Origin of the sequence: Clostridium perfringens (assembly GCF_016027375.1) — a bacterium.
In the GTDB taxonomy this organism is placed as follows: domain Bacteria; phylum Bacillota; class Clostridia; order Clostridiales; family Clostridiaceae; genus Sarcina; species Sarcina perfringens.
Genome location: NZ_CP065681.1, coordinates 547,501 through 662,843, shown reverse-complemented (window position 1 = coordinate 662,843; position 115,343 = coordinate 547,501). Strand labels below are relative to the sequence as shown.

Genomic DNA, 115,343 nt, shown 5'->3' with positions numbered 1-115,343 from the left:
CCTCACCTAACTCTTCTTTAATTGCATTAAATAATTTTATTCCAGGGCCTTTAACCCACTCACCATTTACAGCAGTTTCATCTCCATATGGTATTTGCCAGTAAGCTTCAAACCCTCTAAAGTGATCTATTCTTAATATGTCATAAAGCTTAAAGCTTTCTCTTACTCTATCAATCCACCAAGAATATCCTGTGTCATCCATGTAGCTCCAATCATATATAGGATTTCCCCATAATTGACCTGTTTCTGAAAAAGCATCTGGTGGACATCCAGCAACCTTTTTAGGAATATTATTTTCATCTAATAAAAATGCTTTTGGATTTGCCCAAACATCTGCACTATCCTCTGCAACATATATAGGCATATCTCCAATTATCTTAATTCCAAAACTATTTGCATACTCTTTTAATTTATTCCATTGCTTAAAGAAATGATATTGTAAGAATACCCAGTAGTTTATTTCTTTTTCTAATTTAACTTTATATTCTTCTAAGGTCTTTTTATCTCTTAATCTTAATTTTTCATCCCATTCTTGCCAACTTACTAATTCGTTTTCATTTTTGATTGCCATATATAAAGCATAATCTTCAAGCCAAAGTTTATTTTCTTCTCTAAACTTTTCAATTTCTTCTTTATTCTCATCTAAAGATTTTTCATATGCTACTCTTAACACTCTCATCTTCTTGTCAAATAATAAAGCATAATCTATTTTTTCTGGGTCATTTCCAAAATTAATTCCTTGGTAATCTTTTTTATCAAGTAATCCTTCTTTATTTAAAATATCAAAATCTATAAAATATGGATTTCCTGCAAAGGCTGAAAATGATTGATATGGTGAATCACCATAACTTGTAGGACCTAAGGGCAATATTTGCCAACATCCTTGTCCAGCTTTCTTTAAAAAATCTACAAACTCAAATGCTTCCTTACCAAAAGTACCTATTCCATACTTTCCAGGTAAGGAAGCAATATGCATTATTATTCCACTTGCTCTTCTCATATTACTTCCCCCTAGTTACTATTATTGAATTAATATCTCTTTTTCAATCATATTTTTATTTAAATCAAATATTTTTATATTTAACTTTTTAACCCTTGAATTTTTATTTTCTACTAATACATCATAATCTGATTGTGCTTTTGTAATCTTAACTTTTAGCTCTTCATACTCACCATTCTTATAATTTTTAGTGATACCATCATCATTGTAATAAATGTACTCAGCCTCATCACAAACAAAAGCAATTAGATTTAATTCACTAGTATCTATTTCTTCTACCCTTTTTCTTGGCTTACTTGCCATTGTTACTATTTTATTTTTTCTTATAAATATAGGAATTTCATTTAACTTAGCTTCAACATAATGATGTCCTTTTTCTAAAACTTCATAATCTCCATCATCATATTTTCTAGCTCTCCATAAAAGCATTTCCTCTGGAAGATATACATATCTTCCTAAAGCATTTTGCTCATATATAGGTGCTACCATTAAACTATCACCTAGAAGCATTTGATCTTCTACTCTTTTTACAAAGTTATCACTATATTCAAATGTTAATGGTTTAAAATACATTTCATTATTTAAAACAGCTTTCATATACTCACTATAAAGATATGGAACCATAACATATCTTAACTCCAATATATTTTTTAATACTTTGACAATTTCACCTCTAAATGAATATGGTTCTTGATGTCTTGTACCTAAAGCTGAGTGATTTCTGAATAAAGGTGTAAACATACTAAATTGTGACCATCTTATAACTAAATCTTCTGTTGCATCTCCTCCAAATCCGCCAGTATCAGCTCCTGTATAGATAAATCCACACATATTAATATTTGGCATCATTTGAAGGTTTAACTTAATGTGTTCCCACCAAGACATGTTGTCTCCAGTCCATATACCTCCATATCTATGCATCCCAACTGTTGATGCTCTAGAAAATAGTAAAAATCTCTTATTTTCATCTATATTTTCAAGGCCTTCAGCTGCTGCTCTTGTCATATTAAATCCAAAAAGATTATGAACCTTGTCATGTCTTATTTTTTCATTTCCTACTCTATGATAGAAACTTTGATAGTCCTCCATACTATTTTGAAGTCTTGGGAATGTATCCTTAACATCAAAATAATCATATATACCTAAATTCTTTCCTTTAGCCTCTGATATTTTTTCAAAAGCTTCATTTAATCTTTTTTCAGAATAGAATATTGCAGGCTCATTCATATCATTCCAAAAACCTTCTATTCCTTTATCAGTAAGCACTTTATATTTGTTTCCAAACCATAATCTTGCATCCTTATTTAAGAAGTCTGGGAAATGAACTCTCCCTGGCCAAACTGCTGCTACAAAAGGTTTTCCTTCCTCATCTAAACAGTAATAACCATTTTTAACACCTTCCTCATAAACATCATATCCCTCTTCAATTTTGCATCCAGCATCGATTATTGGAATAAGTCTGACTCCTTTTTCTTTAACTTCCTTCACAAAGTTTTCAAAATCAGGGAAGGCTTCTTTATTTATGGTAAAGTTCTTGAAATCCTCCATATAATCTATATCAAGATATATACAATCAAGAGGAAGTTCTGATTCATTAAAATTATCTAGGACTTCAAGAACCTCTTTACTATCCTTATAACTCCATCTACTTTGTTGAGCACCAAAGGCCCATTTAGGAGCTATGTAACTTTCACCTATAAGCTCTCTAAAGCTTTTTGCTATTTCCTTTAAAGTATCTCCTTCAATAATATATAAAGCAAAATTTTCATCATCAATTTCTATCTTTAATTCATCTCTTCTTGTGTATCCAACATCAAACTTTACTCTTCCAGGATAATCTATAAATATCCCAAAAGTTTTTTCTCCATATATCATTAAGAAGTTATGAGCTCCATAAAGGCTTTTTTTCTCTGGAGTATGTGAAAAATCATCTGTACAAAAACTTTCATATCTCCATCCTCTTTTATTTAATCCTCTTACATTTTCACCTAGTCCATAAACTATATCTTCCTCTTTAAGTTTTAATGTAAAAGTGTTATTCTCAAAATTTAAATACTTTAATCCTTGGTTCTCTATTTCTGAACCTTCTTTTAAAACAACTGACTCAGTATTAAAAGGAGTTCCAAAAGTATATTTAGTTATGTGATTATTAATACAATTAATTCTCATAATATCTCCCCCAATTATAATTACTATACTACTTCCTTACATGACTCTCTTTCTATTATCTTTGTTTCAAAAATTATATGCTTATGATCTTCTTTTTTAGCTAAAAGAGCTAATAGTAAATCTATGCTATTATTAGCCATATTTTTCTTAGGCTGCTTTACAGTTGTAATTCCTGGATTATAATATTTACTTATATCCATTCCATCAAATCCCATAATAGAAATATCTTCTCCTACCTGCAATCCTTGATCTATAACTGATTTTGCTGCCCCTACAGCCATAATATCTGATATTGAAAATATAGCTGTTATATCTTTTCTATTATTAATAATTTCCTTTGTAACTCTATAAGCTCCACTATAATCATAATCACCTATAAATACATTTTCTTCTGAATAAGGTATATTATTTTCCTCTAAAGCTTTTTTATAGCCTTCAAGTCTTAATCCACTTATTCCAACGTCATTTTTTTCTCCTAATAAAATTCCTATGTTTCTATGACCTTTATCTATAAGATATTGAATTGAGGCCTTAGCTGCTAATACGTTATCTATTCCTATTGATGAAAACTTACTTTTACTTTCTTTAGAAAGTGTATTAACAGAGGTTAAAACTACTGGAATATCTAAGAATTGAAAACTTTCATCATTTATATTTAAAAAGTTTCCTCCTAAGCAGATAATACCTTGAAGTCTTTTCTCTTTAACAAAAGCTATTAAATTATCCACATCATCCTCTGTGGCATAGTCATTTTGCTGTAATATCATTGTGTAGCCAGCTTCATTTATTCTATTACCTATAATGTTTATCATCTCAGCAAAGAATGGGTTAAATACCCCCTTTACTAAAACTCCTATGTTATTTGTATTATTTTTCTTAAGAATCCTAGCACTATTATTAGGTATGTAATTACTTTCTTTTATTATCTTTAAGATTTTTTCTCTCGTTTCATCCTTTACATCTGGATGATCATTTATAACTCTTGATACTGTACTAACACCAACGCCAGCAAGTCTTGCTATGTCTCTTATATTCATATAACTCCTCCTGATTTCCCCTATAATTTTTAAAAACTTGGAAATTGTTTCGGTAACGATACCAGTTTAATTATAAACCGCTTTGAAAACATTAGCAATAATACTTACAAGAGTTTAGATAAATATACTAATTTTTTATATTTTTAATTTAATAATCTTAGATACCTTTATATTTTGATGGATTGTGGAAGGCACTTTTTCTTCCACAAAATCCATCAATATATTTTATCTTATAAGAAGTATTTATTAAATTTAAGGTATTTAAGATTTATTCCACATAAAATTTCTATTATCTTAGCCTTTAACTGATCCAGCAGTTAATCCTTTAGCCATATATTTTTGTGCAATAGTAGCAAATGCAACTATTGGAATTGAAGCCATTATTGCAGCTGCTGAATATTGAGTCCAGTTAGCTGAGAAGTTATTTGTAATAAATTGTTGCATACCTACAGCAAGTGTTAAACTTTCTGGGCTCTTTAATAAGGCAGATGCAAAAATAAATTCACTATATGCCCCTATGAATGTAAATAAGAATATTACTAAAAGCATATTTCTTAATAAAGGTAGTATTATCATTGTGAAAGTTTGGAAAGTTGATGCTCCATCAACATAAGCTGCTTCTGTAAGCTCTTTTGGAATACCATCTATAGCTCCTTTAAGTAACCAAACATTAAATGCACCAGCACCAGCTTGTATTATTATCAATGTAATTATATGATCCATACCATCTAGTCTATAAGCAAGTGCTAATATTGCTGGTAATGACATAGCTGCTGGGAACATTTGAAGTAATAATAACATCATTAATCCATTCTTTCTTCCCCAGAATTTTAATCTTGAGAAAGCAAAAGCCATAGGTACTGTTAATAAAAGTTGTATTACTGATACAACTACACATATTATTAATGAGTTTTTAACCCATATTAAGAAATTTGTTTCTGTTAAAACTTTTGCGTAATTTTCTAATGTCCATGCTGATGGAATTAAAGTTGTTTGAGTAAAAACTTCTCCTTTAGCCATAGATGCAGAAACTACTGCAAATACAGGGAATAATACTACAAGTAACATGAACCATATAAATATTCTTGATATCCATGCCATTCTTCTTTCAGCAGGTCTTAGTTTTCTTTCATATTTAAGTTCTGAGGTAGTTACTATTCCGCTCTTTTTTTGTACTTTACTTTGCATTCTATTCTACCTCCTCGAATTGTCCACTTAATTTCATTTGATAGTATGATATAGTTCCTAAAATTAAGAATATTATTATACTAATTGCAGATGCTATTTCAAATCTACCAAACTGTGTTGATAATTTATAGTTTACAGATGCAAGAATATCTGTATAACCAGCAAATTGAGTAGCCATTCTTGGTGGACCACCCTTAGTGATTAAGAATGCTGATCCAAAGTTATTAAAGTTAAATGCAAATGATGAAATTAATAGTGGATAAGATATTTGAGCTAATGATGGTAATGTTATTTTTCTAAATTGAAGCCATTTACTAGCACCATCAACATCTGCCGCTTCATAATAACTATCAGGAATTGCTCCTAAAGCTCCTAAACAAACATTCATCATATAAGGGAATCCTAACCATATATTAACTATTATAAGTGCTACCCTTGCCCATGTTGGATCTGTTAACCATGGAATTGGGTTTGATATTAAATGTAAATTTAATAATAAATTATTTATCGCTCCATAACTTCCGTTTAAAAGACCTTGCCATGAAAGTATTGCTACTGTAGCTGGTAAAGCCCATGGAATTATAAGTATTGCCCTATAAACTGATTTTTCTTTTATATTAGGGTTATTTACTGCCATGGCAACTATTAATCCTAAGAAAAATGTACCCGCAGTTGATACTACTGCAAAAATTATATTCCATCCAAAAACAGGTAAAAATACTTCTTTAAATGGTCCTGTTAAAACCTCTATAAAATTTGCAAACCCTACAAATTTAATATGTCCTTGTGAATACATTGTGTAATCAGTAAATGCTATTACTACAGTGTAAACTATAGGAATAATAGTAAATATAATTATTGATATTAATGCTGGTAACAAATATGGCATTGCTTTTATTGTATCTTTTAACCTTTTCTGCTTTTTATCTGCCCTTCTATCACTCGTAACTTGCATTATATCTCGCCTCCTCAAATACCTCTTTTTAATATAAACTTCTATAAATAAGGGGGAATTTACATCCCCCTATAAAAACTTCTTAATTATTTTTGTTGAGATATACCTTGTTTAATTTGTTCTACTGTCATTTCAGCACATTTTTCTGGTGTAACTTGTCCTGAAGTTAATAATTGTAAGTTAGCTCCAGCAGGTCCCCACATAGCTTGAATTTCTGGTATGTTAGGCATTGGTGTAGCGAATTTAGCTTGTTCTGCGAAAGCACTCATATACTCATTATTTTTGAAATCTGCACTATCTAAGTATTTATTTAATACTGGAATTCTGTTACCTTTACTTAACAATACATCACCTGAATTTTCTGATAAGTATTTAACTAATTTCCATGCTAAATCTTTATTCTGAGATTTTTCACTTACGAAAGCAGTTTGAACACCTAAGAAAGTTGGTACTTGTTTTCCAAATAATGTTGGCATTGGAGCTACTCCAAAATTTACTCCTCCATCTTTAAATGCTGATACATCCCAAGGTCCTGAGATATAGAATCCAGTGTTCTTAGATAAGAAATCTCCTTTTGCTATATCTCCAGTTATATCAGCTGGCATTAATTTATCTTTTTGAACTAAGTCTTGAACGAATTGATATCCTTTTATAGCTCCTGGTGTGCCTAATCCTATATCAGTTGGATCAAGTGTTCCATTATTATCTTTATAAACATATCCTCCATCTGCTGCTATAAATCCATAAGTAGCATAGAAGTTATTAATATCGTATTTGAATCCTGCTCCTTCTTCTGCAACCTTAACTAAATCTTCCATAGTTTTTGGAACTTCTTTAACTTTATCCTTATTGTAGAAAAGAGCTGATGTTTCTTGTGCTATTGGAACTGCATATCTTTTCCCGTCTATTGTTACAGCATCTAAAACTTGATGTGATGCATAATCAGAATCATTTATAATTCCTTCTGGAACTTCTGCTAAAAGTCCAGCCTTTTGGAATGTTCCTAAGTTATCATGAGCTAGTCCAAACATTATATCTGGTCCCTTTGAACTATTTGCAGCTTGTATGTAAGCTTGCATTTCTGATTTGTCTTCTACAACCTTAACTTTAACTCCATTTTCTTCTCCCCATTTTGAAGCCATTTTATTTAATTCTTCTACTTCTGGAGTTGTTAAATGTGACCATACTGTAAGTTCTTTTCCTGAACCATCAGCACTACCTGAATCAGATTTTCCTCCACATCCTACTAATGATCCTGCAAATAACATTGTTGCAGCCATTACAGTCGCTAGAATTTTTGTACGTTTTCCCATTATAAAATCCCCCTCATAACTTTTAATTAGCTAAAAAGCTATAAATTTACATTCTCATTTTCGGAAACGATACCAAAACATTCTAAAAAAATATCTCATAATAACTAATTATTTAAAATCTTTTTAAAAGCATTTCGGTATCGTTTCCAACCTTATTATATAATAACAAGAAAACATTTTCAATAGTTTTTTTGCAATTTATTATTATTTTGTATAAAATTTATCCATTAATTTTTTTACCATTTTTGCTATATAATTTACAAACAATCTTAAATAAAAATATATTTTAGTAAAAATTCTACTTAATATATTAAAATACCTAATTAAACAATTTAATTTTCATTTAAAACTTTATATATAATAGAATTTGACTATAAAATAAAAAACCATATCAAAGTTAATTTAATCATTTCCTTTGATATGGTTTCCTACTATCATAAATATACTTTTAATTATATTACTTACTTATTTCTTTGCCACGCCATATTAAAAAAGCTATTTTAAAGATTACAGCTTCATTAAAATTCCTTATATCATAAGATGTACACTTCTGAATTTTATCTAATCTGTAGATGAGAGTATTTCTATGTACATATAATTCCTTAGATGCATCACTTATATTAAGTCCACACTTAAAAAATGTTTCTATAGTCTTTATCATCTCTCTATCTAACTTAGAAAATCCTAACCCAAAATCTTCATACATCTTCATCTTTAAGTCCTCATCTATGGAATCAACTAAAGTTTCAAAAAGTAAATCTCTTTCTCCATAAATGACTTCATCCAAATCATATTTTATTGCTAGATTTATCTTAGACATATTTATCTCATAAGCCTCTTTTATTTCATTTATATTATTTAATTTCATATAGCTTATATAACATTTTACATAAAGGTTTGAATCAATAGAATCTCTTATACTATTAACATGATCATCAACATCTTCTAAAGCACCAATAATTACTATGTTATCCTCTTTTAAAATGCTAACTATATTTTTATTACCATAGCATTCATTAACAAGTTCTAAACCTTCTTGAAGGTTTGAAGCTAAATAAACATTAATTATGTAGAAATCACCTTTTAAAAATCCCAATTCCTTATGAATAATATTTTTGTCTATAGTAACTCCATTTAAGGCCTTCCTAATAAGTTTTTCCTTGTTATTTGAAACTTCTTTAATCTTATTTTCAATTAAATATCTTAATAAAGAAGTACAGCTTTCATATTCCTTTTGAGTTATTATTTTTCCCTTTTTACCATTAACCTCGAATTCTAAAGAAACCTTATCACAATTATCAAAATCTGATAGTACAAATTTCTTGTCATCCAAAACAACTATAAAAGGTATTTTAGTATTTAAATATAACTCTTCTAAGAACTTATGAAAACTGTACATATTAATTACCCCTCTATATTAAAGCTATTGCTGATTAAACTAATTTTAATTCAGTTTCTTTATCGAATATATGAATCTTATTAGCATCAACGTAGAACTTAGCTTCTTGACCATTTTGTAACTTAGTGCTTCCATTTACCCTAACTGTTATGTTTTGATCTCCAAGTTTAGTATAGATATAACTTTCTGCTCCCATTAACTCTGTAACTTCAACTTTTGATTTTATTACTGTTGTTGGATTTGCTGCAACTAATTCTTGGTCATCATCTAAATGTTCAGGTCTTACACCTATTATAACATTTTTTCCTATATATCCTTTTTCTTTTAATAATCTAGCTTTATCCATTGGCATTTCAATTTTTTCGCTTTGGAAGCAAGCAAAATATTTTCCGCCTTCTTCTTTTATAGTACCATCTATAAAGTTCATTTGTGGACTTCCTATAAATCCTGCAACGAATATATTAGCTGGGTTATTGTATATTTCTTGTGGTGAGTCAACTTGTTGAACTATACCATCTTTCATAACAACTATTCTTGTACCCATTGTCATAGCTTCAACTTGGTCATGTGTAACATATATGAATGTTGTTTGTAATCTTTGATGTAATTTAGAGATCTCAGTTCTCATTTGAACTCTTAATTTAGCATCTAAGTTTGATAAAGGCTCGTCCATTAAGAATACTTTAGGTTCTCTTACTATAGCTCTTCCTAAGGCAACCCTTTGTCTTTGACCTCCTGATAAAGCCTTTGGTTTTCTATCTAATAAATGCTCTATATCAAGTATTTTAGCAGCATCTTTAACTTTTTTATCTATTTCATCCTTTGGAACTTTTCTTAACTTAAGTCCAAATGCCATGTTATCATATACAGTCATATGTGGATATAGTGCGTAACTTTGGAAAACCATCGCTATATCTCTTTCCTTTGGTTCAACTTCGTTAACTAATCTATCTCCAATATATAATTCACCTTTTGATATTTCTTCTAGTCCAGCAATCATTCTTAAAGTAGTAGACTTACCACAACCTGATGGTCCAACAAATACTATAAACTCTTTGTCAGCTATTTCTAAGTTAAAGTCCTTAACTGCTGTAACATCTCCTGGATAAACTTTATAAATATGTTTAAGTGATAAATTTGCCATATTAATATTCCCCCATAAATTCCAATTATTTTCTCGAATTTCTTTTATGATTTTATTTTATACCAATTAACCGTTTTCATCCATGAGCATTATTTACAAAAGAATTCCTTATTTTTTGTATGATAATCTAAATAGAGTGTATAAATTTTATTTTTATTGTGATATTTTTAAATATAAAAAAACAGGATGTATTAAACATCCTGTCTATGTTTTAAATATTATTTTTTATATTTCATGTGTAATAACTCATGAGCCCTTCCATGACCTGGTTTACCCATGTAGTTTTCATACATTTTTAATAAAGCTGAGTTTTGATGTGATTTTCTCTTCTCTAAATTCTTATCTTGATTGTAAAGAACAGAAGCTCTTACTTCTCTAATATCCATTTTATCACTATCTTCAGCTGAGATGTGTGGTTGTCCTCCACCATTAACACATCCACCTGGACATGCCATTACTTCGATGAAGTGGTAGTCATTTATTTTACCTGACTTAACTAGTTCAAATACATTAGCAGCTCCACTTACAACAGCTAATTTATATTCATTTCCTGCTATTTCTACTTCAGCTTCTTTTATTCCAGCTAATCCTCTAACAGCTTCGTAATCTACATTATCTAAGTTGTCATTTTCCATGAAATCTTTAGCTGTTCTTAAAGCAGCTTCCATAACTCCACCAGTAGCTCCAAATATAACACCTGCTCCAGTGTACTCACCCATAGCTGGATCCACTTCACCATCTTCTAATTTAGCAAAATCTATTTTAGCAGCTTTTATCATTCTAGCTAACTCTCTAGTTGTTATAACTGCATCTATATTTCTTATTCCTTCGTTTTCCATTTCAGGTCTATCAGCCTCGAATTTTTTAGAAGTACAAGGCATTACAGTTACTGTAAATACTTTTTTAGGATCTATATCAGCAACTTGTGGATAATAAGTTTTTGATGCTGCACCAAATATTTGTTGTGGTGATTTAGCTGATGAAAGATTTTCTACTAATTCTGGGAAGTAGTTTTCAACTTCTCTAACCCATGATGGACAACATGAAGTTAACATTGGGAAAGGTCCGTTATTTTTTATTCTTTCTATAAGCTCAGTAGCTTCTTCCATTATTGTCATATCAGCACCGAAGTTTATATCAAATACTTTATCAAAACCTAATTCTCTTAAAGCAGTATATAATTTTCCAGTAACATCTTGTCCATAACCCATCTTGAATAATTCACCCATTGATGTTCTTACAGCTGGTGCCATAGCAACTATTACATGCTTTTCTGGATCATTTAATGCGTCTTGAACTCTTTCAATATGTGATTTTTCTGATAATGCATCAACTGGGCAAGCAGCTATACATTGTCCACATAATAAACAATTTGTATCGTCGAAACATTTTAATTCTTCTGGTCCTACTAATCTTACTCCATCAATTCTGTGGAATTTTATTGAGTTAGTAGCAGTTCTTGTTCTACATGCTGCAACACATCTACCACATTTAACACATTTACTTCTATCTAAAACTATTGATTTACTTCTGTCATCTACATATTCTGATTTATCTGCAACTACAAATGGTTTGTGAGCTCTTGCCTTTGTTTTAATTACAAGTTTTAAGAATTCACAATTCTCTCTTCTTTTACATGGTCCACATTTGAACTCATGCTCATCTAAAAGTTCTGCAACTCTTTCTTTTCTAGCTTCTAGTACTTTTTCACTATCAGTTTTAATAACCATTCCATCTTTAGCTTTTATTGCACAAGATCTTAATAGTCTATCATTTCCTTCTTGCTCAACAAGACAAACTCCACATTGTCCTTTGTTTCCGCAATTTTTTAACTCACAAAGCACTGGAATGTCAAATCCATTCTCTCTTGCTAAGTCAAGTATCGTCTTATCACCATCAAATTCGATAGTCTTATCATTGATTATTATTTTATTCATGCTGTTCCTCCAATTTTTGGTTTTTTAATTAATACTAAACCTCAACTCATACATTGTAAAAATCAGTTAATTTAAAAATCGTCGTTATTATTCTAACATAATATTTGTGAAATATAAATATTTCAGACTTTTATGAACACTTTTTTAAAACAAAATTTAAGGGAGAATTACAAAATTCTTCCCTTAAACAATCTAAACTATTCAAATTTATATATATTAATTAATCTATTTGTATATCTTTGCTTCTTCAACTCCATCTAAAACTCTTATAGCTCCTTGTGCTAAAGCTAAAAGTTCATCTTCTCCACCGTATACAACCATAGGTGCAATCCATTTTACTTTTTTATTTATAGCATTAGTTACATAATCACTATATGCAATTCCACCAGTTAATACTATAGCATCAACTTCTCCATCTAAAACTACAGCCATTGATCCTATTTCTTTTGCTATTTGATATATGAAAGCATTAAATATTAATGAGCCTTTTTCATCACCCTCTTGTGATAGCTTTATTAAATCTCTTGCATCATTTGTGTTAGCATACGCAACAAATCCGCCTTTTCCAACTAACTTTTTATAAACTTCTTCTTTGCTATACTTTCCTGAGAAACACATTTCTAATAATTCACCTGAAGGAACTCCACCTGCTCTTTCTGGCGAAAATGGTCCATCACCATCTAATGCATTATTTACATCTATAACTCTACCTTTTCTATGTGCTCCTACTGAAACTCCGCCCCCCATATGAACGACTATTAAATTAACATCTTCATATGAAGTATTATGTTCTTTTGCATATCTCTTAGCAACAGCCTTTTGATTTAATGCATGGAATTTACTTTTTCTTGGTAATTCTGGAACTCCTGATAATCTTGCTACATCTTCCATTTCATCAACAACAACTGGATCTACTATAAATGCTCTCTTACCAATTTCTTTTGCTATTTCATTAGATAATATTCCACCTAAATTTGAAGCATGTGGTCCTTGAACCCCAATTTTTAAGTCCTCAACCATAGCTTCATTGACTTCATAAGTTCCACCTTCTATTGGCTTAAGCATTCCACCTCTTCCAACAACAGCATCTAACTCATTTATGTCAATGCCTTTTTCTTTTAATACCTTTAAAATAACTTCTTTTCTAAAATCAAGTTGATCAAATATTGTATCATATTTTAGTATTTCTTCTGCTGAATGTCTTAAAGTTTCTTCTAAGATTTCTTTTTCACCTTCATAAACACCAATTTTAGTTGATGTAGACCCTGGATTTATTATTAATAATTTATATGCCATATAACTTTCCTCCCCCAAATTCTCTACTTTAAATCATGAGCAACTACTGCTGCTATAGCTATTGATTTAACTTTTGTTTCAAAACTATCTGCTCTAGAAGTTAATATAACTGGAGCTGATGTACCAACTAATAACCCACCATTCTTACACTCTGACATGTAAGTTAAAGTCTTGTACATTACATTTGCAACATCTATATTTGGTAATAATAATATATCTGCTTTTCCTGCAACTTCTCCTTTTACCCCTTTATGCTCTGCAGCTTCTTCTGATATAGCATTATCTAAGGCAAATGGTCCGTCAACTATACAACCCTTTATTTGTCCTCTATCATTCATCTTAGCTAATAATGCTGCATCTATTGTTGCTGGCATATTAGGATTTACAACCTCTACTGCCCCTATAACAGCTACCTTAGGAACTTGAACTCCACAAGCATGTGCAACCTTAACTGAGTTATTTATCATTGATGCCTTATCTTTTAACTCTGGATAAGTATTAAAAGCTGCATCTGTTAAGAAAAGTAATCTATCCATTCCTGGTATTTCAAATACAGATACATGTGACATTAATTGACCTGTTCTTAAACCAACTTCTTTATTTAATACACTTCTTAAAAAAGTAGCAGTATCAACTAGACCTTTCATTACCATATCAGTTTTTCCTGTTGATGCTAGTTCTACTGCTAATAATGCTGCTTTTTTATCGTTAGGTTCATTTATAATTTCAAAGTCAGCTAAATTCATACCTATTTTCTTAGCTATTTCTTTTATTTTTTCTTCATTACCAACTAAAACAGCCTCAGCTATTCCTAATTCTTTTGCTTCTCTTACAGCCTCTAAAACTGGTTCATCTTGAGCAACTGCAACAGAAACTTTCTTCATACCATTCTCTCTTAGTTTTGAAAACAATTCATTAAAATTTTTAGCCATAATACTCAACCCTCTTCCTTGAATTTTGTTAAATTTATAACAATTGCAAACAAAAAAAAACTGACTATATAAATTTATCAATTCAAAATTAATTCTCCATAACTATATTCTACCAAAAAATATTCTGAAAACATTAGTTTTCAGAATATTCAATTTATTATTTTTTATTAAATTGTTAAATTTTAAACACGATATTCTTTCATTATATTTTCAGCTACTTTTAACCCATCTACAGCGGCTGAAACAATACCTCCTGCAAAGCCAGCACCCTCTCCTGCTGGATATAAACCCTCTAAAGATATACTTTGTAACTTTTCATTTCTTTCAATTCTAACTGGAGCTGATGTTCTTGTTTCTATACCAGTTAATACACTATCACTATGTCCAAATCCCTTTATCTTTCTATCAAAATCAGTTATTCCCTCTTTTAATCCATCTATTACATAAGAAGGTAAACACTTTCTTAAATCTTCAAATCTATATCCATTGCTTAATACACTTGGATTAACCTTTCCTAACTTAGTTGTAACTCTATCCTTCATAAAATCTCCAACTAATTGAACTGGAGTATTATAATTTCCTCCACCTAGTTTAAAGGCAAGTTCTTCATAGTGTCTTTGGAACTTCATTCCTTCTAAAGGATGATCTCCTCCAAAATCATTGGGCCCTACAGTTACAACTAAAGCAGAGTTAGCGTTTTCTTTATCTCTAGCATGATAACTCATTCCATTTACGCATAATCTTTTTTCCTCCGAAGAAGCATTTACAACTACGCCTCCTGGACACATACAGAATGAATAAACTGCTCTATCTAAAGTTTTACTTTGATATGCTAATCTGTATTCGGCAGCCTTTAATCTTGGATGGTTAGCATATTTTTCTCCATACTGACTTAAATTTATAATTTCTTGTGGATGCTCTATTCTAACTCCAATAGCAAAGGGTTTTTGTTTCATAAATACACCTTCATTAAATAACATTTCATATGTATCCCTAGAACTATGTCCTAAAGCTAAAATTGCTACTTCACAAGGTACTTCTTCTCCATTTACTTTTATCCCTTTTAATTTGTTATCTTTTTTTATTATTCCTTCAAACCTTGAATTGAAATGAACTTCTCCACCATTTCTTTTTATTTCTTCTCTGATATTCTTAACTACATTTTTTAATATATCAGTTCCTACATGGGGTTTCCCTTTATATATTATTTCCTCTGGTGCTCCATTTCTCACAAGAGCATCAAGAACATAATCGCATCTTGTATCTTTTATTCTAGTTGTAAGTTTTCCATCTGAAAAGGCTCCTGCTCCACCTTCACCAAACTGTACATTTGACTCTGGATTTAATTCTCCAGTTCTCCAAAATTCCTCTACAGTTTTAGTTCTAGAATCTACATCTTCTCCTCTTTCAAAGACAATTGGATTAAATCCCTTCTTAGCTAATAAAAGAGCTGCAAAAAGTCCTGCTGGCCCTAATCCTACAACTACTGGTCTATGCTGAAGTTTTTTCTCCCCAAAGTTAAAATCAAAATCATAATTTACCTTATCTATCTTTACATCCTTATCATTAAGTCTAGCTACTATTTTTTCTTCATCTTCATGTTCTATGTTTATACAGTAATTAAACTTTATAAGATTCTTTTTTCTTGCATCTAAAGATTCTTTTATTATTTTTATATCTCCAATTTCATCCTTAGACATCCTTAGTTTTTTAGCTACTTTATTTTTTAAAAGACTTAAATCTTCATTTATATCTAAACTAATATTATTTATTCTAATAGTCATAAAACTTCCTCCATTTTATTTCTTTAGTAAATTATTTTACCACAGAATACGCTTAAAGTAATCTGTGGTAAATATTTATTGTTTATTATTTGAATTTTCATTATTACTTCCGTTTGAAGTATTATTATTATTATTTGAATTATCACTTGGTTTTGTAGAATTATTCTCTGTACTTTCTGTTGAATCAGTATTCTTTTTAAAGGTTACCTTAACCTCTGTAGGATTTATACTAACAACCTTTATATTATCGTAAGAGTTTGATATATTAGGCTTTACACTTCCTCCATCAGCTGTAAGCTTTGATATATCTATAGTACATTTAAATTTGCTTAAATCAATACTATTTACTGAATCTTCAGGCCCATTAATTGTTACTTTTATAGTTTTAGTATCTAATTCTGGAGTATATCCATCTAAAGTACCCTCTGTAGTTACTGGTACTTCTATTTCCTTTTGAGCATCTTTACTAAAATCTAATTTAACTTTAATTTGAGCTTGATCATTAGAGGCTAAACTTACTCCATCTGGAATTTTTAGTACTGTTGATACCTCTGAATCATCTCCATACTGTGAAACATCTATTGGTGATGTCTCAATAGAGCTAATCTTACTTAAAGCATCCTCTGATCCAAGTAAAGTCACCTTTGCAATACTTGGTGTTATTGATTTTAGTGCTAGCCCTTCCTTAGGAGTGCCAGTTGTAATTACACTAACTGGTACTTCCTTAGATTTCTTAACTCCAAAGGATACATCTACTTTATTAGGACTTATATTAACATCCTTAATTTCGTTTCCCTCTCCATCTACTGCCACAACAGGTAAATTCATATTAACAGCCTTGCTAACATCGTTTATCTCACCTTTTACTTCTAAAGTCTTAACTTTACTTACTAAGGATTGAGCTCCAGATACAGTGGCATTTTGTGGGCTTATATTTATTTTATCTGCATAAGTACCATGCTCTGTATTTACCTTTATTTTGCTAACAATAGGCAAACTCTTTTCTTGGTATTTATCAAGAATAACATTTACCCTTAGAAATCCATTGTTTTTTATGTTTATATTATTAGGATAACTTTCTATTTGTACTGGTATATTATTGTCTCCCTCTTTTAAAACATACTCACTTAAATTAACAACCACCTTAAATTGTTCTTTTTTGACCTTATATATTTCAGTAGATGGTCCTTCTAAATCTAAATCTACAGTCAGATTTTGATTAGGAACTATTACTAAATCATAATCCTTAAGTACTTCACTATTAACAACCTGAACTGGCACGTTGTTTAATTTAAGTTCTCTCACTGGATTTTCTACATTTATTATATATAGCCAAAGAGAAAAGGATAATAATAAGCATATAAATTTTACTAAGAAATTCTTTCCTTCAATTTTTTTAAGCATATTTTCACCTTCTCTCCATAAGTTTTCCCTCTCTTATCACGTCTATTTCTCATAACTTTTAATAATATATTTTTTAATTTTTTACCATCATAATTTCTTGTTAATCTACCTTTTACAGCTAAAGATATAGCTCCTGTTTCTTCTGAAACAACAATAACTAAAGCATCTGATATTTCAGATAACCCTATAGCAGCTCTATGTCTAGTACCAAGTTTTTTATTTATAGTATTATTATTTGTTAATGGTAAGACACAACCTGCTGAAACGATTCTATCATTTCTAATTATAGTTGCTCCATCATGTAATGGAGTGTTCTTAAAGAATATATTCTCTATTAATGCAGAAGTTATTACTGCATCTAACTGGGTTCCCGTAGAAATTATTTCTGCTAATCCTGTTCCTTGCTCTATAGCTATTAAGGCACCAGTTTTAGTTTCAGCCATATCCTCTACTGCTACTATAAGTTGATCAATAACTTCTTCTAGCTTTTGATCATCCTGAATAACATGAAAATCATCAAAGGCAGTACTTCCTATATGTTCTAGTGCTCTTCTTATTTCTGGTTGGAAAATAATAATTATTGATAAAACACCTATGGTTAATGTTTTAGTTAATATAAAATTCAACATTTGAAGTCTTAAAACATAGCTTATAGGAATTAAAATCAATAATAATATTACTCCCTTTAATAATTGCTCTGCCCTTGTTTCTTTTATTAATATATATCCCCTATAAAATATAAAAGCTACAATTAATATATCTATGATGGACCAAATAGATATATCCTTTAAACTATTTGTAAATATCATTATTAATTCTTGCACAAATTTCACCTCCATTACCGTAACAATTAAATTATACAATAAAAATCTAATTATAAGATACATTTTAAATGATTTCTTTTCAGTTTTACATATTCTAGGTAATGTTATTATACATTCTCTCATATATTTTAATAGAAAATTATATAAGGGGGTACTTGCTATGGACTTTAAATATAAAAAATATATTGATAATTCCTTAATATATATAATATTTGCAGTTCTTATATTAATATTTATAATAGGTTTTTTATTTTTCAGATCACATAATGAAAAATCTAAACTTGAAGACCTAGGAAGAACTATTTCTGAAATTAATCTTACTTATGATTTTTCTGAAGATAGTATAACATCTGAAGATTATGTTAGTTCTATAGAAAATAAATTAGAGAAACTTCAAGAAACAAATTCGGCTTTAAAATCTTTAAAAGTTTCTCAAAAGCATCAAAATTTATCCTCTCCACTTAAGGATGGATTAGATAAAAATATAGAATTGTTTAATAAATTACTTTCTATATTGAAAACTCCAGATGCTTTAAATATATCTGATGAATACGCTATTGCTTCAAAGCTAAAGAAAGAATGTGAAAATTATTATTCTATATGTAGGTCTAACTTAATACCTGTATATCTATATAAAGAAGGAAATAATTATCTACAGGATATTTTTTATTATATAAATGAGCTAATAAAAACTAATAGAGATAAAGGATTTGTCCAAAGCCAAAAGAATGATTTTGTTGTTTCTATGAAATCATTACTTCTTAAACTTTCTTCAATGGATGAAAAACTTTTTGAAACAGCTAACCTAATAAAAGAATCAAATAGAGATTTAAAGGTTTTAGTTACAGATATAGAAAATAAACTTTCTTCTATTCAAGAGTTAAAAAATAATTTATATTCCTTACCTATTCCCGAACAAGCTAATGATTCTTTCTTAGATCTTGAAAATGCATTAAAATCCTATGATAAGTATATTAACTATTTCTATAAAGGCCTTTTAGATGAAATTGAAAATAAAAAGACACCAGAAGATTATTATGATAAATCTTCGACTTTATTTGATGAGTTTATCTATTCCTTAGAAGCCGCTGAAAAGTCTTTAGATAACTATAATAAAAATTAAATAGGAGTATTAATTCTATTTTTTTGGTTACAATATACAAAGTAAAATAATTACCTAAAAGGAGGTTCTTATGAAAAAAAGTATTTATAATTACTTTATCTTCACCTTCGCCTTATTAATTATCACTACACTTAATGAGAAAGAAGTTTTAGGGCTTTCTCTATCAAATGAGCATGTAACCAAAAATAATTATATAGAATTAACAGAAATGGCTTCTAATTCGCCAAATCCTGAAGCAGAACAAAGTAGTAATTCAAATAATGAAGTTGTTGCTGTATTCCAAAGTTCAAACTCTACAATTTCACTTACTAAAGATGACATATATTTAATGTCTCAAGTAGTTTATGCTGAAAGTAAAGGTGAACCTTTTGATGGAAAAATAGCCGTTGCATCAGTAATACTTAATAGAACAACGGATTCTCAATTTCCAGATACAATTCATGGAGTAATAACACAGAAAAATGCCTTTTCTTGTGTTAGAAATGGCAAAATTGACGTAGTACCTGATGGTGATAGCTATAATGCCGTTCTAAAAGCCATAGAAGGATATGACCCAACAAATGAGGCATTATATTTTTATAACCCTAAAATCGCTACATGCTCGTGGATGAAAGGCGTCGAAAAGACAGGAGAAAAAAGTATAGGTCAACATGTATTTTTTAATGTTACCTAAAGAAAAAGCTAACACAATGTGTTAGCTTTTTTTATTTCTTACTGTCTAAGTATGCTACTGCACTTAAAGCAGCCACATTTCCTTCACCTGCAGCCTTCATATATTGGTATGGTCTACCAGTACAATCTCCCGCAGCAAAACAGCCTTCTATATTAGTCTTCATTAATCTATCAACTTCTATGTGATCATCAGTTATTTTTAATCCTGGCACTAATTGTCCTGGTGATATGCTATCTCTTAATACAAATATACCATCAGTCTCTATTTCACCATTTTTAGTTACTAATTTAGTAACCTTACTATCCCCTTGTATTTCTACAGGAATATCATTAATAACTTCAATTTCTGAATTTAAATCAAATTCTCCCTTATATCTAGGAATATAGTAAACCTTAGCTGCTAATTCACTTACAAAATTAGCTTCCTCTTCAGCTTCTTTATTATAGCCAATTATAGTTACAGTTTTTTCTTTATATAAAGGGGCATCACAAGTGGCACAGTATCCTACACCTTTACCTAAGAATTCTTCTTCACCCTTCATAGGTTTTGTGTACTCAATACCTGTTGCTATGATTATTGAAGTGGCTTCATACATCTTTTCATTTACCATAAGAGCGAAATATTCTCCCATAGCATAAATACTATTTATTCTTTCCTCTGTTATTTCTATATCCATCTCTTTTAGATGACCCATAAATTGATTCTTAAGATCCATACCATCTTTTCCAACGAATCCAAGATAGTTATTTACCTTTGGAGCTTTAACAAGCTTTGTACTTAAATCATTATTACCAAAAAGAATAAACTTTTTATTTCTAATTTTCGCATTTAATGCAGCTGAAAGGCCAGCTGGTCCGCTTCCTATTATAGCTATATCATATCTTTCGCTCAAAATTATTCATCTCCTTAAGAAGCTTATTAAACGTATTTTTTGATGGCTTCAACTAATGCAGCCTTTGGTCTAAAGCCAACTAAAGTATCAACAACTTTTCCATCTTTAAATATTAATAAAGTTGGTATGCTTTGAATTTGATATTTTCCAGCTGAACCTGGGTTTTTATCAACATCAACCTTTACAAATTTAACATTTTCCATTTCATTTGCTAATTCTTCTATAACTGGTGCTATCATTTTACAAGGTCCACACCAAGTTGCCCAGAAATCAACAACTACTACTTCACTTGCTTCTATTACTTCTGTATTAAAATCTTGATCATTTATATGTTTTACCATTATATACGCCTCCCGATATACCCCTAAGGGGTACTTTATTATTTACAATTATATTATATTTAAAAAATTAAGTCAATGTTACAAATAATAATTATTATCTAATTTTTATAATTTTGTTATTCAAAGGTGCCTTTTACTAATAATTTTTTATTATCCATTAAAATATTACCTCTAGATATAACAGAATTTATGTCTAAATTTTTCTTATCTAATAAAATTATATCTGCATCTTTTCCTGTTGATATAAATCCTTTATGAGATAGTTTTAAAACATTGGCAACATTACTAGTTATAACTCTTATTGCTTTCTCTAAAGGTACTCCAAGCTTTATAGCTTCCTTTACTTCATTAAAAAGACTTTCAACAGAACAGATTCCTAAACCTTTAAGCTCTCCATTTTCATCAAATAATGGCATACTTCCATTACCATCTGAAGAAAAAGTTATTTTTTCTATATCTACTCCAGCATCTAAAAGCTTTTTAAGCCCTTCACCTGCTCTTACTTCTCCTTCTTCTAAATGTTGAGGATCTGAAGATGTGGTTAAATCAATTTGGCCTCCAGCCTTAGCATGATTTATTCCTGCTTCAAAAAGCTCTCTACTTCTTCCCATATGAGTAGGAATTATTTGATTTGCTGGAATCTCTGTTTCATTTATAAGTCTAGTTATATATTCAATCATTCTTTTCCCATTACCTAAATGAACATTTACTATTCCAGCCTTTCCTGATAAAAGTCCTCCAACTCTTGCTTGAGCTACTATATTGACGAATTGCTCGTATGTTGGTTGAGAACTTCTATGGTCTGATAATGCTATTTCCCCTACACCTATAACTTTATCTATTAATAATAAGTCACTTTTTATAGTTTTAGTTATGGTATTTACAGGTACATCATAAGACCCAGTATAACAGTAACAAGTTACTCCCTCTTCACAAAGAGCATGAGCTTTTGCCACTAATCCTTTCATATCTCTACAAACACCATCAGTTCCTATACACCCTACTAGGGTAGTTATTCCACCTTTTACTATACTACTTAATTGTAATTCTGGAGTTCTGGTTCTAAAACCACCTTCACCACCGCCACCAATTATATGGACATGACAATCTATAAAGCCTGGTACAGCTATCATCCCTTCTCCATCAATTACTTGTATGTTTATAAAATCTTTAGGAATATTCACAGAATCATATAATCCTTCAATCTTATCACTTAATATAACAATATCCTTTTTCCCTAAATACTCTGGGTCATAAACCTCAATATTTTTTATTACTTTTAACAAAAAATACACCTCCTTTATTTAAATTATTATTATTTTTACCTAAAACTCAATAATAAATAATTTAATTTTATAAAAACTTATTTTTTTATAAAAAAAAGGCACGAATTAATTCGTGCCAAAACTTAGGGTTTTGAGTGTTCTATATTAATTTTTAATATTATTGACTATTCTTGTTCCATTATTATTTTCTTAGCAGTTAGGATTGATGTAGCACTCATTGAGAATTCATCTAAACCATATTCAACTAATGTTGGTATAGCTCTTTCATCTCCTGCCATCTCTCCACACATTCCTACCCACTTACCATGTTTGTGAGCTCCATCTATTGTCATTTTGATTAATCTTAATACAGCTGGATGCATTGGATTGTAAAGGTATGATACCTTTTCACTCATTCTGTCAGCAGCTAATGTATATTGTATTAAATCGTTAGTTCCTATTGAGAAGAAATCAACATGCTTAGCTAATTCATCAGCATAAACTGCTGCAGCTGGGATTTCAACCATGATACCCCATTGAATTGAATCTGAGTATGCTATACCTTCTGCTTTTAACTCAGCTTTGCATTCTTCAACAAATGCTTTAGCTTGTTGGAATTCTTCTAATCCTGAAATCATTGGGAACATTACTGCAAGATTTCCATAAACAGAAGCTCTTAATAAAGCTCTTATTTGAACTCTAAAGATATCTTTTCTGTCTAAGCATAATCTTATAGCTCTGTATCCTAAGAATGGATTCATCTCTTCTGGTAATGGTAAGTATGGAAGAGTTTTATCTCCACCGATATCTAATGTTCTGATAACAACTTGCTTACCATCTGCTTTTTCTAAAACATATTTGTATGCTTCAAATTGTTCATCTTCAGTTGGAGCTTCATCTCTGTCCATGTATAAGAACTCAGTTCTAAATAGTCCAACTCCGTCTCCACCATTTGCTAAAACTTGATCTATATCTTCTGGTTTACCTATGTTTCCGCAAACCTCTATTCTTCTACCTGATTTAGTAGTTGTTTTAACATCTATTAACTTCTTTAATTCTTCTTGTTCTGCTTTAAATTTTTCTAATCTAGCTTTATATTCGTTTATAGTAGCTTCATCTGGGTTGATTATAGCTACACCCTCAATACCATCAACTATTACAGTGTCCCCATTTTTAACTGAAGTTGTTATATTACCTAATCCAACAACAGCTGGTATTTCTAAAGTTCTAGCCATTATAGCTGAGTGAGAAGTTCTTCCCCCGATATTAGTTAAGAAACCAATAACTTTACTTCTATCTAATTGAGCAGTATCTGAAGGTGTTAAGTCATGAGCTACAACAACAGTGTTAGCTCCTACATTTTCCATTCCGTTTCCACCCTTGCCAGCTAGGTTAGCTATTATTCTCTTAGAAACGTCTTTTATATCTGCTGCCCTTTCTCTCATGTAAGGGTCATCCATAGAATCAAATATCATAACGAAAGTATCTGTAACATTTTGAACAGCTTTCATAGCGTTTAATTGGTCATTTTCTATAGTCATTTCCATTTGACCAGTAAACTCTACATCATCTAATAACATTAAATGAGCTTCAAAAACTTGAGCTTCATGTTCTCCAATTTCATTAGCTGTTTTTTCTTTTATTGCTTCTAATTGCTCTTTTGATTGAGCTAAAGCTTTAGATAATTTTTCTTTTTCAGCTGCTATATCTGAAACCTTCGCATCAGATATTATTATTTCCTCATGTTCTTGTATAAATACAGTTCCTATTGCATATCCTTTTGAAGCAGCAATACCTTTTTTCATTATGTAGTCCTCCTTTAAGTTCGTACTCAACTAAATACAACATTAAATATCAATCACAATTCAACTAAATTCACTTTTCAAATTCACTGCTTATATATAACAGCAATTTGCGTGCCAAGTTTTTAATTATTAATATTTTTCAAAATATATTATACTCATAAACCCTAGTAAAAATGCCTATAAATCTTATAAAAATATTTTATTTATTAAAAACTTACGTTAAAATACTCAGTCATATTAGTTGTTTTTATTATACTAAATGTGATAAAAAATATCAAACTAATTTTACCATTGATATTTTTTATCAAATTTTCTTTTTGAAATAATCTTTTTATTAAGATATATATACATAAAGCCTTTAAAATAGTACTTTTTTCTGATAATATATTATTAATACTTGATAAAAAATATCAACCTTATTCACTTTTTATATAAATTCATAAAAAAATAAAACTTTGGACGGTGATTTACTCCATGTATTCAAGAGAATTGATTATAAAGACGCCCTTAGGATTACACACTAGATACTCTGCTATGATTGTTAATAAGGCTTCTGAAATAGAGTCTAAGTATAAAGTTAAACTCTATATAAAAAAAGAATCCTATACAGATTGGCTTGGAATAAGTATGCTTGCAATACTTTCTCTTAAGGTGTTGCCTAATGAAAGTATATTAATTGGATCTAAAAATGAAGGAATGATTGAAAAGTTAGCTGTTCAATCTCTTCTTGAGTTTATTGATAAAAACATAAATAATCCCATTGAATCTGAGGATAGTGAAATAGATGAAATAATAGATGCTAGCATAGTAGCTAATGAACAGGTTCTTGAAAGTTTGCCAATAGGTATTGTTGTTATAGATATAGATCAAAATATAATAACAATTAATCAATATGCTTTAAGATTTATTGGATGCAATAAAAAAGATGTTAAAGGAAAAAAGATTAATGAAGTTATTCCATCATCTCAGCTTCCTCATGTTATGCTTAGTAATTTAAAAAAGTATGGCTCAACTCTTCATATAAATAACAGAGTTGGCTTAGTAAATAGCTCTCCTCTTTTCATAAACGATAAGATTATAGGGGCTGTAAGTGTTATTCAAGATGTATCTGATATTATAGGTATGAAAGAAATAAATGAGAAATTTACTAAGATACTTGAAAATTCACAGGATATGATTTGCTTTGTAGATGAAAATGGTATAATAAATTATTTAAATCCTGCATATATTAAAAACTTTTCTAAAGTTAGTTCTGATGTTATAGGAAAAAGTATTTTTGATATTGCTCCTAATGGACTTAGAGCTAAAGTATTTAAAGAAAAAACTTTATTAAAAGATGTAATTCATAAGAAAAACGGTATAAATGTTATAAGTACTATTGATCCTTTATTTATTGATGGACAGTTTAAAGGAGTTATTTCTACTTCTAGACCAGTTAGTTTAATTAAAGAACTTATGTCAAAACTAAATAAATCTGAACAGGAATTAGATTATTATAAAAATGAGTTTTTAAGACAGTTATCTAAAAATTCTTCTTTTAATAATATTATAGGTTCAACTAGAACTCTAAAGGATATAATGTACATGTGTCAAAAGGCTTCAGAAACCACATCAACTGTTCTTATTCGTGGTGAAAGTGGTACAGGTAAGGAACTTATTGCAAAGGCTATACACAATAATAGTAATAGAAAAAATAAGCCTTTCGTAAGGGTTAACTGTGCTTCAATTCCTGAAAATCTCTTAGAAAGTGAATTGTTCGGATATGAAAAGGGAGCTTTTACTGGGGCAGTTCAAAGCAAACCTGGTAAATTTGCTATTGCTGATACAGGTACTATATTCTTAGATGAAATAGGTGATATGCCCTTATCAATGCAAGTTAAACTCCTTAGAGTTTTACAAGAAAGAGAGATTGAAAGTGTTGGAGGAATAACTCCTAGAAATATTGATGTGAGGGTTATTGCTGCAACTAATAGAAATTTAGAAGAAATGATTGAAGAGGGTTCCTTTAGAGAGGATCTTTATTACAGACTTAATGTCTTAGGTATTAATCTTCCTCCACTTAGAGAACGTAAAGAAGATATTCCTGAACTAGCCGAACATTTTATAACTAAGCTAAATAAAAAGTTACATAAAACTATATTAGGAATAAAACAAGATGCCCTTAATCTACTAATTGAGTATTCTTGGCCTGGAAATATACGTGAGCTTGAAAATATAATGGAAAGGGCCATAAATCTTTGTGATGGAGATTATATAGATAGTTCTTATCTGCCTTCATATTTAAAGCCAGTTGAATCAAAGTCTTTTAATTTAAATATTGATATTGATCATATACTTCCCTTTGAAGAATATGAAAAACAAATAATAGAAGCAGCTATGAAGAAGTACAAATCCTTTAATAAGGCTGGAAAAGCTTTAGGATTAACTCATAGAACAGTTTCTTTGAAATGTAAAAAGTATAATATAGATGTAAAAAAATAATAAAAGAAAAAAGCACTTGGAGACCAGCACATCTCCAAGTGTTTTTTTATTAGTAAGAGTTTAGTAACATTCTGAAGTATAATTATGACAAGACTTTTTTAGTTTTAACTACGGGAACAGCTAATAATTAAAACTAAATTTAATATTAAACAAGTTATACAGTATTTCTATTATTTAGAATAGAATTCAACTATTAATTGCTCTTGTATTGTTATTGGAATTTCTTCTCTCTTAGGCTTTCTAGTGAAAATTCCTTTAAAGTTATCTTCTTCTTTACTTACGTAAGGAACTTCACTTCCTATGCTATCTTTAAAGTTGTTTACAAACATTTCTGTTTTTCTTGATTTTTCTCTTAAAACAACTTCATCACCTATATTTAATCTGAAAGATGGTATATTAACTTTCTTTCCATTTACTAAGAAATGTCCATGGTTAACCATTTGTCTTGCTTGTCTTATTGAGCTAGCAAAACCCATTCTATATACCATATTATCAAGTCTTGATTCTAAAATCATAAGTAAAGCCTCACCAGGTTGTTCTTTACTATTGAAAGCTTGATCTACGTATCTAGTAAATTGTCTTTCCATAACACCGTAGTAAGCTCTTAATCTTTGCTTTTCTAATAATTGAATACCGTAATCAGATAATTTCTTATCTGCTCTGCTTGTTCCTCTATCAGCTCGTTTCATTGCTTTTGGATGTCCAACTACATTTAATCCAAGTCTTCTGCACATTTTGAAACGAGGTCCCATCATCTTAGCCATACTTAACCTCCAAATGTTTTTTTGTTTTCTATGATGCTATATTAACATAAAACCTTACTTATTGAAAATGATTATCATTATTGTATAACTCATTTAATTAAAATTATCTTATTAAATCTTTAAAATACTAACTTATGCTTATAAATTTAAACTTATTTATTCTATAAAATAAATTCATTTATAATAAACTCTAATTTTAGTAATTATCTTCCATTAACTCTTAATCTATTACCACTTAAATCATTCTTATTTATATATGAATTTTAGTATAGGCATAAAAAAAGCTATATCAAACCTTAACTTAGAAGAATTCATAAATTTTATATTTATAAATTCTCTCATAAATAGTATTGATATAGCTCTCTTTATAATTCATGCAATTAAATATTAAATTCTATTTTTATAGATCGTCTATTAAAGCTCCTGCTTTAGCATATGCTGTTGATTTTGCCTCAAAGAAGTCTGTTTTTACTTGGTTTGCATCAGCATAATAATCTACCCATGGTGCTGGATTCTCATTATATCCTTCAAATAAAGGCTCTAAACCTATAGCTTTAACTCTTAAGTTTCCTATATATTTTATATATCTTTCTATAAGATTTTTATTTATTCCAGTAACATTATCACCTATAACATAGTGACCCCATGCGATTTCATGTTCAACACCAGTTCTCACCATTTCTCTTAATTCTTCTTTTAACTCTTTAGTGAATACTTCTGGTATTTCTTCTTTTAATTCTTTTATTATACTTCTAAATAACCATAAATGAGTATTTTCATCTCTGTTTATATATCTAATCTCTTGAGCTGAACCAGGCATTTTTCCATTTCTCTCTAAATTATAGAAAAACATAAATCCTGAATAGAAATAAACACCCTCTAAAATATAGTTAGCCATTACTGATTTTATAAAGTTTTCCATACTTGAATCTTCTAAGAAATTATTATATAAGTCTCCTATAAATTTATTTCTTTGAAGTAATATAGCATCATCCTTCCATTGGAATAATATTTCGTTTCTCTCCTCTGGTGAACAAATACTATCTAGCATATAACTATAGCTTTGTGAGTGAACCGCTTCTTGGAAAGCTTGTATAGTTAAACATAAGTTAACTTCTGAAGCAGTAATATAACTATTTATATTTCCTAGGTTAGCTGTTTGTATTGAATCTAAAAATATTAAGAAAGATAAGATTTTATCATATGCTGTTTTTTCTTCCTTAGTCAACTTTTTATAATCTTTTAAGTCTTGAGCTAAGTTTATTTCCTCTGGTATCCAGAAATTATTCATTGCTTGTCTGTACCATTCTGAAACCCAAGTATATTTCATATTATTAAAGTCATTTAAATTAGTTGTATTACCGTTTATCATTTTCTTTTTATTAGTTTCAATATCTCCAAACTCATTAAAAAGCGGTCTTTTATTTATTTCCATTTTACGTCACCTTTCATCTCTTTATTTCTCTATCTATAATTAATAGATACTCACCTAAGCCTAGATGAGTATCTTTAAAATTCTTAATTTATATTCTAAGCTGAACAACTCTCACATTCGTCAACACTTAGAGATTTACTTCTTACATAATAAATACTTTTAACTCCATTTTTACAAGCTGAAATATAAAGATTCATTATTTGTCTCATAGTATAATCTGTAGTTATATAAAGGTTAAATGATTGTCCTTGGTCTATATGTCTTTGTCTTACTCCGTTTGCTCTAACTGTAAATTCTTGATTTACATTGTAAGCTGAAACATAGTACCAGAAATTTTCTTGACATAATCCAGGTGCTACCTTTGGAGTTATGCTTCCTTTTTTCTCTTCTAACCAGAATCTATTCATAACAGGATCTACCCCCTCTGAAGTTCCAGCTAAAGTGGCAGTTGAACCATTTGGAGCTACCGCAAATAGGTATCCATTTCTCATACCATATTTAGCAATCTCTTCTTTTAGTTCTTTCCACTGTGGTGAATTATATTCTCTTAGTTCAAAATAATCACCATTACTCCAGTCGGATCCTTCAAATAATGGATAGCTTCCCTTTTCCTTTGCTATGTTTAAACTAGCTTTTATAGCATAGAAGTTTATTCTCTCATAAACTTTATCTACAAAGTTTAAGTGTTCCTCTGAATCCCATACAATCTTATTATTTACAAGCATATGATGGTATCCTGATGTTCCTAATCCAACAGCTCTATATTTCTTGTTTGTTATTTCAGCAAATGGAACTGAATAATAATTTAAGTCTATTACGTTATCCATTGCTCTTATTTGAGTTTCAACAACGTATTCCACTTCTTCATCTGATGTAACATCAACATTTCCTAATACCACTGAAGAAAGGTTACAAACAACAAAGTCTCCTGGCTTAGTTTTTTCAATAACTACTACATCACCATTTTCGTCCTTAATTTCTGTTTGTTCTATCTCCATAGCACTCATGTTTTGCATTATTTCAGTACAAAGATTTGATGAATATATCATTCCTTTGTGTTTATTAGGATTAAATTTATTTACTGTATCTCTATAGAAAGCAAATGGTGTTCCTGTTTCTGCAGCACTTTTTATGATAAGTCTTACAATATCCTTAACACTCATAACTCTCTTTTCTATTCTATCATCTTCTACACACTCATAATATTTCTTTTCCCATTCTTCCCCATAGAAATCTTCTAAAGAATATCCTTTAACAGTTTTTATTTCATGAGGACACATCATATACCAGTTAGCATCTATATCATTTTCTGCTAACTTCCAGAATAAATCTGGATAACAAAGTCCTGGGAATATATCATGAGCTTTCTTTCTATCATCTCCGTTGTTTGTTCTTATTTGAAGAAACTCTGGTAAATCTTTATGCCATGCATCTAACCAAATAGCAACTGATCCGTTTCTAACTCCTAATTGGTCAACAGCTATGGCTGTATCATTGAATAATTTTATCCAAGGTATAATTCCACCTGATGCACCTTTAAAACCTCTTATGGCTGAGCCTAAGGCTCTTACCTTACCCATATAAATTCCCATTCCGCCACCAAACTTAGAAACCTTTGAGAAATTATCTAATGATTTATATATACCAGCTAAGCTATCATCTACAGTATCTATAAAACATGAACTTAATTGGTAGAATGGCTTTCTAGCATTAGACATAGTTGGAGTAGCCATTGTAGCCTTTATAGAACTTAAAACATCATAAAATCTTTTTGCCCAATAAAGTCTTTTTTCCTTCTTCTCAGGGATAGCAAGGTGCATAGCAATTCCCATAAACATTTGTTGAGGAAGTTCTAATGGTAATCTATTAAAATCTTGAACTAAATATCTTTTTGCTAATAAATTTATTCCACTGTATGTAAATAAAAAGTCTCTCTCTCTTTTTATTTCTTTTTCTAATTCTTCTATATCTTCCTTAGAGTAATTATCTAAAATATATTTTCCGTATAATCCTTTATCAGTAAGTTCCTTTATAAAACCATAGAAATTATCATATGGATTTGCCCCTTCTTCTAGTCCTCTATTTACTCTTACTTCTTCATATAAATTTTTAACATATAACTTCGCCGCAATTTCCTGCCATCTTGGTTCTACTTGAGAAGTTAACTCTAACGAAACTTGTATGAAAGATTTTATTATCTCTTTTTCTCCCATTTTTGATGTAACTATATTATCTAAAGCAACCATTAACTTTTCTTCAGTATATAATCCTGTTTCATCATTCAGTTCTTCTATAGACCATGCACAATATCTCTCTAATAGTGTCATCAACTAGCCCTCCACAATATATAGTAATTATTTTTAAATTTCGCACAATATCTTGACAATTTATTATAATAATTTAAAGTTGTTTTGTAAAACTCAGATTTCTTGAAAAAGTTAGCTTATTCTATGAATAACTCTTATTATATAAGTCATATTTTCTTTTTTTAGTTTTATTCGACTAATAATGATTATTGACATTTTAAAGTTACTTCTGCAATAAGAGTACTAGAGCTTTTAAGTAGGCATAAATAAAAAGACTACAGATATTTACTCTGTAGTCTTTTTATTATTTTAAATTTTCAGCCCATTCTTCTTCCTTAAATCCTATAAGAACTAAATCCTCTTTTATAAGTAAAGGTCTTTTTACTAACATACCATTGCTTGATAAGATGTCTAAAAGTTCATCTTCACTAGCTGTTTTTACTTTATCCTTAAGATTCATCTCTCTATAAAGCTTGCCTGAAGTGTTAAAGAACTTATTTAATTTAACTCCGCTCTTATCGTACCAAGCCTTTAATTCTTCTTTAGTAGGATTTTCTTCCACAATCATTCTATCTGTAAAATCTATATTGTTTTCTTCTAACCATTTCTTAGCTTTTCTACAAGTACTACATTTAGGATATTCTAAAAATAAACAACTCATTTTCTTACACCTTCTTTAAAATCATAATATTTATACAATAAAAATTATTATATAGTAATTATACTCCTTATAACTTTATTTTTAAATATGTTAATTAAAAACCTTCATAAATTTTTACAGCTATAGATTTTTTAAAATTTATTGAAATTAAGTTAAACAACCTCTATGTTATTATTCTTCATTATTATCATCTTTATTTTTAGGAATTATTACAAAGGCTTTAAATAAGTCACCTTCACATTCAACCCTAAACTTTCCGTTGTGAAGTTCTACAATAGTTTTAGCGATTGCTAATCCTAATCCAGATCCTTCTATGGTTGAATTTCTTGATTCATCTCCTCTTGCAAATCTTTCTAAAATATCCTTCTCATCAAAATCTAAAGCATAGGAAGAAATATTTTTAAATGATATTTCCACGTAATTTTCTAAATCTTTTATTTCCACATAGACCCTAGTTTTTTCTAAACTATATTTTAAAGCATTAGTAGTTAGGTTTTGGAATACCCTAGACATTCTTTGAGGATCTATTTTAACCATGCATTCCTCTGGCCCATTTATTTTAAATTCAATTTCCTTTTCTGAATATACATCTTCTACTTCAGCTATACATTGATATACAAGTTGAATTATATCTATATTGTATTTAAATAATTCTACCTTTCCTGAAGACATCTTAGAAACCTCAAACAAATCATCTATAAGTTTCTTTAAAGTTTGAGATTTTTTATCTAGTATTTCTATATATTCTTTTCTTTCCTCTTCCTTTATATTATTTAACTGAAGTATATTTACATAATTTATTATGGATGTTAATGGAGTTTTTAAATCATGTGAAACATTTGATATAAGCTCAGTTTTTAACTTTTCATTCTTTATACCTTCTTCAACAAGTTCCTTATAGCCTAATCTTAAATCATTAACATCATCTGCTAATTCCCTTATTTGTCTATCGTCATTATCTTTTATCTCTATATCCGTATCACCTTTTTTAACTTTTTCTATTCCTTTTATTACAGTATCTAATCCATCATATTTTCTTATAAACTTTACTATAAAATGAATAACTAAAACAATTGGAATTATCCATAGGTATCTATTGTCTGTTAAAACATAGTGATATTGCTTCCATACAAATTCTATATTTCTCATAAATCCATTTATAAGAATATATATTATAGTAAATGAAATAACAAACATAACAACCTTATCTTTTAAAAATTCTTCTATAAACATCTTCTTTGTTATTAAAACATTTAAACTATCTAAAAATCTAAAGAAATATCCATTTTTCCAGCTGTCTTTATATGCTCTTATTCCCATATTTTTAATCATAACTAATTTTTTTATGATTAAAAGTAACATTAAAAGAGTTGTAGTCATAGTTGCTATAAAAGCAATTCTAATTGAATTTATTTCAGAATCATAAAGTTCTCCTCTTGAGAAATATATTTCTTCATAATTATCTGAAGAATTTATTTCTTTAAAGACTACATTATCATTTTTAGATAAACTTTCTAAAACTTCTTTTGGCGTTGAAAGATTATAAGGTTTTTCATAAAACCATACTCTATTAGAGTAATATTCTCCTGTTTTCTTATTTATAAGAACTACACCAGAATAACTAGTAGCCCTTTCTTGAAGCTTTGCAATAAATGCTTGTTTTTGTTCTTTTGTCTCTAAGCTATCTAATTTGCTTAAATAGTTAGTCTCATTATAAAGAAAATCTGATATATCTACAGATTGAGCTAATAACCTACACTCTTTATACTTATGTGGATTTATTAATGCATCCCTATAAATAACTCTATTACATATATCAGGATTTGCCTTAGAATTTAATTTTGCTATATTATCAAAGGAGTATCCTCCAAATAAGATAATATATAAAACAGGTATAAACACAGCAAATATTACTATAAACATATTTTCTATGCTTCTTACTGAAAGGCTATAGTTTTTCCACCATCTTGAAAAACTATTTGTCAATTTTATACCCAAGTCCCCACACCACCTTTATATACTCAGGTTCTTTCGAATTTATTTCTATTTTTTCTCTCATTCTTCTTATATGAACTGTTACTGTATTTTCACTTTTATAAAAAGGTTCTTCCCAAACTCTTTCATAAATTTCCTTAATTGAAAATATTCTTCCTGGATGTGATGCTAAAAGTGTTAATATCTTATACTCTGTTGCAGTTAATTTTATATTTTCTCCTCTTAAAGAAACCTGCTTATTTACAGTATCTATAGTTAAATCTTTTATTACTATTAAATCTTGAGTATTTTCCCTATTTAAAGGATAATCATACCTTCTTAATTGAGATTTTACTCTTGCAACAAGTTCTAAGTGATTAAAAGGTTTTGTAACGTAATCATCTGCCCCTATGTTTAAACCTAATATCTTATCACTATCTTCTGATTTTGCTGATAGTAATATTATTGGTATATTTCTACTTTCTCTTATTTTTAAACAAGTTCTCATTCCATCTAACTTAGGCATCATTATATCTAAAACCACTAGATGTATGTCTTCCTTATCTAAAATCTCTAAGGCCTCAAATCCATCTCCAGCCTTTATTACATTTATTCCTTCTCCTCTTAAATATATATCTATTGCATCTCTTATTTCTTTTTCATCATCTACAACTAAAACATTAAACTTTTCTTTTTCCATAATAAAGCACTCCTTAAACTTATGCCTCCTCTAAATAGTAAAGGAGGAAAATTAAAATTAACCTATTTATTTATTACGATTTTCTTAAGATATACCTTCTACTATTAATTTAATGAAATTCTTAGTATATACAATGTATTTTACCATAAAAACACATTAGTTGCTTTTTCAATGTATTTATTGGCTTTACTTTACCAAAAAAAGCATTATAATTACCTATGAAATTATTTATTGTAAATTTAGGAGAATCCCAATGAATTACATCAAAGAGAAAAAAGAATTACTAATTGATAATGCATTTATTCTCATAGGTTGCTTTATTGCATCTTTAGGAGTAAACCTATTTTTATCAAATGCAAAACTTCTTAGTGGTGGAGCAACAGGTATTGCACTTATCTTTCAATACTTAATGGGAGTTAACTCAGGTATTGTTGTTTTACTTATAAACATTCCATTATTTATACTTAGTTATTTTAAACTATCAAAGAAGTTTACATTTAACTCAGCTATAGGAATGCTAGCTTTATCACTTTCATTAATGATAACAGCACCAGTATCACATCTTATTACCTTAGATGATAAATTACTATACTGTGTTTTTGGTGGTGCTATCTGTGGATTTGGTTATGGTTTAGTATTTTCTAAAGGTGGATCAACTGGTGGAACAGATATAGTTACCATGATTATACGTAAAAAATATTCAAATTTTAATATAGGTTCATTAAGCTTCGTATTAAATATGTGTATCGTTGCTGTAGGAGCAATTTTCTTTGGACTAGAAACAGCGCTTTATACTCTTATATCTATATTTGTACAAACAGTTTTAGTTGATAAAGTTATTAAAGGAATACATTCAAAACAATTATTGCTTATAATAACAGATAAGGAACAACAAGTTATAAATTATATAATAGAAGATCTTCATAGAGGAGTAACTTCTCTTTTAGCTGAAGGAGAATATACTCATGACAGAAAGAAAATGCTTTACTGTCTAGTTACTACAAGACAAATGATTGAATTAAAAAATACAATACATTATATAGATCCAAATGCCTTTATAACTATAATGGACGTTTCAGAAGTTAAAGGAAAAGGCTTTAAAAATATATAAAAGCAAATAAAGCTATGCTCATAGGGCATAGCTTTTTTAATGTCATAATAACTTAATCTACTAAAATATATATAATAGTGGAATGATTTTTAGGAGCTTTTATGAATAAGTTTAAGTTAGTGAATTTCTTAATATGTTTTTTATTTATTATATTATTTTTCTTAATTATAAACCTTATATTTTCATCTTATAAATTTTACTCAATTACCCCAAATGATATGGAAGTTAGTTTGCCATTACTAAATTTTCTTTAAATTATATTATTTAAAATATTCATCTATAGCATTTGCTAAGGTATTTGCAATTTTATTTTGATAATCTTCTTTACCTAATAGTTCGCATTCTTCTGGATTAGATAAGAAACCACATTCAACTATTACAGAAGCTCCTTCATATCCATCATTTAAAATCTTATATTCTTTTTTTGCAACTTTTGCTTCCCTCTTATTATTTTGGTCAACTTCTTCCTTAAATTTTTGTTGTATTATTTTGCCTAGCTTTTGACTTGGTTCATTGTTGGCACTCCATACTTGTGCCCCTTTACAATTCTTTTGAGGAAACATATTTTGATGTATGCTTATAAAAGCATCACACTTATTTTCTTTTTTAATCTTAACTCTATTTCCTAAGTCTTCTATTTTCTTTTCTCTAACCTTTTTGCCCTCAGTATATAGTCCTACATCCTCACTTCTAGTCATTATGACTTTATATCCCTTACTCTCTAAGGCAGCTTTTGTTTTAAGTGATATTGATAAATTAATGTCCTTCTCAATTACTCCATTTTCACTCTTTGCGCCACCATCTATGCCTCCATGACCTGGGTCAATAACTATTACCTTATTATTTTCTTCTGCATTAACCTTTAATAAGCTAATATTTAATACTAAAAAAGATATCATCATAATTGACACTATTTTCATTATTTTCTTCATTAAGAATACCTCCTATTTAAATCTAAATTATTATAATCCTAAATCCTAAAAAGAATATATTTACTAGTAAATACTTCAAAATATTATCTCTTTTAGAATTATGAAACTCAATTTATTTTTTCCTATATATAAAGAAATATTCTAAGTAAAAGAAAAAAGAATACCTAATGTTAGGTATTCTTTAATATCTTTAATGCACTTCCATAACACTTTCAGCTATGTTAGTAGAATGATCACCAATTCTTTCAAAGTTGCTTAATAAGTCCATAAATATTGCACCATCATAAGCATTGCAAGAACCTTGGCTTAATCTCTTAATATGATTTTCTCTAAATTCTTTTTGAGAAGCATCTATCTTTCTTTCTATTTCATAGATAGTTCCAGCTTCCTCTACATTTTCATTTGCATAAGCATCAATTGTTATGTCTAGAGCTCTAATTGTTTGATCATATATATAATCTATTTCCTTTAAAGCATCTTCACTATATTTTAATTTTCTTCCTACCTTTTCTAAAGTTAAATCGGCTATATTTTCAACATGATCACCTATTCTCTCAATATCAGTTACAATATGGAAAGTTGATGCTACTAAATTACTTTCTTTAGCAGATAAATCACATTTAGATAATTTAACTAGGTAAGCAGTTATTTCTTCTTCTAATATATTTATAAGTTTTTCATTATCATATACTTTTTTAACTAAGCTTTCATTATTTTCTCTAAAAGCCTTCATACTTAATTCTAAGTTTTCTTTAGCTTTATTAGCCATTCTTAAAGTTTCCTTTTGAACTTGACCTGCAGCTATTACTGGTGTTTCTAATAATCTTTCATCAAGATACTTAGGTCCACAAAGTTCAATTTCATCTTCACCTTTTATTAATTTGTTAACTATCATAATCATGTACTTACTTAATGGTACAAGTATTATAGTAGCAGTTATATTGAATATTGTATGAGCATTAGCTATTTGTCTTTGAACATCTCCAGGGCTAATCTCTTGAACAATATATGCTAAAGGTTTTAAAAATGGTATAAATATAAGTGTACCTAGTATATTAAACATTAAATGTATGGCAGCAGCCTTATGTGCTGTTTTATTTGCCCCAATACTTGCTATCAACGCAGTTACACATGTACCTATATTACATCCAAATAATATTGGCAGAACTATATTTATATTTATAGAACCAGTTGATGCTAAGGCAATTAATATACCTGTAGTAGCTGATGAACTTTGTAATATAGCTGTAAGTGCTAAACCTGTAAATATTCCTAATACCCAGTTTTCACCTATAGCCATTATAAGTTCTGAGAACATTGGTGAATCAGCTAATGGTTTTAAAGCTGAACTCATTATTCCCATTCCCATAAATAAAATACCAAAACCTAATATTATATCAGCAATATCTTTTCTTTTCTTTTGTTTTGCTGACATTAATAAAACAACACCTATTATAACAAACAATGGCGCTATTTCATCTAACTTAAAAGCAACAAGTTGTGCAGTAATGGTAGTACCTACATTTGCTCCCATGATTACCCCAGCAGCTTGTGCTATATTCATAAGTCCAGCATTAACAAATCCAACTACCATTACCGTAGTGGCACTTGAACTTTGTATTACCATTGTAACAAAGGCACCAACTAAAACTGCTGATATAGGATTTTTAGTAACTTTCTCTAATATACTTTTTAATTTATCACCTGCGGCATTTTCTAATCCTTCTCCCATTAACTTCATTCCAAAAAGGAATAGACCTAATCCACCGGCAACTTGAATTAAGGTAAAAATTGCATCTTTCAAGATACTTCTCCTCCACTTTGCTTAATTTGTAAAATACAAACTTATTTTATTTTTAATTTTAAAATATCAATCCTATAACATTTTACAATATAATATCTGCTTTGTTAAGTTTTAAAGCTTCTTTTTAACCTAAACTTAATACAGTATCCAATTAATTGAAATTTTCTACAAATAATATCCAAATTATTAAAACAAACTAAAATAATACTCCTCTAATACTTAGTTATATAGCCATTTGTAAAACTTTTTAATATTTATTGTCAAAGCATATATTTTCTCATATTTGTTTCTAATTTGTTAATAACTGAAACTAAAAATAACTTCTTTAAAATATATAAATGTATAAAAAAAGAAGGAGGTATTCCTCCTTCTTTCCATAAAAGCAATATATTATCTCTTTGAGAATTGTGGAGATCTTCTTGCTTTCTTTAAACCGCATTTCTTTCTTTCAACCATTCTTGGGTCTCTAGTTAAGAATCCAGCTTTCTTTAATTCTGGTCTTAAGTTTTCGTCAGCTTTTAATAAAGCTCTTGATATACCATGTCTTATAGCTCCTGCTTGACCTGATAATCCACCACCATGAACGTTAACTAAAACGTCATATTTGTCTTTAGTTTCAGTTAAAACTAATGGTTGGTTAACTACAACTCTTAAAGTTTCTAATCCGAAATATGTTTCGATTTCTCTATTATTTACTATAACTCTACCTTCACCTGGTACAAGTCTTACTCTTGCAACTGATTTCTTTCTTCTTCCAGTTCCCATGTATTGAACTTTTGCCATTTGAACTCCTCCTCCCGAGCTTATAATTAGTATCTTAACTCAAGTACTTCTGGTTTTTGAGCAGCGTGATCGTGCTCAGCTCCTCTGTACACGTTTAATTTCTTTAACATTTTTCTTCCTAAAACGCCTGTTGGAAGCATTCTTCTAACTGCTTCTTCGAAAGCAAATTCAGGTTTCTTTTCTAAAACTTCTCTGTATGGAGTTTCTTTTAATCCACCAGCGTATAAGCTGTGTTTTCTTAACATTTTTTGGTCTAATTTCTTACCAGTTAAAACAACTTTCTCAGCGTTTATAACGATAACGAAATCTCCACAGTCAACATTTGGTGTAAATGTTGGCTTGTTCTTTCCTCTTAATATTGAAGCAACTTGGCTAGCAACTCTTCCTAGTGGCTTTCCAGCAGCGTCAACAACATACCATTTTCTTTCAACTTCTTGTGCTTTTGCAATGTATGATTTCATCGTTTTCCCTCCCTAGAATTTTAAAATAGGTTTTATATGTCCTCGTACTTTATGTTAAGATTCATATTGAATCCCGTACATCTCTCTTACAAACAAATACAATTATAATACACGCTTACGGGCGTGTCAATACATTTCATCTACTTTTAGTAAAAAACTTTTTCTAAGCATAATCCTGTTGGAGGAACACAAATTCCAGCTTTTTTTCTATCACCAGAATCTATGACTTCCTTTATATATTCTGGCTTCTCTTTTCCTCTTCCCACTTTAAGTAATGTTCCTACAATTAATCTTACCATATTATATAAAAAACCATCTGCTGACACATATATTTTAATTTTATTTCCTTCTGTTTCAATATGAATATCGGTTATTGTTCTTACAGAGGTCTTAACTGTCCCACCTGGTCTTTGAAAGGCCTTAAAGTCATGTTTTCCTAAAAAGTATTTACATGCTTCTTTCATAGATTCAACATCTAATTGCTTTTTAACATGATATACATAATTTCTTTCTAAGGCTGGTGGCTCTTCTCTATTTAGTATTGTGTAACAATAAGTTTTACCTGTAGTCATATACCTAGCATGAAAATCCTCAGCTACCTCTTCTGAATTCATTATTACTATATCCTTTGGTAATTTTGAATTTAATGCAGCCTTAAAATTTTTTCCTGGTATATTAGAATTAGTTTTAAAATTAGCCACATAGGCCTTAGCATGGACTCCTGAATCTGTTCTACTACTTCCTAATATTTCTACCTCTTCTTTAGTAACCTTCTTTATAGCCTCTTCTACCTTCTGCTGAATAGTATTTCCTATAGGCTGTTTTTGCCACCCAAAATAAGATGTTCCATCATATTCTATAGTTAATTTTATATTCCTCATATAATCATTCCTTTATTTTTTTATAAAACAATATTTTAAATCATAAATAATTAATTCTTCAAACAAAGAAAGACTACAAATTTGCAGTCTTTCTTTTATATTATCAATATTTATTTTATATTAAAAGTCTAAATGTAAAAACAAAATTTAATTTATACTAGAAAACTCTTACTACTATTGATAAAACTAAAAGTACTCCAGCCATTCCAAAAGAAATAAAATCATTTTTAGAATACTTTAATATCTTCATTCTAGTTCTTCCATCGCCACCTCTATAGCATCTTGCTTCCATAGCCATAGCTAACTCATCAGCTCTTCTAAAAGAACTAATAAATAAAGGAATTAATAGTGGTATTAAACTCTTAGCTTTTTGTATTATGTTTCCTGATTCAAAATCTGCACCTCTAGCTTTTTGTGCTTTCATTATTTTATCAGTTTCATCAATTAAAGTTGGTATAAATCTTAAAGCAATTGTCATCATCATTGCTAATTCATGAGCTGGAACCCCTATCTTTTTAAATGGTTTTAATAAACTTTCAATACCATCAGTTAATTCTATTGGTGATGTTGTAAGTGTTAATACTGAAGTTCCCATTATAAGCAAGATAAGTCTTAATGCCATAAATATAGCTGTTCTTATTCCTTCCTTATAAATATATAAAAACTTCCAATGCCATATAAGGGTATCTTCTGTACCTTTTATCATAAAAATATTAAGTGCTGCTGTTATAGCTATTAATAAAAATACAGGTTTAAGTCCTTTATATAAATATTTAAATTGTAATTTAGATATTAATACTGTTGCACCTAAAAAGGCAATTATGAATATATATCCCCAAAACTTATCTACTATAAATAATGAAGCAATAAAAATAAATGATATTAATATCTTAGTCCTTGGATCTAATTTATGTACAAAAGAATCCCCAGGAATATATTGACCTATAGTAATGTCCTTTAACATAATTTCTTATCCTTCCTAATTATTATTCCTTATTATTTCTAAAAGAGCTTCCTTAGCTTGAGAAATTGTAAATATCTCTTCTGATATATTAAAGCCCTTGTTTCTTAACTCTCTTATTAGATAAGTTACTTGAGGAACGGCCAATCCTATTTTTTCTAAAGTTTCAACCTCTTTAAATACCTCTGCAATCTTTCCATCTAAAACTATTTCTCCACTATTCATAACAATTACTCTATCAGCAATCTTAGCTACATCTTCCATGCTGTGACTAACCATTATTATAGTCATTCCATACTCTTTATGAAGAAGTCTTATTTGAGCAAGTATGTCTTCTCTTCCCTTTGGGTCTAACCCAGCTGTTGGTTCATCTAATATAAGAACCTTAGGCTCCATAGCTATAACCCCAGCTATGGCAACTCTTCTCTTTTGACCTCCACTTAGATCAAAAGGAGATTTGTCTTTATATGTTTCATAGTCAAGCCCAACCATCTCCATGGACTTTTTAACTCTTTTACTTATTTCTTCTTCACTGATTCCTAAGTTTCTTGGACCATACTCAATATCTTTTTCAATAGTCTCTTCAAATAATTGATACTCTGGATATTGAAATACTAATCCTACCTTTTTTCTAATATCGCTTAATTTAACTTTTTTATCTGCTATATTAACACCATCAACTATTATATTCCCACTAGTAGGACTTAATAATCCATTTAAATGCTGTATAAATGTTGATTTTCCTGAGCCAGTATGCCCAATTAATGCTACAAACTCTCCATCTTCTATTTCACAGTTTATATTATTTAATGCTATTTTTTCAAAAGGTGTTTTAGGCATATATATGTGATTTAAATTTTCTATTTTAATTGACATAAAGCATTCACCATCTCATCTATATTTAATATTTCTGTTGATATATCTACTCCCTCTTTTTGAAGCTCATAAGCTAATTCAGTAACTTGAGGAACATCTAACCCAATTGACTTTATTTTTTCTACTTGAGAAAAAATTTCCCTAGGAACCCCTTCCATTACCTTTTCACCTTTATCCATAACTATTATTCTATCAGCTTGTGCAGCTTCATCCATATAGTGAGTTATAAGTATTATAGTAATTCCAAACTTTTTATTTACTTCCTTTATAGTTTTCATTACTTCATTTCTACCTGAAGGATCTAGCATTGCTGTAGGTTCATCTAATACTATGCATTTAGGTCTCATTGCTAATATACCCGCAATAGCAATTCTCTGCTTTTGCCCTCCTGATAATAAATGTGGTGCATGTTTTCTATACTCATACATACCTACTGCTTTTAATGAATCATCTACTCTTTCTCTTATCTCCTTCGGATCAACACCTAAATTCTCTGGTCCAAAAGCCACATCTTCTTCAACTATTGTTGCTACTAATTGATTATCTGGATTTTGAAAAACCATTCCAGCTCTTCTTCTAACTTCCCAAAGATTTTCTATATCAGAAGTATCTAATCCATCTACATACATCTTTCCACCACTAGGAAGTAATAAAGCATTCATATGCTTTGCCATAGTTGATTTTCCTGAACCGTTATGACCTAATATAACTAAAAATTCTCCCTTTTTAACTTCCATAGAAACGTGATTTATTGCAACCTTTTCAGTTTGTTCTTCAGCATTGACATATTTAAAAACTAAGTCTTCACTTTTAATCATATTTTCTCCCATACTAGCCTCCTGTAAAGCTACCTTTAACTACTTTAGAGTTAAAATACATAACTCTTTTTCTCAATATGTATTGAGTTTAATAATTTTTTTATGTATAAAAAAAATACCTACTTATAAAATAATACTATTAATAATTTTATTTTGTAAATAGATATTTCCTTATTTTAACCTTTTATATAAAATTATCTTCCTTAAAATATGTTTATTAAAAAATTTCTTTAAACACATAATATACCTTTAAATTCAAAACTATTATAGGTTAAATCTAAAATTTTATACTAGTAGTAAAAATAATATATTCTGTTTTATTATATATTACTTTGTTATATATATTTAAAATACTCATGATAAAAAATAATATAAAATATTTTATATGACAAAAGAGGATTAAGTAAAAACTTAATCCTCTCTAAAGAAATATATTATACTAATTCAAGTATAACAACTTCAGCTCCGTCTCCTCTTCTAGGACCAACTTTGTACATTCTAGTGTATCCACCGTTTCTTTCAGCGTACTTTGGAGCTATGTTGTCAAATAAGTTTTTAACAACTTCTTCTTCTGTAACAAATGCTAACACTTGTCTTCTTGCGTGTAAATCTCCTCTTTTTGCAAGAGTGATCATTTTTTCTGCAAGGCTTCTAGTTTCCTTAGCTCTTGTTTCAGTAGTTTCTATTTTACCATGCTTTAAGAAGCTTGTAACAAGATTTCTAAGCATAGCTTTTCTTTGATCAGTAGGACGACCTAACTTACGATATCCTGCCATGGCTTTACCTCCTCACCTACTCGTCATTTAGTCTTAAATTTAAGCCTAACTCGTTTAACTTTCTTTCTACTTCTTCTAGAGATTTCTTACCTAAGTTTCTAACTTTCATCATATCATCCATGCTCTTGCCCGCAAGCTCTTGAACAGTGTTTATACCTGCTCTCTTTAAGCAATTGTATGATCTTACTGATAAGTCAAGCTCTTCTATAGTCATCTCTAAAGCTTTTTCTTTTTTATCTTCTTCTTTTTCAATCATTATCTCAACATCATTAGCGTTGTCAGTTAAAGTCATGAATAATTTGAAGTGCTCTATAAGAATTTTAGCTGATAATGAAATCGCTTCTTCTATTCTTATAGTTCCATTAGTCCAAATTTCTAATGTAAGTTTATCATAGTCAGTAATTTGACCAACTCTTGTATTTTGAACAGAGAAATTAACTCTCTTTACAGGAGTGTATATAGAATCTATAGCAATAGCTGATAATGGAAGATCTTCTGTTTTATTTTTGTTTTGAGTAACATATCCTCTTCCTCTATTAACTACGATTTCCATATATAACTTACCATCGTTGTCTAATGTAGCGATATGTAGATCTTTGTTTACAACTTCTACATCACCATCTGTTTTTATATCTGCTCCAGTAACAACACCTGGTCCTTGAGCATCAATATAAATAGTTTTTGGTCCTTCACCTTCCATAGTAAGTGCTAACATTTTAAGATTTAAGATTATCTCTGTAACATCTTCTTTAACACCTGTTATTGTTGAAAACTCATGAAGAACTGAATCTATTTTAACTGAAGTTGGAGCCACTCCAGGTAAAGAAGAAAGTAATATTCTTCTTAATGCATTACCAAGAGTTATTCCATAACCTCTTTCTAATGGTTCTATCTCAAACTTACCATATGTTCCGTTATCGTTTGATTCAACACATTGAATTACTGGCTTTTCTATTTCTAACATTTAAAAACCCTCCTTAATATTAAAATGGCAACCTTATGAGGGCAACTGATCCAATTGTAAAAGTACTCTTAAGATCAATAATTATTATTTGCTGTATAACTCGACGATTAGAGTCTCGTTAACTGGTACGTCGATATCTTCTCTTGCAGGCTCAGCAACAACTTTACCTTCGAAATTTTCAACGTTAGCTTCTAACCATTTTGGTAAAGCTTTTGGATTTTCAGCAAACATTTTGAATCTTTCTGATCCTCTGCTCTTTTCACAAACTGTTATAACATCGTTAACTGATACTTTGAATGATGCTATATCAACTTTTTTACCATTTACTAAGAAATGACCGTGGTTTACTAATTGTCTAGCTTCTGTTCTTGAAGCACCATATCCTAATCTGTAAACAACGTTATCTAATCTCATTTCTAATAATTTAAGTAAGTTTTCACCGGCGATTCCTCTCATTTTTTCAGCTCTTTCATATGTGTTTCTGAACTGACCTTCAAGAACTCCGTATATTCTCTTAGCTTTTTGCTTCTCTCTTAATTGTGTTCCGTAGTTAGATAATTTCTTTCTGCTTGCTCCGTGTTGTCCTGGTGCATAACTTCTTCTAACGAAAGCACATTTATCTGTATAACATCTATCCCCTTTTAGGAATAATTTCATACCTTCTCTTCTACATAACTTACATGTAGCTCCAGTATATCTTGCCATTCATTACACCTCCCGTGACGTTACTAAACTCTTCTTCTTTTTGGTGGTCTACATCCATTGTGTGGGATTGGAGTTACATCTTTTATTAAAGTAACTTCTAATCCAGCTGCTTGTAAGCTTCTTATAGCTGCTTCTCTTCCAGCACCTGGTCCTTTTACGTAAACCTCAACGCTTTTTAATCCGTGTTCCATAGCTGCTTTAGCTGCTGTTTCAGCTGCCATTTGAGCTGCAAATGGTGTGCTCTTTCTTGAACCTTTGAATCCAAGGCCACCAGCACTTGCCCATGCTAATGCATTTCCTTTTGCATCAGTTAAAGTAACTATTGAGTTATTGAATGTTGATTGGATGTGTGCTGCACCATGCTCAACATTTTTTCTTTCTTTTCTTCTTCTAGTTTTTTTAACTTTTTGAGCTGCCATTGTCTTCCCTCCTTAACTATTTCTTCTTATTAGCTATTGTCTTCTTAGGACCTTTTCTAGTTCTAGCATTAGTCTTAGTTTTTTGTCCTCTAAGTGGAAGACCTTTTCTATGTCTGATTCCTCTATATGAACCAATCTCAACTAATCTCTTTATGTTTAAAGCAACTTCTCTTCTTAAGTCACCTTCAACTGTTAAATCTTTAATGTAGTTTCTTATTGAGTTTACTTCTTCCTCAGTAAGATCCTTAACTCTTGTATCAGGATTAACTCCAGTTACTTCAAGAATTTTTTGTGATGTAGGTAATCCTATACCATATATATAAGTTAGACCTATTTCAACTCTTTTTTCTCTTGGTAGGTCGATACCTGCTATTCTTGCCATTAATGTTACACCTCCTGGTAATTAAAATACGAAATTGATTTACATTAAATAAGTAACTCAATTGCTCTATTGTTTATTTATATTTAAAATTTTAGGTTGATGGTTTTATCCATCACAGCCGCACCTAAAATTTATTTGCTATTATTTAAATGCCTATATAATCATATTTTACTTTTAAATAAAAGTCAATAAGAATTCGCTCCCAATTGACCTTTTTATTATGTTTTATTTACCTATTAGCCTTGTTTTTGTTTGTGCTTAGGATTTTCACAGATTACCATTACTCTTCCTTTTCTTTTTATAACTTTGCACTTTTCGCAAATAGGCTTAACTGATGGTCTTACTTTCATCGCTAACCCTCCTTATTTTGCTCTCCATGTAATTCTACCTCTTGTAAGATCATATGGTGAAAGTTCCACAGTAACCTTATCTCCTGGTAAAATTCTTATGAAGTTCATTCTTAACTTTCCTGAGATATGTGCTAATATTTTATGCCCACTCTCTAATTCAACTTCAAACATTGCATTTGGTAAAGCTTCTAAAACTGTACCTTGCATTTCAATTATATCACTTTTTGACATAAGGTAATCAAACCTCCTTGTTAGTGCTACTAAGCTTTAAAAATCTTTTTATTTTAAGATTTGCATTCTTATCCTTTGATATTATACATGATTTTAACTCATCATCCAATATCTCAGTAAGCACTACATGTTTTATTTTTTTCTTTTTTGGCATTTCAATAGTCTTAGTTGCTCCATTTGCCACTAGTAGATCATCATCTACCAATCCAATCACAATATATGATTTTCCTGTATCTCTTCCAGCATTTGAAGTAACTAATCTACCGATTAAATCAGTTTCTTGCAACTTATCCACCTCAAAGATTACCTTAGTCATAAACTACAAATTCCTTATAGGCAAATGTTAATTTATAACTAAGCAATATATATTAAAACTATTTTATAAGTGTTAATATTTCAGGACCATTAGGTAAAATTGCAACTGTGTTTTCATAGTGTGCAGAAAGTTTCCCATCTGCTGTTACTACTGTCCAGCCATCATCTAAAGTCTTGACTCTATATGATCCCATGTTTACCATCGGTTCAATAGCTAATACCATTCCTGCCATTAACTTTGGACCTCTGCCTGGTCTACCGAAATTAGGAACTTCAGGATCTTCATGGACTTTTCGGCCAATTCCATGTCCTACAAAGTCTCTAACAACAGAAAATCCATTGGCTTCAACATATTGCTGTATTTCATTAGAAATATCCGTTAATCTATTGTCTACATATGCCTTTTCTATACCTTTAAAAAAGGATTCTTCAGTAATTCTAATAAGCTTTTCTGCCTCTTCTGATATATTACCTACACCAAAAGTTCTAGCAGCATCACTGTGAAATCCATTTAGACAAACTCCACAATCAATAGAAACAATGTCTCCATCCTTTAATTCATAACTTCCTGGGAAACCATGAATTACTTGATTATTAACAGATATACATAATGAAGCTGGGAAACCATACAATCCTTTGAAGGATGGTGTAGCTCCATGCTTAGTTATAAACTCTTCAGCTATTCTATCTAATTCCGTAGTAGTAATACCAGGTCTTACTTTCTCCTTAAGCAGGTTAAGTGTCTCTCCAAGAATCTTTCCTGCTTTCCTCATTAGGTCGATTTCATTCTCATTCTTAAGAATTATCATTACTTGTCGCTCCCTAATATTTTACAGATACTCTCAAAGACCTCGTTTATTGCTTGTGTTCCATCTACTACTGAAAGTTGCTTTTTGTTTTTATAAAAATCAATTAATGGTTGTGTTTGATTTTCATACACATCAAGTCTTTCCTTAACTGTTTCTTCAGTGTCATCTTTTCTTTGAATAACATCTGATCCGCAAAGATCACATTTTCCATCATTAGTTGGTGGATTAAACTTTATGTGATAACTTGCTCCACATGAAGGACAAACTCTTCTTCCTGTCATTCTTTCAAGTATGAATTCTTTAGGTACTTCTATTAAAAGAGCTGTGTCTATTGACTCTTCTCTTTCAGTTAAAAAGTTATCTAAAGCTTCTGCTTGATGAACTGTTCTTGGGAAACCATCTAATAAATATCCATTCTTACAATCATCTTGTTGAAGTCTATCTTTTACCATGTTGATAGTTACTTCATCTGGAACTAACTGTCCATTATCCATGTATGATTTAGCCTCAATACCTAAAGGAGTGTTCTCTGAAATATTTTTTCTAAAGATATCTCCTGTAGATATATGAGGAATTGAATATCTATTACTAATTGATTTTGCCTGTGTTCCTTTTCCTGCTCCAGGAGGACCTAATAAAACTATCTTCACGGGCATCATCTCCATAACTTGTATTTCTATTTTAAGAATCCTTGGTAATGTCTCATTGTTAATTGAGATTCTAATTGTCTCATTATCTCTAATGAAACAGAAACTAGAATTAACAGTGATGTTCCTCCAAACTGTATTCCTTGGAAAGGAGTATAGTTTGCAACTAAAATAGGAACTACTGCTATAATAGCAGCAAAACATCCACCAAACATTGAAATTCTATTTAATACTTTCTCTAAATAAATCTCTGTTGGTTTTCCAGGTCTTATTCCAGGAATGAAACCTGATGATTTATGCATATTCTCAGCCATTTCATCTGGCTTAAATGTTATTTGAGTATAGAACCAAGTAAAGAATATAGTCAGTAATGCATATAATACTGGATACATCCAAGTCTTTGCATTGAAAGGACTGTAAGAAGATCCTGTAATCCATTGTGACCATCCAGCTTCTGGGAAGAATTGAGCTATAGTTGTTGGGAAACTCATAACAGACATAGCAAAGATTATTGCTATAACAGTTGTTCCAATAATACTTAATGGAATATGAGTTGATTGTCCCTTCATCATTTTATTACCTACGGCTTTACCTGCATATTGTACAGTAATTCTTCTTTCAGCTAATGATAAGTAAATTACACCTGCTAATAAAGCTAATGTAAAGAAAATAAATAATGCTACTTCAACAACATTTATTTTACCTATCTTACTTAAGTTATATATTTGATAACCAGTCATTGGTAAGCTTGATAATATATTTGCAAATATTATCAAAGAAGTACCATTTCCTACTCCTTTAACTGTAATTTGATCTCCTAACCACATTAAGAAAGTTGATCCAACTACTAGTGTTAGTAATATTAAAAACATACTAACTGGAGAATTGCTCTTAAGTGCGCCAACATTGTTAATTATCACATAACTTCCATAAGCAGTGATTGCTCCAATAACAATTGAAGCATATCTAGTTATCTTTTGGATTTTCTTTCTTCCATCATCTCCCTCTTTAGATAATTGTTCTAATTTAGGAATTGCAACTGTTAAAAGTTGCATAATGATTGAAGCATTGATGTATGGTACAACACCTAAAGCGAATATACTAAATCTACTAAAAGAACCACCAGAAATTAAATCATAGAAGCTTACTAAGCTTCCTGATTGTGTTAAAGCTTTTAGACTATCTGTATCAATTCCAGGAACAGGAATATAACTTCCCATCCTGAAAATTGCTATTAAGAATACAGTCCAAATTATTTTTTTTCTTAAATCTTGAACCTTCCAGGCATTACGTAGGGTTGATAGCACGATTATTTCACCTCAACTTTTCCTCCAGCTGCAACTATTTTTTCAGCTGCTTGCTTTGATAACTTGCAACCTGCGATAGTTAAGCTCTTTTCTATGTTTCCATTTCCTAAGATCTTAACTCCGTCCATTAGTTTACTTACTACTCTTCTTTCTAATAGTAATTCTGGAGTAACTTCTGTTCCATTATCGAATATGTTTAATCTATCAACATTGATTGTTACAAAATGTTTTGTAAATGGGTTAGTGAATCCTCTTTTAGGAAGTCTTCTGTATAATGGCATTTGACCACCTTCGAATCCAGGTCTAACTCCACCACCTGATCTAGCATTTTGACCTTTTTCACCTTTTCCGGCATTTCTTCCTAAGCCTGAACCAGTACCTCTACCAACTCTTTTTGGAGCTGATTTACTACCAGCTGCTGGTCTTAATTCATGAAGTTTCATATGTTATTACACCTCCTCTAACGCTCTATTTAATTATGCTTCTTCAACTTTTAGTAGATAACTTATTTTGTTTATCATACCTTTTATTTGAGGAGTTCCCTCATGCTCTACTGTTTTACCTATTTTTCTAAGTCCAAGGGCATGTGCAGTAGCGATATGGTCTTTCTTTCTACCAATTAAGCTTTTAACTAATGTTACCTTTAGCATCGCTATCCCTCCTAACCTATTATCTCTTCAACAGATTTTCCTCTTAATTTAGCTATATCTTCAGCTGTTCTTAAGTTAGCTAATCCGTTGATAGTTGCTTTTACCATGTTTCTTGGGTTGTTTGAACCTAATGATTTAGCTCTAACATCCTTTAATCCTGCTAATTCAAGAACTGATCTTGCAGGACCTCCAGCTATAACTCCTGTACCTTCAGTAGCTGGCATTATAAGTACATCTCCTGTACCGAATTTTCCGTGTATTTCATGAGGAACAGTAGTTCCAACGATTGAAACTTCTACTAAGTTTTTCTTAGCATCTTCTATTCCTTTTCTTATTGCTTCAGGGATTTCGATAGATTTACCAGTTCCAACACCAACGTGTCCGTTCTCGTCTCCAACAACAACTAACGCACTGAATCTGAAGTTTCTACCACCCTTAACAACCTTAGTAACTCTGCTTATACTAACAACCTTTTCTTTAAGGTCTAGTGTGCTAGGATCGATTCTCATGTATTTCCCCTCCTTGTAGATTAGAATTTTAATCCGGCTTCTCTTGCTCCGCTAGCTAAAGCCTCAACTCTTCCGTGATATACGTATCCACCTCTGTCGAATACTACATCATTTATTCCTTTTTCTATAGCTCTTTTAGCAACTAATTCTCCAACTAATTTAGCAGCTTCTTTGTTGCTTCCTTTAACTTCGATAGCTTTATCTAAGCTTGAAGCAGCTACTAAAGTAACAGCATTAACGTCGTCTATTATTTGAGCATATATGTTCTTTTCACTTCTATATACAGATAATCTTGGTCTTTCTGGAGTTCCGAATACCTTCTTACGAACTCTTAGGTGACGTCTTTCTCTTGCTTCTTTTCTGTCTGCCTTTTTGAACATAAGGTTCACTCCTTTCTATATTAGTATTTATTATTTACCAGTTTTACCTTCTTTTCTTCTTATAACTTCATCAGAGTACTTGATTCCTTTACCTTTGTATGGTTCAGGTTTTCTCCATGATCTGATGTTAGCAGCAACTGCTCCAACTTTTTCTTTATCGATACCTTCAACGATAACTTTAGTTGTTCCGTCTAATTTGAAGTCTACTCCATCAACTGCTTCAACTTCTACTGGATGTGAATATCCTAAGTTCATAACAAGTTTCTTTCCTTGTAATTGAGCTCTGTATCCAACTCCGTTTAACTCTAAAGTTTTTGAAAAACCTTGGCTTACTCCAACAACCATGTTGTTAAGTAAAGCTCTAGTTAATCCGTGAAGTGCTCTGTGTTCTTTAACGTCACTTGGTCTAGTAACAACTACTTGAGCATCTTCTACAGCTATATTAATGTCTTTGTGCATAGCTTTAACTAACTCACCCTTAGGGCCTTTTACTGTAACAACGTTCTCTGGTGTTACAGTAACAGTTACTCCAGCAGGGATAGCTATAGGCATTTTACCTACTCTTGACATAATGCGCACCTCCTGTGAATTTGGTCCTTATATTTTTTTAAATCATCTCTTTGCTTCAATCTATTTAAATCTATGTTATTTTCTCACTCTAAAAAATTACCAAACGTAGCAGATAACTTCTCCGCCTAATCCTAATTTTCTAGCTTCTCTGTCAACTACTAATCCTTTTGAAGTTGATATTAAAGCGATACCTAATCCGTTTAATACTCTAGGAACTTCATCTTTCTTGCAGTAAACTCTTAAACCTGGTTTTGATATTCTCTTTAAACCAGTTATAACTCTTTCATTGTTTGCTCCGTACTTTAAAGTTAATCTCATCATAGGAACTACACCATCGTTGTACTCCTCTACTCCTTTAAGATAACCTTCTTGTAATAATATATTTACGATAGCCTTCTTAACACTTGAAGAAGGTACTTCAACAACTTCGTGTCTTACTGAGTTCGCGTTTCTCACACGAGTTAGTAAGTCTGCGATAGGATCTGTCATAACCATTATATTGTGCCTCCTTTCATTCTACTAGTTATATTACCAGCTTGCCTTTCTACATCCAGGAATTTCACCTTTGTAAGCTAATTCTCTGAAGCAGATACGGCAAATTCCGAATTTCTTTAATACAGAATGTGGTCTTCCACATAATCTACATCTAGTATACGCTCTAGTTTTGTATTTAGGTTCTTTTTTCCATTTTTCGATCATTGCCTTACGAGCCATGCGTATCCCCTCCTTATTATTGAGCGAATGGCATTCCAAGGAATCTTAATAATTCTCTTGCTTCTTCGTCTGTGTTAGCACTAGTAACGAAGATTATATCCATTCCTCTTACTTTATCTACTTTATCATACTCGATTTCTGGGAATATTAATTGTTCCTTAATTCCTAATGAGTAGTTTCCTCTTCCATCAAATGCTTTAGCTGAAACTCCTCTGAAGTCTCTTACTCTTGGTAAAGCTATTGAAACTAATTTATCTACGAATTCGTACATATTAGTCTTTCTTAAAGTAACTTTACATCCTAAAGCCATGTTCTCTCTTATTTTAAAGTTAGCAACTGACTTTTTAGCTCTTGTTAATACAGGCTTTTGTCCAGCGATTATTTGTAAATCACTAACAGCTGATTCTAGAACCTTAGGATTATCTTTAGCTTCTCCTACTCCCATGTTTATAACAACTTTTTCTATTTTAGGAACTTGCATTATGTTTTTGTATCCGAACTTTTCCATCATAGCTGGAACTACTTCTTTTTCATATCTTTCTTGAAGTCTATTCACGTAAAGTACCTCCTTTCAAATTTTAGAATGTTTCTCCACACTTCTTACATACTCTTACTTTTGCACCGTCTTCTAATAACTTATGGCTTATTCTTGTAGCCTTTTTGCATTTTTCACAGAATAACATAACTTTTGAGCTGTTTATTGCAGCTTCCATTTCTATTATTCCACCTTGCATGTTTTGTCTATTAGGTTTTTGATGCTTTTTAACTAAGTTAACTCCTTTAACTACTACTTTACCAGTCTTAGGAATTACTCTTAAAACTTCACCAGTTTTTCCTTTATCTTTACCTGATATAACTACTACTGTGTCGTTCTTTCTAACATGTACCTTCATCTTAGCCACCTCCTAATCGTTTATTATAGAACTTCTGGTGCTAATGATAAGATTTTATTGAACTCATTATCTCTTAGCTCTCTTGCAACTGGTCCAAAGATACGAGTTCCTCTTGGTTGCTTATCATCTTTTATTATTACAGCTGCATTTTCATCAAATTTGATGTATGAACCGTCAGCTCTTCTTAGTCCTCTTACTGATCTTACAATAACTGCTTTAACTACTTCGCCTTTTTTAACAACTCCGCCTGGTGTTGCACTTTTAACGCTAGCAACTATTACATCTCCGATATTTCCGAATTTTCTTTTAGATCCGCCTAAAACTCTTATGCACATTATTTCTTTTGCACCTGAGTTGTCAGCAACCTTTAGTAAGGTTTGTTGTTGTATCATGAAATTAACCTCCTTTCAGACTTTAGAAAACTATTTTGCTTTCTCTACTATCTCAACAAGTCTCCATCTCTTATCTTTTGATAATGGTCTAGTTTCCATTATAAGAACTCTATCTCCGAATCTAGCCTCATTATTTTCATCATGAGCTTTGAACTTAGTTGTTCTGTTAACAGTTTTTCCGTATAGTGGATGTCTAACCTTTGTTTCAACCGCAACAACGATAGTCTTATCCATTTTATCAGAAACAACTCTACCTAATCTCTTTTTTCTTAAATTTCTTTCCACAGCGGTTACCTCCTTTCAGGATTACTGCTCAATCTTTAACTCTTCTTCTCTTATGATTGTTTTGATTTGAGCTATTGATTTTTTTACTTCTCTGATTCTCATTGGGTTTTCTAATTGACCTGTAGCTAATTGGAATCTTAAATTGAATAACTCAGCTTTAAGGTCTCCTAATTTCTTTATTAAATCTTGAGGATTGCTTGTTCTTAGTTCTTTTAACTCTCTAGCTTTCATTATTCTTCACCACCCATTTCCTCAAAATCTCTTCTTGTAACGAACTTAGTCTTTACAGGAAGTTTGTGTGAAGCAAGTCTCATAGCTTCTCTTGCTTTCTCTTCATCAACTCCAGATAACTCGAATAAAACTCTACCTGGTTTAACTACTGCTACCCAGTATTCAACTGAACCTTTACCTGAACCCATTCTTGTTTCAGCTGGTTTCTCAGTTACAGGTTTGTCTGGGAATATTTTTATCCAAAGCTTTCCGCCTCTTCTTATATATCTATTGATAGCTATTCTCGCAGCTTCTATTTGGTTACTAGTGATCCATCCACAAGTTGTAGCTTGGATTCCGAAATCTCCGTAAGCTAGAAAGTTTCCTCTAGTTGCCTTACCTTTCATTCTACCACGTTGTACCTTACGATGTTTAACTCTTTTAGGCATTAACATGTTATATTCCTCCTTTCTTAGTGCATCCTATTATGCGTTAGCTTCTTCCTTTTTTTCAACTTTTTTAGTTGGAAGAACTTCTCCATTGTAAACCCACACTTTAACACCGATTTTACCGTAAGTTGTATCAGCTTCAGCAAATCCATAGTCGATGTCAGCTCTTATTGTTTGTAGTGGGATTGTTCCTTCATTGTATTGCTCAGTTCTTGCTATTTCAGCTCCACCTAATCTTCCTGAACAAGCAGTTTTAACACCTAATGTGCCAGCTTTCATTGCTCTTTGGATAGTTTGCTTCATAGCTCTTCTGAATGATATTCTCTTTTCTAATTGAGCAGCAATGTTTTCAGCCATTAATTGAGCGTTAGTTTCAGCGTTCTTAACCTCAACAATGTTTATTAAAACATTTTTCTCAGCTATTATATTTTTTAAGCTAGCTTTTAATCTTTCGATTCCTGAACCACCTTTTCCGATGATTACACCTGGCTTAGCTGTGTGTATGTTTAACTTAACTCTTTTAGCTGATCTTTCGATTTCAATCTTAGCGATTCCAGCTGAGAAAAGTTCTTTCTTTATGAATTTTCTTATTTGTTGGTCTTCGATTAAGTTATCAGCAAAATTTTTCTTATCAGCATACCATTTTGCATCCCAATCTTTAATTACACCAACTCTTAGTCCGTGAGGATGTACTTTTTGTCCCATGCTTTTCCCTCCTTACCTTATTAAGCTCTTTCTTTAACAACAAGTGTTATGTTACTTGTTCTCTTGTTTATTCTGAATGCTTTACCATGATCCATTGGTCTGAATCTTTTTAATGTTGGTCCGTGACCTACATGTGCTTCTGCAACGAATAATCTGTTAGCATCTAATTCGTGATTGTTCTCCGCATTAGCTACCGCTGATTTTAAAACTTTGCTTATAACCTCAGCAGCATCTCTTGGAGTATATTTTAAAATTGCGAAAGCTTCGTTTACGTTCTTTCCTCTTATTAAATCAAGAACAACTCCTACTTTAGTTGGAGACATTCTTACATATTTAGCTATAGCTTTAGCTTCCATCTAAAGATCCTCCTTTCCCGGATACTATTATTTTCTCTTTGATGTTTTTTCGTTTTTAATATGACCTTTGAAAGTTCTTGTTAAAACGAATTCTCCTAATTTATGTCCAACCATATCTTCTGTAACATAAACTGGGATATGTTTTCTTCCATCATGAACAGCTATTGTATGGCCTATCATTTGTGGGAATATAGTTGAGCTTCTTGACCAAGTTTTGATAACTTTCTTATCTCCATTTTGGTTCATTTCTTCTATTTTCTTTAAAAGACCTGCATGCACGAAAGGTCCTTTCTTAATTGATCTACTCACTAGAATTTCCTCCCTTCATAAACTTAATTATGCCGCCAAACTGTGAAGAGAATATTTAATTCTCTCCAAACTATTTAGCGTTTCTTCTCTTAATGATGAATCTATCTGAGTATTTTTTGTTCTTTCTAGTTTTGTATCCAAGTGCTGGTTTACCCCATGGAGTAACTGGACTTGGTCTACCGATAGGAGATCTACCTTCTCCACCACCGTGAGGGTGATCGCAAGGGTTCATTACAGAACCTCTAACTGTTGGTCTCCATCCCATGTGTCTCTTTCTACCAGCTTTACCGATATTTACGATCTCATGAGTTGTGTTTGATACTGTTCCAACAGTAGCTTTACATTCGATTCTTACGTATCTCATTTCACCTGATGGTAATCTTAATGTAGCATAGTTTCCTTCTTTAGCCATTAACTGAGCTGAAGTACCTGCTGATCTTACCATTTGGCCACCTTTTCCAGCTTGTAACTCTATGTTATGAACAAAAGTACCTACTGGCATGTGTTTTAATTGAAGAGCGTTACCTGGCTTGATATCAGCCTCTGGTCCTGATACTACTGTATCTCCTACTTTTAAACCTACAGGAGCAAGTATGTATCTCTTCTCTCCATCAGCATAAACAACAAGTGCTATGTAAGCTGATCTGTTTGGATCGTACTCTACTGTAGCAACTTTTGCTGGGATTCCATCCTTATTTCTTTTGAAATCTATTATTCTATATTTTCTCTTAGCTCCACCACCATGGTGTCTAACAGTTATTTTACCTTGTGCGTTTCTACCACCAGTTTTCTTTAAAGAAACAAGAAGTGACTTCTCTGGTGCATTTGTAGTAACTTCTTCAAATGTTGGCATAGTCATTTGTCTTCTTGATGGTGTAGTTGGGTTAAACTTTTTAAGTGCCATTATTGTCCCTCCTTCTTATAGCTTATCTGGCCTTCAACCAATACCTGCTTTTTATTATTGCATTCCTTCGAAGAATTCGATGCTGCTACCTTCTGCTAAAGTTATAACAGCTTTTTTGAAGTCAGCTCTTTTTCCGATGTGAACTCCAACTCTCTTAGTTTTTCCTTCGAATCTCATAGTCTTAACGTCAGCAACTTTTACGTTGAAAACTTCTTCTACAGCTCTCTTTATTTGTACTTTGTTAGCTGCCATATGAACTATGAAGGTGTATTTATTTTCAGCCATAGCTGCCATACTCTTTTCAGTTATAACTGGTTTTCTGATTATATCATGGCTTGTTAACTTCATTATGCGTACACCTCCTCAATTTTGTTTACAGCTTCTTTAGTTATCATTAATGTTTTGCAGTTTAATAAATCATAAACATTGATGTTGTTAACAGGCATAACTGTTACACCTTCTATGTTTCTTGCTGATTTATATACATTTTCATTAACTTCAGCTGTTATTATTAATGTCTTCTTAGCTTCGAAAGCATTTAACATTTTAACTGCTTCCTTAGTTTTTGGAGCTTCGAAAGTTAAGTCTTCTAAAACAACCATATCTGCAACTTTGCTAGTTAAAGCAGAAGTCATAGCTACTTTTCTCATGCTCTTTGGTATTGACATTCTGTAATCTCTTGGTTTTGGTGCAAATACAACTCCACCTTTGATCCATTGAGGCGCTCTGATAGAACCTTGTCTTGCTCTACCTGTTCCTTTTTGTCTCCAAGGCTTGATTCCGCCTCCTCTTACCTCAGATCTTGTTTTAGCTGATTGAGTACCTTGTCTCTTGTTAGCTAATTGAGCTACTACTACTTGGTGTAAAGCATATTTGTTTACTTCTACTCCGAATACTTGCTCATTTAATTGGATATCTCCAACTTGTTGTCCTTCTTTATTAAATAAACCTACTTTAGGCATTACGCTTCCTCCTTTCTACAGAAATTAAGCCTTAACGCTGTTTCTTATAACTACTGTGCCTTTATTTGGACCTGGGATTCCACCCTTGATTAAGATGATGTTCTTTTCAGGCATTATCTTAACAACTTCTAAGTTAAGAACAGTTGTGTTCTTAGCTCCCATATGTCCAGGCATTCTTTTGTTCTTGAAAGTTCTTGATGGGTCTGAAGCAGCTCCCATTGAACCTGGTGCTCTGTGGAATTTAGAACCGTGAGACATTGGTCCTCTACTAGCATTCCATCTTTTGATTGTACCTTGGAATCCCTTACCTTTAGAAACTCCTGATACGTCTACTTTGTCTCCAATTTCAAATGTGTCAACCTTTATTTCGTCTCCAACATTGTAATTAGCAACATCTTCCATTCTGAACTCTTTTAAAGTTCTTCTTAAAGAAACACCTGCTTTAGCGAAATGTCCTTTTCTTGGTTTGTTAACTAATTTTTCTCTTAATTCACCGAATCCAACTTGTATTGCGTCATATCCATCAGTTTCAACTGTTTTCTTTTGAACTACAACACATGGACCAGCTTCAACTACAGTTACAGGGATTACTCTACCATTCTCATCGAATATTTGAGTCATTCCAACTTTTTTACCTATTATAGCTTTTTTCATGTGGTTACACCTCCTAAACATATTAGCGGATTGCCTCTGCAATCATAACAGTTCAATCTCTTAATTCAATCTAAATAAACTATTAAAGTTTTATTTCGATATCAACACCTGCTGGTAAGTTTAATCTCATTAATGCATCAACAGTTTTTGGTGATGGATTAACGATGTCTATTAATCTCTTATGAGTTCTTACTTCGAACTGCTCTCTTGAGTCTTTGTACTTATGTACAGCTCTTAAGATTGTTATAACGTCTTTTTCAGTTGGTAGTGGAACTGGTCCAACAACCTTTGCTCCTGTAGACTTAGCAGTTTCAACAATTTTCTCAGCTGATTGATCTAATATTGTATGATCAAATGCTTTTAATCTTATTCTTATTTTTTGTTTTGACATTTGGTTTCCCTCCTTTTCATGTACGCTTTACTTCTAACGCACAACAGTAAGCATTGTGTAAACTGTCCCTGGTGTTTCACACTTTAGACATGCACACGTAACCCCTGTCGTCGGATTCTAGATCCTAACATGCTCATCAAGAATTACCCGGAAGTCCGGCAACCTCTTGATTCATCGCTGTTCGCTTTACAACTTCTTCATTATACTATGTATATTATGTTTTTTCAAGTATTTTTTTAGAAGTTTTAACATATACATTTATGTACTATCTTTACCCCAAAACCGTTCAAAAAAATAAAGCACTAATATTAATAATATACTATTTTTTTAATTTTTCAACAAGAATTTTATTCCTAAAAAAATTTTATATTATTATTCTTACCAAAAATATTTTTCCTAAATTATATTATATTTATTTTTTCTATAAAATCAACAAAAAAATAAAAGAGAGGATAATATATCCACTCTTTTATATTAAAGGCCTATTTAATGAACACTCTTTTAAATTAAAAACTATTGCGCGTTAATTTTAGATTTTAAAGAGTCTTCTAATATATACGTCTATATATTAGAAACTTTTCTTAGTTAACTCTCAGCTTATAAACTTTTGCGCTAAGTATATAAGTGAGTTTTAACTAAGCATAAATTCCCGTTGTTCATCGGTACTAATAAAAAATTTATTTAAAAAGTTAAAATTACTCGATTATTGAAGTAACAACTCCTGAACCTACAGTTCTTCCACCTTCTCTGATAGCGAATCTTAATCCTTCATCCATAGCGATTTCTGTGATTAATTCAACTTCCATGTCGATGTGGTCTCCAGGCATAACCATTTCCATTCCTTCTGGTAATTTGATTGATCCTGTAACGTCTGTTGTTCTGAAGTAGAATTGTGGTCTGTATCCATCGAAGAATGGAGTATGTCTTCCACCTTCTTCTTTTTTAAGTACGTATACTTGACCTACGAATTTTTTGTGTGGGTTGATTGTTCCAACTTGTGCTAAAACTTGACCTCTTTCGATGTCAGTTCTTTGGATACCTCTTAATAATGCTCCGATGTTATCTCCAGCTTGTGCTTCATCTAATAACTTTCTGAACATTTCGATTCCTGTTACAACAGTTTTTCTTCTTTCTTCAGTTAATCCGATTACTTCTACTTCGTCTCCTACATGTAGAACTCCTCTTTCAACTCTTCCTGTTGCAACTGTTCCTCTACCAGTGATTGTGAATACGTCCTCTACTGGCATTAAGAATGGCTTATCTGTTGCTCTTTCTGGTGTTGGGATGTAGCTATCTACAGCATCCATTAACTCTCTGATACAAGCTGTTGCAGCTTCGTCAGTTGGGTTTTCTAATGCTACTAAAGCTGATCCTTTGATTACTGGAATGTCGTCTCCTGGGAAGTTGTACTCGCTTAATAACTCTCTAACTTCCATTTCAACTAATTCTAATAATTCTTCGTCGTCAACCATATCTGCTTTGTTTAAGAATACTACGATGTGGTCAACTCCAACTCTTGATGATAATAAGATGTGCTCTCTTGTTTGAGGCATTGGACCATCAGCTGCTGAACAAACTAATATAGCTCCGTCCATTTGAGCTGCTCCAGTGATCATGTTTTTAACGTAGTCAGCATGTCCTGGACAGTCAACGTGAGCGTAGTGTCTGTTAGCTGTTTCGTACTCAACGTGTGCTGTGTTGATTGTGATTCCTCTTTCTTTTTCTTCTGGAGCTTTATCTATTTCATCATATTTGAATGCTTCTGCCCCACCAGCTTGTGCTAAAACTGTTGTTATAGCTGCTGTTAAAGTTGTTTTACCGTGGTCTACGTGACCGATTGTTCCAATGTTAACGTGTGGTTTGCTTCTTTCAAATTTTGCTTTTGACATTGCAAATTCCTCCTTTAATTTAAAAATATTATATACATTTATATATTAAAGAAGCTTTAAAAGCTTCTTTAATTATTTATTTTTTTTACCTGCAACTTCTTCTTGGATGCTCTTAGGAACGTCATCATAGTGATCGAATTCCATTGCATAAGTTCCTCTACCTTGAGTTCTTGATCTTAATGCAGTTGCGTATCCAAACATTTCTGATAGTGGGATGAATGCTCTTATGATTTGTGCACCATTTCTTGAGTCCATTCCTTCCATTCTACCTCTTCTTGAGTTAACATCTCCTATAACGTCTCCCATGTACTCTTCTGGTACAGTGATTTCAACTTTCATTATAGGCTCAAGTAATACAGCATCAGCTTTAGCCATAGCGTTTTTGAATGCCATAGATCCAGCTATTTTGAATGCCATTTCAGATGAATCGACATCATGGTATGATCCGTCGAATAATCTTATTTTGAAGTTTATAACTGGGTATCCAGCTATTATACCACTTTCTGCAGCTTCTCTGATTCCGTTATCTACTGCTGGAATGTATTCTCTTGGAATAGCTCCTCCAACGATAGCATTTTCGAATTCATATTCGCCTTCAGTTGGTATCATTTCTATCTTACAGTGACCGTATTGTCCTCTACCACCAGATTGTCTAGCAAATTTAGCTTCTGCTTCAACAGCCTTTTTGATAGTTTCTTTGTAAGCAACTTGAGGAGCACCTACGTTACACTCAACTTTGAATTCTCTTTGTAATCTATCAACGATGATATCTAAGTGAAGCTCACCCATACCAGCTATGATAGTTTGACCTGTTTCTTGATCAGTCCAAGTTTTGAAAGTTGGATCCTCTTCAGCAAGCTTTGATAAAGCTATACCCATTTTTTCTTGACCAGCTTTTGTCTTTGGCTCGATAGCTATAGATATAACTGGCTCTGGGAATTCCATCTTTTCAAGTATTATTGGAGCTGCTTCCGTACATAAAGTATCTCCAGTAGTTGTATTCTTAAGACCTATTACAGCTCCTAATTCAGCTGCTTCTAATGATTCAACTTCCTCTCTTGAGTTAGCGTGCATCTTAACAAGTCTTCCTATTCTTTCTTTTTTACCCTTAGTTGAGTTTAATACGTATGAACCGCTCTCTAAAACTCCTGAGTAAACTCTTGTGAATGCTAATCTTCCAACGAATGGGTCAGTAGCTATTTTGAATGCTAAAGCTGACATTGGAGCGTCATCTGAAGCTTCTCTAACTTCTTCTTCACCGTCTAAGTTAGTACCTTTAACAGCAGGTATGTCTAATGGTGATGGTAAGTAATCAACAACACCATCGATCATTTGTTGAACACCTTTGTTTTTGTATGATGATCCACAGATAACTGGGATTATTTCATTGTTGATAGTAGCTTTTCTTAAAGCAACTTTTAATTCTTCAAGAGTTAATTCTTCACCTTCTAAGTATTTCATCATTAACTCTTCATCAGTTTCAGCTATAGCTTCAATCATAGCAGCTCTGTACTCTTCTGCTTTATCAGCTAAATCAGCTGGAACATCACTTACTTCTATATCTTTTCCTAAGTCATCTTTGAAGATTATTGCTTGGTTAGTTAATAAATCAACCATTCCTTGGAATTGATCTTCTTGACCTATTGGAATTTGAATTGCAACAGCATTAGCTTGTAATCTTTCTCTAACTGTGTTTATACAGTTGTAGTAGTCTGCTCCTGTAGCATCCATTTTGTTTACGTATATCATTCTTGGAACGCCGTACTTGTCTGCCTGTCTCCAAACAGTTTCAGTTTGTGGTTCAACTCCACTCTTAGCATCAAGAACAGTAACAGCTCCATCAAGAACTCTTAATGATCTTTCAACCTCAACTGTGAAGTCTACGTGTCCTGGAGTATCGATTATGTTTAATTCATAACCTTTCCAGAAACAAGTTGTAGCAGCAGAAGTTATTGTTATACCTCTTTCTTGCTCTTGAGCCATCCAGTCCATAGTTGAAGCTCCATCATGAGTTTCCCCTATTTTGTGGTTTCTTCCTGTATAGAAAAGAATACGCTCAGTAGTAGTTGTTTTACCAGCATCTATATGTGCCATTATTCCGAAGTTACGGAATTTTTCTAACGGATATTGTCTAGCCATTGTGACTCCTCCTCTCAACGTATAGTGTTTTTAAATTCAACAAAACTGTTTTGGCTTTTAGCCAAAACAGTTTCATTTTATTAATATCTGTAATGAGCAAATGCTTTATTAGCTTCAGCCATTTTGTGAGTATCTTCTCTCTTCTTAACAGCTGCTCCAGTATTGTTAGCTGCATCCATTAATTCTCCAGCTAATCTTTCTCTCATGTACTTCTCGCCTCTTTTTCTTGAAGCTGCAAGAAGCCATCTTAATCCTAAAGTCTGTCTTCTTTCAGGTCTTACTTCTATTGGAACTTGGTAGTTAGCACCACCTATTCTTCTAGCTTTAACCTCTAATAAAGGCATTATGTTGTTCATTGCTTCCTCAAAAACTTCCATAGCATCTCTGCCAGTTTTCTCATTGATTATTTGGAAAGCATCGTAGCATATTTTTTGTGCTACTCCTTTTTTACCATCTTCCATTACGTTATTTATTAACTTAGTAACAACTTTTGAATTGTACACTGGATCTGGTAATACATCTCTTTTTGCAATATGTCCTTTTCTTGGCACTTTTCTTCCCTCCTTAACAATTTTTGTTTAAGTTCATCGGTACTCGACACAACTTAATCGATTGTCGTAAAGTGCTTGCTTCATAATCTATATTTAAACTTCGAACAGTTATTTATCTAAACTTGAAGACATAGCACTTAAACTAAGTTTAAGCAACAATTATTTCTTTTGCTTTGGTTTCTTAGCACCGTACTTTGATCTTCCTTGCATTCTGTTAGCTACTCCAGCTGAGTCTAAAGCTCCTCTTACTATGTGGTATCTAACACCAGGAAGGTCTTTAACTCTTCCACCTCTTATAAGAACAACACTATGCTCTTGTAAGTTGTGGCCTACACCAGGAATGTAAGCTGTTACTTCGTATCCATTAGTTAATCTTACTCTGGCGATTTTTCTTAACGCTGAGTTAGGTTTCTTAGGAGTAGTTGTTTTAACTACAGTACAAACTCCTCTTTTTTGTGGACACTCTTTAAGAGCTGGTGCAGTTGATTTTGATGCTACTGTTTTTCTGCCTTTTCTTACTAATTGGCTTATAGTTGGCATACTTTCACCTCCTGATAAATTATTTAACTATCTATATAAATTTTAGATGTTAACACTCTAATCTAAGATTAATGCTACAGCTGATTTTACATCTATGCCACACATTTCCCCTAGAATTTTCATGTTTTTAACATGTTTTATTTCAATTCCACATTTTTCCGCTAATTCTACCAATGGAGTGACCATTTTATCGTTAGCATTTTTTGCAACATACAAAATTTTTCCTTCACCGTTTTTCATAGCTTTTGTGGACTGTTTTATGCCAATAACTTTTTTTCCTAAAAGTCTGTCTACCATAAGATTACCTCCATTGTAAATAATCATGTAGACAAGTTAATCCCTTAGTACTTTGCTAATCACACAAACTGTATTTTATCATCTAAGAATACTACTGTCAACAAAATTAATCTTATTCTTCAATCTCAATTATTGTTTCAGTCTCTTGATTACTGTTTTCAGTATTTAATTTTAATGATCTATACTTCATCATACCTGTACCTGCTGGAATTAACTTACCAATTATAACATTTTCTTTTAATCCAACAAGAGGATCAATTTTTCCTTTGATTGCTGCATCAGTAAGAACTCTTGTTGTTTCTTGGAATGATGCTGCTGATAAGAAACTATCTGTAGCAAGAGCTGCTTTAGTAATACCAAGAAGAACTATATCTCCTTGAGCTTTTTCTCCTCCAAAGCTTTCAACTCTTTCATTTTCAGCTCTGAAATCGAACATATCAATCATTACACCTGGTAATAAATTAGTATCACCTTGCTCTGTTACTTTTATCTTTCTAGTCATTTGTCTAACTACAACTTCTAAGTGCTTATCGTTGATATCAACCCCTTGAAGTCTGTAAACTTTTTGAACTTCTGAAAGTAAGTATTCTCTTGCACCATCAACACCCTTAATGCTCATGATATCATGTGGGTTAACTGAACCTTCTGTTATTTCATCTCCAGCTCCAATAGCTATACCATCTTTAACTTTTAATCTTGATCCAAATGGTATGTCATAGCTATATTCTTCTCCTGAATCAGTAACAACATAAACAGTTCTCTTCTTCTTAGTTTCTTCTATTCTTACAGTACCTGCAACTTCACTTACAATTGCTAATCCTTTTGGTTTTCTTGCTTCGAATAACTCTTCAACCCTTGGAAGACCTTGAGTTATATCTGCTCCAGCAACTCCACCTGTATGGAATGTTCTCATTGTAAGCTGTGTTCCTGGTTCTCCGATTGACTGAGCAGCTACGATACCAACAGCTTCACCAATATTAATTTTATATGATGTTGCCATGTTCATACCATAACACTTAGTACATACTCCAACCTTAGAATCACATGTAAATACTGATCTTATTTTTACTTTTTGAATTCCAGTGTCAGCTATTTTTTCAGCTAAAATTGGATCCATGTAAGTATCTTTTGCAGCTAAAAGCTCTCCAGTTTCTGGATGGAAAACATCTTCTGCAGTATATCTTCCTGTTAATCTTTCAGCTAATTGTTCAACTACTTCTGAACCTTCTTTTATTTCTTCAACGTAAATACCATTTTGAGTTCCACAGTCGTGTTCTCTTACTATAACATCTTGGCTTACGTCAACAAGTCTTCTTGTTAAGTAACCTGAGTCAGCAGTCTTAAGTGCTGTATCGGCGTTACCTTTTCTAGCTCCGTGAGTAGATATGAAGTACTCTAATACGTCAAGACCTTCTCTAAATGATGCTCTGATTGGTAACTCGATGATTTTACCTGATGGACTCGCCATAAGTCCTCTCATACCAGCTAACTGTTTGATCTGTGACTTAGATCCTCTGGCTCCTGAGTCTGCCATCATGAATATTGGGTTAAATTTATCCAAACTATTCATTAATGTATCCGCAACTTCCTCAGTAGTCTCAGTCCATTTTTCTATAACTCTTTCATATCTTTCATCTTCAGATATAAGACCTCTTCTATACATTTTTTCGATCTTATCTACAGTTTCATCAGCTTCTTTTAATAGTTCATATTTCTTTTGAGGAACTATCATATCTGAAGCAGCAACTGTAACAGCTCCAATTGATGAATAATGATATCCTGTTGCTTTTATGTTATCAAGCATTATTGAAGTCTTAGTTGGACCATGCTTTAAGTAACATTTATCTATTATTTTTCCTAATGACTTTTTAGTTATTAAGAAATCTATTTCTAAATTGAACATTTCTTCAGGATTTTCTCTATTTACAAAACCTAAGTCTTGAGGTATACATTCATTGAATATTATAAATCCTGGAGTTGTTTTGATTATTCCTGACTTAAGCTCTCCGTCTATTTCTTTAGTAACTTTAACGTTAATCTTAGCATGAATATCAACTTCTTTTAATTGGTAAGCCATTATTACTTCATCAAATGATGCGAAGTATTTTCCTTCACCTTTAGCTCCGTCTTTATCCATTGTTAAGTAATATGAACCAAGAACCATATCCTGAGTAGGTACACAAACTGGTCTACCATCAGAAGGTTTCATTATATTACCTGCTGCAAGCATTAAGAATCTAGCTTCTGCTTGAGCTTCAACTGATAAAGGTACGTGAACAGCCATTTGGTCTCCATCGAAGTCAGCGTTGTATGCTGTACATACAAGTGGATGAAGTTTTATAGCTCTACCTTCAACTAATACTGGTTGGAATGCTTGAATACCTAGTCTATGTAGAGTAGGTGCTCTGTTTAGTAATACTGGATGGTCTGCTATAACTTCTTCAAGTACATCCCATACTTGTGGCATTACTCTTTCAACCATTCTCTTAGCACTCTTTATGTTATGAGCAACTCCGTCTTCAACTAATTTCTTCATAACGAAAGGCTTGAATAATTCTAAAGCCATTTCTTTTGGAAGACCACATTGATACATTTTTAATTCAGGACCAACAACGATAACTGATCTTCCTGAATAGTCAACCCTCTTACCAAGAAGGTTTTGTCTGAATCTTCCTTGCTTACCTTTAAGCATATCTGATAATGATTTAAGAGGTCTGTTTCCAGGACCAGTTACAGGTCTTCCTCTTCTACCGTTATCTATTAAAGCATCTACAGCCTCTTGAAGCATTCTCTTTTCGTTTCTAACTATTATGTCAGGAGCGCCAAGGTCTAATAACTTCTTAAGTCTGTTATTTCTATTTATAACTCTTCTGTATAAATCATTTAAATCTGAAGTAGCAAATCTACCTCCATCTAATTGAACCATAGGTCTTAAATCAGGTGGTATAACTGGTATTACATCTACTACCATCCATTCAGGTTTATTTCCTGATGATTTGAATGATTCTACAACTTCTAATCTTCTTATTATTCTAACTTTCTTTTGACCTGTGCTTTGCTTTAATTCTTCTTTAAGTTCAGCAGCAGTTCTTTCTAAGTCTATTTCTGATAATAAAGTTTTTATAGCTTCTGCACCCATTCCAGCTACAAAGCTCTCTTCACCATATTTGTCACACGCTTCTCTATATTCTTTCTCATTAAGAAGTTGTTTCTTTAATAATGAAGTTTCTTTTGGATCTATAACTATATATGATGCAAAATATAGAACTTTTTCTAAAGCTCTTGGTGACATATCAAGGATTAATCCCATTCTTGAAGGTATTCCTTTGAAATACCATATATGAGATACTGGCGCAGCTAATTCAATGTGAGCCATTCTCTCTCTTCTAACTTTAGATTTAGTTACTTCAACACCACATCTGTCACATACAATACCTTTATATCTAACTCTTTTGTATTTTCCACAGTGACATTCCCAGTCTTTTATAGGTCCGAATATTCTTTCACAGAATAATCCGTCTCTCTCAGGTTTTAACGTTCTATAGTTAATAGTTTCAGGTTTCTTTACTTCTCCTCTAGACCACTCTCTAATTTGTTCTGGAGATGCTAACCCGATTTGTAAAGCATCAAAATTATTTAATTCGAACAAGGGTGTGTCCTCCCTTCATAGTTTAATGTGAATTTTTAAGTATCCCCTTACTCTCATGAGCAAGGGAACACTTTATATCCTAGTTAAAATCATCTTCTATGTCTAAATCACTTGTGAAGTCTAATAAGTCTATGTTTTCATAGTCTATTTCTTCATCAATTTCTTCTGCTGGGATGTATGCTTCCCCTTTTTCCTCTTTAGCTTCTTCTGTTGTTGAATCTTCAGTACCTTCCATGTTAACTTCTAATACTTCGATTTCATCATCATCTTCAGCTAATTCTTTGAATTTAACTTCTTGGTTATTATCATTTAAAACTTTAACGTCTAAGCATAAAGCTTGAAGTTCTTTAATAAGAACCTTAAATGATTCTGGCACTCCTGGTTCAGGAATGTTTTCACCTTTAACAATAGCTTCGTAAGTTTTAACTCTACCTACAACATCATCTGACTTAACAGTAAGTATTTCTTGAAGAGTATGAGCAGCACCGTATGCTTCTAATGCCCAAACCTCCATCTCTCCGAATCTTTGTCCTCCGAATTGTGCCTTACCACCAAGTGGCTGTTGAGTTACTAATGAGTAAGGTCCTGTTGATCTAGCATGGATCTTATCATCAACTAAGTGAGCAAGTTTTAAGATGTACATTATACCAACTGTTACTTCGTTATCAAACTCTTCACCAGTTCTACCATCTCTTAAAACTGTTTTTCCGTTTCTATTGTATCCTGCTTTTTCTAAGCAATCTTCTATATCAGTTTCTGTAGCACCATCAAATACTGGTGTAGCAATGTGCCATCCTAATGCACTTGCAGCCCATCCTAAGTGAACCTCTAATACCTGACCGATGTTCATACGAGATGGAACCCCTAGTGGGTTTAAGCATATTTGAAGTGGTCTACCATCTGGTAAGAATGGCATATCTTCTTCTGGTAATACTCTTGAGATAACCCCTTTGTTACCGTGACGACCAGCCATCTTATCTCCAACAGATATTTTTCTCTTTTGAGCAATGTAACATCTTACAAGTTCATTAACTCCTGGTGATAAATCATCACCATTTTCTCTTGTAAATACTTTTACATCTACTATTATACCAGCTTCCCCGTGTGGAACTCTTAAAGAAGTATCTCTAACTTCTCTAGCTTTTTCACCAAAGATAGCTCTTAATAATCTTTCCTCAGCAGTAAGTTCAGTTTCTCCTTTTGGTGTTACTTTACCAACAAGAATATCTCCTGATCTTACCTCAGCACCGATTCTGATTATACCTCTTTCATCTATATCTTTTAAAGCATCCTCACTTACGTTTGGAATATCTCTAGTTATTTCTTCTGGTCCTAATTTAGTATCTCTAGCTTCGCATTCATATTCTTCTATATGGATTGATGTAAATACGTCTTCTCTAACTAACTCTTCTGAGATAAGCATAGCATCCTCGTAGTTATATCCTTCCCAAGTAATGAATCCCATTCTTATGTTTTTACCTAAAGCTATTTCTCCTAAATCAGTTGAAGGTCCATCTGCTAATACTTCACCTTTAAGTACCCAGTCACCTTTAGCCACTATTGGTCTTTGGTTTATACAAGTACCTTGGTTACTTCTCTTGAATTTAAGAAGTCTATAAGTATCAACACCACCATCTAATTCTCTCTTAACTCTTACTTCGTTAGCACTTACATAAACTACTTCACCAGCATTTTTAGCTTTAGGAAGAACCCCTGAATCTACAGCTGCTTTGTATTCTATTCCAGTACCAACTATTGGAGCATATGGTTTTAATAAAGGAACTGCTTGACGTTGCATGTTTGATCCCATTAGGGCTCTTGATGCGTCGTCGTTCTCTAAGAAAGGTATCATTGCTGTTGCAACAGATACTAGCTGTCTTGGAGAAACGTCCATTAAGTCAACATCCTTACTTGGAACTACTAATACCTCACCTTTATCTCTAACAGTTACTTTCTTATCAATAAAGCATCCATTTTCGTCTAATGGTTCATTAGCCTGAGCTACTAGGTATTGGTCTTCCTCATCTGCAGTAAAGTATCTTATTTCACCAGTTACTCTACCTTCTGCTTTATCTACAACTCTATAAGGAGTTTCAATAAAGCCATACTCATTAACTTTAGCATATGTAGCTAATGAGTTTATAAGACCTATGTTTGGTCCCTCTGGAGTCTCGATAGGACACATTCTACCATAATGAGAGTGGTGAACGTCTCTAACTTCGAAACCAGCTCTTTCTCTTGAAAGACCTCCTGGTCCAAGAGCTGATAATCTTCTCTTATGAGTTAACTCAGATAATGGGTTTGTTTGATCCATGAACTGTGATAACTGTGAGCTTCCAAAGAACTCTTTTATAGCTGCTGCTACTGGTCTTATATTGATTAATTGTTGTGGTGTTATAGCTTCTTGGTCTTGAATAGTCATTCTCTCTTTAACTACTCTTTCCATTCTTGATAAACCAATTCTAAATTGATTTTGTAAAAGCTCACCAACACTTCTTAATCTTCTGTTTCCTAAGTGGTCTATATCATCAACATATCCAATATTATAAGCTAAGCCAATTTGGTAACTTATTGTAGCGAATATATCATCTTTGATGATGTGCTTAGGAATAAGTCTTGTCATATTCTTTTTGATTTCTTCTTTTATAGTTTCTTCATCAGAATAGTTATCTAAGATCTCTCTTAATGTTGGGTAGTGAACTAATTCTCTGATATTTAAATCTGATATATCGAAGTCCACACACTTATGTATATCTACAAAGTGGTTACCAATAATTCTAATTACTCTGTCTTCAACTAAAACATCAACTGAATTTATTCCTCTATTTTGGATTTCTTCAGCATTAGCTCTTGATATTTTTTCACCTTTTGCAACTAAAACTTCACCAGTTAATTTATCTACTATATCTTCTGCTGCTATTTGGTTAGCTATTCTTAAACCAATTGCAAGTTTTTTGTTAAACTTGTATCTACCAACTCTTGATAAGTCGTATCTCTTAGCATCGAAGAATAAAGAATCTATTAAACTAATTGCACTATCAACTGTAGGTGGTTCACCTGGTCTTAATCTCTTATAGATTTCTAATAATGCTTCTTCTTTAGTCTTAGTATTATCTTTTTCTATTGTAGCTTTGAATCTTTCTTCTTCACCAAAATACTCAAGAAGTTCTTGATCGCTTCCAAAACCCATAGCTCTTCCTAGTATACTTATAGGAAGTTTTCTTGTTTTATCTATTCTTACATAGATAACATCATTTGAATCTGTTTCATACTCTAACCATGCACCTCTGTTAGGTATTACTGTTGCAGAGAACAGTTTTTTACCAGTTTTATCTACATTATAATTGTAGTAAACACCTGGTGATCTTACTAACTGAGAAACAATAACTCTTTCGGCACCATTGATTATAAAAGTTCCTTGCTCTGTCATTAATGGGAAATCTCCCATAAATACCTCTTGTTCTTTTATTTCTCCAGTTTCTTTGTTTTGAAGTCTTACAGCTACTTTTAGCGGTGCAGCATAAGTAGTGTCTCTTTCTTTACACTCTTCAACTGAATATTTTATGTTATCCATATCTAGAGTGTACCCTACAAACTCAAGTACAAGATTTCCAGTAAAGTTTGAGATAGGATTAATATCATCAAAAACTTCATAAAGTCCTGCATCTAAAAACCATTTGTAAGAATCTAATTGAATTTCAATTAGGTTTGGCATTTCAGCCACGTCTTTGACTTTTGCAAAGCTCATTCTCGTTCTTTTTCCAACTTGGACAGGATGTACCATCAACTTTCACCCCTTGTATAAACTAAAATAGCCAAAAGCATACTTTCCCTAAGGACCTATGCTTTCGGATTACATACAATATCATCTTTTTAGTATACCCATTTTTTAATGTAGTATACATAAAATTCATATTCAACTTTATACTATTACACAATAGTACATTTACTTATGGTATCATAGGCAATACCCGTTGTCAATATTCTAAAAAAATTTACTTTAAATTATTTTTTACGCCCAATCTCTTGAGTTAAAAAAAAGAGGCACTACTAAGTACCTCTTTTAATATTTTAAAATTAAGCTTTAATTACTTAAGCTCTACTTCAGCTCCAACTTCAGCTAATTTAGCTTTCATGTCTTCAGCTTCTTCTTTAGCTACAGCTTCTTTTAATGTTTTAGGAGCTCCATCAACTATTTCTTTAGCTTCTTTTAATCCTAAACCAGTTAATTCTCTAACTGCTTTGATTACTTTTATTTTGTTTGCACCAGCATTAGTTAATACTACGTCAAACTCTGATTTTTCTTCTGCAGCAGCACCTGCAGCAGCTCCGCCTACAACAGCAACTGGAGCAGCAGCGCTTACTCCGAATTCTTCTTCACAAGCTTTAACTAACTCGTTTAATTCTAAAACACTCATTTCTTTTATAGCTTCTATGATTTGCTCTTTTGTCATGATTCGCACCTCCGAAATTTTCTTTCCTGTTTTTTAAATTTTTATTTTTATTAATTATTCAGCAGATTCTTCTTTTTTGTCTGCTATTGCACTTAATAAGTATGCAAAGTTTGATAGTGGTGACTTGATACTTCCAAGAAGTTTTGCAAGTAACACTTCTCTTGAAGGTATAGCAGCAAGTTGCTCAGTTTGCTCTTTGTTGTAAACTGTTCCTTCTACTATAGCAGCTTTTAACTCAAGCTTTTTGTTTTCCTTAGCGAAATCGTTAAGGATTCTAGCTGGAGCAGTAGCATCTTCGTAACCGAAAGCTATTGAAACTGGACCTTCTAAGTATTCAACTATTCCATCAAAACCTAATTCTTTTGCAGCTAGAGTAACTAGTGTGTTTTTGTAAACTTTGTACTCAACACCTGCTTCTCTTAAGCTCTTTCTTAAGTTTGTATCTTGTTCTACTGTTAAACCTTGGTAGCTAGCAAGTACAACTGATTGAGCTTTTTCTAATTTCTCTTTTATCTCTGCAACTTTAGCTTCTTTTAATTGTCTGTTTTTGTTCACTGTGTCCACCTCCTCACAGTTTAGTTAACTGCTTTATATAATAAGAAAAGTCTTCCCGTAGACATAGGAAGACTATTATATACACTATAATTGCCCTCGGTAGGTTGTTCTACGTTATGCCTTTCAGCACCTACTGTCTACGGAAACTTTCATTCACTTTTTCAACAAAAATTATTTTAACATGCACTTAAACTTATGTCAAGCACTTTATTAAAATTAATCTAAAACTTTAGCTGGGTTAACTTTAGCTCCAGGTCCCATAGTAGCTGAAACTGAAACTGATTTTAAGTATTGTCCTTTAGCAGCAGCTGGTTTAGCTTTTACTAAAGCATCCATTAAAGCTTTGAAGTTTTCAACTAATTTCTCAGTTCCGAAAGATTTCTTTCCTATTGGGCAGTGAACTATAGCAGTCTTATCTACTCTATATTCAACTTTACCTGCTTTGATTTCTTTTATAGCGTTAGCTACGTCAAATGTAACTGTTCCTGATTTTGGGTTTGGCATTAAACCTTTTGGTCCTAATACTCTACCTAATCTACCAACTACACCCATCATATCTGGAGTAGCAACAACTACATCATAATCAAACCAGTTTTCACCTTGAATTTTTTGTACTAATTCGTCAGCTCCAACGAAATCTGCTCCTGCAGCTTCAGCTTCTTTAGCTTTCTCACCTTTAGCGAAAACTAAAACTTTAACATCTTTACCAGTTCCGTGTGGAAGAACAACAGCTCCTCTAACTTGTTGGTCAGCATGTCTTGGGTCTACACCTAATCTTACGTGTAATTCGATAGTTTCATCGAATTTAGCTTTTGCAGTTTTAACAGCAAGCTCTAAAGCTTCTGCTGGAGTATATAATGCATTTTTATCTATTAATTTTGAACTTTCAATATATTTCTTTCCCATTAATATAATCCTCCTTTGTGGTATTAGCGGTTTTTACCTCCCACCGATTTGAATAAATTATTCTACTACTACTACACCCATACTTCTAGCAGTACCTTCGATCATGCTCATTGCAGTTTCGATTGTTGCAGCATTTAAGTCTGGCATTTTTAATTCAGCAATTTTTCTTATTTGCTCTTTAGTGATGTTTCCAACTTTAGTTCTGTTTGGAACACCTGATCCACTTTCTAAGCCTAATTCTTTCTTTATAAGAACTGCAGCTGGTGGAGTTTTTAATATGAAGCTGAATGATCTGTCTTGATATACAGTTATTACAACTGGTATTATTAAGCCAGCTTTATCAGCAGTCTTTGCGTTGAATTCTTTACAGAATCCCATTATGTTTACACCGTGTTGACCTAAAGCTGGTCCTACTGGTGGTGCTGGTGTTGCTTTTCCTGCAGGAAGTTGAAGTTTTATCATTCCTGTTACTTTCTTAGCCATGAGTTTATTCCTCCTATACTGTGGTAATTATCGGACTTCCGCCCTCCCACTTGATCGAGACGTTAGTCTGATTTTTAATCTAATTTTTCTACTTGATTAAAATCTAGTTCAGCTAGAGTTTCTCTACCGAACATATCTACTAAGGCTTTTATTTTGCCTTTTTCAACATTTATTTCTTGGATTATAGCAGCAAAACCACTTAAAGCTCCTGAAATAATGTTTATAGTTTCTCCTACCTCCAAGTCGATATCCATAGCAGTTTTCATTACTCCCATAGATTCTACCTCTTCATCGGTAAGTGGTACAGGTTTTGACCCTGGACCTACAAATCCAGTTACTCCTCTTGTATTTCTTACGACATACCAAGATTCATCTGTCATAACCATGTTTACTATAACATATCCTGGGAATTTTTTCTTTAAAGTAACTTTTATCTTACCATCTTTTTCTTCTGCACTCTCTTCCATAGGAACTTGAATGTCTAAGATTAAAGATTCTAAGTTTCTGTTCTCTATAGTCTTCTCAAGATTTGCTTTAACTTTATTTTCGTATCCTGAATATGTGTGTACTACGTACCATCTAGCTCTATCACTCATATCATACCGGTGAATAAATCACCAAACCTCCCTTATATTATTTAAGTCCAAACACTAACTCAAAGAGGTTCTTAAATACAAAATCCATTACTCCTATTAAAGCAATAGATATTACAGTAAATACAATTACTGCAATAATGGCCTTTTTAGCTTCTTCTTTTGGTGGCCAAGTTATTCTTTTGATTTCAGCCTTAACCCCTCTAAAGAACTTTGTTATACCAAAGCCTCTGCTTTTTTCATTTACATTTTGCTTTGCAGCCATAAATTCACATCCTTAACACCATAATAATGCATTAGAATTTTCTATCCAAAACACTACTTAGTTTCTCTGTGAAGAGTATGAGTCTTACAGAATTTGCAGTATTTTTTCATCTCTATTCTATTAGGATCGTTTTTCTTATTTTTCATAGTGTTGTAGTTTCTTTGCTTGCACTCAGTACATGCTAAAGTTACTTTTACTCTCACGTTCAGCACCTCCAGTTTTGTTGTATATTAAAAGTAGTTCTATCTACCAATACACTGCTAGTTAATTACTAAAATACATTATCATAAATATACACAAGTGTCAACAAACGTTGGCTATGTAAAGGACTAGGTTATTTAACCCAGTCCTTATTATGATAAACTATATGTTATTTTGCTTAAAACTACTCGATTATTGAAGTAACAACTCCTGAACCTACAGTTCTTCCACCTTCTCTGATAGCGAATCTTAATCCTTCGTCCATAGCGATTTCTGTGATTAATTCAACTTCCATGTCGATGTGGTCTCCAGGCATAACCATTTCCATTCCTTCTGGTAATTTGATTGATCCTGTAACGTCTGTTGTTCTGAAGTAGAATTGTGGTCTGTATCCATCGAAGAATGGAGTATGTCTTCCACCTTCTTCTTTTTTAAGTACGTATACTTGACCTACGAATTTTTTGTGTGGGTTGATTGTTCCAACTTGAGCTAAAACTTGACCTCTTTCGATATCAGTTCTTTGGATACCTCTTAATAATGCTCCGATGTTATCTCCAGCTTGTGCTTCATCTAATAACTTTCTGAACATTTCGATTCCTGTTACAACAGTTTTTCTTCTTTCTTCAGTTAATCCGATTACTTCTACTTCGTCTCCTACATGTAGAACTCCTCTTTCAACTCTTCCTGTTGCAACTGTTCCTCTACCAGTGATTGTGAATACGTCCTCTACTGGCATTAAGAATGGCTTATCTGTTGCTCTTTCTGGTGTTGGGATGTAGCTATCTACAGCATCCATTAACTCTCTGATACAAGCTGTTGCAGCTTCGTCAGTTGGGTTTTCTAATGCTACTAAAGCTGATCCCTTGATTACTGGAATATCGTCTCCTGGGAAGTTGTACTCGCTTAATAACTCTCTAACTTCCATTTCAACTAATTCTAATAATTCTTCGTCGTCAACCATATCTGCTTTGTTTAAGAATACTACGATGTGGTCAACTCCAACTCTTGATGATAATAAGATGTGCTCTCTTGTTTGAGGCATTGGACCATCAGCTGCTGAACAAACTAATATAGCTCCATCCATTTGAGCTGCTCCAGTGATCATGTTTTTAACGTAGTCAGCATGTCCTGGACAGTCAACGTGAGCGTAGTGTCTGTTAGCTGTTTCGTACTCAACGTGTGCTGTGTTGATTGTGATTCCTCTTTCTTTTTCTTCTGGAGCTTTATCTATTTCATCATATTTGAATGCTTCTGCTCCACCAGCTTGTGCTAAAACTGTTGTTATAGCTGCTGTTAAAGTTGTTTTACCGTGGTCTACGTGACCGATTGTTCCAATGTTAACGTGTGGTTTGCTTCTTTCAAATTTTGCTTTTGACATTGCAAATTCCTCCTTTAAAATTCAAATAAACTCTACCTAGCGTGTTGTATTTTCCTTATTTTGGATTGGAGCTCACGATCGGGATTGAACCGACGACCTCCGCCTTACCAAGGCGACGCTCTGCCGACTGAGCTACGTGAGCACCTTACATTCATTTAATTTACCTATGCCATAAAAATTTTACTACTAATAAAATTCTTTGTCAATACTTTTAAAAAATTGCATTATTTAATGTTTAAACATTTTTCAAGCTTTCTTTTTACACGTTGTAATGCATTATCTATAGATTTAGCTTCTCTATCTAAATCACAGGCAATTTCTTGATATGATTTACCATCTAAATAAGAATTTAATACCTCTAATTCTAGTTCAGAAAGCACACTATTAATTGCACTTTCTATTTTTTCAACCTCTTCTTTACCTATGACCAATGATTCAGGATCTGTAATTGTTATTCCTACTACAGTATCTAAAAGCGTTCTATCAGATTCTTCCTCGTAAATAGGTTTGCTTAAAGAAATATAAGTGTTTAATGGGATATGTTTTTGCCTTGTTGCAGTTTTTATAGCAGTTATTATCTGCCTTGTAACACAAAGTTCTGCAAAACTTTTAAATGATGCAAACTTATCTGGATTAAAATCTCTTATTGCTTTATATAATCCAATCATTCCCTCTTGATATATATCTTCTTTATCTGCTCCTATAAGAAAATATGATTTAGATTTAGCTTTTACAAACTGCTCATACTTACTTATTACATATTCTTGAGCCATATTATCACCATTTTTAGCTAGCATAACTACTTCTTTATCTGTTAAATCTTTAAATTCTTCATAATTATTGATTTTAGCCAAATCATAAGTAATCCCCATATTCTCTACACCCCCAGATAAAAATCTAATATCCAATAAATTACAAATAAATTATAAGGTTTATATATGACTTCGTCAATATTACCCTCTTCTCATTTTTTCTAATTTTTCTAATACACTTTCTTCTAAAGTATCGCCTAAAAAATTTTTACCTAATTCTAATTTATTTTTTTCTGCCTTTTTTCTAATGTTATCCTGAACTTTTAACACTTCATTGTAGAATTCAATAGATGACATTCTCACGGCCCCTCTTTGGAAAATAGTTTGTTGTTCTAACCTATCTGAGGTTACAACAACAATTTCTACTTTTCTTCCTAGTTCATCTACCATTCTCTCAATATATGCATCAGCAATTTCGCCTTCTTTTGTAAAGACAGTAATTATATTTCCAGATAACTCTTTGCTTTCAATATTTCCAGCAACCTTATGAGCATCAAAAACTAAATAAATTTTACAAGAGTTAAAAGCAGCATAATTTTCAAGCATTTCTGTAAGCTCTGTTCTTGCTATATCATAGCTATAATTTTTTGACTTTTTTAGATTAGGCCAACTATTTATAACATTATAACCATCTATAAATATAACTCTCATCTCATCACTCTTTTTCTACTTTATTATTCTTGATTTTAATACCTCATACATCATTATACCACCTGCAACTGAGGCATTTAAAGAATTTATTTTTCCAACCATTGGAATTTTAACTAACTTGTCACACTTCTTCTTAGTTAAGTTTGACATTCCTCTACCTTCACTACCGATTATTATTCCACAAGCACCTTTGAAGTTTGTTTCATAACTATATTCTTCTCCAGCTATATCAGCTCCATATATCCATAAATTGTTAGCCTTTAATTCTTCAATAGCATTATTTATATTAGTAACTTTTGCAATTTTCATATGTTCAATAGCTCCTACAGAAGCTTTATAAACAGTTCCAGTTACTCCAACATTTCTTCTCTTTGGAATTATGATACCATGTGCACCACATAATTCTGCTGTTCTTACTATTGATCCTAAGTTATGAGGATCCTCTAATTCATCTAAAATAACTATGAATGGATCTTCATTTTTACTTTTAGCTAAATCTAATATATCTTCAACAGTACTATATTTAAAAGGAGTTATTTGTGCTATTACTCCTTGGTGAGCTTTAGTTTCGCTCATTAAGTCAAGTTTCTTTCTATCAACTTCTTTTACAACTATTTTCTTTTCTTTAGCTAATCCTAAAATTTTGTTTATTGAACCTTCCATTTTTCCATTAGCTATAAATATTTGCTCTATAGTCTTATCTGACTTTAATAATTCTATAACAGCGTTTCTTCCTTCTACTAAATCTTCTCTTACTTTAACTTCTTCCTCAGCAAAAGTTCTAGTATTTCTAGCATATTTTTCTTCTCTTGCTCTTTGTTCTCTTTCTAAAGCATACTTTTGCTTACGAGTTAATTGTTTATATTTATTTTCTGACTTTGTCATTTTGTTCTCTCCTTAAAAATTCCTATTTTCCAAGATATAATGTTCTCATCTCTTTAAGCTTTCCACAACACATTTTTCCTTCAGGACATGGACCTGCTACACAACTTGGACCTGCATTCTTAAATAATATTGGGGCAACCTTTTTAACTTCATTAACCATTTTTTCTGCCATAGTTCTTATTTCCCATTGAGCTCTATCACAACATCTATGATGGAAGAAGTTCATTAAACTTCTAGCATTCATAGTAAATACAATTTTTGTTTCACAAGCATTAGGGAAAACATATCTTGCATCCTCTATAGCTTTTTTCTCAGCTGGTTTTTCACCAATTCCTTCACTAATATATTTATCTTTTAATCTTTCAACTATTTCATCATATGCTTTTTGTGCACCTTGCATTTGGTCAATAAATAGCTTTTTAGCAACTTCATCATTTTCTATAGCTGGTGGTACTATGTATTCAAATTGATCTAACTTAACATATCTTTGAGATTGCTGTGAGTAAGATGCTATTCTATGTCTAACTAACTGATGAGTTAAGCTTCTTGAAACTCCTTCTACTGCAAAAGTAAATGAAACATGCTCTATTGGTGACATATGACCATATGACATAAGCATATTTAAAAACTTTTCCGCGCCTTCATCAGTTAAATTTTCTAATATATCATCAACACCTACAGGACTATAGCATAATTTAGCCGCTGCTGCTATGGTCTTTTCTGGTTCTGGTGTATATTGTAATAATTTAACTTTTAACATTAATATTTCTCCTTCCTAAACGTGAACTTCTATACATTTCAATAAGAACTCATTTAATCTTTCTTCTTTTCCAGTAAGATATAAATAACCTACTAAAGCCTCAAATCCTGTTGCATTTCTATAATCTCTAACATTTGCATTCTTAGGTACTGTTGCTGACTTAGCATTTCTACCTCTTTTATAAATATAAAGTTCATCTTCCCTTAGCTCATCTTCTAAAGCATTTATTATGTCACTTTGTGCCTTAGCTTTTACATATTGTATTGCTTTAACATGTATTTTGTGAGCTGATAAACCTGCATTTTCACTTAATATATAGTTTCTTATAAAAACTTCGTAAACTCCATCTCCTATTAAAGCTAATTGAAGTGGGTTTAACATTCTAGCTTCACTTTCTGAAAACTCTCTGTATAATAAATTCTTCAATATCTTATCTCCTTTTGTTTGAGCTTAATTTAAAAATTATATAGAATTTATTTATTTAAAACTATTAAACTACAAATTCAAATCTAATTCAATCAAAGATTTTAATATGATTAAATTTAGATTTTTTTAAATTATTGAATTTACTTTTATTTTAATAGTTATCAAATAAAATTCTTTAAAATAATAACTTGCAAAAGAAAGTTCCTTTGCAAGTTTATTATCTAAATTATATCATCTTCCATCTAACACCTTGAGGTGTATCTTCTAAGACAATTCCTCTATCTTTTAATTCATCTCTTATTTTATCAGCTAAAGTAAAATCTCTATCTTTTCTAGCTTGTTGTCTCTTAGCTATTAAAGCTTCAATCTCTTCTTCTAGATTTCCTTTAGTTGATTTTTGGAACATTCCTAATGGAGCTCCTAATTCTCTTATTAACTCTAAAGCTTTTTGAGCTAATTCCTTTGATGAGTCAATTGTTATATTTGTATTAGTATCTTTTATTAAATCAAATATAGCCGTTATAGCATCTGCTGTATTAAAATCGTCATCCATTTTTTCAATATATTTTTCTTTATATTTGTTTAATGACTCTAAGTAAGCTTTTTCTTCCTCATTCATTTCTTCTCTAGAAACTTCATCTATTAAGTTTTCTAAGTTTCCTATAGCATTGTATATTCTTTCAACTGAAGCTTTAGCTGACTCTAATAAGTCTTCACTAAAGTTAAGTTGTTGTCTATAATGAGCTGATAACATTAAAAATCTTATAACATCAGCATCATATCTTTCTAATATTTCTCTTGCTGTAAAGAAATTATTTAATGATTTTGACATTTTTTCATTGTTTACATTAACAAAGGCTGAATGTAACCAATATCTTGCAAAAGGTTCACCTGTTAAAGCTTCACTTTGTGCTATTTCATTTTCATGGTGAGGGAATTTTAAGTCTGATCCACCAGCATGAATATCTATAGTTTCACCTAATAATTTTTTAGCCATGCATGAGCATTCTATATGCCATCCTGGTCTTCCCATTCCCCAAGGACTATTCCAAGCTGGTTCACCTGGTTTTTGAGCTTTCCATATAGCAAAGTCCATTGGATCTTTTTTTCTTTCATCAACACTTATTCTAGCACCTGATTGAAGATCTTCTATGTTCTGTCCTGATAACTTTCCATATCCCTCAAACTTCTTAGTTGAGAAATAAACATCTCCATCAACTTCATAAGCATATCCTTTATCAACTAATCCCTTAACAAATTTTATTATCTCTCCAATAAATTCTGTAGCTCTTGGATTAACTGTAGCTCTTTCTATATTTAATGCATCTGCATCTTGGTAATACTCTTTTATATAAGTATCTCCAATCTTCTTTACAGTAGTGCCTTCTTCATTAGCCTTTTTTATCATCTTGTCATCTATATCTGTAAAGTTTTGAACAAAATCAACTTTGAATCCTCTGTATTCAAAATATCTTCTTATAGTATCAAAAACTATAAATGTTCTACCATTTCCTATGTGAAAAAAGTTGTACACAGTAGGACCACAAACATACATTTTAACTTCTCCTGGAGTTAAAGGAATGAATTCTTCTTTTTTCTTGTTTAAAGTATTATAAACCTTAATCACTACTTGACCCTCCTACCTTATATTATTAGTAACTCACCCTATATTAAATAAGGTGAGCTCTATTATTATATTCTAATTATATACAATTCCGTTAATCTTATAAATTATAAAGATAAATTTGCTCTTTCAAATTCTTCTCTTACTCTATTATAAACTTCTTCTATAGATAAAGTCTCAACTTCTCCACCGTTTCTAAGTTTAAATTCAACTTGACCTTCACCAATCATCTTTCCAACAGTTATTCTCATTGGAATTCCCATTAATTCAGAATCTTTGAATTTAACTCCTGCTCTTTCTTTTCTATCATCAAGTAGAGCTTCAACTCCCATTTTTCTTAATTCATTGTATATTTCTTCAGCTTTAGTTGCTTGTTCTTCATTTTTAACATTAGCTGGTATAACTGATACATGGTATGGAGCTACTTCTAATGGCCATATTATTCCGTTTTCGTCATTGTGTTGCTCTATTATTGAAGCTACAGTTCTTGTAACCCCTATTCCATAGCATCCCATTATAAATGGTTTAGCTTTTCCATCTTCATCAATAAATGTTGCACCCATAGACTCTGAATACTTAGTTCCAAGTTTGAATATATGTCCAACCTCAGTACCTCTTGAAATAGTTATTTCTTTTCCACACTCAGGACATTTTTCTCCTATAGTAACATTTCTAAAGTCACCAACTATTCCTTCAAAGTCTCTTCCATAGTTTACATTTTTTAAGTGCATATCAGTTTCATTAGCACCAATTATGAAGTTATACATATTAGCTACTTCTTGGTCAACTAATAACATATCTACTTTTATTCCCATAGGACCTGCAAATCCAACAGCTGCGCCAGTAGCTTCTTTAACAGCCTCTTCACTTGCCATTTCTAATTCTATAACTTCTCCAATAGCATTAGCTATCTTAACTTCGTTAGCTTCTCTATCTCCTCTTAATACAACAGCAACCACTTTATCATCAGCTTGGAATATTAAAGTTTTTGCTATTTTCTTTGGTGAGCATTCAAAGAATTTTGCTAAATCTTCAATTGATTTAACAGCTGGAGTTTCAACTTTTTCTACTTCCATTAATTCTTCTTTTTCTGCATGTTCTGGTGTTGATGGAGCTTTTTCTATGTTAGCTGCATAATCACAAGCTGTACAGAATACTACATCATCTTCTCCAACTTCTGATTTAACCATAAACTCAGCTGAACCTGATCCACCTATAGCTCCTGAATCAGCTGCAACTGCCTTAGCATCTAATCCACATCTATTGAATATATTAACATATGCTTTTCTCATTTTTTCATATGCTAAATCTAATCCTTCTTGATCTTTGTCAAAGCTATATCCATCTTTCATTATGAATTCTCTTGATCTCATAACTCCAAATCTTGGTCTTCTTTCATCTCTATACTTAGTTTGTATTTGATAAAGATTTAATGGTAATTGCTTATATGACTTTATTTCATTTCTAACTATATCAGTAAATACCTCTTCGTGAGTTGGTCCTAAGCAAAAATCTCTGTTATGTCTATCTTTTAATCTAAACATTTCTGCTCCATAAGCATCCCATCTTCCTGATTCTTGCCATAACTCAGCTGGTATTAAAGCTGATGCTAAGAATTCTTGAGCACCTGCATTATTCATTTCTTCTCTTACTATATTTTTAACATTTTCTATAACCTTTAATCCTAAAGGCATATAGTTATAAATCCCAGCAGCCATCTTTCTCATAAGACCTGCTCTAAGCATAAGCTTGTGACTTTCTATTTCTGCTTCAGCTGGAACTTCTCTTAAAGTTCCTACTAACATATTTGACATTTTCATAATATACTACCTCCTCATAAGCTATTTATAATCTTAATATTTTAATTAATTTCATTTAAAAAATAAAAAAAAGCTCTACCCTAAAAAACTTTAGGGCGAGCTTGTATTTCGCGGTACCACCTAAATTTGTACTCTATTCATTGTTAACGGTATTAAACCCGGTTAGTTTTTTGCTACGACTCCAAAGTAGGTTCAAAACATGTTGAAAATCTCTCAGCCTAGTATTTTCTCTCTGTATAAGCGTTTCTACTAATCTTTTTCACAGTCTTTACAACTATTAAATTTTCTTAAATCTTATAAAATTATATCCTTATAAAAATAACATGTCAATATACTGTCTCTATCTTGTGATCCTTACTTAACAAAATGTTCTGCTAATATTAAGTCTTCTGGTGTTGTAACCTTTATGTTTTTATAGTCACCTTCAAAAAGATAAACTTTTTCTCCTAAAAGTTCTACTATCATAGTATCATCCGTAACTTGAATCTTTTCATTTTTAACTTTGTTATGACCTTTTTTTATTAAATTATATTTAAAGCATTGTGGAGTTTGAACAGCTACTAAAGATGCTCTATTTGGTGTATCCACAGAGAATCCTTCTAAATTTTTAACTTTTATAGTGTCCTTTGGCATAACACCTGGAGCTGCTGCTCCAAACTCTCTAGAATACTTTATTCCGTCTTCTATTATTTTATTGCTTACAAAAGCTCTTGCTCCATCATGTATTAAAACAATATCACAATCTCCTATGGAATTTAATGCATTGTAAACTGAATCCTGTCTTTCCTTTCCACCTTCAATAATTTTAGATATTTTAAAATCAAATCTAGGTTCTATTTCTCTTTTAAAATAATCTATTTCATCCTTAGGTAGAACAAGAATTATTTCATCAATACCTTTACACTCCTCAAAAGCTTTTAAAGTATAATATATTATAGGCTTACCATTTATTTCAATGAATTGCTTACTAACTTCAGCACCCATTCTTTTTCCTTTTCCACCTGCTAATATTACGCTAACTACTTTTCCCATAATTAAATTCCTCTTAAGATTTATATTTAGCAAATATCATTCTTCCTGCTGCAGTTTGAAGTACTGAAGTTACAACTACTGTTATTTCTTTTCCCATGTACTTTCTACCACCTTCTACAACAATCATAGTACCATCATCAAGATAAGCAACCCCTTGTCCAGATTCTTTTCCATCCTTTACAACAGTAAGAGTCATCTCTTCTCCTGGTAATACTACTGGCTTAATTGCATTTGCTAATTCATTTATATTTAATACTGGAACACCCTGAAATTCAGCTACTTTATTTAAGTTATAATCATTTGTTACAACCTTACCATTTAATTTTTGTGCTAATTTTAGAAGTTTAATATCAACCTCTGCTATTTCTGGGAAATCACCTTCCCACATGATTACTTCTATCGGAAGCTCTTTTTGGATTTTATTTAATATATCTAATCCTCTTCTTCCTCTTGTTCTTTTTAAAGAATCTGAACAATCTGAGATGTGTCTTAATTCATCAAGAACAAAAGTTGGAATTACTAAAGCTCCCTCTATAAAACCAGTTTGGCATAAATCAAAGATTCTACCATCAATTATTACAGATGTATCTAAAACCTTTGGAGTAGCCTCATTCTTCTTATTAGAAGAATTCTTTGTTTTCTTTTCTTTAGATTGATTTTTTCTAAAATTCTCAAAGTATCCTGTAATATCTTCTCTTTTCTTAACAGCTATATCAGCTCCTATAATCATAGCTATTATGTTTATGATAACTGACACAATAGGTCCTAACATTTCATTTAAGCCACTTAAAAAGCTACTTAATGGCAACGTTATTACTAAAGCTAATACTAGAGCTACTATAGCTCCCCCCGCTCCAAATATTATTTCACTTGGAGATAATTTAGATATCCCTTTTTCTATAAATGTTATAAGTTTTCTTATAGATTTATAAATAAAAGGAGAAAGAATAAATAAAATGATTCCAAAAACAGCAATTAAAATTACATAAAATGATACCTTAAAAAAAATGTTTGTTAAATATTCATTGCCTATAGCACTTTTTCTTATTCCGTCTGCTAAAACAAATCCAATCAACAACCCTAAAATAGTGAAAATTACTCTGAAAATTTTCTTTATCACAAACTCACCTCCTATATAATTATTGACATGTTTAGTTTTTATCATTCATAGTTGTAAAATATTTATAATATATTTTCTTAATTATACCATATTGAAGCACTTTAATACTTACAAATATTGTTTAATTATTATAATTAATAAATTACCCCCTATAAATCTTTTTAAATTTGATTTATATTAAAGTCAAGTTAACAAGCTAATTAGTTTTTAACATATATTTAGTTTTGCAACCTAAATCATTTGACAAATATAACCAAAAAATTCTATAATTACTATAGGGTCAAAGATTAGTATATAAGGAGTGAAACACTATGAAGGACGTAATTTTTGACGATTTTCAAAATAGCGTTAATAATTCTTTACTTAGACACAAAAGCATATTAGATATATTGAGTAAATATCAAGAATCTCAAGCAAGAGCTAGCAGAGCTATATGCAAAGCCGTTACAAATTGCGGTTGCATAGAGATTTGTGCTAAAAAACAGAATATGCTAGAGGATACTGACCTATCCTTAGAAGAACTTAATCCACGCTTAAGTTCTCATATAAAAGGTGACTTATGCGAAAATTGCAGAGAAGTTATAGAACGTGAACTTGGAAATAATCTCTTCTATTTAACTTCACTATGCAATGCACTGGATCTAAACCTATTTGATATCTTATTAAAAGAATATAACAAAATGGATACTTTAGGTAAATTTACTTTTAGATAAATATTAAGTGCCATATTTATATGGCACTTCTTTTTATAAATTTTTATTTAAAGCAACTTGTTCTCTTATTCTTCTTAATCCATTTTTTATTGCTCTAGCTCTAGCTTCTCCAATTCCTTCTACTTGATCTAATTCTTCATTACCAGCTTCAAGAATATATTTAAGCTTTCCAAAATGTCCTACTAAGTTTTCTATTACATTTGAAGGTATTCTTGGTACCTTATTTGATATTCTATACCCTCTTGGTGACACTAATGTGTCAATTAAAGATTTTCCTACATATCCTAATTCTTTTGCTATTATATCTAAATCTAATAAATCTTCAGCCGATAACTCTTGAATTTCTTTGTAGACATCATTATATTCCATCTTGTCATAGCAATAATCTCTTATTAAAAGGACTCCATCTTGTTCTATACTTCTTACTAATTCATTTAATTGCATAGAAATAAGTCTTCCCTCATTTCCTAGCTCAATAATGTAACCCTCTATCTCTTCAACTATCCTCATTACCATTTCAGTTCTCTGTATAGCTGTAGTTACATCAAAAAGAGTTGCTAGGTCTTGAAACTCAAGTATGTTAAGATTATTTGTTACTCTTTCAAGTACAGCTACATACTTCTCTAATGTTTGTATAGCCTGATTTGCTTTACTTAATATAACTGCACTATCCCTTAAAACATATTTTATGTCACCTTTATAAACAGTAATTATATTTCTTCTTTGTGATATAGCTATTGCTATTTTATTTGTTTGCTTTGCAACCCTTTGAGCAGTTCTATGTCTTGTTCCTGTTTCAAAAGTACTTATAGATTGATTTGGCATAAGCTGAGCATTTGCGTAGAGTATTCTTTTTCTATCTGAAGTAAGTACTAATGCTCCATCCATCTTAGCAAGCTCATATATATATGCTGGACTATATTCAGAATTTATATTAAATCCACCATCTACTAAATCTAATATTTCTTCATTATCCCCTAATACTATAAGTCCTCCTGTTTTGGCTCTAAGTATATTATCTAATCCTTCCCTTAAAGAAGTACCTGGACTCATTATTTTTAATATTTTTTTTAACTCATCATCATGTACAGTTCTCATTTACTCACACCTATCCATCTTAAAATATCTTTCCTATTGCTTCCCTTACAGTTTTTACTCCTATAAGGTTTAATTTACTTCCCTTTAATTTTTCTAAACTTCTATAAGGAACAACTGCATTTAAAAATCCCATTTTTTCTGCTTCATTTAATATTCTGTCACAATTTGATATTGGTCTTATTTCACCTGTTAACCCAACCTCGCCTACAACAACTAATTTTTCTAAGCTAGCTGCCTTACCTTTAACAGAGGATACAAGTGAAATAGCAATTCCTAAGTCTGCTGTAGTACCTTCTATTTCAAGTCCTCCTACTACATTTACATAAACATCAGTATTATAAAAAGGAACTCTTAATTTTTTTTCTAATACAGCTAATATTAAACTTAACCTTGAATTTTCTACTCCTACAGAGGTTCTTCTAGGCATAACTGCTTTTGTTTCAGATGCTAATGATTGTATTTCCACAAGAATAGGTCTAGTTCCTTCCATGACTCCAATTACAACTGACCCTTCTTGATTAAAACTAGTGTCCTCTAAGAACATGCTAGATGGATCATAAACCTGCATTAATCCCTCTCCACGCATTTCAAAAACACCTATTTCAGCCGTAGTACCAAATCTATTTTTCATGGTTCTTAATATTCTAAATTCTTCAGTTCTTTCCCCTTCAAAGGATAATACGGTATCCACCATGTGTTCTAATACTCTTGGTCCTGCTAAATCCCCTTGCTTAGTAACGTGAGCAACTATAAATAAAGGAATATTTTTTCCTTTAGCAATTCTCATTACAGCATTTGAGCATTCCTTAACCTGTGAAACACTTCCTGGTGCTGAAGAAACTGTTTCTCTATAAATTGTTTGTATTGAATCTATTATTATGAAAGCTGGTTCAAGTTTATCTATATATGCTTCTATTACATCAAGATTAGTTTCGGAAACTATATAAAGTTCTTCTGCATCAACTTTTAACCTGTCTCCTCTTATTTTTATTTGTTCTTCTGATTCTTCCCCAGAAACATATAAAACTTTCCCATATTTTTTTGAAATATTATTGGCTGTCTGTAAAAGAAGTGTAGATTTACCTATTCCAGGATCACCAGATATAAGTGTAAGCGACCCCTTAACAAGTCCTCCACCTAATACTCTATTTAATTCACCAATTCCAGTATCATATCTTTCCTTTTCACCTGATTTAATTTCTTTTATCTTTTTAAGCTCACCAATTTGTCTTTCAACCTTAGGAGAAGATTGATTACTCTTAGTATCTCTAATCTCTTCAACTAAAGTATTCCAATTATTACATTCTGGACATTTTCCCATCCATTTAGGTGTTTCATATCCACAATTTTGACATACATATATGCTTCTAACCTTTGCCACTTTACCAACTCCATATTTCTTCATTTTACGTACAAATCTAATTATTTCCTAATATATCCTTAAATAATCATATCATATCATTATAACTAATCACATACTTATTTATTACTATTTTCTTAAAAAGATTCATGTAAAAGATTTAATAATAATTATTAGAATAAAAATAAAAACTGTTTGTAAATTTAAGCATTTAAATAATGCTTTTTATCTACAAACAGTCTTCTTATATATTAATCTAAGATAGTAATAACTATTTTAATAATTTAGCTGCATCTTCATCAACTATTAATATGACATCTCTATGCATTTGTAACATAGTAGCTGGAATTTCAGTTGTTATTTTTCCACTCATCATTGCCTTTACAACTTCAGCTTTTCCTTCTCCACTTGCTATAACCATTATTTTTTTAGCCTTCATTATTCCACCAAGTCCCATAGTTATAGCTTTTCTTGGCACATCATCAATTGAATCAAAGAATCTTGCATTTGCTTCTATAGTTGATTCTTTAAGATCAGTTAAGTGAGTTCCTACACTTAAAGCTTCTCCTGGCTCATTAAATCCTATATGTCCATTTGCACCTAATCCTAGTAACTGAAGGTCAATTCCTCCCATGTCTTGAATTCTAGAATCATATGCCATGCACTCTTCTTCAACATTTTCTGCTAATCCATTAGGTACGAATGTATTGTTTTTATCTATGTTTATGTGGTCAAATAAGTTTGTATTCATAAAGTATCTATAACTTTGATCATGATCTCCTGCTAACCCAACATATTCATCTAAATTTATACTTGTAACTTTTGAGAAATCTAATTCTCCTTCATTGTACATTCTAATAAGCTCTTTATACATTCCAACTGGAGTTCCACCAGTAGCTAATCCTAAAACAATTTCAGGATTTCTTTTTATATCTTCAGCCATTTCTTTAGCTGCAACTTTACTCATTTCCTCATAATTCTTAGTAACTATTAATCTCATTTCAATTTCCCCTCTCTTTTAGAAATATTAATTTCTAATATATATTTGTCTGACCTATAAATTGCATCTTCAACGTAAATTATTTCGCCTTCTGAATTTAAAGCTGTATTATGACTTTTTAAAAGAGGTACTTGTTTATTCACATTAAATAAAACTTTTAGCTCATCATCCATTATTACAGCTGCTAAAGATGATTCTGTACTTTCTATAATATGTCCCTTTTCTTCTAATAACTTAAATAAGGACCCCTCTAAATCATCTCTAGTTACAAAGCCACAATATTCACAAGGAATATAAACAACCTCATTAGCAACAGCTTCTCCATCAACTAATCTTAATCTATTTATTTTATATATTTTTTCCACATCAAAAGTATCTGCTAATTCTTCAGGGGTATTAATAACTTCAAAATCTATAACTTTAGTTATTAAACTTCTTCCTGCTTTTTTTATAATTTCTGAGAAACTCATCATATCTTCTTGCTTTACTTTAGGTTCACATACGAAGGTTCCTTTTCCTTTTTCTCTAACAAGAAGACCTTCTTGTACTAGTTCTCCTAAAGCCTGTCTGACAGTCATTCGACTTACTCCATAAGCCTCTGTTAACTCTCTTTCGCTTGCTATACACTGTCCTACTTGCCAAGTGCCATCTGCTATCTTTTCTTTTATCATCTCTTTTAATTGGTAATACACAGGTATAGGACTATTTTTATCTATCATGATTTCTCCTCCTAATTAAATTATACTCAACTGGTTTTAACTTGTCTAGACCACTATACATTCTTTTTGTAATAATTTCATATTTAGTCTATGTTATATTTTATCATTTATCATTAAATATTTTCCACTTTTATCAATACTAATGAATATCTATTGAAATTTTATCAAATACTATAAATAAAAATTAGGAGGGATTCCATTGAACTTAAATGATAAATTTAGTAATAACTCTACTGTTTATGAAAATCCATTGCATTCTTCTAATACTGCCCTAACTAGTTTATCTTCTTTTATTAACAACAATGAAGATACAATGCATAATTTAATATTTAATGACCATTTAAATGATGATCAAATTAAATAATTATTTTTTATTGATTTAAATCACATATTTTATACACTTTTAATACTTAAAATAAAGATATATTAAAAATTAATTCGCATAGGAGATGATAATATGGTAAAGGTTTATTCAACAAACTCTTGTCCATGGTGCGTTAAAGCAAAACAATATCTTAAATCAAAAAATGTTGAATTTGAAGATTTAAACGTACAAACAGATATGGTTGCTAGAGAAGATATGCTTAAAAAGAGTAAACAAATGGGTGTTCCTGTTTTAGATATAAATGGAACTATTATAGTTGGTTTCGATAAAAATGCTATAGATAAAGCTTTAAACGAATAGGAACATAAAATAGAGAGATGTTTTTACATCTCTTTATTTTTTTGCAATAAAAAAGCTACAAGTAGAAATTTACTTGTAGCTCTTTAGGTATAGGTTGAAATAAATAATAATTATAAAACTATTATCTTATTGTAATTACTGTTGCCTTAGGTCTAGACATTGCTTCTATTGAATATCTTATACCTTGAGTTCCCATACCAGAAGATTTTACTCCTAGGAATGGGAAGTGGTCTGGTCCTCTTTCAGTCTTATTGTTAACATGAACAGTACCAACTTCTAATTTATTAGCAATATAAAATGCTTCATTTATATCTCTAGTAAATACTGATGATTGTAATCCATATTTAGATGCATTAGCTATTTTTATAGCTTCATCCTTATCATTTATTCTTATGATAGGTAAAACTGGGCCAAAAGGCTCTTCCCATGCTAATCTCATGTCTGTAGTAACATTATCAAATAAAGTAGCTTCTATTAAGTTACCTTCTCTATGTCCTCCACAAACTAAAGTAGCACCTTTTTCTTTTGCATCATCAATAAGTTCCATAACAAAGTCAGCTGCTTTATTATCTATAAGCGGAACTATTGTTACATCTTCTACTTCTAATGGATTTCCCATTTTTAATTTGCTTATTTTTTCTTTTAATTTCTCTACTAATTTATCTGCAACTGAATTCATTACTAATATTCTCTTTACTGCAGTACATCTTTGTCCTGAGTAAGAATATCCACCAGCAATTATATTATTAACAGTTAAATCTAAATCTGCATCCTCTAAAACTATAGCAGCATCCTTACCACCTAGTTCCATAAGAAGAGGCTTCATAACTGTTATTTCTGAAATTCTTCTTCCTACCTCTGTACTTCCAGTGAAGTTTATGAAGTCTATTTTATCATGAGTTACACAATAGTCTCCTATTTCACTTCCTCTTCCAGTAATAGTATTTAAAACTCCTCCTGGAAGACCTGCATCATGGAACATTTTAGCTAAGAATAAAGCTGATAAACTTCCTTGAGTAGCAGGTTTAAGCACAACACTGTTTCCAGCTACTATAGCAGGTGCTATTTTTGATGCTGATAAATTTACTGGATAGTTAAAAGGTGATATTGCTAATACAACCCCTAAAGGTTCTCTTGTTACCACAGATATTTTACTTCTATTAAATCCTGGGAAGTTATCTGATGGTATACTTTCTCCATCCATACTCTTTGCAGCATCAGCTGTAAATCTTATATAGTCAGCTGTTCTGCTAACTTCTGATAAAGCACTCTTTTTGTCCTTAGCAACTTCTCTTATCATTATATTTGCTAATTCCTCCTTATGCTCTTCTAATAAATCTGCAGTTTTATAAAGCACATGTGCTCTTTCATTTAAAGGAACTTCATTCCATGATTTTTGTGCTTTTTCTGCATTATCAATAATTTTATCCACATCTTCTTTAGAAAGACTTTGTATCCTTCCAACTAAACTACCATCTAAAGGTGATTTTATATCTATTAATTTATCTGATTTGTTTTCATAGAAATTACCACCCATAAAGTTATAAAAAATATTTTCTTTAGTATTCATTAAGAATCACCTTCTACTATCTTATTTTTTCTATTGCAGCATCAATTTTCTGCTTATCAAAACCAACTATAACTTCTTCTCCTATAACAGCTACTGGCACTGATCTTTGTCCTGAAACTTCTAAAACTTCATTTCTATCTTCCTTACCATCTGCAACTGTGATTGTTTCGTATTGAACGCCTAATTTTTCTAAATATTTTTTTAATTTATTACATGGTCCACACCATTCAACTGAATATACTTTTACCATACTTATCTCTCCTTTATTTCTGAAATATATTTTTCTGCATGTAAGGCTGCTATAGTTCCATCTGAAACGGCAGTAGTTATTTGTCTAAACATCTTTTCTCTAACATCTCCTGCTACATAAACACCCTTAACATTAGTTCTCATGTTTTCATCGCCTTCAATATAACCATTTTCTTTAACATTTATATATTCTCTAAACATAGATGTCTTAGGTTCTGTTCCTATATATCCAAAGACTCCATTTATAGCAATTTCTTTTTCTTCTCCAGTTTTAGTATTTTTTATTCTTGCAGCTTCAACAAACTCTCCACCTAGAACATCAACTAAATCCCAGTTATACATTATTTCAATATTTTCCTTATTACTTGCAGCCTCTAATGTCTTAGCTTCTGCACGGAAATAATCATATCTTCTTATAACAATTACTTTCTTAACTATATTAGATAGATATAAAGCTTCTTCTAAAGCAGCATTTCCGCCACCTACAACGGCAACAACCTCATCTTGGTAAACTGCTCCATCACATACTGCACAGTAATGCACACCCTTACCTAGATATTTACTTTCACTTGGAATTGGTAATTTCTTAGGTGTAGCTCCTGTAGCTATTATTACAGCCTTTGGCTTATATATATAATCTCCAGTCTCTATGATTTTTTCATCATCTTTTAATGAGACATTTTCTATAAAATCAAATTCATCTATTATAGCTCCACAAGCCTCTGCTTGCGCTTGGATTCTATCAGCAAGATCATTTCCTGTTATTTCTGTAAATCCAGGATAGTTTTCAACTGTATAAGTTGATCTTACTTGACCTCCAACTAAATTATCTTCTAAAACTAAAGTACTTAATTTTGCTCTTGAAGCATATATTGCAGATGTTAATCCTGCTGGACCTGCTCCAATTATTATTAAATCTAATTCTTTTATTTCTTTATCCATACTAACACTCCTTACTGAGGTTAAATTTATTATTTGTATTATATGATATATTATTCGATGTACCCCCTTAGGGTACCTATTTTTTATTAATTATACTCCTTGTTAAACAATTTTTCAATAATAATTATTATTAATTATATTTTTTCTTTGTTTTATTTTTTATTCTAACAAAAAAACTCTATTATATTCCGAAATTTAAAATACAATATATAGATAAATAATAAAAAAATAAGGTCATATATGTTTTATCATATATAACCTTATTTATTCTTAAAATCAAACAGTTTTTTTAAATTTTACAACGTCGTCTTCTAAGAAAACATCTACCTTAGATCCTCTTAATATATTTCCACTTAAAAGTTCTTCACTTAATCTATCTTCAATATATTTAGTTATAACTCTTCTTAATGGACGTGCTCCATATTTTAATTCAGTGCCCTTTTTAACTAAAAATTCTTTACACTCTTGAGAAAAATTCAAAGAAAGTTGTAAATCATTTAACCTCTCTTTTAGAGAACATATCATAAGATCAACAATTTTTAAAAGATGATCCTTTTCTAGACTATGGAATACAACTATGTCATCTAATCTATTTACAAATTCAGGTTTGAAATTTTGTTTTAGCTCTTCTAACATAATTCCTTTCATCTTATCATAATCTCGTTCCTTATCCTCTTTAGCACTAAATCCAACTGCATTTTTCTTATCTAATTTATCTGCTCCAATATTTGAAGTCATTATGATTATTGTATTCTTAAAATCTACTGTTTTACCTTTTCCATCTGTAAGAACACCATCTTCTAATATTTGAAGAAGAACATTAAATATATCTGGATGTGCTTTTTCTATTTCATCAAAAAGTATTACTGAGTAAGGATTTCTTCTTACCTTTTCTGTAAGTTGTCCTCCCTCTTCATATCCTACATATCCTGGGGGAGCTCCAATAAGTCTAGATACACCATGCTTTTCCATGTATTCAGACATATCAAGCCTAATAAATTTATTCTCATCACCAAACATAGCCTCTGCTAAAGCCTTACAAAGCTCTGTTTTTCCTACTCCAGTAGGTCCTAAAAAGGCAAAGGATCCAATAGGCCTTTTAGGATCTTTAAGACCTACCCTTGATCTTCTTACAGCTTTAGATATGGTTCTTATTGCTTCTAATTGTCCTATAACTCTTTTACTAAGCTTTTCTTCCAGCTTAAGAAGTTTACTTGATTCTTTCTCTGTAAGCCTTTCTACTGGTATCTGAGTCCACTTTGAAACAACCTTTGCAATATGTTCTTTATTAACTTCGTAGATTTTATTGTAATTTTCTTCTCTCCAAAGCTCTTTATCTCTCTCTAGTTCTTCCTGTAATATTGATTCTTCATCTCTTAACTTTGCAGCTAATTCAAAGTCCTGTAATTTTATAGCTTCTTCTTTTTCAATTTTTAAGTTAGCTATTAATTCTTCCTGCTTAAAAAGTCTAGGAGGAACAATCATACTTTCTATTCTTACCTTTGCCGCAGCCTCATCTATTAAATCTATGGCCTTATCTGGTAGAAATCTATCTGTTATATATCTACTTGATAAATTAACAGCTGCCTCTATAGCTTCATCTGTTAATTTTACATTGTGATGTACTTCATACTTTTCTCTTAATCCCTTTAATATTAATACGGAATCTTCTTTACTAGGCTCTTTTACAACTACTGGTTGGAATCTTCTCTCTAAAGCAGAATCCTTTTCTATATTTTTTCTATATTCATCAGTTGTTGTTGCACCTATACATTGTATTTCACCTCTTGCTAAAGCTGGTTTTAATATATTTGATGCATCTATAGCACCTTCTGCTCCCCCAGCCCCAACAATATTATGCATTTCATCTATAAAAAGTATTATATCATCTGAATCTTTTACTTCGTTTAAAACCTTTTTAAGTCTTTCCTCAAATTCTCCTCTATATTTTGCCCCAGCTAACATAGAAGTCACATCTAAGGTAAATATTCTTTTATCCTTAATAATATCTGGTACTTCACCTAATAGAATTCTTTGAGCTAATCCTTCCACAACAGCAGTTTTTCCTACTCCAGGTTCTCCTATTAAACAAGGATTGTTTTTCATTCTTCTACAAAGTATTTCTAAAAGTCTTTGAGTTTCATCCTTTCTTCCTATTACAGGATCAAGTTTATTTTTATCTGCCTTTTCTATTAAATTTATACCATAAAGATTTAATGTAGGAGTATCTTTTCTTTTTGGTTTTTCCTTTTCTTTAAGGCTTTTACTTTCCTTACTTGGAATTCTACCTAGTATGTTATTTAACTTATCGCTTATATTTTTTATATCATTTTTTACTATTTTAGTTAGAATTAAATTAGCTACACCTTCTCTTTCTTTTATTAAGGCTAATAATATGTGCTCTGGTCTTGAAATGCTATGACCATATTCCTTAGCAATTTCAACACTTCTATCTAAAATCTTTTTGCATCTAGGTGTAAAAGGCACCTCATCCAAACTATAATTTACCTCTCCAATTCCAACATATAGCTTAATAAAACTAAGTACCTTTTCTTCAGTTACATTGCTTTCTTCCAAAATTTTAGAACATTGTCCATTTTCATTAATTAATCCTATTAATAAATGCTCTGTTCCCATGTAGCCGTGTTTTAGCATTAAAGAACTTTCTTTTCCCTTATTGATTACTATTTTGGAATTTTCATTAAAATTATCAAGACGCATCTTTTACCTCCCAATACCCTATAATTATGTGTTTAAAGCATTTCTAATAATTTTGGCTCTTTCTATTTTTAAACTTTGTATATCTCTCTTTTTAATTGATGAGTTATTTATCATATCAGGTTGAATTTCAATCATAGCAGAATTTACTGATTTTAAACTAAGATCTTCTATAATGCCTAGCTCAACTCCTAACCTTACATAAGATAAATATTTTAAAGCTTCATCCCTATCTATTGAATAGGTATTTCTCAAAACTCCTAAGGCTCTTAAAATATCATCTTTTAATTCAATATACTCATCCTTTGAAAGATTATCTCTTTGGTTTTTCTCTCTTAAAATTAATTTATTAGTAATAGATATAAGAGAATCTAAAATATCTTTTTCTGACATTCCTAAAGTCTTAATATTAGATACTTCATAAATATTGCCAACATCTTTATTTCCTGAATTATATATACTCTTTAGAATAATTCCTTCTTCCTTTAGAGCATTTTTTATTATTCTTATTAAATTATTTGAACTTAAAAGAGGTAAGTGTATAAATACCTTTGCTCTTAAAGCTGTTCCTAAATTTTTTATATTTGATGTTAAGTATCCTAATTCAGAATCAAAGGAATAGTGTATTTTTTCTTCAATTAAGTCATCTAATTTATCTACCTTAGAATACACTTCTCTTAAACTTAATCCACTATTTGTACATTCTATCCCAATATGCTCTTCTTCATTCAGTAATATATTAAATTCTCCATTTTTATTCATTATAAAAATAAGATTATCCTTATTTTCAAAGTATTTTATTAAGCCAAAATTTTCTTTGTAGTAATCTATTATTTTTTCTTCACCGTCTTTTAATTTAACTACATAACATTTATCCAAAATATCAACTTCTTTCAAGTGTCCTAAAACCATACTTGAAAGATTATTAAATTCCTCTTCATTTAACATCTTAGTGAATTTAATTCCTTTTATGTTTCTTAAGATTTTAACTTTTGATGCAATTACTATACTATTATCTAAGGGGCTAATCCATTGAACCACTATTACTATCCTCCCTTATACTCTCTTTTAAATCATGTATTTTTTTCTTAGTAATAATAGCTTCTTCATATTCCTCTTTTAGTATATTAATTTTTAATTTTTCTTGTAAATTTAAGATTTCTAATTTCTTTAAGTCCTTTTTTATTGTTTTAGGTTGTTTCCCTCTATGATTTATCTCTGCTTCTTCTAAATTTAATAAAAATATTATTCTATTTTTAAATATCTCATAGCATTTTTCACACCCTAGGAAATTATCCTCTTCAAAATCAGAAAATCTTGTTCCACAATTTTTACATACTAAAGCTTTATCCTTAACCCTCTCTTCAATGCACTCTATATAAGTGTTTAAATCTAATAAAAAATCTTCTAAATTTATCTCCTCATCTTCTAGTGCAAGGCTCATTATTTCGATTGCACATTTATCACAAAGCATTAAGCTTTCTTTTTTTCCCTTAGTACTTTTTAATAATTGTATTGTTGCATTATTTTTATTACAACTCTCACAAAGCAAAATTTTCAACTCCCATAAATTACTTAAGCAATACCATAAGCAAAGCCTTAAAAATATCTGCCCTTGTTTCATTTATATTCTTAGAACTCTGAAGGGTTCTATCATTTATTGCAACCTTAGTAAGATTTGCTGCTTTCTCATCTATGATATTATGTTCAAGTAAATTATCTACAATGGCAGCTGCATTATGGTATGTAATCCCTGTACCTATCTCATCATAAATTAAATCTCTTCTATCAGCATGAACTTCATGAATTACTTTTTTTATTACAATGTATCCACCACCACCTCTTCTACTTTCAATTAAATATCCTTTTTCATAGGTAAATCTAGTTGTTAAAACATAATTTATCTGTGATGGTGCACACTTAAACTTATCAGCTAACTCATTTCTTCTTATTATTAAATTGTTATCTTCTGTTTGGTCTAATAAATCCTTTAGAAAATATTCTATTGAATCTGACAATTTAGCCATATATATCACTCCTCAAAATTTGACCTTTACTGACCTTAATACACAATATATATTAATACATTTGACATACTTAATCAATGTAATACACTTATTCATCTATTATTTTTATTTAAATCTCCTTAAATAAATTCAATTCAAATAAATTATTCTTATATTTTATGTTTATTTATATTATATGTGTCAATAATATAAATAATTTTTATAGGAGGCTTTTTAATGAATATTTATTGGTTAGGTCATTCTTGTTTTTTAATAAAAACTAATCTTGGAAAACGTATATTAATGGACCCATTTGATATAGATATAGGATATATTCCCTATAAAGGTGATGTGGACTTAGTTACTATAAGTCATATGCACTTCGATCATAATTGTACAAAATACATTAATGATGAAGCAAAAGTATTAACAGACTTAGTTGATTATCAAAATACCTTTTGCAAAGTTAAATCATATTTATCTTTTCATGATGATTGCTTTGGATTAAAACGTGATAAAAACTTCATATTTAAAATTCTTTGTGATGACATAACACTTTGTCATTTAGGAGATTTAGGACATATACTTTCTTCTAAAGTTATAAAGCAACTAGGCCATATAGATATATTATTTGTTCCTGTAGGAGAACATTTAACTATTTCTGTAGAAAATCTAAAAAAGGTAATCCTAGATATAAATCCTAGTTACGTTATTCCAATGCATTATAAAACTGCAAAATTAAGTTTCTATTTAAATACTGTAGATAAATTTCTAATGGAAATGAAAGGTTTTAAAATAACTCATGATCAAGTTTTATCAGTAAATTCTGAATCACTTCCTGAAAATACTACAATAAAAATATTAGAGCTAACTTCTGAAGATATGATATAAAAGACTATATGCAAACTCCATTACTTAGGAATTTGATATAGTCTTTTTCTTTAGTGAAAGTCTTCTAAATCAACCTCTATAATTTCTTTTCCATGATTAGATAAGTATTTATTTATAACAGGTATTACTACATCTAAATGTTGAGTAAAATCTACTATAATGTCTCCTTCTTCGGCCATTGATATTGCCTTTTTGATAGCTTCTTCTTCATCTATTATTGATAATACTTCTACTGATTTATTTTCAACTTCATTTATCCCACTTTTTATTAAATTAGTTATTTCTAATTCCTCTCTTCCCCTTCTATCAAAGGTTTCTTTTATTATAATAGTATCTGAATTTTTACCTGCTATTCTTCCTAATTCTTTTATGTATTCATCAAGCCTATCTCCTGGTGATGAAACTATAGAAATTATCTTATTTCTTTTGATCTTATTAGCTAGGTAAAATAATTTCTCAAAGGCTTCTGGATTATGACCATAATCCAATATAATCTTAAAATTTTCAAATTCAATTATGTTTTGTCTTCCAATATTGTTATAGACATCACACTCTATATTTTTTAAGCACTCCACTACTTCCTTTAAATTTTTATGTACTTCATATATAGCAGCTATAGATACCAAAATATTATTTATATTAGTTTTTGAATTACCATTATGAGTAAACTTAAAATCTTTTATATTAGAGATAATATTTTTATCTTTACCATCAAAAAATATTACATTTTCATCCTCTACGAACCAAGCTTCCTTACCATTTTTCATGTGTTTTTCAATATATTCATTCTTTTTAGAATTAAATAAAACTAAATTTTCTTTTGTCTGTAGAACTTCATATAGCTTTGGTTCTGCCTTTATTATTACTTTTCCTTCTGGTAAAACTTCTCTAGTTGTAATTAATTTTATATCTAGTAAATCATTAATATCTTTTATTCCATCTACCCCTATGTGGTCCTCTGCTAAGGATGTTATTATGGCAACCTTAGAATTTTTAAATCCTAATCCCTTTCTTAAAATACCACCTCTAGCAGTCTCTAAAACCCCAACTTCAACCTGTGGATTGGTAAGAACCTTTTTAGCACTATAAAATCCTGTAGTATCTCCCTTCTTTACAAACTCATTATTTATAATTATTCCACCAGTCATAGCTAATCCAGAGAAATACCCTAAATTCTCAAAACCTTTGTATATTAATCTTGAAGTAGATGTTTTACCATTAGTTCCTGTTATAGATACTATAGGAATAACTCCATTATTTATTAAATCCAGATTATAATTTTTATTTTCATAATCCTCTTTACTTATTCTCTTAGAATTAACTCCATACCCTACTATTATTTCATCATCCTCTTTAAAGAAGTCTATTTTTTTCTTAGAACACTCTTCTAATAAGTTATACTCCCAAATCCGTTGCTTTTTAGCTACAGCTTCATTTAATAATTTATCTGCACTTACTCCCTCTATTAAGCTTTCAATTATAAATAAAGCTAATTCCTTATTAGAGTAAGTTAACCACGCACATCCTCCAAACTCATTATATATAGCCTCTTTTAAGGTACCTTCAATATTCATCTTTCTGCATATGAACTCATAATCACTTATTAACCAATATAATCTTTTTCTTTCAGATTCCTCTATGTCTATAAATATAAGATTTTCTTCTCCCTTTATATTTCTCCCCTCTAGAACTCTTAAATCCTTTAGTTTCAAATCACTCACCCTTCCTACCATTTTTTATATTATATTTTTCCAACACTCTCCTACATTTATTCAAAATTTACTTTAAAATAAAAAAAGCAGCCTAAAGCTGCAAAAAAAAGATCATCCGAAGATGATCTTTAATAATATTATTCTTGAACTGGTGCACCTACTGGACAAACATTAGCGCAGTTTCCGCAATCGATACAAGTATCTGCATCTATAACGAATTGAGTATCTCCTTGTGATATTGCATCTACAGGACACTCAGCAGCGCATGCTCCACAGCTTACACATGTGTCTAATATTTTGTATGCCATAATAAAACACCTCCTAAAATGTTGGTATAAAAATACCATATTTATATTATCATATTTTTGCTAATTTTTAAAGTATTTAATATCTCTTTTAAGCATATTTAGCCTATTCTAGTAAAATTAGAATTAACATGCTAAAGAATACCCCTATACCGTATTAAAAATTTAATTTTAATTATCTTTTATTAGATTTTTAATTAATGCTTTATCCGCTTCATCAGTAATTTCTAATCTAATGTTTGTATCCTCTACTTCACCTTCATAGCTACCTGAGATTAATTTTACATCATACATTTTAAAATCCTGTATAATCTCTTCATTTTTTCTTGGTAATTTAACTCTTACTAATTCCTTTAATACGTTGTTACCTACTACTTCACCTTTTCCAAGTTCAGTCTCAACTACAGATCCTACTCTAGGAAGTTCTTTTCTTATTTCTTCATATGTGCTTTGCTCATAATTTAAACAACACATAAGTCTTCCACATATTCCTGATATCTTAGTTGGATTTAGTGATAAACTTTGTTCCTTAGCCATTTTTATTGAAACTGAAGCAAAGTCTCCTAAGAATGTAGAGCAACAAAGAGGTCTTCCACATGGTCCAAGTCCACCTATCATTTTAGCCTCATCTCTAACCCCTATTTGTCTAAGCTCTATTCTTGTCTTAAATATAGTTGCTAAATCTTTTACTAATTCTCTAAAGTCAACTCTACCCTCTGCAGTAAAGTAGAATATAACCTTATTATTATCAAATGTATATTCTACATCTATTAGTTTCATTACTAAATTATGTTCTTCTATCTTCTTTAAGCATATTTCAAAAGCCTCTGTTTCTTTAGCTTTATTCTCCTTATGCTTATTTATATCTTCCTCTGTAGCTAATCTTAATACAGATTTTAATGGTGCAACGATATCCTCTTCACTAATTTTTCTTATACCAATTACACATTCTCCAAATTCAATACCTCTAGCAGTTTCAACAATTACGTTTTGACCCTTCTTTATCTCTATACCATTAGGACCAAAGTAATATATTTTACCAGCTTTTTTAAATCTGACTCCTATTACTTCTATCATTTTTATTCCTCCAATATACTAATCAGCATACTATCTAAAGTTAGCCATAAATTAGTATTACTTTTTAAATTATTTCTGGCCTCATTAACTACTTTTATTATCCTATTTAATTTATTATAGGATAAATTACTAGCTATTTCTCTAATATCATCTATTTTATCTCCATTTATTATGGACAAGTTGTTTTCTATTTCCTTAAATATAATTGAGTCTCTGGCAAAAATAGTTATTGTCTCTAAGATTTCCTCTTCGTTACCCTTCATGCTATAAAATTTATCAGAATATTTTATAGGAACTTCTATTTTCCCATGCCCAATATCTTTTAACATATCTATAACTGTATTTCTTATATCCTTAAAAATATCATCATTCATGAATTTATCAACTCTTCCTGGGATACCTTCACTAAAAGATATAAGAGTTCTATTTAATTCATCATCTATTCCATTATACTTTTTAGATATATATAAATTAATTTCCTCTTTACTAAGAGGTGCTAACCTATGTATTTGACATCTAGATCTTATAGTTTCTAATATAGAATCAATATTACTACTTAAAATTATTATAAAAATACCTGTAAGAGGTTCTTCTATGGTCTTTAATAAAGCATTTTGTGCTGCAACTGTAAGCTTTTCTCCATTATGAATTATTATAACCTTTCTATCACATTCATAAGGTTTTTTATTTGCCTCAGCTATAATATTTCTTACTAAATCAACACCAAAAGAGGCCTTTTCAGATTTATAATGAACAATATCTACATGTTCTCTCTGTGATGGTATTCCTAAAATCTTATAAGCAAATTCATCTGCTAAAAGACTTTTTCCTATTCCATCCTCACCAATAATTAAATGAGCATGGGAAAGTGCATTTTTACTTACACTTTTACTAAATCTATCTCTAACTTTATTGTGACCTATCATTTATGCACTTTCCTTTCTATTTTAAATCTTTATAAATTTATCTACATCAACAACAAATATTGTAGCTCCTCCAACCTGCACTTCCATAGGATATGGTATATACACTCCACCTGGTTCAGAAACACTTGCAGATGAACTTACAACGCCCTTTCTTGTTTGGCATATATCTTTTATTATACTTATAACATCATCAACCTTTTCTTTTTGAACCCCAGCTAAAAGTGTAGTATTTCCTGATTTTAAAAATCCACCTGTTGTAGCTAATTTAGTTACACTATAACCTTTCTCATTTAACGCATCAACTAAATCTAAAGCATCATCATCCTGAACTATAGATATTACTAATTTCATAACACGTCCTCCTCACATCTCTACCCTAAAATTCAAATTTATGTTTTAAATAATTATATCATTATTTACAACCCTTAACCAAACCTTATTATTGCTTTAATTTCATAAGTTATATAATTTACTTTTTATTTAAAATTAATATTTTTAATAGCTAAGTTATTTTATGCTCTTTATGCCAAAACCAGCTAAAATAACTCCTACTATAGTAAGAACTTTATGTACTCCATATGTATCTATATCAGAAACCGCTAAGTATATTCCTACTAATATTATTAGAAATCCAATAAAAGTTAACTTTAATGCATTTTTCATATTATTTTCCCCCAGATTATTTAGAAGTTTTTCTTATTACATCATATATTTCACTTATACATTCTTCTAAATTGTAATTGTTATATTTCTTAATTATATTGTTATTTAGTAATTTATCTTCACTAAAATCTTCATTATCTGCTAAAAATCTTCTGCACATCTCATTATAATTAGGACTTTTCTGTTCTCTCTCTCTTTTTAATGCTCTTTCAAGTCTAACTCCATCATCTAAGTCTATGTAAAGTGGTACTAATTTCTCATCTCCAAAATATTTTCTAAACTCAGAATAAGCCTCTAAAGTTACAATAACTATATAATTATTTTCTTCTAAGTTTATTTGGCCATCATCTACAGTTAGGTAATACCATTTTCCATGAACAGTATCATAAACTCTACATTCTATTATCTTACCTTCTCTATTAAAATCATCTAGCTTTTCTTTATCTATAAAGAAATATTCCACTCCATCTGTTTCATTATTTCTTTTAGGTCTAGTTGTATATGTAACTATAGTTTTTAAATTTAAATCTTCAACCTTATTTATCTCTTTTAAAATAGTATCCTTACCAGAACCACTTTTCCCCATTATGCAAAATATTTTACCCATAACTACTCCAATCTATATAAACACGTTTTTTTCTCTAAAAATATATTAAATAAATTCTATAAAACTCCCTAAAAAGTCTTATGTAATAATTTTAATACAAGGATTATTATATCAAATAATCTTCTAATCGTTTATTTAATAAATTAAAAAGGTTGTACCAAAATCTTATAAATAAAAAATACTTATTATATTCTTTATTTAACTCCCAACTTCGATACAACCTAACTAATATATTCTTTAAGTATTTACTTATTCTTTATTACCTTAACTTTTTTATCCTTTATCCCTATTAAATCTACTTTATTTTTCATATACTCATTAAGTAATTTAACATGTCTTTCTTCTATTACTTCGCCCATTATTAGCATAGGGACTCCTGGTGGATACGGAACTATACTCTCTGCTACAATTTTACCTACAGCATCATTTATATTAATTCTTTCATATTCTAAATCTAAAACTTCAAAAGGTTCTAATTTTTTCTCTGGTAAATCTGTTAAATAAAAATCTATTTCTTCATCTTTAAGACAATTTATATCACAAGATTTTAAAGCATCTTTTAAAATTTTAAAATCTTCTTCAGTATTAAATGGTGACGGTATTAAAACAACATTTTTATTATCACTCATTTCACATTGTATATTTTTACTTCTTAAATAATCTAATAGTTTATTCCCATTTAAATTTTCCCTTAAGTTTAGTACTATTCTACTATTATCTATCTTAATATCATTTATCTTAATATTTTTTTCTAATCCATTAATTAAAAATTCCTTATCTAATATTTTAAAATATGATAAGTCCTTAATATTATTTTTAAAATCCTCTATGATCTTAAACAAGTTATTGTATGCCTCTTCACCATGTTCTTCTAAAAAATTTCTTGAATAATCTAAACTCATCATAAACATATATGAAGGGCTAGTACTCATAAAAATGTTTTTATAAAATTCTATTTCTTCAATAAAATCCTCATTGTTAACATGCATCCAAGCAGTCTGTGTTAAACTTGGTAAAGTTTTATGAGCACTCATTACAACTATATCAGCCTTTAATTCTTGTACACTTTCAGGCAATAACTTGTTAAATCCAAAGTGTGCTCCATGAGCTGAATCTATTCCAACTTTTAAATTTGCCTCTCTAGCTATTTTTATAGTCTCATCTATATTAACTCCTACGCCATAATAATTAGGGTAGGTTAATATTATTCCTTTTAAATCCTTATTTAAACTTATTTGCTCTTTTAAATGATTTAAATCAATTCCTACTGGTGCTTTTAATTTTGAATGAAATATATTATTTATAAAAACTGGTTTTAATTTTCTCATTATTATTCCATTCATTATACTTTTGTGACAATTTCTTTCTACTAAAACTTTATCTCCTTCTTTAAACAAAGAAAATATCATTATTAAATTTCCACAAGTACTTCCATTAACTAAAAAATAACTCTTTTTACTTTTATATAACTTAGAAAGTTTATCCTCAGCTTCTTTAATTATTCCCTCTGGATGCTGCAAATTATCTAATCCTTCAACTTCAGTTAAATCACCTTGTAAAAGTATTTCTTCAAATCCCTTAAAGCCTCGTCCATTCTTATGACCTGGCATAGAAAAAGGTACTATTTCTTCTCTTAAGTACATTGATATCCCATTAATTATAGGAATATTTCTCAAAGTTAACCACTCCTCTGTTACCCTAATTTTTTCTTATAAACTTCTTCTTTTAATCTATTTTTATAAAACTCATAGAATTCACTATTAATATCACAACTTATAGCTTTTTTCTCACATTCTGTGCATATTAATTTTCCTCTTATCATTATACCATGACCCTCTTTGCCACAAATTATACAAATTGACTTATTCATAGATAACACTCCTTAAATCTCTATTTTTCTATATTTTTTCCATATAATATTTTTCTATACATAATTCAGCAGGAAAAATATTTAAATAAATAAAAATTAATATTTTTTCTATTGTAGCACAAACTAATCCTATAAATATTTAGGAGGTTTTTTCAATGAGACAGGAAGTTATTTCTTATTTATCTACAGAAAAAGAAGCTCTCTTTAATCTTTGTAAATTTCTGCATGATAATCCTGAAGATAGTTACAAAGAATATGACGCTTGCAAATATATATGTAATTTCCTAAGAGATAGAGATTTTGATGTAAGAGAAAAATTTTTAGATTTAGATACTGCTTTCTATGCTAAGAAAGGAAATGGATACCCTAAAATATGCTTTTTATGCGAATATGATGCTATTAAATCTAAGGGAGGACATATAACAGGTCATAATCTTCTTACTACTATATCAATTACAAGTGCCTTAGGATTAAGCAAGGTAATTGAAAAGTCTGGTGGAACAGTAATATTAATAGGATGTCCTGGAGAATATTTAGGTGGAACTAAGTCTACTTATGTTAGACAAGGTATTTTTGATGATATAGATGTGGTATTAACAACTCACCCAGATATAATAACCTCTGAAAGTGGTACTTCAAAGGCAATTATACCTCTAAAAGTAACTTTTAAAGGTCATGATGGATTAAGTTTCTTAGATTTTGATAGTTTTACATCTTTAGATGGTACTATGCTAACTTTTAATGTAATAAACGCTTTATCTAAGGGCTTCTGTAAGAAAGCTAACATACACACTATTTTATCTCAAGGAGGCGTTACACCTCTTCTAAGACCTGTTGAATCAGAAGGTAAATTATATATAAGAGCAGAAAGCACCAAAACTGCAAAATGTATAGAAAATAAAATAAGAAACCTTATTGCTTGTATTTCTGACACAATGAACTTAGAAAGTTGTGTTGAACTTTATGAGCCACCTAATGAAGAGCTTTTATCTAATCAAGTATTAAATAGATTATATAGTCATAATTTAAAAGAAAACGGAATAATAAACATAGGAAAACCAAGAGATATAGATGCTGGTCTTTCATTAGGAACTGTAAGTCACAAGGTACCTTGTATTCATCCTTATATAAACATAGTTGATAATGTAAATATTGACTATGGAACTAAAGAATTTGCAGATGCAACAATATCATCCTTTGCTCAAGAACAAGCGCTTTCAGCTTCTTATGCCCTTATTTCAACAGCCTTAGATCTTATAGAAAGCGATTTTCTTCTTTCAGAGGTTAAAGAAACCTTCAATATGTCTAAGGAAAATTTATATTAAAAAAAGAGAGTCAAAAGACTCTCTTTTCTTAAATAGCTAAGTTTTTTTCTAATTTATCAACAAGTGTTTTACTTGGCTTAAAATAGAATTTATTATATCCATCACCATTTTTATATATACAACAATAATGACCTGTTCTATCTAATAAACTACACACATATTTCTTACAAGAAGAAGTTTTAAAATCCTTTGCTTCTTTAGAATAATCTTTACCTAAATAAACAATATTATTTAACTTTATGTTCTCTAAAGTTGATTGCTTATTAGCTTTCACCTTATGAATCATTAGTTGATTAGCTACTATGGAATATTTATAACTTGTCTTACATTTTCTATACTCTCTAAAGAATATAACTAATGTTAAAACTAGAAATATTGGATCTGTTATTGTCTCTGCATTAAAAGACTCAAATTTAATATTGCCAAAAAAATTAGATAGGCTTATAGCTAAGCTCATGCAAACTATACTAATTACAATAGCTACATCCCTTCTTTTTTTGACAACTTCCTTATGCATAGTGCCCATTTAAAAATCCCCCGACTTTTAATATTATAAACAAATCACATTATACTAATTTTCAAAAATTAAATCTACCTAGATAAGTGTAAAATTTTATTGATTTCAATCTTAATTGCTCATATTTAAAGTTTATAGTAATTGTATTGCTTGTACCTCTTTATTTCTATTACTTTCTTTGTTATATCTAAGCTAATTATAAAAATTATCTTGATTTTATTTTAAATAACTTGTTTAATGATAATTGAAACAAAATATAACTTAATGCTTTGGGAGGGAGAAAATGATTCAGATATATAAATCTTTAAGTGAAAATGATGGGACTTTAAAGAAAATTGCTTCCCTTGAACCAGGTTGTTGGGTTAATATAATAGCACCTTCTCAGGAAGAATTACTTCTTATTTCTAAAAAAACAGGAGTTCCTTTAGAATTTTTAAGAGCACCTTTAGATGATGAAGAAACTTCTCGTATAGAAATTGAAGGAGATTTTATATTAATAATAGTCGATATTCCTTTTACAGAAATGGAGGATAACTCCTTAACATATGATACTTATCCATTAGCAATAATTCATACAAAAAATGAATTAATTACTGTATGCTTAAAAAATAGCAAGGTATTAACCGACTTCTCTTCAAACAAAGTTCGTAATTTTTACTCATTTAAAAAATCAAGATTTATTTTACAAATTCTAAACAGAGTTTCTACATATTATCTTTTATACTTAAGACAAATAGATAAAAAAAGTATTATGATAGAAAAGCGTCTTCATAAATCAATGAAAAACAGAGAGTTAGTACAATTGCACTCATTAAGTAAATCCTTAGTATATTTCTCAACATCCTTAAAATCTAATGAAATTACATTAGAAAAGATGTTAAAACTTGATGTTATTCAAAGATATGAAGAAGATAAAGATGTTTTAGAAGATGTAATAATAGAAAATAAACAGGCTATTGAGATGACTGATATTTATAGTAACATTCTAGGTAGTACCATGGACTTCTTTGCTTCTGTTATTTCTAATAACCTAAACATAGTGATGAAAGTCTTAGCTTCAGTTACAATCCTTATGTCTACCCTTACAGTTATCTCTGGTATATACGGAATGAACTTTGACTACTTACCACTATTACACCATCCATATGGGTTCCATATAATAATGACTTTATCTGTAATACTTTGTGGTGTAATAGCATTTATACTATATAAAAAAGATATGTTTTAAATTTATCTGTAACCATAAAAATATTTTTGCATATAATTAACTAAAAGATTATTGAGAGCAATTTATGCTCTCTATTTTTTTAGGAGGTTTTATGGTGAAATTTCAAAAATTAAAAGTTGGTGATACTATAGGTATTGTTTCCCCTGCCAGTGGAGATAGTGCTGATGTAATAAACTATAATATATCCTCATTTAAAAATCTTGGCTTTAAAATTAAAGAAGGAAAATATTTAAGAAGAAAAAATGATTATCTAGCTGCTTCTGACAAAGAAAGAGCTGAAGATTTAATGGAGATGTTTAAAGATAAGGAAGTTAAAGCAATAGTAGCTTATAGAGGTGGGTATGGATGTATAAGAATGTTACCCTATTTAGATATAGGAGTAATTAAAAAAAATCCTAAAATTTTATGTGGCTATAGTGATTTAACAGTTCTCTTAAATTACTTATCTCAAAAGACAGGCTTAATAACATTTCATGGACCTATGATAAATTCTAAAATTAGTTCAGATGAAATAACTAAAAATAGCTTTCTATCACTGCTTACTGATGAGAGCAATTTAATTAACATATCTACAAAGGATTTTAAAGTGGAAAATAAGGAACTATTTAGAGGAATTCTTTGTGGTGGAAACCTAACTATGATATGTAGCACCTTAGGAACTCCTTATGAAATAAATACTCGAAATAAAATTCTCATGATTGAAGATGTAAATGAAGAGAATTATGCTATAGATAGATACTTAATGCAATTAAAACTTTCAGGTAAACTAGATTCTTGTAGAGCTTTTTTAATAGGACATTTCACACCGTATAATCCTAAAACAATAAATACTATACTTTCTATACTATTACCATATAAAAAACCAATTATATATAATATTCCTTTTGGTCATGACTATCCTAATATAACCTTACCAATAGGATCATCAATTCTTTTCGACACAGCTAAAGATAAACTAATAATAAAATATTAAATGTTTCTTATGGTTAATAGTGAAATTAATATTCTAGCTAAGGATAAACTAATATCATAACCATCAATAAAACATGTAGATTGCACTAAGGCTATAAGAATTTATTAGCTACCACATAAAATGTACTTTTATTTATAATAAGATTTAAGAAGAATAAAGGAGAGAGTTCCAGCTACTGCATAACATTTACTTTTATTTATGCTAAATAAACTAAAAAAGACATATTAACATGTCTCTTTTAATGTTTAATGAAAAAAGTGGATTTATAAAATATAAATCCACTTAATTCTTAGTGTTTGGAATAAAATTTAGTGTGTATATGTAAATTTCTGCAAAGCAAAAACCTCAGTAAAGTTACTGAGGTTTTTTATGGAGGCGCCACCCGGATTTGAACCGGGGAATAAAGGTTTTGCAGACCTCTGCCTTACCACTTGGCTATAGCGCCACACTGGTGGCTCGAGCAGGAATCGAACCAGCGACACGAGGATTTTCAGTCCTCTGCTCTACCGACTGAGCTATCGAGCCTTACCACCAAAGAACATTTGCTCTTCACAAGTATTAATTATATAGATATATAGCTAATATGTCAATACATTTTTTAAAAATTTTATGATTTTTTTTATAAAAATATATTTATTAGATTAATATATAACAAAAAATACATTATAAAGCCACTAAAAAGCTCCTTTTCTAAAAATAACATTAATTTAACTTAAAAATATTATTTTTATGTGATAAAGACTTAACTCATATTGAATTAATTAGTAAATTACTATATTTTAATTTTGAATTACTTTTCTACAATTTATTTTCATAGTCTATTTTTATAGTCTATTTTTATAATCTATTTTTATAATCTATTTTTATGATTTATCCTTATAACTTATTTTTCTATACCTTATTTTTTTATAACTTATTTTTATACATTACTTTTTATTAATTAAATTTATAACTATAATTTAATATTTTAACCACACTATATTGTATTCTTAAGAATAAAAAGTGTTCCTTAATTTTAAACTCTTTATTAGAGAATTTCTTAAAATTTATACACAAGTAAAATAAGAAAGATTTTATCAACAGAAACTTATACTATTTACAATAACGTAAATACTACTATATTCCTAAAAAGTATTAAAGATAATAAAAAGCAAAAAACTATTAAAGTTGTTAAATTAATATTTGAAAATTAACTCAAATTATATATAGAGAGAATATCAATTATAAAATACAAATCTTTTTTTATTTAAATTTTTATTTAAAAATATAAGATTCTATTAATAAATATATATTCTTATCTTATTTTTAATGTAATTGTGCTTTTAAACTTAATTTAAAACTCAAACCGCATAAACTTAACTTCACAATCTTAAGACATAAATTTAAATATTATAAATCTTATTAAAAATAATCTAAACTATAATATAATAATTCAACTTGCTATAGGACAAGTATTACTACTCAAAAGTTATCCACAAATATATTTTATATTTTAATTCAATAAATTCTGTGGATAATTTTTAAAATAAAAATATCCACAGGAAAATCTAATTTTAAAAATTAAACCTTTCATGTGGATATTATAAAAATTACAAAATAAAAAAGCTTGAATTAAAATTCAAGCTTTATCTTACCTAGCGACCATCTACTCTCCCACACAGTCTCCCGTGCAGTACCATCGACCGTTAAAGGCTTAACCGTCGTGTTCGGAATGGGAACGGGTGTTACCCTTAAACGCATCATCACTAGATTTGGCTCCTCGAAGAGGACTCGAACCTCCAGCCTATCGGTTAACAGCCGAGTGCTCCACCATTGAGCTATCGAGGAATACTGACCTGGCGACCACCTACTCTCCCACACAGTCTCCCGTGCAGTACCATCGGCTTCTAAAGGCTTAACCGTCGTGTTCGGAATGGGAACGGGTGTTACCCTAAAGAACATCATCACCAGATTATTAGAAATATTTTGTTTTTTCAAAATTGCACATAATTAATACTATATTTGGTCAAGCCCTCGATCTATTAGTATCGGTCAGCTGAACATGTTACCATGCTTACACCCCCGACCTATCAACCTTGTGTTCTTCAAGGGATCTTACTAGCTTACGCTATGGGAAATCTCATCTTGAGGTTGGCTTCACGCTTAGATGCTTTCAGCGTTTATCCATTCCCGACTTAGCTACCCAGCTGTGCTCCTGGCGGAACAACTGGTACACCAGAGGTCAGTCCATCCCGGTCCTCTCGTACTAAGGACAGCTCCTCTCAAATTTCCTACGCCCGCGACGGATAGGGACCGAACTGTCTCACGACGTTCTGAACCCAGCTCGCGTGCCGCTTTAATGGGCGAACAGCCCAACCCTTGGGACCTACTTCAGCCCCAGGATGCGACGAGCCGACATCGAGGTGCCAAACCTCCCCGTCGATGTGGACTCTTGGGGGAGATCAGCCTGTTATCCCCGAGGTAGCTTTTATCCGTTGAGCGATGGCCCTCCCACGAGGTACCACCGGATCACTAAGCCCGACTTTCGTCCCTGCTCCACTTGTGGGTGTCGCAGTCAGGCTCCCTTCTGCCTTTGCACTCTTCGAACGATTTCCGACCGTTCTGAGGGAACCTTTGGGCGCCTCCGTTACTTTTTAGGAGGCGACCGCCCCAGTCAAACTGCCCACCTAACAATGTCCTGTGACCAGATTCATGGCCGCCAGTTAGAATTTCAGTACTGTCAGGGTGGTATCCCAAGGTTGACTCCACCAAGGCTGACGCCCTGGTTTCCTAGTCTCCCACCTATCCTGTACAGACAATACCAAAACTCAATGCTAAGCTACAGTAAAGCTCTACGGGGTCTTTCCGTCCAATCGCGGGTAGCGAGCATCTTCACTCGCACTACAACTTCGCCGGATTTACAGTTGAGACAGTGCCCAAGTCATTACGCCATTCGTGCGGGTCAGAACTTACCTGACAAGGAATTTCGCTACCTTAGGACCGTTATAGTTACGGCCGCCGTTTACTGGGGCTTAAGTTCACACCTTCGCTTGCGCTAAGTGTTCCCCTTAACCTTCCAGCACCGGGCAGGCGTCAGCCCCTATACATCAGCTTACGCTTTAGCAGAGACCTGTGTTTTTGCTAAACAGTTGCTTGGGCCTATTCTCTGCGGCCTACTCTCGTAGGCACCCCTTCTCGCGAACTTACGGGGTCAATTTGCCGAGTTCCTTAACTGTAATTCTTCCGCCGGCCTTAGGATTCTCTCCTCACCTACCTGTGTCGGTTTGCGGTACGGGCACTACTTCTCTCTCTAGACGCTTTTCTTGGCAGCGTGGAATCATGTACTTCGGTTCCGTGGAACCTTCCCCATCACGCCTCAGTATTATGAGAGCGGATTTGCCTACTCTCACTGCCTAAACGCTTAGACTAGCATCCAATAGCTAGCACACACTATCCTCCTGCGTCACGCCATCGATAATAACGATGGTAGTGGTACTGGAATATCAACCAGTT

120 protein-coding genes, 4 tRNA genes, 3 rRNA genes and 1 other annotated feature (2 of these 128 only partly in view) are annotated in these 115,343 nt (G+C 31.0%); of the genes, 11 read left to right on the top strand and 116 right to left on the bottom strand.

The features are described 5' to 3' along the window. The 14 genes from malQ to cdaA form a co-directional block, all read right to left on the bottom strand. A protein-coding gene (gene malQ / locus I6G60_RS03390) for a 4-alpha-glucanotransferase (protein ID WP_011591126.1) crosses the window boundary here: on the bottom strand, positions 1–1,000 show its 5' portion. Its footprint begins 494 nt before the window's first position; the window shows 1,000 of its 1,494 coding nt (coding positions 1–1,000); the start codon lies at positions 998–1,000; the stop codon falls past the left edge of the window. 21 nt (positions 1,001–1,021) lie between these two features. Then, complete coding sequence (locus I6G60_RS03385) at positions 1,022–3,169, bottom strand: TIM-barrel domain-containing protein (RefSeq protein WP_003457922.1); 2,148 nt, start codon at positions 3,167–3,169, stop codon at positions 1,022–1,024. Positions 3,170–3,192: 23 nt separating this feature from the next. Next, positions 3,193–4,206, bottom strand: a complete 1,014-nt coding sequence (locus tag I6G60_RS03380; protein WP_003457851.1) for a LacI family DNA-binding transcriptional regulator — start codon at positions 4,204–4,206, stop codon at positions 3,193–3,195. Between the two features lie 294 nt (positions 4,207–4,500). Beyond that, positions 4,501–5,394, bottom strand: a complete 894-nt coding sequence (locus I6G60_RS03375) for a sugar ABC transporter permease (RefSeq protein ID WP_003454394.1) — start codon at positions 5,392–5,394, stop codon at positions 4,501–4,503. 1 nt (position 5,395) lies between these two features. Further along, a complete protein-coding gene (locus I6G60_RS03370; RefSeq protein ID WP_025648348.1) occupies positions 5,396–6,349 on the bottom strand; it encodes an ABC transporter permease subunit in 954 nt (317 codons plus the stop codon). A gap of 86 nt (positions 6,350–6,435) precedes the next feature. Then, the gene (locus I6G60_RS03365; protein ID WP_003467481.1) at positions 6,436–7,662 is read right to left on the bottom strand and encodes a sugar ABC transporter substrate-binding protein; all 1,227 of its coding nucleotides are present in this window, start codon (positions 7,660–7,662) and stop codon (positions 6,436–6,438) included. A 457-nt stretch (positions 7,663–8,119) separates the two neighbouring features. Continuing rightward, on the bottom strand, positions 8,120–9,061 hold the full coding sequence (locus I6G60_RS03360) for a PucR family transcriptional regulator (protein WP_003462361.1): 942 nt from the start codon (positions 9,059–9,061) through the stop codon (positions 8,120–8,122). A gap of 34 nt (positions 9,062–9,095) precedes the next feature. Continuing rightward, positions 9,096–10,205 (bottom strand): ABC transporter ATP-binding protein, encoded by a 1,110-nt coding sequence (locus I6G60_RS03355; RefSeq protein ID WP_003454369.1) that lies wholly within the window; start codon positions 10,203–10,205, stop codon positions 9,096–9,098. Positions 10,206–10,423: 218 nt separating this feature from the next. Then, positions 10,424–12,142, bottom strand: coding sequence for a ferredoxin hydrogenase (locus I6G60_RS03350; RefSeq protein WP_003457946.1), 1,719 nt, complete (start codon positions 12,140–12,142; stop codon positions 10,424–10,426). A 225-nt stretch (positions 12,143–12,367) separates the two neighbouring features. After that, positions 12,368–13,438, bottom strand: a complete 1,071-nt coding sequence (gene buk, locus I6G60_RS03345) for a butyrate kinase (protein WP_003454444.1) — start codon at positions 13,436–13,438, stop codon at positions 12,368–12,370. A gap of 23 nt (positions 13,439–13,461) precedes the next feature. Beyond that, on the bottom strand, positions 13,462–14,370 hold the full coding sequence (ptb, locus tag I6G60_RS03340) for a phosphate butyryltransferase (RefSeq protein ID WP_003454254.1): 909 nt from the start codon (positions 14,368–14,370) through the stop codon (positions 13,462–13,464). Positions 14,371–14,552: 182 nt separating this feature from the next. Then, complete coding sequence (locus I6G60_RS03335) at positions 14,553–16,154, bottom strand: NAD(P)/FAD-dependent oxidoreductase (RefSeq protein ID WP_003457870.1); 1,602 nt, start codon at positions 16,152–16,154, stop codon at positions 14,553–14,555. A 75-nt stretch (positions 16,155–16,229) separates the two neighbouring features. Further along, on the bottom strand, positions 16,230–17,558 hold the full coding sequence (locus I6G60_RS03330) for a CdaR family protein (RefSeq protein ID WP_003457872.1): 1,329 nt from the start codon (positions 17,556–17,558) through the stop codon (positions 16,230–16,232). Then, positions 17,525–18,382: a diadenylate cyclase CdaA gene (gene cdaA / locus I6G60_RS03325; protein ID WP_003454389.1), complete on the bottom strand. Its 858-nt coding sequence runs from the start codon at positions 18,380–18,382 to the stop codon at positions 17,525–17,527. The genes I6G60_RS03330 and cdaA overlap by 34 nt, the downstream gene beginning before the upstream one ends. Before the next feature lie 160 nt (positions 18,383–18,542). Here cdaA and I6G60_RS03320 point away from each other — a divergent pair, with 160 nt between their 5' ends. Next, a complete protein-coding gene (locus I6G60_RS03320) occupies positions 18,543–19,505 on the top strand; it encodes a hypothetical protein (protein WP_197925574.1) in 963 nt (320 codons plus the stop codon). Positions 19,506–19,575: 70 nt separating this feature from the next. Then, complete coding sequence (locus tag I6G60_RS03315; RefSeq protein ID WP_003457891.1) at positions 19,576–20,178, top strand: cell wall hydrolase; 603 nt, start codon at positions 19,576–19,578, stop codon at positions 20,176–20,178. Between the two features lie 31 nt (positions 20,179–20,209). Here I6G60_RS03315 and I6G60_RS03310 read toward each other — a convergent pair whose 3' ends face one another. From I6G60_RS03310 to ptsP, 4 genes are all read right to left on the bottom strand, one after another. Then, positions 20,210–21,070, bottom strand: coding sequence for an NAD(P)/FAD-dependent oxidoreductase (locus I6G60_RS03310; RefSeq protein ID WP_003457940.1), 861 nt, complete (start codon positions 21,068–21,070; stop codon positions 20,210–20,212). 26 nt (positions 21,071–21,096) lie between these two features. Next, entirely contained in the window at positions 21,097–21,411 is a 315-nt protein-coding gene (gene trxA / locus I6G60_RS03305) for a thioredoxin (RefSeq protein ID WP_003457895.1), read from the bottom strand. A 116-nt stretch (positions 21,412–21,527) separates the two neighbouring features. After that, complete coding sequence (gene iadA / locus I6G60_RS03300) at positions 21,528–22,697, bottom strand: beta-aspartyl-peptidase (protein ID WP_003457933.1); 1,170 nt, start codon at positions 22,695–22,697, stop codon at positions 21,528–21,530. A gap of 164 nt (positions 22,698–22,861) precedes the next feature. Next, a complete protein-coding gene (gene ptsP / locus I6G60_RS03295; protein ID WP_003457916.1) occupies positions 22,862–24,481 on the bottom strand; it encodes a phosphoenolpyruvate--protein phosphotransferase in 1,620 nt (539 codons plus the stop codon). A 474-nt stretch (positions 24,482–24,955) separates the two neighbouring features. Here ptsP and I6G60_RS03290 point away from each other — a divergent pair, with 474 nt between their 5' ends. Then, on the top strand, positions 24,956–26,962 hold the full coding sequence (locus tag I6G60_RS03290; RefSeq protein WP_003457867.1) for a sigma 54-interacting transcriptional regulator: 2,007 nt from the start codon (positions 24,956–24,958) through the stop codon (positions 26,960–26,962). 170 nt (positions 26,963–27,132) lie between these two features. Here I6G60_RS03290 and rpsD (I6G60_RS03285) read toward each other — a convergent pair whose 3' ends face one another. The 6 genes from rpsD (I6G60_RS03285) to I6G60_RS03260 all read right to left on the bottom strand — a co-directional run bounded on the left by rpsD (I6G60_RS03285) (position 27,133) and on the right by I6G60_RS03260 (position 34,802). Then, positions 27,133–27,726, bottom strand: a complete 594-nt coding sequence (gene rpsD, locus I6G60_RS03285; RefSeq protein WP_003457936.1) for a 30S ribosomal protein S4 — start codon at positions 27,724–27,726, stop codon at positions 27,133–27,135. Between the two features lie 400 nt (positions 27,727–28,126). Continuing rightward, positions 28,127–29,161, bottom strand: a complete 1,035-nt coding sequence (locus tag I6G60_RS03280) for a ribonucleotide-diphosphate reductase subunit beta (protein ID WP_003454288.1) — start codon at positions 29,159–29,161, stop codon at positions 28,127–28,129. A 95-nt stretch (positions 29,162–29,256) separates the two neighbouring features. Beyond that, positions 29,257–31,488: a ribonucleoside-diphosphate reductase subunit alpha gene (locus I6G60_RS03275; protein WP_003482361.1), complete on the bottom strand. Its 2,232-nt coding sequence runs from the start codon at positions 31,486–31,488 to the stop codon at positions 29,257–29,259. A gap of 283 nt (positions 31,489–31,771) precedes the next feature. Further along, on the bottom strand, positions 31,772–32,128 hold the full coding sequence (locus I6G60_RS03270) for an arsenate reductase family protein (protein WP_004460474.1): 357 nt from the start codon (positions 32,126–32,128) through the stop codon (positions 31,772–31,774). A 171-nt stretch (positions 32,129–32,299) separates the two neighbouring features. Continuing rightward, positions 32,300–34,126, bottom strand: coding sequence for a sensor histidine kinase (locus I6G60_RS03265; RefSeq protein WP_003457943.1), 1,827 nt, complete (start codon positions 34,124–34,126; stop codon positions 32,300–32,302). Beyond that, entirely contained in the window at positions 34,104–34,802 is a 699-nt protein-coding gene (locus I6G60_RS03260; protein WP_003454428.1) for a response regulator transcription factor, read from the bottom strand. Before I6G60_RS03260 ends, I6G60_RS03265 begins: the two co-directional genes overlap by 23 nt. Before the next feature lie 253 nt (positions 34,803–35,055). Here I6G60_RS03260 and I6G60_RS03255 point away from each other — a divergent pair, with 253 nt between their 5' ends. After that, a complete protein-coding gene (locus I6G60_RS03255) occupies positions 35,056–35,913 on the top strand; it encodes a YitT family protein (protein WP_003454377.1) in 858 nt (285 codons plus the stop codon). Between the two features lie 260 nt (positions 35,914–36,173). On the opposite strand, the gene cwlD is transcribed toward I6G60_RS03255, so the two are convergent. From cwlD to I6G60_RS02930, 65 genes are all read right to left on the bottom strand, one after another. Further along, positions 36,174–36,845 carry an N-acetylmuramoyl-L-alanine amidase CwlD gene (gene cwlD, locus I6G60_RS03250; protein WP_011591131.1) on the bottom strand — a complete coding sequence of 224 codons (672 nt, stop codon included), beginning with the start codon at positions 36,843–36,845 and terminating at the stop codon, positions 36,174–36,176. A gap of 190 nt (positions 36,846–37,035) precedes the next feature. Beyond that, positions 37,036–38,649 carry a Na/Pi cotransporter family protein gene (locus I6G60_RS03245; RefSeq protein ID WP_003454505.1) on the bottom strand — a complete coding sequence of 538 codons (1,614 nt, stop codon included), beginning with the start codon at positions 38,647–38,649 and terminating at the stop codon, positions 37,036–37,038. A gap of 390 nt (positions 38,650–39,039) precedes the next feature. Then, positions 39,040–39,432, bottom strand: coding sequence for a 30S ribosomal protein S9 (gene rpsI, locus I6G60_RS03240; RefSeq protein WP_003454434.1), 393 nt, complete (start codon positions 39,430–39,432; stop codon positions 39,040–39,042). A 26-nt stretch (positions 39,433–39,458) separates the two neighbouring features. Beyond that, complete coding sequence (rplM, locus tag I6G60_RS03235) at positions 39,459–39,893, bottom strand: 50S ribosomal protein L13 (protein ID WP_003454462.1); 435 nt, start codon at positions 39,891–39,893, stop codon at positions 39,459–39,461. A gap of 146 nt (positions 39,894–40,039) precedes the next feature. Beyond that, positions 40,040–40,774, bottom strand: a complete 735-nt coding sequence (truA, locus tag I6G60_RS03230; protein ID WP_003460461.1) for a tRNA pseudouridine(38-40) synthase TruA — start codon at positions 40,772–40,774, stop codon at positions 40,040–40,042. A 157-nt stretch (positions 40,775–40,931) separates the two neighbouring features. Next, positions 40,932–41,738, bottom strand: a complete 807-nt coding sequence (locus tag I6G60_RS03225; RefSeq protein ID WP_003454368.1) for an energy-coupling factor transporter transmembrane component T family protein — start codon at positions 41,736–41,738, stop codon at positions 40,932–40,934. A gap of 15 nt (positions 41,739–41,753) precedes the next feature. Continuing rightward, positions 41,754–42,611 (bottom strand): energy-coupling factor transporter ATPase, encoded by an 858-nt coding sequence (locus I6G60_RS03220; RefSeq protein WP_003454522.1) that lies wholly within the window; start codon positions 42,609–42,611, stop codon positions 41,754–41,756. After that, positions 42,596–43,441 (bottom strand): energy-coupling factor transporter ATPase, encoded by an 846-nt coding sequence (locus I6G60_RS03215; RefSeq protein ID WP_003454376.1) that lies wholly within the window; start codon positions 43,439–43,441, stop codon positions 42,596–42,598. Before I6G60_RS03215 ends, I6G60_RS03220 begins: the two co-directional genes overlap by 16 nt. Positions 43,442–43,863: 422 nt before the next feature. Then, complete coding sequence (gene rplQ / locus I6G60_RS03210) at positions 43,864–44,205, bottom strand: 50S ribosomal protein L17 (protein ID WP_003454231.1); 342 nt, start codon at positions 44,203–44,205, stop codon at positions 43,864–43,866. Positions 44,206–44,221: 16 nt separating this feature from the next. After that, positions 44,222–45,169 carry a DNA-directed RNA polymerase subunit alpha gene (locus tag I6G60_RS03205; RefSeq protein WP_003454404.1) on the bottom strand — a complete coding sequence of 316 codons (948 nt, stop codon included), beginning with the start codon at positions 45,167–45,169 and terminating at the stop codon, positions 44,222–44,224. Positions 45,170–45,253: 84 nt separating this feature from the next. After that, positions 45,254–45,874, bottom strand: a complete 621-nt coding sequence (rpsD, locus tag I6G60_RS03200) for a 30S ribosomal protein S4 (RefSeq protein ID WP_003470276.1) — start codon at positions 45,872–45,874, stop codon at positions 45,254–45,256. Positions 45,875–45,897: 23 nt separating this feature from the next. Further along, a complete protein-coding gene (rpsK, locus tag I6G60_RS03195) occupies positions 45,898–46,293 on the bottom strand; it encodes a 30S ribosomal protein S11 (protein WP_003454436.1) in 396 nt (131 codons plus the stop codon). A gap of 16 nt (positions 46,294–46,309) precedes the next feature. Beyond that, a complete protein-coding gene (gene rpsM, locus I6G60_RS03190) occupies positions 46,310–46,675 on the bottom strand; it encodes a 30S ribosomal protein S13 (protein ID WP_003454489.1) in 366 nt (121 codons plus the stop codon). A gap of 236 nt (positions 46,676–46,911) precedes the next feature. Next, on the bottom strand, positions 46,912–47,025 hold the full coding sequence (gene rpmJ / locus I6G60_RS03185) for a 50S ribosomal protein L36 (protein WP_003373491.1): 114 nt from the start codon (positions 47,023–47,025) through the stop codon (positions 46,912–46,914). 12 nt (positions 47,026–47,037) lie between these two features. Beyond that, positions 47,038–47,256 (bottom strand): translation initiation factor IF-1, encoded by a 219-nt coding sequence (gene infA / locus I6G60_RS03180; RefSeq protein ID WP_003454491.1) that lies wholly within the window; start codon positions 47,254–47,256, stop codon positions 47,038–47,040. A gap of 7 nt (positions 47,257–47,263) precedes the next feature. Further along, the gene (locus I6G60_RS03175; RefSeq protein ID WP_003460478.1) at positions 47,264–47,542 is read right to left on the bottom strand and encodes a KOW domain-containing RNA-binding protein; all 279 of its coding nucleotides are present in this window, start codon (positions 47,540–47,542) and stop codon (positions 47,264–47,266) included. 88 nt (positions 47,543–47,630) lie between these two features. Further along, a complete protein-coding gene (map, locus tag I6G60_RS03170; protein ID WP_003454388.1) occupies positions 47,631–48,380 on the bottom strand; it encodes a type I methionyl aminopeptidase in 750 nt (249 codons plus the stop codon). Next, positions 48,380–49,030, bottom strand: a complete 651-nt coding sequence (locus tag I6G60_RS03165; protein WP_003454337.1) for an adenylate kinase — start codon at positions 49,028–49,030, stop codon at positions 48,380–48,382. Before I6G60_RS03165 ends, map begins: the two co-directional genes overlap by 1 nt. Before the next feature lie 26 nt (positions 49,031–49,056). Further along, positions 49,057–50,334, bottom strand: coding sequence for a preprotein translocase subunit SecY (gene secY, locus I6G60_RS03160; protein ID WP_003460476.1), 1,278 nt, complete (start codon positions 50,332–50,334; stop codon positions 49,057–49,059). 2 nt (positions 50,335–50,336) lie between these two features. Beyond that, entirely contained in the window at positions 50,337–50,777 is a 441-nt protein-coding gene (rplO, locus tag I6G60_RS03155) for a 50S ribosomal protein L15 (protein ID WP_003454379.1), read from the bottom strand. Positions 50,778–50,810: 33 nt separating this feature from the next. Then, positions 50,811–50,990 (bottom strand): 50S ribosomal protein L30, encoded by a 180-nt coding sequence (gene rpmD, locus I6G60_RS03150; protein ID WP_034824315.1) that lies wholly within the window; start codon positions 50,988–50,990, stop codon positions 50,811–50,813. Positions 50,991–50,995: 5 nt separating this feature from the next. Continuing rightward, positions 50,996–51,493: a 30S ribosomal protein S5 gene (gene rpsE / locus I6G60_RS03145; protein WP_003454272.1), complete on the bottom strand. Its 498-nt coding sequence runs from the start codon at positions 51,491–51,493 to the stop codon at positions 50,996–50,998. A gap of 20 nt (positions 51,494–51,513) precedes the next feature. Continuing rightward, positions 51,514–51,873, bottom strand: coding sequence for a 50S ribosomal protein L18 (gene rplR / locus I6G60_RS03140; protein WP_003454424.1), 360 nt, complete (start codon positions 51,871–51,873; stop codon positions 51,514–51,516). A gap of 30 nt (positions 51,874–51,903) precedes the next feature. Beyond that, positions 51,904–52,443 (bottom strand): 50S ribosomal protein L6, encoded by a 540-nt coding sequence (gene rplF / locus I6G60_RS03135; protein ID WP_003454268.1) that lies wholly within the window; start codon positions 52,441–52,443, stop codon positions 51,904–51,906. Positions 52,444–52,539: 96 nt separating this feature from the next. Next, entirely contained in the window at positions 52,540–52,938 is a 399-nt protein-coding gene (rpsH, locus tag I6G60_RS03130) for a 30S ribosomal protein S8 (RefSeq protein WP_003454446.1), read from the bottom strand. A gap of 33 nt (positions 52,939–52,971) precedes the next feature. Next, the gene (locus I6G60_RS03125; protein ID WP_003470274.1) at positions 52,972–53,157 is read right to left on the bottom strand and encodes a type Z 30S ribosomal protein S14; all 186 of its coding nucleotides are present in this window, start codon (positions 53,155–53,157) and stop codon (positions 52,972–52,974) included. Between the two features lie 16 nt (positions 53,158–53,173). Next, on the bottom strand, positions 53,174–53,713 hold the full coding sequence (gene rplE / locus I6G60_RS03120; RefSeq protein WP_003454431.1) for a 50S ribosomal protein L5: 540 nt from the start codon (positions 53,711–53,713) through the stop codon (positions 53,174–53,176). A 22-nt stretch (positions 53,714–53,735) separates the two neighbouring features. Further along, positions 53,736–54,050 (bottom strand): 50S ribosomal protein L24, encoded by a 315-nt coding sequence (rplX, locus tag I6G60_RS03115; RefSeq protein ID WP_003454257.1) that lies wholly within the window; start codon positions 54,048–54,050, stop codon positions 53,736–53,738. A gap of 23 nt (positions 54,051–54,073) precedes the next feature. After that, complete coding sequence (rplN, locus tag I6G60_RS03110) at positions 54,074–54,442, bottom strand: 50S ribosomal protein L14 (protein WP_003454425.1); 369 nt, start codon at positions 54,440–54,442, stop codon at positions 54,074–54,076. Positions 54,443–54,472: 30 nt separating this feature from the next. Next, positions 54,473–54,727 (bottom strand): 30S ribosomal protein S17, encoded by a 255-nt coding sequence (gene rpsQ, locus I6G60_RS03105; protein WP_003454312.1) that lies wholly within the window; start codon positions 54,725–54,727, stop codon positions 54,473–54,475. Positions 54,728–54,748: 21 nt separating this feature from the next. After that, positions 54,749–54,958, bottom strand: a complete 210-nt coding sequence (gene rpmC / locus I6G60_RS03100; RefSeq protein ID WP_003454396.1) for a 50S ribosomal protein L29 — start codon at positions 54,956–54,958, stop codon at positions 54,749–54,751. Then, positions 54,958–55,392, bottom strand: a complete 435-nt coding sequence (gene rplP, locus I6G60_RS03095; RefSeq protein ID WP_003454381.1) for a 50S ribosomal protein L16 — start codon at positions 55,390–55,392, stop codon at positions 54,958–54,960. The genes rpmC and rplP overlap by 1 nt, the downstream gene beginning before the upstream one ends. Positions 55,393–55,422: 30 nt before the next feature. Next, entirely contained in the window at positions 55,423–56,091 is a 669-nt protein-coding gene (rpsC, locus tag I6G60_RS03090) for a 30S ribosomal protein S3 (RefSeq protein WP_003454406.1), read from the bottom strand. Positions 56,092–56,111: 20 nt separating this feature from the next. Then, positions 56,112–56,447 (bottom strand): 50S ribosomal protein L22, encoded by a 336-nt coding sequence (gene rplV / locus I6G60_RS03085; RefSeq protein ID WP_003454177.1) that lies wholly within the window; start codon positions 56,445–56,447, stop codon positions 56,112–56,114. Between the two features lie 27 nt (positions 56,448–56,474). After that, positions 56,475–56,756 (bottom strand): 30S ribosomal protein S19, encoded by a 282-nt coding sequence (gene rpsS / locus I6G60_RS03080; RefSeq protein ID WP_003454422.1) that lies wholly within the window; start codon positions 56,754–56,756, stop codon positions 56,475–56,477. A 70-nt stretch (positions 56,757–56,826) separates the two neighbouring features. Further along, positions 56,827–57,660 (bottom strand): 50S ribosomal protein L2, encoded by an 834-nt coding sequence (rplB, locus tag I6G60_RS03075; RefSeq protein WP_003460473.1) that lies wholly within the window; start codon positions 57,658–57,660, stop codon positions 56,827–56,829. A gap of 54 nt (positions 57,661–57,714) precedes the next feature. Then, positions 57,715–58,008: a 50S ribosomal protein L23 gene (rplW, locus tag I6G60_RS03070; RefSeq protein WP_003454311.1), complete on the bottom strand. Its 294-nt coding sequence runs from the start codon at positions 58,006–58,008 to the stop codon at positions 57,715–57,717. Further along, a complete protein-coding gene (gene rplD, locus I6G60_RS03065) occupies positions 58,008–58,622 on the bottom strand; it encodes a 50S ribosomal protein L4 (RefSeq protein ID WP_003454270.1) in 615 nt (204 codons plus the stop codon). Before rplD ends, rplW begins: the two co-directional genes overlap by 1 nt. Positions 58,623–58,646: 24 nt before the next feature. After that, the gene (gene rplC, locus I6G60_RS03060) at positions 58,647–59,276 is read right to left on the bottom strand and encodes a 50S ribosomal protein L3 (RefSeq protein ID WP_003476250.1); all 630 of its coding nucleotides are present in this window, start codon (positions 59,274–59,276) and stop codon (positions 58,647–58,649) included. An 82-nt stretch (positions 59,277–59,358) separates the two neighbouring features. After that, positions 59,359–59,667, bottom strand: a complete 309-nt coding sequence (gene rpsJ, locus I6G60_RS03055; protein ID WP_003479233.1) for a 30S ribosomal protein S10 — start codon at positions 59,665–59,667, stop codon at positions 59,359–59,361. A gap of 695 nt (positions 59,668–60,362) precedes the next feature. Further along, a complete protein-coding gene (tuf, locus tag I6G60_RS03050) occupies positions 60,363–61,556 on the bottom strand; it encodes an elongation factor Tu (RefSeq protein WP_003452162.1) in 1,194 nt (397 codons plus the stop codon). Positions 61,557–61,628: 72 nt separating this feature from the next. Beyond that, complete coding sequence (fusA, locus tag I6G60_RS03045) at positions 61,629–63,695, bottom strand: elongation factor G (RefSeq protein ID WP_003460612.1); 2,067 nt, start codon at positions 63,693–63,695, stop codon at positions 61,629–61,631. 80 nt (positions 63,696–63,775) lie between these two features. Further along, complete coding sequence (rpsG, locus tag I6G60_RS03040; protein WP_003452182.1) at positions 63,776–64,246, bottom strand: 30S ribosomal protein S7; 471 nt, start codon at positions 64,244–64,246, stop codon at positions 63,776–63,778. 159 nt (positions 64,247–64,405) lie between these two features. Then, on the bottom strand, positions 64,406–64,786 hold the full coding sequence (gene rpsL / locus I6G60_RS03035) for a 30S ribosomal protein S12 (RefSeq protein ID WP_003452165.1): 381 nt from the start codon (positions 64,784–64,786) through the stop codon (positions 64,406–64,408). 57 nt (positions 64,787–64,843) lie between these two features. After that, positions 64,844–65,083: a ribosomal L7Ae/L30e/S12e/Gadd45 family protein gene (locus I6G60_RS03030; protein WP_003452175.1), complete on the bottom strand. Its 240-nt coding sequence runs from the start codon at positions 65,081–65,083 to the stop codon at positions 64,844–64,846. Between the two features lie 112 nt (positions 65,084–65,195). Then, positions 65,196–68,732: a DNA-directed RNA polymerase subunit beta' gene (gene rpoC, locus I6G60_RS03025; RefSeq protein ID WP_003460614.1), complete on the bottom strand. Its 3,537-nt coding sequence runs from the start codon at positions 68,730–68,732 to the stop codon at positions 65,196–65,198. 79 nt (positions 68,733–68,811) lie between these two features. Beyond that, the gene (rpoB, locus tag I6G60_RS03020; protein WP_003460611.1) at positions 68,812–72,516 is read right to left on the bottom strand and encodes a DNA-directed RNA polymerase subunit beta; all 3,705 of its coding nucleotides are present in this window, start codon (positions 72,514–72,516) and stop codon (positions 68,812–68,814) included. 304 nt (positions 72,517–72,820) lie between these two features. Further along, positions 72,821–73,186 (bottom strand): 50S ribosomal protein L7/L12, encoded by a 366-nt coding sequence (gene rplL, locus I6G60_RS03015; protein WP_003452170.1) that lies wholly within the window; start codon positions 73,184–73,186, stop codon positions 72,821–72,823. Positions 73,187–73,240: 54 nt separating this feature from the next. Further along, positions 73,241–73,741 (bottom strand): 50S ribosomal protein L10, encoded by a 501-nt coding sequence (gene rplJ / locus I6G60_RS03010; RefSeq protein ID WP_003452177.1) that lies wholly within the window; start codon positions 73,739–73,741, stop codon positions 73,241–73,243. 34 nt (positions 73,742–73,775) lie between these two features. Beyond that, positions 73,776–73,902, bottom strand: a sequence feature (ribosomal protein L10 leader region). A 55-nt stretch (positions 73,903–73,957) separates the two neighbouring features. Beyond that, complete coding sequence (gene rplA / locus I6G60_RS03005) at positions 73,958–74,647, bottom strand: 50S ribosomal protein L1 (protein WP_003452172.1); 690 nt, start codon at positions 74,645–74,647, stop codon at positions 73,958–73,960. Positions 74,648–74,704: 57 nt separating this feature from the next. After that, positions 74,705–75,130 (bottom strand): 50S ribosomal protein L11, encoded by a 426-nt coding sequence (gene rplK / locus I6G60_RS03000; protein ID WP_003452181.1) that lies wholly within the window; start codon positions 75,128–75,130, stop codon positions 74,705–74,707. Positions 75,131–75,204: 74 nt separating this feature from the next. Beyond that, positions 75,205–75,726 (bottom strand): transcription termination/antitermination protein NusG, encoded by a 522-nt coding sequence (nusG, locus tag I6G60_RS02995; RefSeq protein ID WP_003452167.1) that lies wholly within the window; start codon positions 75,724–75,726, stop codon positions 75,205–75,207. A 37-nt stretch (positions 75,727–75,763) separates the two neighbouring features. Then, entirely contained in the window at positions 75,764–75,988 is a 225-nt protein-coding gene (gene secE, locus I6G60_RS02990; protein ID WP_003479237.1) for a preprotein translocase subunit SecE, read from the bottom strand. Positions 75,989–76,041: 53 nt separating this feature from the next. Beyond that, complete coding sequence (rpmG, locus tag I6G60_RS02985; RefSeq protein WP_003482374.1) at positions 76,042–76,191, bottom strand: 50S ribosomal protein L33; 150 nt, start codon at positions 76,189–76,191, stop codon at positions 76,042–76,044. Positions 76,192–76,373: 182 nt separating this feature from the next. Continuing rightward, positions 76,374–77,567 carry an elongation factor Tu gene (tuf, locus tag I6G60_RS02980; protein ID WP_003452162.1) on the bottom strand — a complete coding sequence of 398 codons (1,194 nt, stop codon included), beginning with the start codon at positions 77,565–77,567 and terminating at the stop codon, positions 76,374–76,376. A gap of 66 nt (positions 77,568–77,633) precedes the next feature. Beyond that, positions 77,634–77,709 (bottom strand) — tRNA-Thr (locus tag I6G60_RS02975). Positions 77,710–77,791: 82 nt separating this feature from the next. After that, positions 77,792–78,439, bottom strand: coding sequence for an RNA polymerase sporulation sigma factor SigH (sigH, locus tag I6G60_RS02970; protein WP_003459372.1), 648 nt, complete (start codon positions 78,437–78,439; stop codon positions 77,792–77,794). 81 nt (positions 78,440–78,520) lie between these two features. Next, on the bottom strand, positions 78,521–79,030 hold the full coding sequence (locus tag I6G60_RS02965) for an NYN domain-containing protein (RefSeq protein WP_003459316.1): 510 nt from the start codon (positions 79,028–79,030) through the stop codon (positions 78,521–78,523). 15 nt (positions 79,031–79,045) lie between these two features. Next, a complete protein-coding gene (gene rlmB / locus I6G60_RS02960) occupies positions 79,046–79,915 on the bottom strand; it encodes a 23S rRNA (guanosine(2251)-2'-O)-methyltransferase RlmB (RefSeq protein WP_003459298.1) in 870 nt (289 codons plus the stop codon). A gap of 22 nt (positions 79,916–79,937) precedes the next feature. Beyond that, entirely contained in the window at positions 79,938–80,675 is a 738-nt protein-coding gene (gene thyX, locus I6G60_RS02955; protein WP_003452247.1) for an FAD-dependent thymidylate synthase, read from the bottom strand. A gap of 15 nt (positions 80,676–80,690) precedes the next feature. Continuing rightward, on the bottom strand, positions 80,691–81,101 hold the full coding sequence (locus tag I6G60_RS02950; protein WP_003459297.1) for a Mini-ribonuclease 3: 411 nt from the start codon (positions 81,099–81,101) through the stop codon (positions 80,691–80,693). 226 nt (positions 81,102–81,327) lie between these two features. After that, on the bottom strand, positions 81,328–82,725 hold the full coding sequence (cysS, locus tag I6G60_RS02945) for a cysteine--tRNA ligase (protein ID WP_025648643.1): 1,398 nt from the start codon (positions 82,723–82,725) through the stop codon (positions 81,328–81,330). A gap of 107 nt (positions 82,726–82,832) precedes the next feature. Next, positions 82,833–84,545 (bottom strand): proline--tRNA ligase, encoded by a 1,713-nt coding sequence (locus tag I6G60_RS02940; protein WP_003459370.1) that lies wholly within the window; start codon positions 84,543–84,545, stop codon positions 82,833–82,835. A gap of 354 nt (positions 84,546–84,899) precedes the next feature. Beyond that, complete coding sequence (ispD, locus tag I6G60_RS02935) at positions 84,900–85,577, bottom strand: 2-C-methyl-D-erythritol 4-phosphate cytidylyltransferase (protein WP_003459324.1); 678 nt, start codon at positions 85,575–85,577, stop codon at positions 84,900–84,902. A 13-nt stretch (positions 85,578–85,590) separates the two neighbouring features. Then, positions 85,591–86,697 (bottom strand): PIN/TRAM domain-containing protein, encoded by a 1,107-nt coding sequence (locus I6G60_RS02930; protein WP_003459365.1) that lies wholly within the window; start codon positions 86,695–86,697, stop codon positions 85,591–85,593. A gap of 311 nt (positions 86,698–87,008) precedes the next feature. Here I6G60_RS02930 and I6G60_RS02925 point away from each other — a divergent pair, with 311 nt between their 5' ends. Beyond that, the gene (locus tag I6G60_RS02925; protein WP_003459340.1) at positions 87,009–87,410 is read left to right on the top strand and encodes a nucleoside triphosphate pyrophosphohydrolase family protein; all 402 of its coding nucleotides are present in this window, start codon (positions 87,009–87,011) and stop codon (positions 87,408–87,410) included. Between the two features lie 33 nt (positions 87,411–87,443). Here I6G60_RS02925 and disA read toward each other — a convergent pair whose 3' ends face one another. The 4 genes from disA to I6G60_RS02905 form a co-directional block, all read right to left on the bottom strand. Beyond that, on the bottom strand, positions 87,444–88,508 hold the full coding sequence (gene disA, locus I6G60_RS02920) for a DNA integrity scanning diadenylate cyclase DisA (protein WP_003452233.1): 1,065 nt from the start codon (positions 88,506–88,508) through the stop codon (positions 87,444–87,446). 19 nt (positions 88,509–88,527) lie between these two features. Then, on the bottom strand, positions 88,528–89,889 hold the full coding sequence (gene radA / locus I6G60_RS02915; RefSeq protein ID WP_003479244.1) for a DNA repair protein RadA: 1,362 nt from the start codon (positions 89,887–89,889) through the stop codon (positions 88,528–88,530). Positions 89,890–90,139: 250 nt separating this feature from the next. Beyond that, positions 90,140–90,868, bottom strand: a complete 729-nt coding sequence (gene nagB, locus I6G60_RS02910; protein WP_003459367.1) for a glucosamine-6-phosphate deaminase — start codon at positions 90,866–90,868, stop codon at positions 90,140–90,142. Continuing rightward, positions 90,865–91,587 carry a GntR family transcriptional regulator gene (locus tag I6G60_RS02905; protein WP_003459300.1) on the bottom strand — a complete coding sequence of 241 codons (723 nt, stop codon included), beginning with the start codon at positions 91,585–91,587 and terminating at the stop codon, positions 90,865–90,867. The genes nagB and I6G60_RS02905 overlap by 4 nt, the downstream gene beginning before the upstream one ends. A gap of 199 nt (positions 91,588–91,786) precedes the next feature. On the opposite strand from I6G60_RS02905, the gene I6G60_RS02900 reads away from it, so the two are divergent. After that, the gene (locus I6G60_RS02900; RefSeq protein ID WP_003459343.1) at positions 91,787–91,951 is read left to right on the top strand and encodes a hypothetical protein; all 165 of its coding nucleotides are present in this window, start codon (positions 91,787–91,789) and stop codon (positions 91,949–91,951) included. 93 nt (positions 91,952–92,044) lie between these two features. Then, entirely contained in the window at positions 92,045–92,272 is a 228-nt protein-coding gene (locus tag I6G60_RS02895; RefSeq protein ID WP_003452255.1) for a glutaredoxin family protein, read from the top strand. A gap of 121 nt (positions 92,273–92,393) precedes the next feature. Here the strand turns inward: I6G60_RS02895 and I6G60_RS02890 are convergent, their stop codons facing one another. The 7 genes from I6G60_RS02890 to I6G60_RS02860 form a co-directional block, all read right to left on the bottom strand. Beyond that, positions 92,394–93,842, bottom strand: coding sequence for an NADP-dependent glyceraldehyde-3-phosphate dehydrogenase (locus tag I6G60_RS02890; RefSeq protein WP_003459369.1), 1,449 nt, complete (start codon positions 93,840–93,842; stop codon positions 92,394–92,396). 16 nt (positions 93,843–93,858) lie between these two features. Then, entirely contained in the window at positions 93,859–94,092 is a 234-nt protein-coding gene (locus I6G60_RS02885) for a glutaredoxin family protein (protein ID WP_003452243.1), read from the bottom strand. Positions 94,093–94,094: 2 nt separating this feature from the next. Further along, the gene (trxB, locus tag I6G60_RS02880) at positions 94,095–95,033 is read right to left on the bottom strand and encodes a thioredoxin-disulfide reductase (protein ID WP_003452248.1); all 939 of its coding nucleotides are present in this window, start codon (positions 95,031–95,033) and stop codon (positions 94,095–94,097) included. 276 nt (positions 95,034–95,309) lie between these two features. Further along, complete coding sequence (locus I6G60_RS02875) at positions 95,310–97,754, bottom strand: ATP-dependent Clp protease ATP-binding subunit (RefSeq protein ID WP_164786948.1); 2,445 nt, start codon at positions 97,752–97,754, stop codon at positions 95,310–95,312. A 24-nt stretch (positions 97,755–97,778) separates the two neighbouring features. Next, positions 97,779–98,792 (bottom strand): protein arginine kinase, encoded by a 1,014-nt coding sequence (locus I6G60_RS02870; protein WP_131440861.1) that lies wholly within the window; start codon positions 98,790–98,792, stop codon positions 97,779–97,781. Next, the gene (locus I6G60_RS02865; protein WP_197925572.1) at positions 98,776–99,303 is read right to left on the bottom strand and encodes a hypothetical protein; all 528 of its coding nucleotides are present in this window, start codon (positions 99,301–99,303) and stop codon (positions 98,776–98,778) included. Before I6G60_RS02865 ends, I6G60_RS02870 begins: the two co-directional genes overlap by 17 nt. A gap of 19 nt (positions 99,304–99,322) precedes the next feature. Continuing rightward, a complete protein-coding gene (locus I6G60_RS02860) occupies positions 99,323–99,778 on the bottom strand; it encodes a CtsR family transcriptional regulator (protein WP_003452250.1) in 456 nt (151 codons plus the stop codon). A 216-nt stretch (positions 99,779–99,994) separates the two neighbouring features. On the opposite strand from I6G60_RS02860, the gene I6G60_RS02855 reads away from it, so the two are divergent. Next, positions 99,995–100,648 carry an MBL fold metallo-hydrolase gene (locus I6G60_RS02855; RefSeq protein ID WP_003482391.1) on the top strand — a complete coding sequence of 218 codons (654 nt, stop codon included), beginning with the start codon at positions 99,995–99,997 and terminating at the stop codon, positions 100,646–100,648. A gap of 50 nt (positions 100,649–100,698) precedes the next feature. On the opposite strand, the gene I6G60_RS02850 is transcribed toward I6G60_RS02855, so the two are convergent. From I6G60_RS02850 to I6G60_RS02810, 9 genes are all read right to left on the bottom strand, one after another. Beyond that, positions 100,699–102,381, bottom strand: a complete 1,683-nt coding sequence (locus tag I6G60_RS02850) for a Mur ligase family protein (protein WP_110083451.1) — start codon at positions 102,379–102,381, stop codon at positions 100,699–100,701. 116 nt (positions 102,382–102,497) lie between these two features. Continuing rightward, entirely contained in the window at positions 102,498–102,668 is a 171-nt protein-coding gene (locus I6G60_RS02845) for a DUF362 domain-containing protein (protein ID WP_003452217.1), read from the bottom strand. A 168-nt stretch (positions 102,669–102,836) separates the two neighbouring features. Beyond that, a complete protein-coding gene (locus I6G60_RS02840) occupies positions 102,837–103,742 on the bottom strand; it encodes a PSP1 domain-containing protein (RefSeq protein WP_003452261.1) in 906 nt (301 codons plus the stop codon). A gap of 2 nt (positions 103,743–103,744) precedes the next feature. Next, the gene (locus tag I6G60_RS02835) at positions 103,745–104,668 is read right to left on the bottom strand and encodes a DNA polymerase III subunit delta' (protein ID WP_049039914.1); all 924 of its coding nucleotides are present in this window, start codon (positions 104,666–104,668) and stop codon (positions 103,745–103,747) included. Positions 104,669–104,689: 21 nt separating this feature from the next. Next, positions 104,690–105,019 (bottom strand): cyclic-di-AMP receptor, encoded by a 330-nt coding sequence (locus I6G60_RS02830; RefSeq protein ID WP_003459310.1) that lies wholly within the window; start codon positions 105,017–105,019, stop codon positions 104,690–104,692. Between the two features lie 156 nt (positions 105,020–105,175). Beyond that, positions 105,176–105,331: a hypothetical protein gene (locus tag I6G60_RS02825; protein ID WP_003452252.1), complete on the bottom strand. Its 156-nt coding sequence runs from the start codon at positions 105,329–105,331 to the stop codon at positions 105,176–105,178. 16 nt (positions 105,332–105,347) lie between these two features. Further along, positions 105,348–105,938, bottom strand: coding sequence for a guanylate kinase (locus I6G60_RS02820; RefSeq protein ID WP_003459338.1), 591 nt, complete (start codon positions 105,936–105,938; stop codon positions 105,348–105,350). Positions 105,939–106,183: 245 nt separating this feature from the next. Then, the gene (locus I6G60_RS02815; protein ID WP_049039912.1) at positions 106,184–107,614 is read right to left on the bottom strand and encodes an aminotransferase class I/II-fold pyridoxal phosphate-dependent enzyme; all 1,431 of its coding nucleotides are present in this window, start codon (positions 107,612–107,614) and stop codon (positions 106,184–106,186) included. Between the two features lie 17 nt (positions 107,615–107,631). Continuing rightward, positions 107,632–107,808: a sigma factor G inhibitor Gin gene (locus I6G60_RS02810; RefSeq protein WP_003452260.1), complete on the bottom strand. Its 177-nt coding sequence runs from the start codon at positions 107,806–107,808 to the stop codon at positions 107,632–107,634. 155 nt (positions 107,809–107,963) lie between these two features. Between I6G60_RS02810 and I6G60_RS02805 the strand changes: the two genes are divergently transcribed. Next, entirely contained in the window at positions 107,964–109,133 is a 1,170-nt protein-coding gene (locus tag I6G60_RS02805) for a zinc-binding metallopeptidase family protein (protein ID WP_049039907.1), read from the top strand. Positions 109,134–109,161: 28 nt separating this feature from the next. Here the strand turns inward: I6G60_RS02805 and I6G60_RS02800 are convergent, their stop codons facing one another. After that, positions 109,162–109,659 (bottom strand): hypothetical protein, encoded by a 498-nt coding sequence (locus I6G60_RS02800; protein ID WP_003459375.1) that lies wholly within the window; start codon positions 109,657–109,659, stop codon positions 109,162–109,164. A 274-nt stretch (positions 109,660–109,933) separates the two neighbouring features. Between I6G60_RS02800 and I6G60_RS02795 the strand changes: the two genes are divergently transcribed. Both I6G60_RS02795 and I6G60_RS02790 read left to right on the top strand, forming a co-directional pair. Further along, positions 109,934–110,878 (top strand): magnesium transporter CorA family protein, encoded by a 945-nt coding sequence (locus tag I6G60_RS02795; RefSeq protein ID WP_003459363.1) that lies wholly within the window; start codon positions 109,934–109,936, stop codon positions 110,876–110,878. A 91-nt stretch (positions 110,879–110,969) separates the two neighbouring features. Then, positions 110,970–111,851, top strand: a complete 882-nt coding sequence (locus tag I6G60_RS02790; RefSeq protein WP_049039901.1) for a S66 peptidase family protein — start codon at positions 110,970–110,972, stop codon at positions 111,849–111,851. A gap of 370 nt (positions 111,852–112,221) precedes the next feature. Here I6G60_RS02790 and I6G60_RS02785 read toward each other — a convergent pair. The 6 genes from I6G60_RS02785 to I6G60_RS02760 form a co-directional block, all read right to left on the bottom strand. Further along, positions 112,222–112,296: transfer RNA gene (locus I6G60_RS02785), tRNA-Cys, on the bottom strand. Positions 112,297–112,300: 4 nt separating this feature from the next. After that, positions 112,301–112,376 (bottom strand) — tRNA-Phe (locus tag I6G60_RS02780). Between the two features lie 1,107 nt (positions 112,377–113,483). Further along, positions 113,484–113,601: ribosomal RNA gene (gene rrf, locus I6G60_RS02775) — 5S ribosomal RNA — on the bottom strand. Positions 113,602–113,603: 2 nt separating this feature from the next. Then, positions 113,604–113,678 (bottom strand) — tRNA-Asn (locus I6G60_RS02770). 6 nt (positions 113,679–113,684) lie between these two features. Beyond that, positions 113,685–113,802, bottom strand: a 5S ribosomal RNA gene (gene rrf / locus I6G60_RS02765). A gap of 50 nt (positions 113,803–113,852) precedes the next feature. Beyond that, positions 113,853–115,343 (bottom strand): 23S ribosomal RNA (locus I6G60_RS02760) (it continues 1,413 nt past the right edge of the window).

Bases quoted from the DNA above. Each gene is read 5' to 3' on its own strand.
- I6G60_RS03385 (WP_003457922.1), bottom strand. From the start codon at position 3,169: ATGAGAATTAATTGTATTAATAATCACATAACTAAATATACTTTTGGA.
- I6G60_RS03380 (WP_003457851.1), bottom strand. From the start codon at position 4,206: ATGAATATAAGAGACATAGCAAGACTTGCTGGCGTTGGTGTTAGTACA.
- I6G60_RS03375 (WP_003454394.1), bottom strand. From the start codon at position 5,394: ATGCAAAGTAAAGTACAAAAAAAGAGCGGAATAGTAACTACCTCAGAA.
- I6G60_RS03370 (WP_025648348.1), bottom strand. From the start codon at position 6,349: ATGCAAGTTACGAGTGATAGAAGGGCAGATAAAAAGCAGAAAAGGTTA.
- I6G60_RS03365 (WP_003467481.1), bottom strand. From the start codon at position 7,662: ATGGGAAAACGTACAAAAATTCTAGCGACTGTAATGGCTGCAACAATG.
- I6G60_RS03360 (WP_003462361.1), bottom strand. From the start codon at position 9,061: ATGTACAGTTTTCATAAGTTCTTAGAAGAGTTATATTTAAATACTAAA.
- I6G60_RS03355 (WP_003454369.1), bottom strand. From the start codon at position 10,205: ATGGCAAATTTATCACTTAAACATATTTATAAAGTTTATCCAGGAGAT.
- I6G60_RS03350 (WP_003457946.1), bottom strand. From the start codon at position 12,142: ATGAATAAAATAATAATCAATGATAAGACTATCGAATTTGATGGTGAT.
- buk (WP_003454444.1), bottom strand. From the start codon at position 13,438: ATGGCATATAAATTATTAATAATAAATCCAGGGTCTACATCAACTAAA.
- ptb (WP_003454254.1), bottom strand. From the start codon at position 14,370: ATGGCTAAAAATTTTAATGAATTGTTTTCAAAACTAAGAGAGAATGGT.
- I6G60_RS03335 (WP_003457870.1), bottom strand. From the start codon at position 16,154: ATGACTATTAGAATAAATAATATTAGTTTAGATATAAATGAAGATTTA.
- I6G60_RS03330 (WP_003457872.1), bottom strand. From the start codon at position 17,558: ATGCTTAAAAAAATTGAAGGAAAGAATTTCTTAGTAAAATTTATATGC.
- I6G60_RS03320 (WP_197925574.1), top strand. From the start codon at position 18,543: ATGGACTTTAAATATAAAAAATATATTGATAATTCCTTAATATATATA.
- I6G60_RS03315 (WP_003457891.1), top strand. From the start codon at position 19,576: ATGAAAAAAAGTATTTATAATTACTTTATCTTCACCTTCGCCTTATTA.
- trxA (WP_003457895.1), bottom strand. From the start codon at position 21,411: ATGGTAAAACATATAAATGATCAAGATTTTAATACAGAAGTAATAGAA.
- ptsP (WP_003457916.1), bottom strand. From the start codon at position 24,481: ATGAAAAAAGGTATTGCTGCTTCAAAAGGATATGCAATAGGAACTGTA.
- I6G60_RS03290 (WP_003457867.1), top strand. From the start codon at position 24,956: ATGTATTCAAGAGAATTGATTATAAAGACGCCCTTAGGATTACACACT.
- rpsD (WP_003457936.1), bottom strand. From the start codon at position 27,726: ATGGCTAAGATGATGGGACCTCGTTTCAAAATGTGCAGAAGACTTGGA.
- I6G60_RS03280 (WP_003454288.1), bottom strand. From the start codon at position 29,161: ATGGAAATAAATAAAAGACCGCTTTTTAATGAGTTTGGAGATATTGAA.
- I6G60_RS03275 (WP_003482361.1), bottom strand. From the start codon at position 31,488: ATGACACTATTAGAGAGATATTGTGCATGGTCTATAGAAGAACTGAAT.
- I6G60_RS03270 (WP_004460474.1), bottom strand. From the start codon at position 32,128: ATGAGTTGTTTATTTTTAGAATATCCTAAATGTAGTACTTGTAGAAAA.
- I6G60_RS03260 (WP_003454428.1), bottom strand. From the start codon at position 34,802: ATGGAAAAAGAAAAGTTTAATGTTTTAGTTGTAGATGATGAAAAAGAA.
- I6G60_RS03255 (WP_003454377.1), top strand. From the start codon at position 35,056: ATGAATTACATCAAAGAGAAAAAAGAATTACTAATTGATAATGCATTT.
- cwlD (WP_011591131.1), bottom strand. From the start codon at position 36,845: ATGAAGAAAATAATGAAAATAGTGTCAATTATGATGATATCTTTTTTA.
- rpsI (WP_003454434.1), bottom strand. From the start codon at position 39,432: ATGGCAAAAGTTCAATACATGGGAACTGGAAGAAGAAAGAAATCAGTT.
- rplM (WP_003454462.1), bottom strand. From the start codon at position 39,893: ATGAAATCATACATTGCAAAAGCACAAGAAGTTGAAAGAAAATGGTAT.
- truA (WP_003460461.1), bottom strand. From the start codon at position 40,774: ATGAGGAATATAAAATTAACTATAGAATATGATGGAACATCTTATTTT.
- I6G60_RS03225 (WP_003454368.1), bottom strand. From the start codon at position 41,738: ATGTTAAAGGACATTACTATAGGTCAATATATTCCTGGGGATTCTTTT.
- I6G60_RS03220 (WP_003454522.1), bottom strand. From the start codon at position 42,611: ATGTCAATTAAAATAGAAAATTTAAATCACATATATATGCCTAAAACA.
- I6G60_RS03215 (WP_003454376.1), bottom strand. From the start codon at position 43,441: ATGGGAGAAAATATGATTAAAAGTGAAGACTTAGTTTTTAAATATGTC.
- rplQ (WP_003454231.1), bottom strand. From the start codon at position 44,205: ATGGCAGGATATCGTAAGTTAGGTCGTCCTACTGATCAAAGAAAAGCT.
- I6G60_RS03205 (WP_003454404.1), bottom strand. From the start codon at position 45,169: ATGTTAGAAATAGAAAAGCCAGTAATTCAATGTGTTGAATCAAACGAT.
- rpsD (WP_003470276.1), bottom strand. From the start codon at position 45,874: ATGGCAAGATATACTGGAGCTACATGTAAGTTATGTAGAAGAGAAGGT.
- rpsK (WP_003454436.1), bottom strand. From the start codon at position 46,293: ATGGCAGCTCAAAAAGTTAAAAAAACTAGAAGAAGAAAAGAAAGAAAA.
- rpsM (WP_003454489.1), bottom strand. From the start codon at position 46,675: ATGGCAAGAATAGCAGGTATCGACCTACCAAGAGAAAAAAGAGTTGAA.
- rpmJ (WP_003373491.1), bottom strand. From the start codon at position 47,025: ATGAAAGTAAGACCATCAGTTAAGCCTATTTGCGAAAAGTGCAAAGTT.
- infA (WP_003454491.1), bottom strand. From the start codon at position 47,256: ATGTCAAAAAGTGATATAATTGAAATGCAAGGTACAGTTTTAGAAGCT.
- map (WP_003454388.1), bottom strand. From the start codon at position 48,380: ATGATAATTCTTAAGAATGAGAATGAAATCGACCTAATGAGGAAAGCA.
- rplO (WP_003454379.1), bottom strand. From the start codon at position 50,777: ATGAAACTTCATGAATTAAGACCAGCAGCTGGTAGTAAATCAGCTCCA.
- rpsE (WP_003454272.1), bottom strand. From the start codon at position 51,493: ATGAGAATCGATCCTAGCACACTAGACCTTAAAGAAAAGGTTGTTAGT.
- rplR (WP_003454424.1), bottom strand. From the start codon at position 51,873: ATGTTCAAAAAGGCAGACAGAAAAGAAGCAAGAGAAAGACGTCACCTA.
- rplF (WP_003454268.1), bottom strand. From the start codon at position 52,443: ATGTCAAGAGTAGGTAAAATGCCTATAGCTATCCCTGCTGGAGTAACT.
- rpsH (WP_003454446.1), bottom strand. From the start codon at position 52,938: ATGGTTATGACAGATCCTATCGCAGACTTACTAACTCGTGTGAGAAAC.
- I6G60_RS03125 (WP_003470274.1), bottom strand. From the start codon at position 53,157: ATGGCTCGTAAGGCAATGATCGAAAAATGGAAAAAAGAACCTAAATAC.
- rplX (WP_003454257.1), bottom strand. From the start codon at position 54,050: ATGAAGGTACATGTTAGAAAGAACGACACAGTAGTAGTTATATCAGGT.
- rplN (WP_003454425.1), bottom strand. From the start codon at position 54,442: ATGATACAACAACAAACCTTACTAAAGGTTGCTGACAACTCAGGTGCA.
- rpmC (WP_003454396.1), bottom strand. From the start codon at position 54,958: ATGAAAGCTAGAGAGTTAAAAGAACTAAGAACAAGCAATCCTCAAGAT.
- rplP (WP_003454381.1), bottom strand. From the start codon at position 55,392: ATGTTAATGCCTAAAAGAGTTAAACATCGTAAGGTACAACGTGGTAGA.
- rpsC (WP_003454406.1), bottom strand. From the start codon at position 56,091: ATGGGACAAAAAGTACATCCTCACGGACTAAGAGTTGGTGTAATTAAA.
- rplV (WP_003454177.1), bottom strand. From the start codon at position 56,447: ATGGAAGCTAAAGCTATAGCTAAATATGTAAGAATGTCTCCAACTAAA.
- rplB (WP_003460473.1), bottom strand. From the start codon at position 57,660: ATGGCACTTAAAAAGTTTAACCCAACTACACCATCAAGAAGACAAATG.
- rplW (WP_003454311.1), bottom strand. From the start codon at position 58,008: ATGAAGTTAACAAGCCATGATATAATCAGAAAACCAGTTATAACTGAA.
- rplD (WP_003454270.1), bottom strand. From the start codon at position 58,622: ATGCCTAAAGTAGGTTTATTTAATAAAGAAGGACAACAAGTTGGAGAT.
- rplC (WP_003476250.1), bottom strand. From the start codon at position 59,276: ATGAAAAAAGCTATAATAGGTAAAAAAGTTGGAATGACTCAAATATTC.
- rpsJ (WP_003479233.1), bottom strand. From the start codon at position 59,667: ATGTCAAAACAAAAAATAAGAATAAGATTAAAAGCATTTGATCATACA.
- tuf (WP_003452162.1), bottom strand. From the start codon at position 61,556: ATGTCAAAAGCAAAATTTGAAAGAAGCAAACCACACGTTAACATTGGA.
- fusA (WP_003460612.1), bottom strand. From the start codon at position 63,695: ATGGCTAGACAATATCCGTTAGAAAAATTCCGTAACTTCGGAATAATG.
- rpsL (WP_003452165.1), bottom strand. From the start codon at position 64,786: ATGCCAACTATAAGCCAATTAGTAAGAAAAGGCAGAAAAACAGTAGCA.
- I6G60_RS03030 (WP_003452175.1), bottom strand. From the start codon at position 65,083: ATGGTAGACAGACTTTTAGGAAAAAAAGTTATTGGCATAAAACAGTCC.
- rpoB (WP_003460611.1), bottom strand. From the start codon at position 72,516: ATGGTACATCCTGTCCAAGTTGGAAAAAGAACGAGAATGAGCTTTGCA.
- rplL (WP_003452170.1), bottom strand. From the start codon at position 73,186: ATGACAAAAGAGCAAATCATAGAAGCTATAAAAGAAATGAGTGTTTTA.
- rplA (WP_003452172.1), bottom strand. From the start codon at position 74,647: ATGGGAAAGAAATATATTGAAAGTTCAAAATTAATAGATAAAAATGCA.
- rplK (WP_003452181.1), bottom strand. From the start codon at position 75,130: ATGGCTAAGAAAGTAACAGGAATGATAAAACTTCAACTTCCTGCAGGA.
- nusG (WP_003452167.1), bottom strand. From the start codon at position 75,726: ATGAGTGATAGAGCTAGATGGTACGTAGTACACACATATTCAGGATAC.
- secE (WP_003479237.1), bottom strand. From the start codon at position 75,988: ATGGCTGCAAAGCAAAATGTAAATGAAAAAAGCAGAGGCTTTGGTATA.
- tuf (WP_003452162.1), bottom strand. From the start codon at position 77,567: ATGTCAAAAGCAAAATTTGAAAGAAGCAAACCACACGTTAACATTGGA.
- sigH (WP_003459372.1), bottom strand. From the start codon at position 78,439: ATGGGGATTACTTATGATTTGGCTAAAATCAATAATTATGAAGAATTT.
- I6G60_RS02965 (WP_003459316.1), bottom strand. From the start codon at position 79,030: ATGAGAGTTATATTTATAGATGGTTATAATGTTATAAATAGTTGGCCT.
- rlmB (WP_003459298.1), bottom strand. From the start codon at position 79,915: ATGACAAAGTCAGAAAATAAATATAAACAATTAACTCGTAAGCAAAAG.
- thyX (WP_003452247.1), bottom strand. From the start codon at position 80,675: ATGTTAAAAGTTAAATTATTACAATATACACCAGAACCAGAAAAGACC.
- I6G60_RS02940 (WP_003459370.1), bottom strand. From the start codon at position 84,545: ATGAAAATGTCAAATATGTTAGTAGGAACTTTAAGAGAAGTTCCAGCT.
- ispD (WP_003459324.1), bottom strand. From the start codon at position 85,577: ATGGGAAAAGTAGTTAGCGTAATATTAGCAGGTGGAAAAGGAAAAAGA.
- I6G60_RS02925 (WP_003459340.1), top strand. From the start codon at position 87,009: ATGAAGGACGTAATTTTTGACGATTTTCAAAATAGCGTTAATAATTCT.
- disA (WP_003452233.1), bottom strand. From the start codon at position 88,508: ATGAGAACTGTACATGATGATGAGTTAAAAAAAATATTAAAAATAATG.
- nagB (WP_003459367.1), bottom strand. From the start codon at position 90,868: ATGAGATTAATAGTTACTAAGAATTATGAGGAAATGAGTAAAGTTGCA.
- I6G60_RS02905 (WP_003459300.1), bottom strand. From the start codon at position 91,587: ATGATAGATAAAAATAGTCCTATACCTGTGTATTACCAATTAAAAGAG.
- I6G60_RS02895 (WP_003452255.1), top strand. From the start codon at position 92,045: ATGGTAAAGGTTTATTCAACAAACTCTTGTCCATGGTGCGTTAAAGCA.
- I6G60_RS02890 (WP_003459369.1), bottom strand. From the start codon at position 93,842: ATGAATACTAAAGAAAATATTTTTTATAACTTTATGGGTGGTAATTTC.
- I6G60_RS02885 (WP_003452243.1), bottom strand. From the start codon at position 94,092: ATGGTAAAAGTATATTCAGTTGAATGGTGTGGACCATGTAATAAATTA.
- trxB (WP_003452248.1), bottom strand. From the start codon at position 95,033: ATGGATAAAGAAATAAAAGAATTAGATTTAATAATAATTGGAGCAGGT.
- I6G60_RS02875 (WP_164786948.1), bottom strand. From the start codon at position 97,754: ATGCGTCTTGATAATTTTAATGAAAATTCCAAAATAGTAATCAATAAG.
- I6G60_RS02860 (WP_003452250.1), bottom strand. From the start codon at position 99,778: ATGGCTAAATTGTCAGATTCAATAGAATATTTTCTAAAGGATTTATTA.
- I6G60_RS02855 (WP_003482391.1), top strand. From the start codon at position 99,995: ATGAATATTTATTGGTTAGGTCATTCTTGTTTTTTAATAAAAACTAAT.
- I6G60_RS02850 (WP_110083451.1), bottom strand. From the start codon at position 102,381: ATGGTAGGAAGGGTGAGTGATTTGAAACTAAAGGATTTAAGAGTTCTA.
- I6G60_RS02845 (WP_003452217.1), bottom strand. From the start codon at position 102,668: ATGGCATACAAAATATTAGACACATGTGTAAGCTGTGGAGCATGCGCT.
- I6G60_RS02840 (WP_003452261.1), bottom strand. From the start codon at position 103,742: ATGATAGAAGTAATAGGAGTCAGATTTAAAAAAGCTGGTAAAATATAT.
- I6G60_RS02835 (WP_049039914.1), bottom strand. From the start codon at position 104,668: ATGATAGGTCACAATAAAGTTAGAGATAGATTTAGTAAAAGTGTAAGT.
- I6G60_RS02830 (WP_003459310.1), bottom strand. From the start codon at position 105,019: ATGAAATTAGTAATATCTATAGTTCAGGATGATGATGCTTTAGATTTA.
- I6G60_RS02825 (WP_003452252.1), bottom strand. From the start codon at position 105,331: ATGAAAAATGCATTAAAGTTAACTTTTATTGGATTTCTAATAATATTA.
- I6G60_RS02820 (WP_003459338.1), bottom strand. From the start codon at position 105,938: ATGGGTAAAATATTTTGCATAATGGGGAAAAGTGGTTCTGGTAAGGAT.
- I6G60_RS02810 (WP_003452260.1), bottom strand. From the start codon at position 107,808: ATGAATAAGTCAATTTGTATAATTTGTGGCAAAGAGGGTCATGGTATA.
- I6G60_RS02805 (WP_049039907.1), top strand. From the start codon at position 107,964: ATGAGACAGGAAGTTATTTCTTATTTATCTACAGAAAAAGAAGCTCTC.
- I6G60_RS02800 (WP_003459375.1), bottom strand. From the start codon at position 109,659: ATGGGCACTATGCATAAGGAAGTTGTCAAAAAAAGAAGGGATGTAGCT.
- I6G60_RS02795 (WP_003459363.1), top strand. From the start codon at position 109,934: ATGATTCAGATATATAAATCTTTAAGTGAAAATGATGGGACTTTAAAG.
- I6G60_RS02790 (WP_049039901.1), top strand. From the start codon at position 110,970: ATGGTGAAATTTCAAAAATTAAAAGTTGGTGATACTATAGGTATTGTT.